The organism is Plantactinospora veratri (assembly GCF_036421995.1).
Classification (GTDB): Bacteria; Actinomycetota; Actinomycetes; order Mycobacteriales; family Micromonosporaceae; genus Plantactinospora; species Plantactinospora veratri.
In genome coordinates this window covers 1-113,392 of record NZ_JAZGQL010000002.1, presented here as the reverse complement: position 1 = coordinate 113,392, position 113,392 = coordinate 1, and the positions used below count along the sequence as shown (strand labels likewise).

The 113,392-nt window shown below is 71.3% G+C and carries 111 protein-coding genes, 4 tRNA genes, 1 pseudogene and 1 riboswitch (1 of these 117 cut by a window edge); of the genes and pseudogenes, 23 read left to right on the top strand and 93 right to left on the bottom strand.

Annotation, left to right across the window (positions count from 1 at the left end; translation table 11 throughout):
• Window positions 1-1,164, top strand: the 3' portion of a protein-coding gene (locus V1634_RS03165) for an FtsX-like permease family protein (protein ID WP_331206203.1). It extends 1,656 nt beyond the left edge of the window; only the last 1,164 of its 2,820 coding nucleotides appear in the window; its start codon lies beyond the left edge, outside the window; the stop codon is at window positions 1,162-1,164.
• Window positions 1,165-1,280: 116 nt separating this feature from the next.
• Window positions 1,281-1,910, top strand: a complete 630-nt coding sequence (locus V1634_RS03160) for an ABC transporter ATP-binding protein (RefSeq protein ID WP_407951707.1) — start codon at window positions 1,281-1,283, stop codon at window positions 1,908-1,910.
• A 105-nt stretch (window positions 1,911-2,015) separates the two neighbouring features.
• On the opposite strand, the gene glmM is transcribed toward V1634_RS03160, so the two are convergent.
• The 7 genes from glmM to V1634_RS03125 all read right to left on the bottom strand — a co-directional run bounded on the left by glmM (window position 2,016) and on the right by V1634_RS03125 (window position 7,529).
• Complete coding sequence (glmM, locus tag V1634_RS03155; RefSeq protein ID WP_331206201.1) at window positions 2,016-3,374, bottom strand: phosphoglucosamine mutase; 1,359 nt, start codon at window positions 3,372-3,374, stop codon at window positions 2,016-2,018.
• A gap of 114 nt (window positions 3,375-3,488) precedes the next feature.
• Complete coding sequence (gene rpsI, locus V1634_RS03150) at window positions 3,489-3,941, bottom strand: 30S ribosomal protein S9 (RefSeq protein WP_331206200.1); 453 nt, start codon at window positions 3,939-3,941, stop codon at window positions 3,489-3,491.
• 20 nt (window positions 3,942-3,961) lie between these two features.
• The gene (gene rplM, locus V1634_RS03145) at window positions 3,962-4,405 is read right to left on the bottom strand and encodes a 50S ribosomal protein L13 (RefSeq protein ID WP_107260811.1); all 444 of its coding nucleotides are present in this window, start codon (window positions 4,403-4,405) and stop codon (window positions 3,962-3,964) included.
• A 231-nt stretch (window positions 4,406-4,636) separates the two neighbouring features.
• Entirely contained in the window at window positions 4,637-6,085 is a 1,449-nt protein-coding gene (locus V1634_RS03140; protein ID WP_331206199.1) for a nitrate/nitrite transporter, read from the bottom strand.
• A gap of 124 nt (window positions 6,086-6,209) precedes the next feature.
• Complete coding sequence (locus tag V1634_RS03135; protein ID WP_107260815.1) at window positions 6,210-6,500, bottom strand: type II toxin-antitoxin system PemK/MazF family toxin; 291 nt, start codon at window positions 6,498-6,500, stop codon at window positions 6,210-6,212.
• Complete coding sequence (locus tag V1634_RS03130) at window positions 6,493-6,744, bottom strand: DUF6364 family protein (RefSeq protein ID WP_331206198.1); 252 nt, start codon at window positions 6,742-6,744, stop codon at window positions 6,493-6,495. Before V1634_RS03130 ends, V1634_RS03135 begins: the two co-directional genes overlap by 8 nt.
• A gap of 83 nt (window positions 6,745-6,827) precedes the next feature.
• Window positions 6,828-7,529, bottom strand: a complete 702-nt coding sequence (locus V1634_RS03125) for a class I SAM-dependent methyltransferase (RefSeq protein WP_331206197.1) — start codon at window positions 7,527-7,529, stop codon at window positions 6,828-6,830.
• A 157-nt stretch (window positions 7,530-7,686) separates the two neighbouring features.
• On the opposite strand from V1634_RS03125, the gene V1634_RS03120 reads away from it, so the two are divergent.
• The 7 genes from V1634_RS03120 to V1634_RS03090 all read left to right on the top strand — a co-directional run bounded on the left by V1634_RS03120 (window position 7,687) and on the right by V1634_RS03090 (window position 17,804).
• Window positions 7,687-9,861 carry a molybdopterin oxidoreductase family protein gene (locus V1634_RS03120; protein WP_331206196.1) on the top strand — a complete coding sequence of 725 codons (2,175 nt, stop codon included), beginning with the start codon at window positions 7,687-7,689 and terminating at the stop codon, window positions 9,859-9,861.
• Window positions 9,858-11,345, top strand: coding sequence for an FAD-dependent oxidoreductase (locus tag V1634_RS03115; protein WP_331206195.1), 1,488 nt, complete (start codon window positions 9,858-9,860; stop codon window positions 11,343-11,345). The genes V1634_RS03120 and V1634_RS03115 overlap by 4 nt, the downstream gene beginning before the upstream one ends.
• Window positions 11,342-13,909, top strand: a complete 2,568-nt coding sequence (gene nirB, locus V1634_RS03110; RefSeq protein WP_331206194.1) for a nitrite reductase large subunit NirB — start codon at window positions 11,342-11,344, stop codon at window positions 13,907-13,909. The genes V1634_RS03115 and nirB overlap by 4 nt, the downstream gene beginning before the upstream one ends.
• Before the next feature lie 77 nt (window positions 13,910-13,986).
• Window positions 13,987-14,331 carry a nitrite reductase small subunit NirD gene (gene nirD / locus V1634_RS03105; RefSeq protein WP_331206246.1) on the top strand — a complete coding sequence of 115 codons (345 nt, stop codon included), beginning with the start codon at window positions 13,987-13,989 and terminating at the stop codon, window positions 14,329-14,331.
• Entirely contained in the window at window positions 14,331-15,419 is a 1,089-nt protein-coding gene (locus V1634_RS03100) for a uroporphyrinogen-III synthase (protein WP_331206193.1), read from the top strand. Before nirD ends, V1634_RS03100 begins: the two co-directional genes overlap by 1 nt.
• Window positions 15,420-15,838: 419 nt before the next feature.
• Window positions 15,839-16,858, top strand: coding sequence for an ABC transporter substrate-binding protein (locus V1634_RS03095; protein WP_331206192.1), 1,020 nt, complete (start codon window positions 15,839-15,841; stop codon window positions 16,856-16,858).
• A 169-nt stretch (window positions 16,859-17,027) separates the two neighbouring features.
• Window positions 17,028-17,804, top strand: a complete 777-nt coding sequence (locus V1634_RS03090; RefSeq protein WP_331206191.1) for an ABC transporter permease — start codon at window positions 17,028-17,030, stop codon at window positions 17,802-17,804.
• Between the two features lie 75 nt (window positions 17,805-17,879).
• On the opposite strand, the gene V1634_RS03085 is transcribed toward V1634_RS03090, so the two are convergent.
• The 5 genes from V1634_RS03085 to V1634_RS03065 form a co-directional block, all read right to left on the bottom strand.
• A complete protein-coding gene (locus tag V1634_RS03085) occupies window positions 17,880-18,599 on the bottom strand; it encodes an SDR family NAD(P)-dependent oxidoreductase (protein ID WP_331206190.1) in 720 nt (239 codons plus the stop codon).
• A 74-nt stretch (window positions 18,600-18,673) separates the two neighbouring features.
• Entirely contained in the window at window positions 18,674-19,327 is a 654-nt protein-coding gene (locus V1634_RS03080) for a GTP-binding protein (RefSeq protein ID WP_407951706.1), read from the bottom strand.
• Window positions 19,308-19,676: a DUF742 domain-containing protein gene (locus tag V1634_RS03075; protein ID WP_107260835.1), complete on the bottom strand. Its 369-nt coding sequence runs from the start codon at window positions 19,674-19,676 to the stop codon at window positions 19,308-19,310. The genes V1634_RS03080 and V1634_RS03075 overlap by 20 nt, the downstream gene beginning before the upstream one ends.
• Window positions 19,677-19,740: 64 nt before the next feature.
• Window positions 19,741-20,151, bottom strand: a complete 411-nt coding sequence (locus tag V1634_RS03070; protein ID WP_101368105.1) for a roadblock/LC7 domain-containing protein — start codon at window positions 20,149-20,151, stop codon at window positions 19,741-19,743.
• Window positions 20,148-23,285, bottom strand: a complete 3,138-nt coding sequence (locus V1634_RS03065; protein WP_331206188.1) for a sensor histidine kinase — start codon at window positions 23,283-23,285, stop codon at window positions 20,148-20,150. The genes V1634_RS03070 and V1634_RS03065 overlap by 4 nt, the downstream gene beginning before the upstream one ends.
• Window positions 23,286-23,739: 454 nt before the next feature.
• Here V1634_RS03065 and V1634_RS03060 point away from each other — a divergent pair, with 454 nt between their 5' ends.
• From V1634_RS03060 to V1634_RS03050, 3 genes are all read left to right on the top strand, one after another.
• The gene (locus V1634_RS03060; RefSeq protein WP_331206187.1) at window positions 23,740-24,933 is read left to right on the top strand and encodes an ABC transporter substrate-binding protein; all 1,194 of its coding nucleotides are present in this window, start codon (window positions 23,740-23,742) and stop codon (window positions 24,931-24,933) included.
• 111 nt (window positions 24,934-25,044) lie between these two features.
• Complete coding sequence (locus tag V1634_RS03055) at window positions 25,045-25,854, top strand: ABC transporter ATP-binding protein (protein ID WP_331206186.1); 810 nt, start codon at window positions 25,045-25,047, stop codon at window positions 25,852-25,854.
• Between the two features lie 103 nt (window positions 25,855-25,957).
• Window positions 25,958-28,396, top strand: a complete 2,439-nt coding sequence (locus V1634_RS03050; protein ID WP_331206185.1) for a hypothetical protein — start codon at window positions 25,958-25,960, stop codon at window positions 28,394-28,396.
• A 142-nt stretch (window positions 28,397-28,538) separates the two neighbouring features.
• Here the strand turns inward: V1634_RS03050 and thiC are convergent, their stop codons facing one another.
• The 7 genes and pseudogenes from thiC to thiE all read right to left on the bottom strand — a co-directional run.
• Window positions 28,539-30,131: a phosphomethylpyrimidine synthase ThiC gene (thiC, locus tag V1634_RS03045; protein ID WP_331206184.1), complete on the bottom strand. Its 1,593-nt coding sequence runs from the start codon at window positions 30,129-30,131 to the stop codon at window positions 28,539-28,541.
• Window positions 30,128-31,051 (bottom strand): bifunctional hydroxymethylpyrimidine kinase/phosphomethylpyrimidine kinase, encoded by a 924-nt coding sequence (gene thiD, locus V1634_RS03040; protein ID WP_331206183.1) that lies wholly within the window; start codon window positions 31,049-31,051, stop codon window positions 30,128-30,130. The genes thiC and thiD overlap by 4 nt, the downstream gene beginning before the upstream one ends.
• Window positions 31,048-31,713, bottom strand: coding sequence for a thiamine phosphate synthase (locus V1634_RS03035; protein WP_331206182.1), 666 nt, complete (start codon window positions 31,711-31,713; stop codon window positions 31,048-31,050). Before V1634_RS03035 ends, thiD begins: the two co-directional genes overlap by 4 nt.
• A complete protein-coding gene (locus V1634_RS03030; protein ID WP_331206181.1) occupies window positions 31,710-32,507 on the bottom strand; it encodes a thiazole synthase in 798 nt (265 codons plus the stop codon). The genes V1634_RS03035 and V1634_RS03030 overlap by 4 nt, the downstream gene beginning before the upstream one ends.
• Window positions 32,508-32,513: 6 nt before the next feature.
• Window positions 32,514-32,714: a sulfur carrier protein ThiS gene (thiS, locus tag V1634_RS03025; RefSeq protein WP_331206180.1), complete on the bottom strand. Its 201-nt coding sequence runs from the start codon at window positions 32,712-32,714 to the stop codon at window positions 32,514-32,516.
• Window positions 32,705-34,003 (bottom strand): glycine oxidase ThiO, encoded by a 1,299-nt coding sequence (gene thiO, locus V1634_RS03020; protein ID WP_331206179.1) that lies wholly within the window; start codon window positions 34,001-34,003, stop codon window positions 32,705-32,707. Before thiO ends, thiS begins: the two co-directional genes overlap by 10 nt.
• A 95-nt stretch (window positions 34,004-34,098) precedes the next feature.
• A pseudogene (thiE, locus tag V1634_RS03015) lies at window positions 34,099-34,716 on the bottom strand (thiamine phosphate synthase); the annotation flags it as partial.
• A riboswitch (TPP riboswitch) is annotated at window positions 34,711-34,821 on the bottom strand. (Overlaps the previous pseudogene by 6 nt.)
• A 341-nt stretch (window positions 34,822-35,162) precedes the next feature.
• On the opposite strand from thiE, the gene V1634_RS03010 reads away from it, so the two are divergent.
• From V1634_RS03010 to V1634_RS03000, 3 genes are all read left to right on the top strand, one after another.
• On the top strand, window positions 35,163-41,039 hold the full coding sequence (locus V1634_RS03010; RefSeq protein ID WP_331206178.1) for a ThuA domain-containing protein: 5,877 nt from the start codon (window positions 35,163-35,165) through the stop codon (window positions 41,037-41,039).
• 109 nt (window positions 41,040-41,148) lie between these two features.
• Complete coding sequence (locus V1634_RS03005) at window positions 41,149-41,709, top strand: hypothetical protein (RefSeq protein WP_331206177.1); 561 nt, start codon at window positions 41,149-41,151, stop codon at window positions 41,707-41,709.
• A 443-nt stretch (window positions 41,710-42,152) separates the two neighbouring features.
• Entirely contained in the window at window positions 42,153-43,073 is a 921-nt protein-coding gene (locus V1634_RS03000) for a DUF559 domain-containing protein (RefSeq protein ID WP_331206176.1), read from the top strand.
• A gap of 203 nt (window positions 43,074-43,276) precedes the next feature.
• Here V1634_RS03000 and V1634_RS02995 read toward each other — a convergent pair whose 3' ends face one another.
• Window positions 43,277-44,224, bottom strand: a complete 948-nt coding sequence (locus tag V1634_RS02995; protein ID WP_331206245.1) for an aldo/keto reductase — start codon at window positions 44,222-44,224, stop codon at window positions 43,277-43,279.
• A gap of 291 nt (window positions 44,225-44,515) precedes the next feature.
• Here V1634_RS02995 and V1634_RS02990 point away from each other — a divergent pair, with 291 nt between their 5' ends.
• On the top strand, window positions 44,516-45,463 hold the full coding sequence (locus V1634_RS02990) for a glycosyltransferase family 2 protein (RefSeq protein WP_331206175.1): 948 nt from the start codon (window positions 44,516-44,518) through the stop codon (window positions 45,461-45,463).
• Window positions 45,460-47,169 carry an ArnT family glycosyltransferase gene (locus V1634_RS02985; protein WP_331206174.1) on the top strand — a complete coding sequence of 570 codons (1,710 nt, stop codon included), beginning with the start codon at window positions 45,460-45,462 and terminating at the stop codon, window positions 47,167-47,169. The genes V1634_RS02990 and V1634_RS02985 overlap by 4 nt, the downstream gene beginning before the upstream one ends.
• A 46-nt stretch (window positions 47,170-47,215) precedes the next feature.
• Here the strand turns inward: V1634_RS02985 and V1634_RS02980 are convergent, their stop codons facing one another.
• The 5 genes from V1634_RS02980 to V1634_RS02960 form a co-directional block, all read right to left on the bottom strand.
• Window positions 47,216-47,974 carry a class I SAM-dependent methyltransferase gene (locus V1634_RS02980; protein WP_331206173.1) on the bottom strand — a complete coding sequence of 253 codons (759 nt, stop codon included), beginning with the start codon at window positions 47,972-47,974 and terminating at the stop codon, window positions 47,216-47,218.
• Window positions 47,971-49,218 (bottom strand): glycosyltransferase family protein, encoded by a 1,248-nt coding sequence (locus V1634_RS02975; protein ID WP_331206172.1) that lies wholly within the window; start codon window positions 49,216-49,218, stop codon window positions 47,971-47,973. Before V1634_RS02975 ends, V1634_RS02980 begins: the two co-directional genes overlap by 4 nt.
• Before the next feature lie 45 nt (window positions 49,219-49,263).
• Window positions 49,264-50,346, bottom strand: a complete 1,083-nt coding sequence (locus tag V1634_RS02970; RefSeq protein ID WP_331206171.1) for a lysylphosphatidylglycerol synthase domain-containing protein — start codon at window positions 50,344-50,346, stop codon at window positions 49,264-49,266.
• Between the two features lie 139 nt (window positions 50,347-50,485).
• Window positions 50,486-52,165, bottom strand: coding sequence for an ABC-F family ATP-binding cassette domain-containing protein (locus V1634_RS02965; protein WP_331206170.1), 1,680 nt, complete (start codon window positions 52,163-52,165; stop codon window positions 50,486-50,488).
• An 81-nt stretch (window positions 52,166-52,246) separates the two neighbouring features.
• Entirely contained in the window at window positions 52,247-52,852 is a 606-nt protein-coding gene (locus V1634_RS02960) for a class I SAM-dependent methyltransferase (protein ID WP_331206244.1), read from the bottom strand.
• A gap of 2,290 nt (window positions 52,853-55,142) precedes the next feature.
• Here V1634_RS02960 and V1634_RS02955 point away from each other — a divergent pair.
• Window positions 55,143-55,853, top strand: a complete 711-nt coding sequence (locus V1634_RS02955; RefSeq protein WP_331206169.1) for a hypothetical protein — start codon at window positions 55,143-55,145, stop codon at window positions 55,851-55,853.
• A 70-nt stretch (window positions 55,854-55,923) separates the two neighbouring features.
• Here the strand turns inward: V1634_RS02955 and truA are convergent, their stop codons facing one another.
• The 57 genes from truA to V1634_RS02670 form a co-directional block, all read right to left on the bottom strand.
• Window positions 55,924-56,757 carry a tRNA pseudouridine(38-40) synthase TruA gene (truA, locus tag V1634_RS02950; RefSeq protein ID WP_331206168.1) on the bottom strand — a complete coding sequence of 278 codons (834 nt, stop codon included), beginning with the start codon at window positions 56,755-56,757 and terminating at the stop codon, window positions 55,924-55,926.
• 81 nt (window positions 56,758-56,838) lie between these two features.
• Window positions 56,839-57,411: a 50S ribosomal protein L17 gene (gene rplQ / locus V1634_RS02945; RefSeq protein WP_331206167.1), complete on the bottom strand. Its 573-nt coding sequence runs from the start codon at window positions 57,409-57,411 to the stop codon at window positions 56,839-56,841.
• A gap of 68 nt (window positions 57,412-57,479) precedes the next feature.
• Complete coding sequence (locus tag V1634_RS02940; RefSeq protein ID WP_101368124.1) at window positions 57,480-58,502, bottom strand: DNA-directed RNA polymerase subunit alpha; 1,023 nt, start codon at window positions 58,500-58,502, stop codon at window positions 57,480-57,482.
• A gap of 114 nt (window positions 58,503-58,616) precedes the next feature.
• The gene (rpsD, locus tag V1634_RS02935; protein WP_203868102.1) at window positions 58,617-59,243 is read right to left on the bottom strand and encodes a 30S ribosomal protein S4; all 627 of its coding nucleotides are present in this window, start codon (window positions 59,241-59,243) and stop codon (window positions 58,617-58,619) included.
• 16 nt (window positions 59,244-59,259) lie between these two features.
• The gene (gene rpsK, locus V1634_RS02930; RefSeq protein ID WP_030329919.1) at window positions 59,260-59,667 is read right to left on the bottom strand and encodes a 30S ribosomal protein S11; all 408 of its coding nucleotides are present in this window, start codon (window positions 59,665-59,667) and stop codon (window positions 59,260-59,262) included.
• A gap of 86 nt (window positions 59,668-59,753) precedes the next feature.
• The gene (rpsM, locus tag V1634_RS02925; RefSeq protein WP_278064256.1) at window positions 59,754-60,134 is read right to left on the bottom strand and encodes a 30S ribosomal protein S13; all 381 of its coding nucleotides are present in this window, start codon (window positions 60,132-60,134) and stop codon (window positions 59,754-59,756) included.
• A 219-nt stretch (window positions 60,135-60,353) separates the two neighbouring features.
• Window positions 60,354-60,467 carry a 50S ribosomal protein L36 gene (gene rpmJ / locus V1634_RS02920; protein ID WP_012184307.1) on the bottom strand — a complete coding sequence of 38 codons (114 nt, stop codon included), beginning with the start codon at window positions 60,465-60,467 and terminating at the stop codon, window positions 60,354-60,356.
• 127 nt (window positions 60,468-60,594) lie between these two features.
• Entirely contained in the window at window positions 60,595-60,816 is a 222-nt protein-coding gene (gene infA, locus V1634_RS02915) for a translation initiation factor IF-1 (protein ID WP_007073013.1), read from the bottom strand.
• A gap of 214 nt (window positions 60,817-61,030) precedes the next feature.
• The gene (locus V1634_RS02910) at window positions 61,031-61,615 is read right to left on the bottom strand and encodes a DUF1707 SHOCT-like domain-containing protein (protein WP_331206165.1); all 585 of its coding nucleotides are present in this window, start codon (window positions 61,613-61,615) and stop codon (window positions 61,031-61,033) included.
• 59 nt (window positions 61,616-61,674) lie between these two features.
• Window positions 61,675-62,526 carry a type I methionyl aminopeptidase gene (map, locus tag V1634_RS02905; RefSeq protein WP_331206164.1) on the bottom strand — a complete coding sequence of 284 codons (852 nt, stop codon included), beginning with the start codon at window positions 62,524-62,526 and terminating at the stop codon, window positions 61,675-61,677.
• 10 nt (window positions 62,527-62,536) lie between these two features.
• Window positions 62,537-63,190: an adenylate kinase gene (locus V1634_RS02900; RefSeq protein ID WP_107260881.1), complete on the bottom strand. Its 654-nt coding sequence runs from the start codon at window positions 63,188-63,190 to the stop codon at window positions 62,537-62,539.
• On the bottom strand, window positions 63,191-64,522 hold the full coding sequence (gene secY, locus V1634_RS02895) for a preprotein translocase subunit SecY (RefSeq protein ID WP_331206163.1): 1,332 nt from the start codon (window positions 64,520-64,522) through the stop codon (window positions 63,191-63,193). It lies immediately after the preceding gene.
• 235 nt (window positions 64,523-64,757) lie between these two features.
• Complete coding sequence (gene rplO, locus V1634_RS02890; protein WP_101368131.1) at window positions 64,758-65,201, bottom strand: 50S ribosomal protein L15; 444 nt, start codon at window positions 65,199-65,201, stop codon at window positions 64,758-64,760.
• Window positions 65,201-65,383, bottom strand: a complete 183-nt coding sequence (rpmD, locus tag V1634_RS02885) for a 50S ribosomal protein L30 (RefSeq protein ID WP_013735939.1) — start codon at window positions 65,381-65,383, stop codon at window positions 65,201-65,203. The genes rplO and rpmD overlap by 1 nt, the downstream gene beginning before the upstream one ends.
• A complete protein-coding gene (gene rpsE, locus V1634_RS02880; protein ID WP_101368132.1) occupies window positions 65,383-65,997 on the bottom strand; it encodes a 30S ribosomal protein S5 in 615 nt (204 codons plus the stop codon). Before rpsE ends, rpmD begins: the two co-directional genes overlap by 1 nt.
• A gap of 31 nt (window positions 65,998-66,028) precedes the next feature.
• Complete coding sequence (gene rplR, locus V1634_RS02875) at window positions 66,029-66,418, bottom strand: 50S ribosomal protein L18 (protein WP_456238608.1); 390 nt, start codon at window positions 66,416-66,418, stop codon at window positions 66,029-66,031.
• Window positions 66,415-66,957, bottom strand: coding sequence for a 50S ribosomal protein L6 (gene rplF / locus V1634_RS02870; RefSeq protein WP_331206162.1), 543 nt, complete (start codon window positions 66,955-66,957; stop codon window positions 66,415-66,417). The genes rplR and rplF overlap by 4 nt, the downstream gene beginning before the upstream one ends.
• Window positions 66,958-66,973: 16 nt before the next feature.
• Complete coding sequence (gene rpsH, locus V1634_RS02865; protein ID WP_107260889.1) at window positions 66,974-67,381, bottom strand: 30S ribosomal protein S8; 408 nt, start codon at window positions 67,379-67,381, stop codon at window positions 66,974-66,976.
• A gap of 154 nt (window positions 67,382-67,535) precedes the next feature.
• Window positions 67,536-67,721, bottom strand: a complete 186-nt coding sequence (locus tag V1634_RS02860; RefSeq protein ID WP_007073023.1) for a type Z 30S ribosomal protein S14 — start codon at window positions 67,719-67,721, stop codon at window positions 67,536-67,538.
• Window positions 67,722-67,729: 8 nt separating this feature from the next.
• A complete protein-coding gene (gene rplE / locus V1634_RS02855) occupies window positions 67,730-68,299 on the bottom strand; it encodes a 50S ribosomal protein L5 (RefSeq protein WP_407951705.1) in 570 nt (189 codons plus the stop codon).
• On the bottom strand, window positions 68,296-68,610 hold the full coding sequence (gene rplX / locus V1634_RS02850; protein WP_101368136.1) for a 50S ribosomal protein L24: 315 nt from the start codon (window positions 68,608-68,610) through the stop codon (window positions 68,296-68,298). Before rplX ends, rplE begins: the two co-directional genes overlap by 4 nt.
• Before the next feature lie 3 nt (window positions 68,611-68,613).
• Window positions 68,614-68,982: a 50S ribosomal protein L14 gene (gene rplN / locus V1634_RS02845; protein WP_089244879.1), complete on the bottom strand. Its 369-nt coding sequence runs from the start codon at window positions 68,980-68,982 to the stop codon at window positions 68,614-68,616.
• 113 nt (window positions 68,983-69,095) lie between these two features.
• Window positions 69,096-69,377: a 30S ribosomal protein S17 gene (rpsQ, locus tag V1634_RS02840; protein WP_107260893.1), complete on the bottom strand. Its 282-nt coding sequence runs from the start codon at window positions 69,375-69,377 to the stop codon at window positions 69,096-69,098.
• Window positions 69,374-69,610: a 50S ribosomal protein L29 gene (rpmC, locus tag V1634_RS02835; protein ID WP_107260894.1), complete on the bottom strand. Its 237-nt coding sequence runs from the start codon at window positions 69,608-69,610 to the stop codon at window positions 69,374-69,376. The genes rpsQ and rpmC overlap by 4 nt, the downstream gene beginning before the upstream one ends.
• Complete coding sequence (gene rplP, locus V1634_RS02830) at window positions 69,610-70,035, bottom strand: 50S ribosomal protein L16 (RefSeq protein ID WP_192765393.1); 426 nt, start codon at window positions 70,033-70,035, stop codon at window positions 69,610-69,612. The genes rpmC and rplP overlap by 1 nt, the downstream gene beginning before the upstream one ends.
• 3 nt (window positions 70,036-70,038) lie before the next feature.
• The gene (gene rpsC, locus V1634_RS02825) at window positions 70,039-70,917 is read right to left on the bottom strand and encodes a 30S ribosomal protein S3 (protein WP_331206159.1); all 879 of its coding nucleotides are present in this window, start codon (window positions 70,915-70,917) and stop codon (window positions 70,039-70,041) included.
• Window positions 70,917-71,414, bottom strand: a complete 498-nt coding sequence (rplV, locus tag V1634_RS02820; protein ID WP_331206158.1) for a 50S ribosomal protein L22 — start codon at window positions 71,412-71,414, stop codon at window positions 70,917-70,919. The genes rpsC and rplV overlap by 1 nt, the downstream gene beginning before the upstream one ends.
• Window positions 71,415-71,451: 37 nt before the next feature.
• On the bottom strand, window positions 71,452-71,733 hold the full coding sequence (gene rpsS, locus V1634_RS02815) for a 30S ribosomal protein S19 (protein WP_101368142.1): 282 nt from the start codon (window positions 71,731-71,733) through the stop codon (window positions 71,452-71,454).
• Between the two features lie 15 nt (window positions 71,734-71,748).
• Window positions 71,749-72,588, bottom strand: a complete 840-nt coding sequence (gene rplB / locus V1634_RS02810; protein WP_331206157.1) for a 50S ribosomal protein L2 — start codon at window positions 72,586-72,588, stop codon at window positions 71,749-71,751.
• Window positions 72,589-72,600: 12 nt separating this feature from the next.
• The gene (rplW, locus tag V1634_RS02805) at window positions 72,601-72,903 is read right to left on the bottom strand and encodes a 50S ribosomal protein L23 (protein ID WP_101368144.1); all 303 of its coding nucleotides are present in this window, start codon (window positions 72,901-72,903) and stop codon (window positions 72,601-72,603) included.
• Window positions 72,900-73,553, bottom strand: a complete 654-nt coding sequence (gene rplD / locus V1634_RS02800; protein ID WP_331206156.1) for a 50S ribosomal protein L4 — start codon at window positions 73,551-73,553, stop codon at window positions 72,900-72,902. The genes rplW and rplD overlap by 4 nt, the downstream gene beginning before the upstream one ends.
• Window positions 73,550-74,212 (bottom strand): 50S ribosomal protein L3, encoded by a 663-nt coding sequence (gene rplC, locus V1634_RS02795; RefSeq protein ID WP_331206155.1) that lies wholly within the window; start codon window positions 74,210-74,212, stop codon window positions 73,550-73,552. Before rplC ends, rplD begins: the two co-directional genes overlap by 4 nt.
• 11 nt (window positions 74,213-74,223) lie before the next feature.
• Complete coding sequence (gene rpsJ / locus V1634_RS02790) at window positions 74,224-74,532, bottom strand: 30S ribosomal protein S10 (RefSeq protein ID WP_007073037.1); 309 nt, start codon at window positions 74,530-74,532, stop codon at window positions 74,224-74,226.
• 359 nt (window positions 74,533-74,891) lie between these two features.
• Entirely contained in the window at window positions 74,892-76,085 is a 1,194-nt protein-coding gene (tuf, locus tag V1634_RS02785) for an elongation factor Tu (protein WP_331206148.1), read from the bottom strand.
• A gap of 236 nt (window positions 76,086-76,321) precedes the next feature.
• Window positions 76,322-78,418 carry an elongation factor G gene (gene fusA, locus V1634_RS02780; RefSeq protein ID WP_331206147.1) on the bottom strand — a complete coding sequence of 699 codons (2,097 nt, stop codon included), beginning with the start codon at window positions 78,416-78,418 and terminating at the stop codon, window positions 76,322-76,324.
• Window positions 78,419-78,504: 86 nt separating this feature from the next.
• Entirely contained in the window at window positions 78,505-78,975 is a 471-nt protein-coding gene (gene rpsG, locus V1634_RS02775) for a 30S ribosomal protein S7 (RefSeq protein ID WP_101368149.1), read from the bottom strand.
• A gap of 1 nt (window position 78,976) precedes the next feature.
• Complete coding sequence (rpsL, locus tag V1634_RS02770) at window positions 78,977-79,351, bottom strand: 30S ribosomal protein S12 (RefSeq protein WP_331206146.1); 375 nt, start codon at window positions 79,349-79,351, stop codon at window positions 78,977-78,979.
• Window positions 79,352-79,842: 491 nt separating this feature from the next.
• Window positions 79,843-80,748 carry a phage holin family protein gene (locus V1634_RS02765; protein ID WP_331206145.1) on the bottom strand — a complete coding sequence of 302 codons (906 nt, stop codon included), beginning with the start codon at window positions 80,746-80,748 and terminating at the stop codon, window positions 79,843-79,845.
• A gap of 175 nt (window positions 80,749-80,923) precedes the next feature.
• On the bottom strand, window positions 80,924-81,271 hold the full coding sequence (locus tag V1634_RS02760; RefSeq protein WP_331206242.1) for a hypothetical protein: 348 nt from the start codon (window positions 81,269-81,271) through the stop codon (window positions 80,924-80,926).
• Window positions 81,272-81,372: 101 nt separating this feature from the next.
• The gene (locus V1634_RS02755; RefSeq protein ID WP_331206144.1) at window positions 81,373-85,260 is read right to left on the bottom strand and encodes a DNA-directed RNA polymerase subunit beta'; all 3,888 of its coding nucleotides are present in this window, start codon (window positions 85,258-85,260) and stop codon (window positions 81,373-81,375) included.
• Between the two features lie 89 nt (window positions 85,261-85,349).
• Window positions 85,350-88,781 (bottom strand): DNA-directed RNA polymerase subunit beta, encoded by a 3,432-nt coding sequence (gene rpoB, locus V1634_RS02750; RefSeq protein ID WP_107260913.1) that lies wholly within the window; start codon window positions 88,779-88,781, stop codon window positions 85,350-85,352.
• Between the two features lie 665 nt (window positions 88,782-89,446).
• Window positions 89,447-89,830: a 50S ribosomal protein L7/L12 gene (gene rplL / locus V1634_RS02745; RefSeq protein ID WP_101368154.1), complete on the bottom strand. Its 384-nt coding sequence runs from the start codon at window positions 89,828-89,830 to the stop codon at window positions 89,447-89,449.
• 61 nt (window positions 89,831-89,891) lie between these two features.
• Window positions 89,892-90,431: a 50S ribosomal protein L10 gene (gene rplJ / locus V1634_RS02740; protein ID WP_331206143.1), complete on the bottom strand. Its 540-nt coding sequence runs from the start codon at window positions 90,429-90,431 to the stop codon at window positions 89,892-89,894.
• A 362-nt stretch (window positions 90,432-90,793) separates the two neighbouring features.
• Window positions 90,794-91,483, bottom strand: a complete 690-nt coding sequence (locus tag V1634_RS02735; protein ID WP_331206142.1) for a hypothetical protein — start codon at window positions 91,481-91,483, stop codon at window positions 90,794-90,796.
• Window positions 91,480-92,535 carry an ATP-binding cassette domain-containing protein gene (locus V1634_RS02730; protein WP_331206141.1) on the bottom strand — a complete coding sequence of 352 codons (1,056 nt, stop codon included), beginning with the start codon at window positions 92,533-92,535 and terminating at the stop codon, window positions 91,480-91,482. The genes V1634_RS02735 and V1634_RS02730 overlap by 4 nt, the downstream gene beginning before the upstream one ends.
• A 126-nt stretch (window positions 92,536-92,661) precedes the next feature.
• On the bottom strand, window positions 92,662-93,375 hold the full coding sequence (rplA, locus tag V1634_RS02725) for a 50S ribosomal protein L1 (RefSeq protein ID WP_107260918.1): 714 nt from the start codon (window positions 93,373-93,375) through the stop codon (window positions 92,662-92,664).
• Between the two features lie 88 nt (window positions 93,376-93,463).
• Window positions 93,464-93,895 carry a 50S ribosomal protein L11 gene (gene rplK / locus V1634_RS02720; RefSeq protein ID WP_107260920.1) on the bottom strand — a complete coding sequence of 144 codons (432 nt, stop codon included), beginning with the start codon at window positions 93,893-93,895 and terminating at the stop codon, window positions 93,464-93,466.
• A 162-nt stretch (window positions 93,896-94,057) separates the two neighbouring features.
• Entirely contained in the window at window positions 94,058-94,777 is a 720-nt protein-coding gene (gene nusG, locus V1634_RS02715) for a transcription termination/antitermination protein NusG (protein ID WP_331206140.1), read from the bottom strand.
• Between the two features lie 38 nt (window positions 94,778-94,815).
• A complete protein-coding gene (secE, locus tag V1634_RS02710) occupies window positions 94,816-95,205 on the bottom strand; it encodes a preprotein translocase subunit SecE (RefSeq protein WP_331206139.1) in 390 nt (129 codons plus the stop codon).
• A gap of 278 nt (window positions 95,206-95,483) precedes the next feature.
• Window positions 95,484-95,556: transfer RNA gene (locus V1634_RS02705), tRNA-Trp, on the bottom strand.
• 138 nt (window positions 95,557-95,694) lie between these two features.
• Window positions 95,695-96,087: a MaoC family dehydratase gene (locus V1634_RS02700; RefSeq protein ID WP_331206138.1), complete on the bottom strand. Its 393-nt coding sequence runs from the start codon at window positions 96,085-96,087 to the stop codon at window positions 95,695-95,697.
• A 1-nt stretch (window position 96,088) separates the two neighbouring features.
• Entirely contained in the window at window positions 96,089-96,535 is a 447-nt protein-coding gene (locus V1634_RS02695) for a MaoC family dehydratase N-terminal domain-containing protein (protein WP_331206137.1), read from the bottom strand.
• A 319-nt stretch (window positions 96,536-96,854) separates the two neighbouring features.
• Window positions 96,855-97,022: a 50S ribosomal protein L33 gene (gene rpmG / locus V1634_RS02690; protein ID WP_013288652.1), complete on the bottom strand. Its 168-nt coding sequence runs from the start codon at window positions 97,020-97,022 to the stop codon at window positions 96,855-96,857.
• Between the two features lie 132 nt (window positions 97,023-97,154).
• Window positions 97,155-97,227, bottom strand: a tRNA-Met gene (locus tag V1634_RS02685).
• A 25-nt stretch (window positions 97,228-97,252) separates the two neighbouring features.
• Window positions 97,253-97,325 (bottom strand) — tRNA-Thr (locus V1634_RS02680).
• A gap of 117 nt (window positions 97,326-97,442) precedes the next feature.
• On the bottom strand, window positions 97,443-99,971 hold the full coding sequence (locus V1634_RS02675; protein WP_331206136.1) for a putative bifunctional diguanylate cyclase/phosphodiesterase: 2,529 nt from the start codon (window positions 99,969-99,971) through the stop codon (window positions 97,443-97,445).
• A gap of 627 nt (window positions 99,972-100,598) precedes the next feature.
• The gene (locus V1634_RS02670) at window positions 100,599-101,285 is read right to left on the bottom strand and encodes a TetR/AcrR family transcriptional regulator (protein ID WP_331206135.1); all 687 of its coding nucleotides are present in this window, start codon (window positions 101,283-101,285) and stop codon (window positions 100,599-100,601) included.
• A gap of 129 nt (window positions 101,286-101,414) precedes the next feature.
• Between V1634_RS02670 and abc-f the strand changes: the two genes are divergently transcribed.
• Together abc-f and V1634_RS02660 are read left to right on the top strand one after the other, a co-directional pair.
• Entirely contained in the window at window positions 101,415-103,046 is a 1,632-nt protein-coding gene (gene abc-f / locus V1634_RS02665) for a ribosomal protection-like ABC-F family protein (RefSeq protein ID WP_331206241.1), read from the top strand.
• Window positions 103,047-103,122: 76 nt separating this feature from the next.
• Entirely contained in the window at window positions 103,123-104,019 is an 897-nt protein-coding gene (locus tag V1634_RS02660) for a virginiamycin B lyase family protein (RefSeq protein ID WP_456238607.1), read from the top strand.
• A 115-nt stretch (window positions 104,020-104,134) separates the two neighbouring features.
• Here V1634_RS02660 and V1634_RS02655 read toward each other — a convergent pair whose 3' ends face one another.
• From V1634_RS02655 to V1634_RS02625, 7 genes are all read right to left on the bottom strand, one after another.
• Entirely contained in the window at window positions 104,135-104,293 is a 159-nt protein-coding gene (locus V1634_RS02655) for a hypothetical protein (protein WP_331206133.1), read from the bottom strand.
• 95 nt (window positions 104,294-104,388) lie between these two features.
• A complete protein-coding gene (locus tag V1634_RS02650; RefSeq protein ID WP_331206132.1) occupies window positions 104,389-104,997 on the bottom strand; it encodes a cadmium resistance transporter in 609 nt (202 codons plus the stop codon).
• 24 nt (window positions 104,998-105,021) lie between these two features.
• Complete coding sequence (locus tag V1634_RS02645) at window positions 105,022-105,906, bottom strand: hypothetical protein (protein ID WP_331206131.1); 885 nt, start codon at window positions 105,904-105,906, stop codon at window positions 105,022-105,024.
• A 9-nt stretch (window positions 105,907-105,915) separates the two neighbouring features.
• On the bottom strand, window positions 105,916-107,106 hold the full coding sequence (locus tag V1634_RS02640; RefSeq protein WP_331206130.1) for an RNA polymerase sigma factor: 1,191 nt from the start codon (window positions 107,104-107,106) through the stop codon (window positions 105,916-105,918).
• A 7-nt stretch (window positions 107,107-107,113) separates the two neighbouring features.
• On the bottom strand, window positions 107,114-107,521 hold the full coding sequence (locus tag V1634_RS02635) for a YciI family protein (protein WP_331206129.1): 408 nt from the start codon (window positions 107,519-107,521) through the stop codon (window positions 107,114-107,116).
• Window positions 107,522-107,772: 251 nt separating this feature from the next.
• Entirely contained in the window at window positions 107,773-108,969 is a 1,197-nt protein-coding gene (locus V1634_RS02630; RefSeq protein ID WP_331206128.1) for an epoxide hydrolase family protein, read from the bottom strand.
• A 201-nt stretch (window positions 108,970-109,170) separates the two neighbouring features.
• Window positions 109,171-109,653, bottom strand: a complete 483-nt coding sequence (locus tag V1634_RS02625; RefSeq protein ID WP_331206127.1) for a S1 RNA-binding domain-containing protein — start codon at window positions 109,651-109,653, stop codon at window positions 109,171-109,173.
• 192 nt (window positions 109,654-109,845) lie between these two features.
• Between V1634_RS02625 and V1634_RS02620 the strand changes: the two genes are divergently transcribed.
• Window positions 109,846-110,154, top strand: coding sequence for a hypothetical protein (locus V1634_RS02620; RefSeq protein WP_331206126.1), 309 nt, complete (start codon window positions 109,846-109,848; stop codon window positions 110,152-110,154).
• 31 nt (window positions 110,155-110,185) lie between these two features.
• Here the strand turns inward: V1634_RS02620 and V1634_RS02615 are convergent, their stop codons facing one another.
• Genes V1634_RS02615 through V1634_RS02605 form a run of 3 tightly spaced genes read right to left on the bottom strand, consistent with a single transcriptional unit; the run spans window position 110,186 to window position 111,747 of the window.
• Window positions 110,186-110,605: an arsenate reductase ArsC gene (locus tag V1634_RS02615; RefSeq protein WP_331206240.1), complete on the bottom strand. Its 420-nt coding sequence runs from the start codon at window positions 110,603-110,605 to the stop codon at window positions 110,186-110,188.
• Between the two features lie 42 nt (window positions 110,606-110,647).
• Window positions 110,648-111,379: an MIP/aquaporin family protein gene (locus V1634_RS02610; protein ID WP_331206125.1), complete on the bottom strand. Its 732-nt coding sequence runs from the start codon at window positions 111,377-111,379 to the stop codon at window positions 110,648-110,650.
• On the bottom strand, window positions 111,376-111,747 hold the full coding sequence (locus V1634_RS02605) for an ArsR/SmtB family transcription factor (RefSeq protein WP_331206124.1): 372 nt from the start codon (window positions 111,745-111,747) through the stop codon (window positions 111,376-111,378). Before V1634_RS02605 ends, V1634_RS02610 begins: the two co-directional genes overlap by 4 nt.
• A 75-nt stretch (window positions 111,748-111,822) precedes the next feature.
• Here V1634_RS02605 and V1634_RS02600 point away from each other — a divergent pair, with 75 nt between their 5' ends.
• Window positions 111,823-112,320, top strand: coding sequence for an ArsI/CadI family heavy metal resistance metalloenzyme (locus V1634_RS02600; RefSeq protein ID WP_331206123.1), 498 nt, complete (start codon window positions 111,823-111,825; stop codon window positions 112,318-112,320).
• Between the two features lie 241 nt (window positions 112,321-112,561).
• On the opposite strand, the gene V1634_RS02595 is transcribed toward V1634_RS02600, so the two are convergent.
• Window positions 112,562-112,642 (bottom strand) — tRNA-Tyr (locus V1634_RS02595).
• Between the two features lie 146 nt (window positions 112,643-112,788).
• Between V1634_RS02595 and V1634_RS02590 the strand changes: the two genes are divergently transcribed.
• Window positions 112,789-113,283 carry a YajQ family cyclic di-GMP-binding protein gene (locus V1634_RS02590; protein ID WP_331206122.1) on the top strand — a complete coding sequence of 165 codons (495 nt, stop codon included), beginning with the start codon at window positions 112,789-112,791 and terminating at the stop codon, window positions 113,281-113,283.
• Window positions 113,284-113,392: the final 109 nt, after the last annotated feature.

Below are 113,392 nucleotides of genomic sequence, written 5' to 3'. Positions count from 1 at the left end.
CGGGTCGGCGGAGTCGCCGGCTACACCGAGGAGGCGGAACGGCGGGTCCGGCAGGTCGCGGAGCGGATCGCCGCCCGTACCGGACTCGACGTCGACGTCACCTTCGGCTCGTCACCGGCCCCGCAGACCGTGGAGCTGCCCGCCGGCTCGTTCGGCCGGCCCGAACTCCGGCTGACCGAGGGCTGGTCCTCGATCGGCGTCGCGTCGGTGATCGTCCGGGCGGTGGACCGCAAGAGCGTCGTACTCTTCCTGCTCGTCCTCACCGTCTGCGCGCTCTTCCTCGCCAACGCGGTCTCGGCCGCCGTCCGGGACCGTCGGGCCGAGCTGGCGGTGCTCGCCTGCCTCGGCTGGCCGGCCCGGCGGATCGGCGCGGCGATCCTCGGCGAGGTGGCGCTGATCGGCCTCGCCGCCGGAGTGCTGTCACTGCTCCTCGCCGCCCCGCTCGGCGCCCTGCTCGGCGTCGAGGTGGGCTGGTGGCGGGCGGCGCTCGCCGTACCCGTGGCGCTGCTGGTCGCGGTCGTGGCCGGCGCCGGCCCGGCGGTGCGGGCCGCCCGCTCCCATCCGGCCGGCGCGCTCCGGCCGGCCGCCGCCCCGGTCCGGCGGACCCGACGGGTACGCGGAGTGCTCGGCCTCGCCCTGCTCAACCTGGTCCGGGTACCGGGCCGGGCCCTGCTCGGCGCGGCGGCCCTCGGCATCGGGGTGGCCGCGTCGACGGTGCTCGCCGCGATCAACTACGCCTTCCGGGACACGGTGCTGGGCAGCCTGCTCGGCGACACCGTCTCGGCGACGGTGCGCACCGCCGACACCGTGGCCGCGACCGCCACCGTGCTGCTCGGCGCGGCGGCCGTGGCCGACGTGCTCTACCTGAACATCCGCGACCGGGCCGGCGAACTGGCGGCACTGCGCGCGACCGGCTGGACGGAGTCCGCGCTGACCCGGCTGGCCGCCTACGAGGGAGCCGGGATCGGCCTGCTCGGCGCGCTGGCCGGTACGGCCGTCGGGCTGGCCGGCGCCGCCGCGCTGATCGGCGGGCTCTCCACCGGAGTCGTCCTCACCGGGGTCGGCACCGCTGCCGCCGGAGCGCTCGTCGCCTGCCTGGCGGCGCTCGTCCCGGCGGCGCTGCTGCGCCGGGTTCCCACCGGTCACCTGCTAGCCGAGGAGTAACCATGACGGACACCGGGGTCAGCGTCACCGTCACCGCGCTGACCAAGCGGTTCTCCGGCGGCGAACTCCCGATCGTCGCGGTGGACGAGCTGTCCCTGGACGTGGCCGCCGGCTCGGTGGTGGCGCTGAGCGGGCCGAGCGGCTCCGGCAAGTCGACGCTGCTGCACCTGGTCGGCGCGATCGAACCGGCCGACGCGGGCTCGGTCGTCGTCGGCGGGCAGGAGATAACCCGACTGGGCCGTCGCGCCCTCGCCGGATACCGCCGGAGCATCGGCTTCGTCTTCCAGCGCTACCACCTGCTGCCCGCACTGACCGCGCTGGACAACGTGCTGGCGCCGGTGCTGCCGTACCGGGTCGGCTACGACCGGACGGCCCGGGCCCGGGAACTGCTCGCCGCGGTGGGGCTCGGCGGCCGGGAGCGGGCGCTGCCGGCACAGCTCTCCGGTGGCCAGCAGCAGCGGGTCGCGGTGGCCCGGGCCCTGATCGGCGAGCCGGCGCTGCTGCTGGCGGACGAACCGACCGGCAACCTCGACTCGACCAGTGGCGGTGAGATCCTCGACCTGCTGCTGCGGTTGCGCGAGGAGCGGGGCGTCACGATCCTGCTGGCCACCCACGAGCAGCACATCGCCGCCCGGTGCGACCGGCTCGTCCGGCTCCGGGACGGCCGGGTCATCGAGGACCTCGACCTCACCGGTGGCGAGGGGCCGGACCACACCCTGGCCCGGGCCAGCCAGCTCCGGCTCTAGGATCTCCGCCGGCCCCATCGCAGGGTCCCGCGACGCGGGCCGGCGGTCCAGGCCCGCTCCGCCGTTCCGCCCGTGGGTCGGAGCGGCGGGGCGGGCACGGAGGCGTTACGCCGGCACCGGGCTGGCGGTACGCACCTCGGCGGCGATCCGTTCCGCGACCTCCTGGGCCAGCTCCACGGTGGCCGCCTCGACCATCACCCGGACCAACGGCTCGGTGCCGGAGGGGCGGAGCAGGACCCGACCCGTCTCGCCCAACTCGGCCTCGGCCCGCTGCACCGCGCCGAGTACGCCGGGTGCGCCGGATCCCACGGTCCGGTCCGCGACCGGCACGTTGATCAGCACCTGCGGCAGCTTGGTCAGCACCGAGGCCAGCTCGGCGAGAGTACGGCCGGTGGCCGCCACCCGGGACATCAGGTGCAGCCCGGTGAGGATGCCGTCGCCGGTGGTCGCGTACGCCGGCAGCACCAGGTGCCCGCTCTGCTCGCCGCCGAGCGCCAGCCCGGAGGCGCGCAGCTCCTCCAGCACGTACCGGTCGCCGACCTTGGTCTCGACCAGCCGGATCCCGGCGGCGGACATGGCCAGCCGCAGGCCGAGGTTGCTCATCACGGTGGCGACCAGGGTGTCCCGGGTCAGCGTCCCGGCCTCCCGCATGGCCAGCGCCAGGATCGCCATGATCTGGTCGCCGTCCACCTCACTGCCGTCGGCGGTGACCGCCAGGCACCGGTCGGCGTCGCCGTCGTGCGCGATGCCGAGGTCGGCACCGTGCTCCGCCACGGCCGCCCGCAGGTTGTCGAGGTGCTGCGAGCCGCAGTCGTCGTTGATGTTGAGCCCGTCCGGCTCGGCGTGGATGGCGATGACCTCGGCACCGGCCTCCCGGTACGCCACCGGGGCGATCTCCGAGGCGGCGCCGTTCGCGCAGTCGACGACGACCTTGAGCCCGTCGAGCCGGTGCGGGATCGTACCGACCAGGTGCTGGATGTAGTGCTCGGCACCGTCGAGCAGGTCGTGCACCCGGCCGACGCCGGCACCGGTCGGCCGCTGCCAGCCGGCCGAGCCGTTCGCCTCGACCGCGGCCTCGATCTTCAACTCGACGTCGTCGGGAAGCTTGTGCCCGCCGGCCGCGAAGAGCTTGATGCCGTTGTCCGGCATCGGGTTGTGCGACGCGGAGAGCATCACCCCGAGGTCGGCCTTGGCCTCGCCGACCAGGAAGGCCACGCCGGGGGTGGGCAGCACCCCGACCCGGACCACGTTCGCCCCGGCGCTGGTCAGCCCGGCCACCACCGCGGCCTCCAGCATCTCGCCGCTGGCCCGGGTGTCCCGGCCGACCACCGCGAGCGGCGGATGGCTCCGGTCGGACTCGGCGAGGGTCTGCGCGGCCGCGACCGCGACCGCGAGTGCCAACTCGGGGGTGAGGTCGGCGTTCGCGCGTCCGCGTACGCCGTCGGTGCCGAACAGCCGCCCCATGCGCGAAACCTCCGGAAAGCGCGCCAGTGGTAAACGACGAAACGGCCGGACACCGCCACCGCGGAAGGGGGCGGTTTCCGGCCGTACGTCAGACGTACAAGGTGTTGCCGCTGATCAACGCTTGGAGTACTGGGGCGCCTTGCGGGCCTTCTTGAGACCGTACTTCTTGCTTTCCTTCTCCCGGGCGTCCCGGGTGAGGAAGCCGGCCTTCTTCAGCGCGGGGCGGTCGTCGGGGTCGTTGGCGATCAGCGCCCGGGCGATGGCCAGCCGCAGCCCGCCGGCCTGGCCGGTGGTGCCGCCGCCACGCAGGTTGGCGATGATGTCGAACGCCTCGGGCTTCTCGGCGGTCACCAGCGGCTCCTTGATGAGCTGCTGGTGCACCTTGCTCGGGAAGTACGCCTCAAGCTCACGACCGTTGCAGGTGATCTTGCCGCTGCCGGGGACGATCCGGACCCGGACGATCGCCTCCTTGCGCCGGCCCACGGTCTGGATCGGCCGGTCGCCACGAGGAGCCCGGGCCACCGGGGCGGGCACCGGGGCTTCGGTGGTCGCGATGGTGTCGGTCATGCTGCTTCCTTCGCCCGCGCTCACTGCGCGATCTGCTTGATCTCGAACGGCACCGGCTGCTGCGCGGCGTGCGGGTGCTCGGCACCGGCGTAGACCTTCAGCTTCTTGATCAGCTTACGGCCGAGCTTGTTGTGCGGGAGCATGCCCTTGACGGCCAGCTCGATGGCCCGGTCGGGACGCTTGGTCAGCAGCTCGTCGTAGCCGACCTGCTTCAGACCGCCCGGGTAGCCGGAGTGCCGGTAGGCGACCTTGGTGTGCCGCTTGTTGCCGGTCAGCGCCACCTTGCCCGCGTTCACGACGACGACGAAGTCACCGGTGTCCACGTGCGGCGCGAAAGTCGGCTTGTGCTTGCCCCGCAGCAGCGTGGCAACGTGAGTGGCCAGACGGCCCAGCACGACGTCTGACGCGTCGATGACGTGCCACTGACGCTCGATTTCACCCGGCTTCGGGCTGTACGTACGCACAGGTCTACCTTGTCTCGTCGTCGGTCTGGGGTCGCGCACCGGTCGCCAGGCACGCACAAACGACCAAGCGTACCCGGGAAAGGCACGCCCGCGGATGTCACGTGAAAACTTGGGTGTCACACAACAGCAGGCAACGATACCCGGTCGCCCGCACCCGGGTCAAAACGGGTGCAAGGAAGGGCCCCCGCTACAACAGAAAACGATATACGGGGGCCCTTCCTTGCATGCAAGTCACACCCCGGGGAGGCGGTGGGGGGATGGGCGGAGGTAGACCACCCAGGTCACCACCAGGCAGAGGGCGTACCAGGCGATGAAGGCCAGGTAGGCAGCGTCGGCCGAGGAGTACGCCAGGAACGACTGCCGGAAGGCGATGTTGACCAGTACGCCCCCGAACGCGCCGACCGCCCCGGCGATCCCGATCAGGGCGCCGGAGAGCCGCCACGCCCGGCGCTGCGCGGCTTCCGGATCCAGCTCGCCGGCGGCCACCGCCCGGGCCGCCCGGGCGCGGAAGATCGCCGGGATCATCTTGTACGTCGATCCGTTGCTCACCCCGGAGAGCACGAAGAGCCCGATGAACCCGATCAGGTAGAGGGTCAGCGAGCGCTCCCGGGAGGCGTAGTAGACCAGCCCGGCGCCGACCGCCATGGCGGCGAAGGTCACCCAGGTGACCCGGGCCCCGCCGTACCGGTCGGCGAGGTGGCCGCCGACCGGCCGGATCAGCGAGCCGACCAGCGGCCCGAGGAAGGTCAGGTACGCCGCGTCGAGCGGGCTGCCGAACCGGTCGCCGAACTGCACCAGCAGCACCTGCCCGAAGGCGAAGCCGAAGCCGATGAACGACCCGAAGGTGCCGATGTAGAGCACCGACATCACCCAGGTGTGCGGGTCCCGGGCCGCCTCCCGGATCGCCCCCCGCTCGTTGCGGACCCCGGTGATGTTGTCCATGTAGCGGGCCGAGGCGAGCGCGGCGAGCACGATCAGCGGGAGATAGACCGCCGGCACCAGGCGCGGGTACGCCGCGCCCGCCGTGGCCAGCACCGCCAGCCCGACGAGTTGGACGGCGGCCACCCCGATGTTGCCGCCGCCCGCGTTCAGGCCCAGCGCCCAGCCCTTGAGCCGCTGCGGATAGAAGAGGTTGATGTTCGCCATCGAGGAGGCGAAGTTGCCGCCGCCGACCCCGGCCAGGCAGGCCAGCACCATCAGCGTGCCGTACGACACCCCGGGCTCGATCAGGATCGTCATCGGCACCGCCGGGACCAGCAGCAGCAGGGCGCTGACGATCGTCCAGTTCCGCCCGCCGAACCGGGCCACCGCCAGGGTGTACGGCAGCCGCAGCGTCGCACCGAGCGCGGCCGGTACGGCGGTGAGCAGGAACTTCCCGGCCGGGTCGATCCCGTACTCCGGGCCGAGGAAGAGCACCAGGACGGACCAGAGGCTCCACACCGAGAAGCCGATGTGCTCGGAGACGATCGAGACGATCAGGTTGCGCCGGGCGATCGGCGCCCCCGTGCTACGCCAGAAGTCCGGATCCTCGGGGCGCCAGTCGTCGAGCTGGTGCCGGCGGGCGGCCACGGGTGCGGCGGCGGGCTCCGGCGGCGCGAGGGTGCCGAGGCCGGCCGCCGGGGCGCTGGCCGTGCGGTCGGTCCCGGGACCGGCGGTCGGGCCGGTGGCAGTACTGGTCATGCCGCCCGAACGTAGGAGCGCGGGGTTTCCCGGCGGTTCGGGCTCGAAGTCGGACCGGCAACGGTCGGCGCACGGCGGGCACCGGCAGGCGGTGAGATCGCCGGGCGCCCGCGCGGCGGGGCGCTCAGATGCCCTGGAGGATACGCAGCGCCCGGCTCACCCGGAACATGGTGTCGGCGTCGGCGACCGAGACGCGCTCGGTGAACCACTTTTTCATCGGTGACGAGAGCCGGTCCGGCATCACCACGTATTCGCCCATGGTGACGGCGAGCGGGGAGTCCCGGAGCAGCTCGGAGTCGACCACCTCGGCGACGATCACGATCGGCACGTCGGTGGAGTTGTACACGTCGGAGCTGATCACCAGGCCGAGCCGGGACCGGGCACCGTCGATCCGCCAGATCTCGCCCCTACGCACCCGGACGCCCGCCGAGAGCCGCGTCGACCAGTGCGGCCTCCTGGGCGTCGGCGATGGCGGCGGCCTCGATGTCCAGGCGGGCCCGGCCGACGGCCGCGGCGTGCGCGGCGAAGACCTCGCGGAGTGCCTTCTCCCGGGCGGCCTGGTCGATCCAGGCGGATAGCGACATTCCGTCCCGTTTCGCGAAGCGCCGGGCCTCTTCGATCGTCTCGTCGGAGAACGAGAGGGTCACCTTGGCGGTCATGCCACTCAGCCTACCGGCGGTATGACCAGCCGTCATTCCGACCACCCGCACCGGTCCGGCTGTCACCTCGGCACCGGCTGTCCCTACAGCTCGCGCCGACCTCCGAAGACGGCGAACCGCCACGACTTGTAGAAGCAGTCGACACCGACGAAACCCGCCTCGACCAGCCACCGGCACTGGTCCGGCACCGGCGCCGGGCGGTCGTGCAGCATCCGCTCCCGGGCGGCGGCGATCTCCGCCTCGGTGGCGCCGAGCGCGGTGACCTGGGCCAGCCACACCTCGTCGTACCGGGCATCCAGGTCGGGGGTGCCGCCGGAGACCTGCTCGGCGTTCACGAACACTCCGCCGGGGACCAGCACCTGCCGGACCCGGCGGTAGAGGTCCCGCTTGTCGGCGTCCGGCAGGTGGTGGATGGCCAGGGCGGAGACCACCGCGTCGTACGGGCCGCCGGGCAGCGGCGCGGTCAGGTCGGCGACCACCGTCTCGTGCGGTACCCCGCGCCGGGTCAGGTGCCCGTCGGCGACCGCGAGCATCGCCGGGGCGCCGTCGAGCAGGGTGCTCCGCACTCCCGGTACGGCGGCGCCGAGCAGGATCGAGAAGAGCCCGGTGCCGGCGCCCAGGTCGAGGACGTTCGGCACCCGGCCGGAGGCCAGCGCCCGGCGCAGCGGCGGAGCCGCCACCTCGACCGCGGTGCCGTAGAAGTCGTCGAAGCACGGCACGAGCCGGCGGCGGGACTCGTCGTACGACCCGGCCACCGCGTCGAAGAGCGACGACACCACGGCCATCGGAGTGCCTCCTATGATGTGGAACGACCTTCCACATCATAGATCCACTACCGGCAGGCCGAGCCGACCCGCTGAGCAAGGTCCGTGTGAGCGGCTCTTGACAGGCCCGAAACAAGAGGGACCCGGCCGTGAAACCGGGCGCCGGCACGCTTCGGACATGACAGACGGTGCACGCGCTGCGACGCATTCGGAGGATGTGTCCCAGGACGTCGTCACGCACTGCCCATACTGCGCCCTCCAGTGCGGGATGACGCTGCGCCGTACCGCCGAGCGGGTGGAGGTGCTGCCCCGGCAGTTCCCCACCAACCGGGGCGGGCTCTGCCAGAAGGGCTGGACCGCCGCCGAACTGCTCGACCATCCCGACCGGCTGACCACCCCGCTGCTGCGGGACCGCCCCGGCGGGGAACTGCGCCCGGCGAGCTGGCCGGAGGCGCTGGACCGGGTGGTCGACGGAATCCGCCGCATCCAGTCCGGGTACGGCCGGGACGCGGTCGCCGTCTTCGGCGGGGGCGGACTGACCAACGAGAAGGCGTACGCGCTCGGCAAGTTCGCCCGGGTCGCGCTCGGCACCCGCAACATCGACTACAACGGACGGTTCTGCATGTCCTCGGCGGCCGCCGCCGGGATGCGGGCCTTCGGGATCGACCGGGGGCTGCCGTTCCCGCTGGCCGACCTCGGCACCGCCGACACCCTGCTGCTGGTCGGGGCGAACGTCGCCGAGACGATGCCGCCGCTGGTCCGCTATCTGGTCGAGCAGCGGGAGCGCGGCGGCACCCTGATCGTGGTCGACCCCCGGGCCACCGCCACCGCCCGGCAGGCGCACCTGCACCTGCAACCCACCCCCGGCACCGATCTGGCGGTGGCGAACGCGCTGCTGCACATCGCGCTGGCCGAGGGACTGGTCGACAAGGACTACGTGGCCGCCCGTACCAGCGGATTCGACCAGGTGCGGCGGGTGACCGCCGGCTACTGGCCGGCCCGGGCGGAGCGGCTCTCCGGGGTGCCGGTGGCCGACCTGGAGGCGGCGGCCCGGGCGCTCGGCACCGCCGACCGGGCGATCATCCTCACCGCGCGCGGCGCCGAGCAGCACGCCAAGGGCGTGGACACGGTGACCGCCTTCATCAACCTGGCCCTCGCGCTCGGCCTGCCCGGCCGGCCCGGCTCCGGGTACGGCTGCCTCACCGGGCAGGGCAACGGCCAGGGTGGCCGGGAGCACGGGCAGAAGGCCGACCAGCTCCCCGGCTACCGCCGTATCGACGACCCGGCCGCCCGGGCACACGTCGCCGGGGTCTGGGGGGTGCAGCCCGACGCGCTGCCCGGCCCGGGCGTGTCGGCGTACGAACTGCTCAGCGCCCTCGGCACCGACGGCGGCCCGAGGGGGCTGCTGGTGTTCGGCTCCAACCCGGTCGTCTCGGCACCCCGGGCGGGCCGGGTCACCAGCCGGCTGCGCGACCTCGACCTGCTGGTGGTGGCCGACTTCGTCCGCTCCGAGACCGCCGAGATCGCCGACGTGGTGCTGCCGACCGCCCAGTGGGCCGAGGAGGACGGCACGATGACCAACCTGGAGGGCCGGGTACTGCGCCGCCGCGCGCTCCGCCCGCCACCGCCCGGGGTACGCACCGACCTGGCGCTGCTGGCCGACCTCGCCGACCGGCTCGACCACGTCGACGGGGCGACCGGTCGGGGCCGGTCCCGCTTCCCGGCCTCGCCGGAGCTGGTCTTCGCGGAGCTGCGGCGCGCCTCGGCCGGTGGTGCCGCCGACTACGCCGGGATCACCTGGGAGCGGATCGACGCCGAGGAGGGCGTCTTCTGGCCCTGCCCGGCCGAGGACGGGCCCGGCACGCCGAGGATGTTCGCCGACGGGTTTCCGACCCCGGACGGGCGGGCCCGGTTCCTGCCGGTCGAGCACCGGGCGGTCGCCGAGGACGTCTGTCCGGACTATCCGGTCTATCTCACCACCGGGCGGGTGCTGACGCAGTACCAGTCCGGTGCGCAGACCCGACGGGTCGAGGCACTGCGCCGGGCCGCCCCGAACGCCTTCGTGGAGTTACATCCCGACCTGGCGGCCCGGCTCGGGATCGACGACGGCGACGAGGTGCGGGTGACCAGCCGCCGGGGCGAGATGCGGGCGCCGGCCCGGATCACCCCGACCATCCGGCCGGACACCGTCTTCGCGCCGTTCCACTGGGCGGGTGCGGGCCGGGTCAACTCGGTGACCAGCGACGCGCTGGACCCGGTCTCCAGGATGCCCGAGTTCAAGGTATGCGCGGTCAGGGTCGAGAAGGTCCCGGCCGGGAAGGCGGCACCGCGCGCTGGCGAGGGGACGGCATGACGACAGAGGAGACAGTGGACGGATCACGCAACCGCGTCGTGATCGTCGGACACGGCATGGCCGGCGCGCGGTTGGCGGCCGAGCTGTCGGCCCGGCTCGGCGACGCGAAGATCACGGTACTCGGTGCCGAGCTGCACCGGGCGTACAACCGGATCATGCTGTCGAGCCTGCTGGCCGGCAAGGTCGACGAGTCCGGTGTGGAGCTGGCCGAAACGGCCGGGCACGGCATCGACGTACGCCCCGGGGTGGAGGTCACCGCCGTCGACCGGGCGAGCCGCACGGTGACGACCGGCCAGGGCGACCTGATCGGGTACGACCACCTGGTGCTCGCCACCGGCGGGCGCGCCCTGGTGCCACCGCTGGCCGGGCTGGACCGGGAGCGGCTGCCGGACCGGGTGGCGGTGTTCCGTACCCTGGACGACTGCCGGCGGATCCTGGCCGCCGCCGCCGGAGCGCGCCGGGCCCTGGTGCTCGGCGGTGGCCTGCTCGGGCTGGAGGCGGCCCGGGGGCTGGCCGCCCGGGGACTCGACGTGCACGTGGTGCATCCGGTCGGGCACCTGATGGAGCGGCAGCTCGATCCGGCGGCCGGCGCGGTGCTGGCCCGTACCCTGGCCGCGCTCGGCGTCACCACCCACCTGGACGTCGCGGCCAGCGCCGTCGACGTCCGGCCCGACGGGCTGACCCTGACCCTGACCGACGGACGTGTTCTCGACGCCGACCTGCTGGTGCTCTCCTGCGGGGTACGCCCCGACGTGGAGCTGGCCCGCGCCGCCGGGCTCACCGTGGACCGGGGGGTGGTGGTCGACGACCGGCTGCGCACCAGCGACCCGCACATCTCGGCGATCGGCGACTGCGCCCAGCACGCCGGTGTGGTGACCGGGCTGGTCGCGCCCGCCTGGGAGCAGGCCCGGGTGCTGGCCCAGGTGCTCGCCGGGCAGGATCCCCGGGCGCGCTACCGGCCGCAGCCGGCGGTCACCCGGCTCAAGGCCGCCGGCATCGACCTCGCCGCGATGGGCGACGCGGCGGCCGGCCCGGCCCCGGACGTCGAGGAACTCAGCTTCTCCGACCCGGTCCGGGGCACCTACGCCCGGCTGCGGATCGTCGGCGAACGGCTCACCGGGGCGATCATGCTCGGCGACAACCCGGCGGTCGGCACCGTGATCCAGCTCTTCGACCGGGGTACGCCGGTGCCGGTCGACCGCCGCACCCTGCTGCTCGGCCGCAGCCGGGACAGCGCCAGCGCGACCCCGGTCGAGTCACCGGCGCTGATGCCGGACGCGGCCACGGTCTGCCAGTGCAACACCGTGCGCAAGGGTGCGCTGGTGCGCTGCTGGCGGGCCGGGGCGAGGTCCCTGGACGACGTGGTCGCCGCGACCCGGGCCACCACCGGGTGCGGCAGTTGCCGGGACGCCGTCGAGGGGATCCTCGGCTGGCTCTCCTCGATCGACACTCCCGACCCGGTGGAAGCAGAGGTGGCGGCATGACCGAGCGGCAGCGACTCGTGGTGGTCGGCAACGGCATGGTGGGGCAGCGCTTCGTCGAGGCGCTGCGCTCCCGGGACACCGGGGGCCGCTGGCAGGTCACCGTGCTGGCCGAGGAGGGCCGGCCGGCGTACGACCGGGTGCGGCTCTCGGCGTTCTTCGACGGGGTGGACGCGGACGAGCTGAGCCTGCACAGCCCCGACGACGAGGTCGACCTGCGGCTCGGCGAGCCGGTGGTGGAGATCGACCGGGCCGGCCGGCGGGTGGTCACCGGCGGCGGGGAATACGGCTACGACGCGCTGGTGCTGGCGACCGGGTCGTACCCGTTCGTGCCGCCGATCGACGGCGCGTACGCGGCATTGGGCCCGGACGCGCCCGGCCCGACGCCGTCGCTGCGGCCCGGGGTCTTCGTCTACCGCACCCTGGACGACCTGGCCGCGATCCGCGACTTCGCGAAGGGCCGGCGGGCCGGTGCGGTGATCGGCGGTGGGCTGCTCGGGCTGGAGGCGGCGAACGCGCTGCGGCTGCTCGGCCTTTCCACCTCGGTGGTGGAGTTCGCCCCCCGGCTGATGCCGGTGCAGGTCGACGAGGCGGGTGCCGCGATGCTGCGCCGCTATGTCGAGGAGCTGGGTGTGGTGCCGCGCCTCGGGGTGGCCACCACCGCGATCCGGTCCCGCCCGGACGGCGAGCTGGCCGGGCTGACCCTCTCGGACGGCAGTTGGCTCCCCACCGACCTCGTGGTGGTGGCCGCCGGCATCCGGCCCCGGGACGAGCTGGCCCGCTCCGCCGGCCTGGAGCTGGGCGAGCGGGGCGGGATCCGGGTCGACGAGAGCTGCCGCAGCGCCGACGAGCGGATCTGGGCGATCGGCGAGTGTGCCGCCGTCGAGGGCACCTGCTACGGCCTGGTCGCCCCCGGCTACGCGATGGCGGAGGTGGTGGCCGACCGGCTGGTCGGCGGTACGGCGACCTTCCCGGGTGCCGACCTCTCCACCAAGCTGAAGCTGCTCGGGGTGGACGTCGCCTCGTTCGGCGACGCGCACGGCCGGACCCCGGGCTGCCTCGACGTCACCTTCACCGACCCGGCCACCCGGGTCTACGCCAAGCTGGTCCTCTCCGACGACGCGAAGACCCTGCTCGGCGGGGTGCTGGTCGGTGACGTGACGGCGTACCCGACGTTGCGGGCCAGCGTCGGCGGGGCGCTGCCCGGCCCGCCGCTGGCGCTGCTCGCCCCGGCCGGCGACGGCACCGGTACCGGGGCCGGGATCGCCGCGCTGCCCGGCTCGGCCCAGGTCTGCTCCTGCAACGCGGTGACCAAGGACCAGCTCGTCGGCGCCATCGCCGAGGGCTGCACCGACGTACCGGGGCTGAAGGCGTGCACCCGGGCCGGTACGAGCTGCGGCTCCTGCGTACCGATGCTGAAGCAGTTGCTGGCGGTCTCCGGGGTGAGCCTGAGCAGGGCGCTCTGCGAACACTTCGACCACAGCCGGCAGGAGCTGTTCGAGATCATCCGGGTACGCGGCATCCGCACCTTCTCCCGGCTGGTCGCCGAGCACGGCCGGGGCCGGGGCTGCGACATCTGCAAGCCGGCGGTCGCCTCGATCCTCGCCTCGCTCGGCAACGGCTACGTGCTCGACGGCGAGCAGGCGGCGTTGCAGGACACCAACGACCACTTCCTGGCCAACATCCAGCGCGACGGCACCTACTCGGTGGTGCCGAGGATCCCGGGTGGCGAGATCACCCCGGAGAAGCTGATCGTGATCGGCGAGGTGGCCCGGGACTTCCAGCTCTACACGAAGATCACCGGTGGGCAGCGGATCGACCTCTTCGGTGCCCGGGTCGAGCAGCTGCCGCAGATCTGGCGCCGGCTGGTCGACGCCGGCTTCGAGTCCGGGCACGCGTACGGCAAGGCGCTGCGTACGGTGAAGTCCTGCGTCGGCTCCACCTGGTGCCGGTACGGGGTGCAGGACTCGGTCGGGCTGGCGATCGCCCTGGAGCTGCGCTACCGGGGGCTGCGCGCCCCACACAAGATCAAGTCAGCGGTCTCCGGCTGCGCCCGGGAGTGCGCCGAGGCCCGGAGCAAGGACTTCGGGATCATCGCCACCGAGGGCGGCTGGAATCTCTACCTCGGCGGCAACGGCGGCTTCCGGCCCCGGCACGCCGAACTCTTCGGCCAGGACCTGTCCACCGAGGACCTGGTCCGGTACGTCGACCGATTCCTGATGTTCTACATCCGCACCGCCGACCGGCTACAGCGGACGGCTGCCTGGATCGAGGCGATGGAGGGCGGCCTGGAACACCTGCGGGCGGTCATCGTCGACGACTCGCTCGGGCTCTGCGCCGAACTCGACGCCGCGATGGCCCGGCACGTCGGGTCGTACTCGGACGAGTGGCGGGACACGCTGGCGGACCCCGATCGGCTGCGCCGGTTCACCTCCTTCGTCAACGCACCCGACGTGCCGGACCCGTCGATCACGTTCGAGGTGGAACGGGGACAGCCCGTTCCGGCCCTGGGAGAGCGCCGACCGGTGACGCTCGGCCTCCCGACGACCATGGGGGTACCGAGTTGACTCTGGACACCGCGATCGGCGACGGACCGGCGATCGACGACGGGTTTGCTGAGGCCGCCGAGCCGCGCCACGAGGAGGTGCGCTGGACGGCCGTCTGCCCGTACCCCCGACTGGAGCCGGAGCGCGGGGTGGCCGCGCTCGTCGACGGCGACCAGGTGGCGGTCTTCCGCACCCACGACGGCCGGCTCTTCGCGATCGGCCAGCGCGACCCGATCGCCGGCGCGTACGTGATGGCCCGGGGCATCGTCGGCAGCCGCGGCGAGATCCCGACGGTCGCCTCCCCGCTGCACAAACAGGTGTACGACCTGCGCACCGGCGACTGCCTCGACGTGCCCGGGGTGGCGGTGCCGACCTACCGGGTGCGCTGCCGGGACGGGCTGGTCGAGGTGGCGCCCCGGCACCGGCCGGCCGGGGACGCCTGATGTCCGGCGAACTCTCCGGCTTCACCGTCGGGGTCACCGCCGACCGGCGCCGCGACGAACTCACCGCCATGCTGGAGCGGCGCGGCGCCCGGGTGGTGCTCGCCCCGGCGCTGCGGATCGTGCCGCTGGCCGACGACACCGAACTGCGGGCGGCGACCCGGGCCTGCCTGGACAACCCGCCCGACGTGCTGATGGCGAACACCGGGATCGGGATGCGCGGCTGGCTGGAGGCGGCCGAGGGCTGGGGGCTGGCCGAGCCGCTGCGCTCGGTGCTGGCCCGGGCCTACATCGTCAGCCGGGGTCCGAAGGCCCGGGGCGCGATCCGGGCCGCCGGGCTGCACGACGAGTGGTCGCCGGCCTCGGAGAGCTGCGACGAGGTGATCGAGCACCTGCGGCAGCGCGGCGTACGCGGCCAGTTGATCGCGATGCAGCTGCACGGCGAGCGGCAGCCGGAGTGCACGGCGGCGCTGGAGGCGGCCGGGGCGAGCGTGATCGAGGTGCCGGTCTACCGCTGGGCGGCACCGACCGACCCGGCCCCGCTGCACCGGCTGGTCGACCTGATCGCCGGCCGGCTGGTGGACGCGGTCACCTTCACCTCCGCACCGGCGGTCACCGCACTGCTCCGGGCCGCCGGCTCCAGTACCGAGGCGGTGTTGGACGCGATGCGCTCGGACGTACTGGCCGCCTGCGTCGGGCCGGTCACCGCCGCGCCACTGCGCCGGTACGGCGTACCGGTGGTGGCGCCGGGCCGGGCCCGGCTCGGGGCGCTGGTCCGGACCATCGTCGACGAGCTTCCGCAGCGGGCGATCAGCGTCAAGGTCGCCGGTCACCTGCTGACCCTGCGCGGACACGCCGCCATCCTGGACGGTGAGCTGCGCCCACTGGCCCCGGCCCCGATGGCGGTGCTCCGGGCCCTGGCGAGTACGCCCGGCCGGGTGATGTCCCGGGCCGCCCTGCTGCGCACCCTGCCGAGGGGCGCCGACGAGCACGCCGTCGAGATGGCGGTGGCCCGGTTGCGGGCCGGACTGCGTACCCCGGGGGTCGTGCAGACGGTGGTGAAACGCGGCTACCGGCTGCCGGTCGACTGAGGCCGGCACCGACCGGAGGAAGCTTCACCAGGTGCGACGGCCCCGACGTGCCGCCGCCTCACGCTTGGGTATCGGCTCGGTTTGATCCCTTGACTGGCGGACAGGCGGTTGGCAGGGTAAGGCCGCAGCGTCCTGGAAGCGCCCGTAAACTGCCCTCCAGGACTGTGCACAGGGGACGGGTGGAGGCGCTCGGTCGCCCCTGGCAGAACATTTTTCGGGTCGCGTCACACCCTGCTCGCGAACGCGTCAGGAGGACTGCCGGAGACATCGGGCAAGGCATTACGATCATGGCGGGCACCGGCCATAGAGAGCCGCCGGCAATCATCTGCACCCGTGGCGCCATCAGCGGGGCGCGGCCGATCCTGAACCGGGCGATCGATTCACATCCTCAATGGATTCTCCTCAAAGGACAGGTAGGAATGACGAGGCGTATACGCGTGCTGGCCGCCGCGGCGCTGGCCACGGCCATGCTGGTCACCGCCGGCTGCTCCGGTTCGGACGACTCCGACGGCGGCGACGCCGGCGGCAAGACTCCGGACAAGGTGACGTACCTCACCGGGTTCGGCACCGGCGGCCACGACGCATTCGCGTGGGTGGCGAAGGACAAGGGCTTCTTCAAGGAGGCCGGGCTCGACGTCACCATCCAGCAGGGTGCGCCGGCCACCAACAACCAGGGCCTGCTCTCCGGCAAGGCCCAGTTCACCTACAGCGACGTCACCCAGCTGATGATCCAGACCGGCAAGGCGCAGGTCACCGAGATGCGGGTGATCGCGGCGGTGCACCAGAGCACGCTGGTCGCGATCTTCGCGCCGCCCGGCTCCGGCGTCACCAAGCCGAAGGACCTGGAGGGCAAGCGGGTCGGCGTCGCCGCCGGCTCGATCACCAGGACCCTGCTGCCGGCGTACGGCAAGCTGGCCGGCTTCGACGCCAGCAAGCTCCAGTTCGTCGAGTCCACCCCGCAGACCCTGGTCGGCCTGCTGGTGGGCAAGAGGGTCGACGTGCTGAGCACCTTCGTCATCACCAAGAACACGGTGGAGACGGTGACCAAGCAGACGATGACCGTCATGCCGCTCACCGACTACCTGCGGGACCTGCTCGGCACCGGCCTCACCACCACCGCCAAGTACGCCCAGGAGAACCCGGACATCGTCAAGCGCTTCAAGGACGCGGCGATGAAGGGCCTCAAGTACACGGTGGAGAACCCCGAAGAGGCCGCCAAGATCATGAAGGCCAACAACCCGAACGTGAACGAGCAGGGCGCGGCGGCGGAGATCAAGCTGATGACGCCGTACGTCACCTCGGCACCGGGCAACACGATCGGTGCGCTCGACGAGCAGCGTGCCGCCCGGGCCATCGCCATCCTCCAGGGCGCCGAGCTGATCCCGGCCGGCCTCACCCCGGACAAGGTCATCGACTTCTCGATCGCACCCAAGGCCTGACCGACGCCGGAACAGCTCGGGGACGGCGAGTGGACAGCCACTCGCCGTCCCCTTTTCGACGCAGAGGAGCGAACATGTTGCGCGTCCGTACCCCTCCGGGCCGCGATGCCCACGACCCGCAGTACCGGCCGGCAGGCCCTGGCGCCGGCCGCGGACCGGGGCGGATCCGGTGACCGACCGCCGGAACCTCTCCCCCGGCGCCCGGCTCGCGCTGCCGATCATCGGCACCGTCGTCGCGATCGCCCTGTGGTGGCTGGTGACCATCGTCTTCGACGTCCGAACCCTCTTCCTGCCGTCGCCGCCGGAGGTCGTCGACGCCTTCCGCCGGCAGCCCGGCTATCTGTTCGAGGCGGCCTGGGCGACCCTCTGGGGAACCCTCGCCGGCTTCGGCCTCGCGGCGGTCGGCGGGATCGTCGCGGCGCTGCTGCTGACCAGTTCGCGCCTGGTCGAACAGGCCAGCCTGCCGATGATCGTGGCATTCAACGCGGTGCCGAAGGTGTCGCTCGTACCGCTGCTGATCCTCTGGATCGGCTACGACGCGCGGACGAAGCTCACCCTGGTCGTCCTGATCGCGTTCTTCCCCGTCATGATCGCCACCATGGCGGGCCTGACCTCGACCCCGACCGACCTCTACGAGCTGACCAGGTCGCTGTCGGCGACCCGGCTGAAGACCTACCTGAAGGTACGACTCCCCTGGGCGCTGCCCCAGGTCTTCGTGGGGCTGAAACTCGGCATCACGCTCTCGCTGATCGGCGCCGTGGTGGCCGAGTTGCAGACCCTGAACCAGGGGCTCGGGGCGATCATCTACAACACGCAGCAGTCCTTCGACACCCCGCTGGCGTTCGCCGCGATCACCCTGACCGGGGTGATCGGGATCAGCGTCTTCTACGCGGTCGTCGTGGCCGAACGGATCGCGGTGCCGTGGGCCCGGAAGATCTCCGCCTGAGTCCTCCCGCGCCGGGCCGGACCGATCGGGCGGATCACCGCCGCGGCCGTGGCCGACGGTGATCCGCCCACCGGGTCAGGCCAGCCCGGACCCGCCGTTGAGGTCGAGGTTGACCGCGTTGACGGCCGGGTTCTCCAGCAGGAAGACGGCGGCGTCGGTGACGTCCGCCATGGTGGTCAGCCGGCCCGTCGGGGTACGCGCCCGGTAGGTCTCGTGCACCTCGGCCGGCTGCTTGGCCCAGAACGGGCTGTCGCCGACGATGCCCGGGTGCAGGGCGTTGACCCGGACCGGCCGCAACTCGGAGGCGAGCACGTTGACCAGCCCCACCACCCCGGCGTTGACCGTGGAGACCGTCGCCGACCCCGGGAACGGCCGGTCCTTGGAGCCGCCGCCGAAGAGCAGTACCGAACCGCTCGGGGAGAGCCGGGACGCGAGGGTGTGCGCCACCTCGGTGTAGCCGACCAGCTTCACCGTGACCAGGCTGACGGCGCGGTCGATCTGGTAGTCCGAGACCTTGTTGACGTCCCGGACGAAGGCGGAGAGGACAAGGTGTTTGGTCTCGCCGATCCCGGCGAGCGCGGCGGCGATGGACTCGGGCTTGGCGAGGTCGACGGCGACACCCGTCGTCCGGCCGCCGATCTCGGCGGCGACCGCCTCGGTCCGGGCCGCGTCGCGGCCGGTGACGACTACCTCAAGGCCACGCTTCGCGTAGTGCTCGGCCACGTCCCGGCCGAGGCCGGAGGTACCCCCGATGACGACTACGCAGCCGCCATCGGGGCCATCGTGCTGTGGCATGTCTGTCCCTCTCGTTGTGCAGGATTGAACCGCGGAGCCTCCCCGGGCCCGGCAAGCCTGCGAAACGGCGAGGGTCAGCCGACCGGCGTGGGTTGGCCCCGGCCGTGCTCCGCACGCAACGTCTCCATCGCGTGCTGTACCACGTTCACCAGCACGTGCTTGACCGACTCGCGGTGTCGGGCGTCGCACATCACCAGCGGCACGTGCGGAGCGATCGCGAGCGCCTCGCGTACCTCCTCCGCCTCGTACTGCGGTGCGCCGTCGAAGCAGTTCAACGCCACGACGTACGGCAGGTGCCGGTTCTCGAAGTAGTCCAGCGGCGCGAACGCGTCGGTGATCCGCCGGGTGTCGACCAGCACCGCCGCGCCGACCGCACCGCGGATGATCTCGTCCCACATGAACCAGAACCGGGTCTGTCCGGGGGTGCCGAACAGATAGAGGATCAGGTCCTGGGCCATGGTGATCCGGCCGAAGTCCATGGCGACCGTGGTGGTCTCCTTGCCCGGCACCTTGGAGGGGTCGTCGATGCCGACCCCGGCCGCGGTCATCACCGCCTCGGTGGTCAGCGGGGTGATCTCCGAGACCGCACCCACGAGCGTCGTCTTGCCGACCCCGAACCCGCCGGCAATAACGATCTTCGCGGAGGTGATCCCGCCGCCACCACCACCGCCGCCACCGCCACCACCGCCGCGACGCGGCCTGGCCGACTCATAGCCTGCGAAGTCCACTTAGCACCCTCTCAAGCAGTTCCATCCGCTCCTCGTACGCCTCAGACGGTGGAGCGGCATTGTGCAGCGTCAGCAGGCTGTCCGCCACCATGTCGGCGACCAGCACCCGGGCGACACCCAACGGCAGCCGGGTGTACGCGGCGATCTCCGCCAGTGACTGCGCCCGGCCCTCGCAGATCGTGGCGATGCGGTGCTTGTCATGGCCGGCGAACCGGGACTCCACGACCGCGGCCGGGCTCGCCACGAGCACCGCCTCGAGCGCGATGTCCTGGCGAGGTTCGGTACGGCCGCGAGTGACCGCGTACGGTCGGACGAGCGCGCCACGCGGGTCATCGCGTCGTCCCTCCATACCGTGGTCACCTCCTCAGAGTCGAGTCGCGGTTTCACCGATGCCATCCTTCGTCTGCGCCGGATTAGGGACGCGAAACGGCCTCGCGCGGCAACGGCACCAACGCCGCACCGACCCGTTCCACCAGCAGCGCCATCTCGTAGCCGACCTGGCCCACGTCACAGCTCCGGGCGGCCAGCACCGCCATCGAGGAACCGTCGCTGATGGACATCAGGAACAGGTAGCCACTGTCCATTTCGATCACCGTCTGGAGCACCCCACCGGCGCTGAACATCCGGGAGGCGCCGTCGGTCAGGCTGACCACGCCGGAGGTGATCGCCGCGAGCTGGTCGGCCCGGTCCGGCGGCAGGTCCCGGGACGAGGCGAGGAGCAGGCCGTCCGCCGAGACCGCGACGACGTGTGCGATGCCGGCGACGCTGTCGGCGAAGTTACTGAGCAGCCAACCCATGTCCTGCATCGCTGCTGGCCTGTTCATCCGCTCGTCTCCTTGGTTGAGATCATGCCGTTCTGCTCGGAACCGGCCGTCCGCCCGCGCTGTACGCCACGGTGGTAGGCCGACAACAGACCGCGCACCTCGTCCGGGGTACGCCTGGTCCGCTCGCGCCCGCTCTTGGGCTCGACGCCACCGGGCACCAGTTGCGCCTGGGGTACCCGCTTCGGCAGGCCGGACCGGGTCGTGCCACCGGCGGCCGGCTCCGCCGCCCGGCTGGCCCGGGCCCAGCCCTCGTCGGCCGCCGTCCGCCAGGACCCCTCGGGCCCGGGCTGCCCGGCCGGCGCGGCCGGCGCGGCAGCGGCCGGCGCCGGTGGTGCCGGGGCCGGCGCGGGCGCGGGCGCGGGGACCGGTGGCGGTGCGGCCGCGGGTGGCGGCGTCGGTGGTGCGTAGGGGGCCGGTGGCGGCACCGAACGCCCGGGAGTGCGGGCGGTCAGCGGGGTGCGGCCCGGTGTCGCCGAATTCGGCGACGGCGGAGCACTCGGTGCCGGCGGCGACTGGTAGCCGCCGGGCGGCACGGTGAAGATCGCGGTCGAGTCCGATCCGTGGGAACGGAACCAGACCGCCTCCATCTCGCGGAAGATCGGCGCTTCGCCGGTGTCCTCCACCCGGGGTGCGACCGCGGAGGCAGCGCTGACCGGGGTACCCGCGACCGGGCCGGAGGGCAGGCCGGACGGCGCCGCCGCGGGAGTCATGGCGTGCGTCGCGGCCGTGCCGCCGCGTTGCGGCAGCGAGGAGGCGACCGTCGGGTACTGCACGGTCGGCGAGGTGACCCCGGTCGAACCGGCCAGACCCGTGTGCGGGGGCGGTGCCGTCGACGCCGGGTTCTGGTAGGTCGGCGTCACTCCCTGCTGGTACGTCGGCGCGGGCATCGCCGGCAACTGACTCGCCGTCAGATGGCTGTTGACCGGGGCACCGGTGTTGGCCGGCGTCGCTTGGGCCGGGTCGCCCCCGGTCTGCCACTGGTTGCCGGCCGCGCTGCGCCACTGCTCGGTCAGCGTGCCGGCGGTACGCGACGCGCCGACCGGGGAGAGCGTCTCCTGCCAGGCCGCGCCGGTCGACGGCCGGTTGGTGGCCGGTCCCTGCTCGACGGCGAGCGGCTGCCGCTGCCGGCCGAGGACCTGGTCGCGACCGCGCGGGTTCGGCAGCACCACCGTGCTGGCCGGCAGGGTGACCTGGGCGACCGTGCCACCCTCGACGTTGCGGCGCAGGTCGACCCGGATCTCGTGCCGGTGCGCCAGCCGACCCACCACCGCGAGACCCATCAGCCGGAAGGCCGCCACGTCGACGGCCGGCGGCTCGGCCAGCCGGCGGTTGAGGGCGTCCATCTGCTCTTCGCTGAGGCCGAGTCCTCGGTCCTCCACCTGGATCAACACGTAGTCGCGGATCCGGCGGGCGTCGGCGACCACCGTGGTGTGCGGCGGCGAGAACCGGGTGGCGTTGTCGAGCAGCTCGGCAACCAGCCGGACCACGTCGTTGACCGCGTGCGCGGCGACCGAGATGTCCGGGTCGACGGTGCCGAACTCGATCCGGTTGTAGAGCTCCACCTCGGACTGCGCGGCCCGCAGCGCGTCGATCAGCAACGCGTCCTCGCGGCGGGGCGCCGTCGAGTCGGCGCCGGCCAGCACGAGCAGGTTCTCGTCGTTGCGGCGCATCCGGGTGGCCAGGTGGTCGAGCTCGAAGAGCTGTGCCAGCCGCTTCGGGTCCTCCTCACCCCGCTCGATCGCGTCGAGCTCACCGATCATCCGGTCGACCAGGGTCTGGCTTCGGCGGGCCAGGCTGAGGAACATCGCCGAGACGCTGGTCCGCAGGGCGGCCTGCTCGGCCGCGATCCGGACCGCTTCCTTGTGTACGACGTTGAACGCCAGCGCGACCTGGCCCACCTCGTCCTTGTTGTTGAGCCGGATCGGGTCCCGGACCTGCCGGACGATCTCGTCGACGCCGCCGTCGCCGATGGTGCCGACGTCCCGCAGCCGGCGGACCGCCTCGGGCAGGTCGTGGTTGGCCACCGAGAGCGCACCCTCGCGGAGCCGGCGCAGCGACTGGTTGAGCGACCGGGCCAGCACCACGGCGAGGGCGAGCGCGATGATCAGCGTGAGCAGCACGATCACCGATTCGATGATCGCCTGCTGGACGACCTCGGAGCGGGCCGACTCGGCCTGGTCCAGCAGGTCGGATTCGAGCAGCGTCTCCGCCCAGCGCATCAGGTCGTTGATCGAGCCGATCGCGATCGCCGCCGAGCTGGCGCTGATCGGTGCCCGCTGCCCGACCGACCGGGTCAGGTCCCGCGCCACCTTGTCGGCGAGGATCACCGCGTCGCCGGTGACGGCACCGTTGACCACCGCCTCCTGCCGGGCGTTGGCGGAGGCGCTGAAGGCCAGCAGCGCCTCCTGCTGGCTGGTCAGGGTGGCGATGAAGGCCGAGAACTGCTCCTGGTCGAGCACCTGGTTGATGGCGAGGGAGCTGTAGACCACCGCCTCCTCCTCGGCCACCGCCTCCTTCGCCTGGGCGAGCGCGGAGAGGGTACGCAGGCTGTCGCCGACCGCGCTCTCACCGGAGATCTGACCGAGTGCCTCGCCGTACGCCACGAGTTCACCGATGATCATGCCGTACCGCAGGGTGGCCTCACCGGGTGGCATCTGCGGGCGCTCCAGCACCTCCTGCCGGGTGCCGTTGAGCGTCGCGAGGCGGTCGTCGATGACCCGCAGCCGGTCCTCCACCGAGGCCGGGACGTCACTGACCTGGGCCCGCCGGTCGTTGTACGCGGCGATCCGGGCGTCGGTGCGCTGCACGTACGCGTCGTACGCCTCGGTCGTGGTCTCCTTCGACTTGGCCAGCAGCCGGGCGGCGGCGATCCGCTCCTTGTGCACGTCCTGGGTGAGCGCCGAGATGTCCGCGGAGAGTTCGGTCAGCGACCGGAGCACACCGGCCTGGTAGGCGCCCTGCCCGATGTCGACCAGCCGGATCGTGGCGAGCGCGAGGACCGCGGCGACCGGGACGACGAGCAGGAGTGCGAGCTTGGACCGGATCCGGGTGTCCCGTAGCCGGGGAAGCCAGCGGCGCGGTGCAGCGCCCCCCCGCAGACCTTTCGCGGGCAGGGTCGTAGGTCCGGTGCTCACGACATCGCCTCCGTCGTTTCATTACGTGACCCGTCGACCGATGCCTGCTGCAGCGGATCGAGCCGCACGCGGCACGGCCGCGATTTCATCAGAAGAAGGCCGCTTTGGGAAGCGACGGGAGGGCAGCAAAGGTCCATCATGGGACGTCGGCTACCCTCGGCGCCGAGAGATCGATGAATCGCCAAGTCTCTGATCAGCACATATATCTCTAGAGTGGTCACTTGTATCTGGAAAGTTATCCCGCACCCGTACCCCCTCTTATCACTATGTGAGACCCGTCATCCCGAAACCGGCCGGGCATCCAGCGCTTGACCCAGGCGTCCGGCATTGGCAAGGTTTTGCGGGTTTGAAGGCTTCGCGTGAACCGTACGGCAGATCGCTGCCATCCATTGTGGACGACTGGATCGGCGGCCGGGCAAGCACCCCGCCCGCGCCGGATACCTGGAGGACTGAGTTGAGGCCCATCCGCTCCGCGATACCCGCGCTGCTCGCGTCGGCCATCCTGGCAACCTCGCTGACCGGCTGCCAGTTCGGCGCGCCGGAGAAGGAGTCCGGGGAGATCGTGATCGGCGCCGACCTGGAACTGTCCGGCGCAGCCCCACAGGTCGGCAAGGCCTACCAGCGGGCGCTGGAACTCAAGGTCGAACAACTGAACGAGTCCGGTGCGCTGGACGGCCGCCGGGTTCGCCTGGAGGTCCGGGACAACAAGTTCGATCCAAGCATCTCGGCAACCAATATCGGCGATTTCACCGCCAACCCGGCGATCAGCGGCATCATCATGGGCAGTTGTAACGACTGCGCCCTCGGTGCGGCGAAGACGGTGAAGAGCAAGCAGGTTCCGACGATCGCGCTCGCCCCCGCCGGTGAAGTCGCCGCCCCCGGACCGGATCGGGAATACATGTTCAAACTCGGCCCGAACGCCCGCGACAACGTCGCGGCGATCGCCGCCGAACTCCGCACCCGCAGCGTCGAATCGGTGGCGCTGCTGCACACCGCCGACAAGTACGGCGAGGAGGGCGCCCGGACGCTGGCGAGCGAACTCGTCGGCGTCGAGGAGGACGCCACAGACATTCCGATCCTGGCGAAGCGGACGGTGAAGGTCACCGACACCGACGTCAGCCAGCCGGTTGCCGCGCTGGTCGCGGAAGAGCCGGACGCGATCATCGTGTGGACCCCGGCCGACCAGGCGAACCTGGCGATCGGGAGCCTCGCCTCCGAGGGTTACAAGGGCCACGTCTTCTTCGACGCGGTGGCCGCCGGCGACCTCTTCATCGGCAACAGCGGCCGGGCGGCGGAGAAGACCACAATGGTCTTCACCCAGACCATGGTGATCGACGACGTGATCGCGACCACCCCGGCCAAGGCGGCGAGCAAGCAGTGGTTCCGGGACTACACCGCCCGGTTCGGCGGCTACTACGGATACTCCTCGTTCGCGGCCGACGCGCTGCAACTCATCGTGGACGCGGCGGTACGGGCCGGCGGCGGCGAGGAGCCGGACCGGGCGCGCATCCGCAGCCTGCTGGAGACCGCCGAGACCGACGGACTCTCCGGCCCGATCCGGATGACGCCGGAGAACCACTCGGGGCTGATGCCCCAGGCGTTGAGCCTGCTGGTGGCCCGTGGTGGCCGCTGGCGGCTGGCCGGCTGAGCCGGCGATCGACGGACGCGGCCCGGCGGCGCGGAACGAGTCCTCGCCGCCGGAAGGCGTCCGGGATAGCCTGTCGACACTGTCGACCTGTCGAATGGGGTGGCAAAAGCGATGATCCGACTCTCCGGAGTATCCCGGACCTTCGGTGGTCGGTCCGGTTCCGTTGAGGCGCTGCGGCGGATCGACCTCGACGTCGCCGAGGGCGAGTTCCTCGCCGTGGTGGGCCGCTCCGGCTGTGGCAAGTCCACCCTGTTGCGGCTGGTCGCCGGCCTGCTGCCGGTAACCGAGGGCGAGATCCGGGTGGCGGACGAGGTCGTCACCCGGCCACGGCGGGACATCGCCATGGTCTTCCAGCGCCCGGCGCTGCTGCCCTGGCGGTCGGTCCTCGACAACGTGATGCTGCCCACCGAGATCTTCGGCTGGAGCAAGGCCGCGCACCGCGACCGGGCCCGCGAACTGCTGTCGATGGTCGGGCTCAGCGAGTTCGAGAAGCGGCTTCCGCACGAGCTCTCCGGCGGCATGCAGCAGCGGGTGTCGCTGTGCCGGGCCCTGATCCAGCAGCCGAAGGTGCTGCTGATGGACGAGCCGTTCTCCGCGCTGGACGCGCTGACCCGGGAGGAGCTGTCGGTCGAGCTCCAGCGGATTCACATGGAGCACTCGGCGACGATCGTCTTCGTCACCCACTCGATCGACGAGGCGGTGCTGCTCGCCGACCGGGTCGTCGTACTCAGCCCGCGCCCCGGGCAGATCCGCAAGGTGCTCGACATCAACATCCCGCGTCCCCGTTCCCTGGGCCGCAACGCGCACTTCGAGGACGTCGCCCGGGCCAGCGCGGAACTGCACGAACTCCTGATCGACCATCCCGGGAGCGGTCCCGGCCTGGCCCTGAGCGGCAGCGGCCAGTCGGACCAGCAGCGCTGACCCGACGGTCAGCACGATCGATAGCCGGTCGGGCGCCGCTGCCGGTGCCCGACGTCCGGCCCAGGGTGGCGGGCCGGCCGGACGAGTGCGTAACGTGCCCGGCATGGCCTACCGGACCTGGGGCAGAGTGCTGCTCGCCGCACTCCTCGTCGGGATCGTCAGCGGCGCCGGCCAGCTGGGGATCGCGTACGGCCTCGGCCTCGTCCGCCTGAACCGCGGTTTCGACGGCGCCACGGTGAACCACTGGCCCGCCCAGCTCGGCTGGGTCGGCTGGGTCGCCATGGTGGCGGCCGTGGTCGGTGCGATGGTCGCGGACCGACTCGCCCGCAGGTACACCCTGCCCAGCACGCTCGGCAACCGAGCGGTCGTCTCCGCGCTCGCCGCCCTCGGCGCACTCGCGGTGGCCCCGCTCTCCATGCAGCCCGCCCGGGCGGCGCAGGTCGCCTCGGCAGACCCGGTGAGCCTGACCGGGGTGGCCGCGTTGATCGGTGCCGGGGTCGGGTTCGTCGCCGCCCTGGCCGCGCTCAGCCAGCGCCCGGTGGTCTGGAACATCGGGGCGGTGACCGGGGCGGTCTGGTTCCTCGCCGTACTCTCCGTACTCCCCTCGCTCGGCCCCACCGACCCGCTGCCCGCCGTCCGGCTCGGCGGCGTCGACCCGAGCTGGCTCGGCGCCGGTACCAGCCAGCGGCTGGCGGTGGTCACCATGCCGGCGCTGGCCCTGGTCGCGGGCGCGCTCACCGGTGCCCTGGCCCGGCGGCGCGAGCTGCCGACCCCGGTGGTCGCCAGTTGCGGGGTGGCGGGCCCGGCGATGCTCGCCCTGGCGTACGTCGTCGCCGGTCGGGGTGACTCCGCGGACGCCTACCAGGCGGCACCGTACTGGGGGGCACTGATCGCCGTGGGTGCCGGTGCGCTGGGTTCGGTGCTTGCGGCGTGGGCCCGCTGGCCGCTGACCACGAGCGCCCCGGCCCAGGCCATGGCCGCCCCGGAGCGGACCGGCGCAGCCGACTCGACCGCAGCCGCAGCGCTCGACGGCACCGCCGGCACGGCGACGACGACTGAGAGTGGCAGCGGCAGGCCGGCAGGTGAGAGCGGCGGCGGCAGGCCGGCAGGTGAGAGCGGCGTCGACGACGCGCCCACCGAGACCATCCCGACGGTGACCTCGCCGAGTAGCGGCGCTGCCGTAACCGTGCCGGGCGGCGGCGCTGCGACCGCGCCGAGCTGGCCCGGCAGCACGCCCACCACCTGGAGCCCACCGTCGAGCGGCACCACCACCCCACTCCCCGGCAGCACCGCGACCCCACCGTCGAGCGACACCACAGCCACGCTCTCCGGCGGCACGGCGGCAGCCGGTGGGCGAACGGCCGGCGCGCCGACGGAGCCGTCCCGGGAGCAGCCGCCGAGTCCCGGGAACTGGTCGTTCGACATCGGCAGAGGCGTACCGACACCGCGTACCTCCCCGGAGGACTCCGCGCCGACCGAGCGGTTCGGCTCATCGACCCCGGCCGTGCCCGAAAGCGGTCAGCGAAGGGGCACGGAGCCGGGCGGTCCGGCCGGCAGCGGACCGAGCGCCGCTTCGGCGGATGCCGGGCTCCCGGCCGGTTGGACCGGTGCCCGTCGACTGCGTACCGAGGACTTCTGGCCGACCACGACACCGCCGGTCACGCCATCGGGACCAGCAGGCGCCACGGCACCGTCGGCACCAGCGGGGACGACGCCCTCGGCAGCGCCGGAGCCGGCGACCACGGCGACACCACCGACGGCGGCACCACCGACGACAGCACCACCGACGGCGACGTTCACGCCACAGTCCGCCACATCGTCCCGGAGCGACGACGCCTGGGACGCCTTCACGCCGGTCAGCCGTCCCCGCCTCGACGGTCGTGAACCGACGACCGAACCGACAACCAGACCGGAGCCGAGCGGAGCAGACCCGGCCCGGACCGGGCGGATGACGCCCGTCCCGGTGGTCGCCGGGGACAGCCCCGACCAGGACGGGGACGCCCCTGCCCAGGTCGAAGGCGCTCCCGGCCAGGTTGAAGGTGCTCCCGGCCAGGCCGGGGACGCTCCCAGCCAGGTCAGGGACGCTCCCGGCCAGGTCGGCGGTAAGCCGGGCCAGGCCGGGGACGCGCCGGGCCGGGCGGCCCGGGATCGCGGCACGCCCCCGACCGGATCCGGCCCGGAGACCACCGCCGAGGTCGAGTCCGAGTCGGTCACCGAAGACGCGCAGCGGCCGGCGGGGCGGATCCGTCGCGGCCTGTTCCGGCGCAACCGGGGCGGTACCGACGCCGAGCAGACCGGCGCCGTCGAGACCGGCAAGGACGACGCGAAGCAGGACAGGGGCGAGTCGAAGCCGGGCAGGGGCGAGTCGAAGCGGGAGGCGAAGGGCCGCAACCGTACGGAGGAACCGGTCCCGGCCCGCGACGAGGAGTACGTCGACTGGGTGAGCGGGCTCAGCGAGCCCGATCCGACCGCCGACGACATCGGGCTGGACCGCAGCGTACGGCGATCGCTGCGCTCGACCGGCCGGCACCACGCCGACTGACCGCTGCCGCACCCGAGCGGGCGGGGCGGCGGCTCGACCTGGACACCAGAGGCGTATCCACCTACTGGTAACGCCTCCAGCGTCCAGGTGAGCGACTCCGGCGCCCGCGCCACCGACGAGTCCACCGGCGGCGGGCCGGTGATCAGGCCAGTGGCAGGTACACCTTGCCGCCCGAGGCCAGGAACTCGGTCGACTTCTCCTGCATGCCCTGCGCCGCGTACTCCTTCAGCTCCTGGGTGATCTTCATGGAGCAGAACTTCGGGCCGCACATGGAACAGAAGTGTGCCGTCTTGGCGGGCGTCGCCGGCAGGGTGGCGTCGTGGTACGCCCGGGCGGTCTCCGGGTCCAGCGACAGGTTGAACTGGTCCTCCCAGCGGAACTCGAATCGCGCCTTCGACAGCGCGTCGTCCCACGCCTGCGCCCCGGGGTGCCCCTTGGCCAGGTCGGCGGCGTGCGCGGCGATCTTGTACGCGATCACCCCCGCCTTGACGTCGTCCCGGTCCGGCAGCCCGAGGTGCTCCTTCGGGGTGACGTAGCAGAGCATGGCGGTACCGAACATGCCGATCATCGCGGCGCCGATCGCCGAGGTGATGTGGTCGTACGCCGGGGCGATGTCCGTGGTCAGCGGGCCGAGGGTGTAGAACGGTGCCTCGTGGCACAGCTCCTGCTGGAGGTCCACGTTCTCCTTGATCTTGTGCATGGGCACGTGGCCCGGCCCCTCGATCATCACCTGTACGCCGTGTTCCCAGGCCACCGAGGTCAGCTCCCCGAGGGTACGCAGCTCGGCGAACTGCGCCTCGTCGTTCGCGTCCGCGATCGATCCGGGCCGCAGCCCGTCGCCGAGCGAGAAGGTGACGTCGTAGCGGGCGAGGATCTCGCAGAGTTCGGCGAAGTTGGTGTAGAGGAAGTTCTCCTCGTGGTGCGCCAGGCACCAGGCCGCCATGATCGAGCCGCCCCGGGAGACGATCCCGGTGACCCGGTTGACCGCCAGCGGCACGTAGCCGAGGCGTACCCCGGCGTGCACCGTCATGTAGTCGACGCCCTGCTCGGCCTGCTCGATCACGGTCTCCCGGAAGACCTCCCAGGAAAGCTTCACCGGGTCGCCGCCGACCTTCTCCAGCGCCTGGTAGATCGGGACGGTGCCGATCGGCACCGGCGAGTTGCGGATGATCGCTTCCCGGGTCTCGTGGATCCGCTTGCCGGTGGAGAGGTCCATCACGGTGTCCGCACCCCACCGGGTGGCCCAGGTCAGCTTCTCCACCTCCTCGGCGATGGACGAGGTGACCGCCGAGGTGCCGATGTTGGCGTTGACCTTCACCAGGAACCGCTTGCCGATGATCGCCGGCTCGCACTCGGGGTGGTTGACGTTCAGCGGCAGTACCGCCCGGCCGGTGGCGATCTCGTCGCGTACCACCTCGGCCGGCATCCCCTCCCGGATCGCCACGAACTCCATCTCCGGGGTGACGATCCCGGCCCGGGCGTACGCCAACTGGGTGGGCCGGGCACCGTCCCGGCCGGCCAGCGGGGTGCCGGCACCGCGTACCGGGGCCACGTCGCCCCGTTCCGCGATCCACGCCCCGCGCAGCGGAGGCAGCCCCTCGGCGGGGTCCGAACCGGGACCGGACGTGTCGTAGAGCCGTACCGGCGGTTCGTCGCCGGCCAGTTCGACCTCCGCGAACGGCACCCGGACGTCCGGGCGCGCCCCCGTCACGTAGACCTTGCGACGAGCGTTCATGACAACCTCCCTGTGCTGGATGAGCCGGATCCGCTGGATGAGCCGGATCCGCTGGATAAGCCGGATCCGCTGGACGGGCCGGGCAATCCGCCGGCCGCCGCCGCACCGGACCAGCCGAAGTGGTCCAGTGGCCCGTGGCCGCGCCCCAACGACCAGTTCCGGGCACCGAGCAGCGCGCGGCTGACGTACTCCTTGGCGAAGGCCACCGCCTCCGGCACCTGGTCGCCCAGTGCCAGCCGGGCGGCGATCGCCGCCGAGAACGAACAGCCGGTGCCGTGGGTGTTCCGGGTCGGCACCCACGGCCCGCGCAACAGCCGCACCTCGACGCCGGTCCAGAGCGCGTCGACCGCGCCGCCGAACGCCTCGCCGCCGCCGGTCGCGAGCCCCGAGTCGTCGCTGTCGCCGCCGGTGACCACCACGTACCGGGGGCCGCCCGCGGCGAGCTGCCGGGCCGCCTGCGCCATCTCGTCGGGACCGGAGACGGTACGGCCGAGGATCGCCGCCGCCTCCGCCCGGTTCGGCGTCGCCACCAGGGCGTACGGCAGCAGCCGCTCGATCGCCCCGACCACGCCGAGCCGGGCCCCGCTGGTGGAGACGAGCACCGGGTCGACGACCAGGTTGGGCAGCAGGCCGGCCCGGGCGGCCCCGGCCACCGCGGCCGCGATCGCCGCGTCGCCGAGCATCCCGGTCTTCACCGCCAGCGGCGGCAGGTCCTCGGCCAACGCGTCGAGTTGGGCGCGCACCATCGCGGCGGAGATCGGGAAGACCTCCCGTACCTCGTGGGTGTTCTGGGCGGTGACCGCGGTGAGCACCGACGTGCCGTAGACCCCGAGCGCGGCGAAGACCTTCAGGTCGGCCTGGATTCCCGCGCCCGCCCCGGAGTCCGAGCCGGCCACGGTCAGCACCACCGGCGGGGTCACCGCGACCACTCCGATACCGATGCCCCAGATTCCGATGCCTCCGGTACCGATGCCTGCGGCACCGATGCGCCGGCCCGCGCCTCGACGGCCGCGCAGAGGTCGCGGACCAGCCGGGCCGGGTCGTCCGAGCGCATCACCGCACCCATCACCGCCGCACCGGCCGCACCGGCCGCCAGGCAGGCGTCGACCTGCCCGGGTGTGCCGATGCCGCCGAGCGCGACCACCGGTACCGGGCTGTGGGTGACCAGCCCGGCGAGGCCGGCGGGACCGAGTGGCGGGCCGTATCCGGGCTTGGACGGGCTCGGATAGACCGGCGAGAGCGTCACGTAGTCCTCGGTGCAGAGTCGCCCCAGCTCGGCGAGGTCGTGGCAGGAGCGGCCGACCAGCGGCAGCGCCGGTGCCGGATAGGGGCCGGCGGCCGGCAGGTGCACCGCGTCGCCGTCGAGCGGGTCCGGCCCGGCGACCAGCAGGGTGCCGTGCACCGGGGCGAGGATCGCCCGCAGCCGCCGGGCCAGTTCGAGCCGCTCCGGCCGGGGCAGGTCCCGCTCCCGCAGCAGTACCCACCGGGCGCCGCCCTCGACGGCGGCCCGGACCACCTCGTCGAGCGGCCGGTTCGCCTGCCACCGGTCGGTGACCAGCACGATTCCCCGGGGCCCGGTCACAGCTCGGGCCGCCCCTCGTCCGGGGTGGAGGCCAGCGCGTGGAAGCGCCGGGGGATCCGTCCGGCACCGGCGGCCAGCCGTCCCGCCTCGATGGCGAACCGCATGGCGGTGGCCATCCGTACCGGGTCGGCCGCCCGGGTGACCGCGCTGGCCAGCATCACCGCGTCGCAGCCGAGTTCCATCGCCAGCGCCGCGTCCGAGGCGGTGCCGACGCCCGCGTCCAGGATCACCGGTACGTCCACGTTCTGCCGCAGCAGCCGCAGGTTGTGCGGGTTGTTGATGCCCAGCCCGGACCCGATCGGCGCACCCGCCGGCATCACGGCGGCACAGCCGAGATCCTGCATCCGGCGGGCCAGCACCGGGTCGTCGGTGACGTACGGCAGTACCGTGAACCCGTCGGCGACCAACCGCTCGGCGGCGCTGACCAGCTCGACCGCGTCCGGCAGCAGGGTCCGCTCGTCGCCGATCACCTCCAGCTTGATCCACGACGTCTCGAACGCCTCCCGGGCGAGCTGCGCCACGGTGACCGCCTCGGCGGCGGTACGGCAGCCGGCGGTGTTCGGCAGCAGCCGTACGCCGCACCGGCCGAGCACCTCCAGCACCCCGCCGCCCATGGTGGCGTTGCTGTCGATCCGGCGCAGCGAAACGGTGACCAGTTCGCTGCCACTGGCCCGGATCGTCTGCTCCAGCACGTACGGGCTGGTCGCCCCGCCGGTACCGAGGATCAGCCGGGAGCCGAACTTCTCACCGGCGAGTACGAATCCGGGCTCGGGCTCGGGTACTCCGATCGACATCGCGCCTCACCCGCCCTGCGCCGCGGTCAGCACCTCGACCCGGTCGCCGTCCCGGAGTTGCCGGGCCGGCCAGCCGCCGCGCGGCACCACCTCACCGTTCACCGCGACCGCCACGCCCCGGTGTGCGCTGGTGATCCGCTGTACCAGCTCCGCCACGGTCAACTCGCCGGGCAGCCGCTGTTCGACTCCGTTCACGGTCAGCTCCACCGTGTCCTCCCCACCCTGGTCGTTCCGTCGTCCGGCCCCGGCCTCCCGCCGGGCACCGGCCCGTCAACTGCCTCCGCCGCCGCACCCGCCGCCGCACCCGCTGGCGTCGCACGCCCGAGCCCGGTCGGCCCCGGCGGGACCGGGTCGGCGAACCGGGCCGGCGAGAGCGGCGCGAGCGCCGGATCCGGTACGCCGGTGGCCAGCAGGTCGGCGACCAGGTCGGCGGTGAGCGGGGTGAGCACGATGCCGTGCCGGAAGTGCCCGGCCGCGACCACCACCTCGGGCCGGTCCGGCAGCGGGCCGAGCAGCGGTGCGTTGTCCGGCGTACCGGGACGCAGCCCGGACCGTGCCTCGACCAGCTCGTACTCGGCGAGTTCCGGTAGCACGTCGGTGGCGGCGCGGAGCAGGTCGAGTACCGCTCCGGCGGTGACGTCGAGGTCGGCCCGCTCCTCCACGGTGGCCCCGACCACCACCTCGCCGTCGGTCCGGGGTACCAGGTAGACGTGCCGGCCGTCGGCGTGCCCCCGGATCACGTGCCGGAAGCCGGGTGCCGCGCCGCCGGGCGCGCGCAGCCGCAGGACCTGACCCTTCACCGGCCGGATCGGCAGGCCGGTCAGTGCCGCCGTGCCGCAGCCGGCCGCGACGACCGTCGCTGCCGCGTCCAGCTCGGCGAGGTCCCGGACCGGCCGGGGCAGTACCGTCACCCCGGCCCGTTCGACGGCGACCCGCAGCGCGGCGACCAGCCGGCGCGGGTCGACCTGGTGGTCGCTCGCGGCGAGCGCGCCGCCGCGCAGCCGGGTGGCCAGCAGCGGTTCGCGGTCGCGCAGCTCCGCCGGCCGCAGCGGGGTCACCGGCAGTCCCAGGCTCCGCTGGTACGTCCAGAGCCGCTCCGCCTCGGCCAGGTCGTCGGAGGTGAGCGCGACGGTCAGCGTCCCCTCGGTCCGATAGCCCAGGTCCAGCCCGGTCGCTTCGGCGAGTTCGGCGGCGAAGGCCGGCCAGCGGGCGGCGGACTCGACCAACAGTCCGGTCAGCATCCGCTCGCCGAAGTAGCTCTCGGCGACCGGGGCGAGCATTCCGGCCGCGACGTCGGAGGCTCCGGAGCCGGGCGCGGCGTCGTGGATGCTGACCCGCATGCCCCGGGCGGCGCAGCGCCAGGCGACGGCGAGCCCGATCGGGCCGCCGCCGACCACCGCGACGTCTGCCGCCCGGTCGCCGCCCACCACCGGGACGTGCGCCTGCCGGTCCTCGCCTACCGCCGCGACGTGCGCCTGCCTGTCCTTGCCTACCATCCTTCCGCTCCCGCACCCGGGCCGGCGTGCGGCGAACCCCGCCGGGGGTCCCACCCCGGCGATGTTCCCCGTCCCGGATCGGGTGGGGGCGGATCGGTGGCGAGGGCGGTGAGGAGATCGGCGGTGGCCCTGGCCGGGTCGGCGGCGCCGGAGACGGCACCCACCACGGCGACGCCGTACGCCCCGGCGGCGAGCAGTGCGGGCACCCGGTCGGCGGTGATCCCGCCGATCGCGATCACCGGTACCGGCACCGCCGAGGCGACCCGGCGGATCCCGTCCGGGCCGATCGGTGCGGGGAGTCCGTCCTTTGTGGAGGTGGCGTGACAGGGGCCGACGCCGAGATAGCTGGCGCCGGCCGCGGCCGCCGCCGCACCCGGGTCCCGGGCGGTCGCGCCGAGCACGGCGTCCGGGCCGAGCACCCGGCGGGCGGCGTCGACCGGCAGGTCGCGGGCGCCGACGTGCCCACCGGCCGCCCCGATCGCGAGTGCGAGGTGCAGCCGGTCGTTGACCAGGCAGGACGCCCCGACGGCGGCGCACCGGCTGGCCACCTCGGCGGCCAGCTCGTACGCCGTCCGGTCGTCGGTGTCGTCGGCCACCCGGACCTGTACGACCAGTTCGGGGCCGGCGACCGAGAGGGCGGCGTCGACCACCGCGAGCGGGTCCCGCCCGGGCCGGGTGTCGGTGATGAGGTGAAGTCGTCCGATGGATAGCACGGCAACGCTCCTCCCTGCGCCGGCATTACCCGGATCAGGTTCGACGGTCGGGGGCTCGACAGCCCCCCTCTCAGCCCGGTCCACCGGGCTCCCGTGGGTTACTTGTCGGCGAGCGTACGCGGCTGGTCACGGATCAGTAAAGGGCCGTGACCTATCGCACACTGTCAGCACTCCACCACGTACCGGTGCGCCGGGCTGGGGACCAGCGGCCCGGCGGATATGTCTGTCCTATCCGGATGATTCCACCTCGTTACGTAACCGTTACCTGAATTAACCTCAGCGCCTTATTCCGGCCGCCCAGCAGGCGGCCCTAATTTGTTCAACCACAAGGCAAAATTCGACGGCCGGTGCTTCGGCGAGTTCCGGTCCTCCCTCCACACCCCGTGGCGGTCTTCGGCGTACCGACCCGGGATCCCCCTGTCCTCACCGGACCAAGGAGATCCTCCGTGTCCAGCCCCGGCCGCTCCGGCGGCACCTCGCACCCCCCGCACCCCCATCGCAGATTCCGGCGCCGCCTGGTCGGCGCGACCGCGGCACTCCTGCTCGGCACGACCGCGCTGGCCGGTACCCCCGCCTCGGCCGCCCCGGCGGCCCTGCCCCAGGCCCAGGCACCCGTCAAGAAGGCGCCGGCACTCGAACTGGCCCCCGACGCCGAACCGTTCAGCGTGCTGGTCTTCTCCAAGACGGCCGGCTTCCGGCACGACTCCATCCCGACCGGCATCGCCGCGATTCGGCAACTCGGCGCCGAGCACGGGTTCACCGTCGACGCCACCGAGGACGCGGCGGCGTTCACCGACGCCAACCTCGGCAGATACCAGGCGGTGATCTGGCTCTCGACCACCGGCGACGTGCTGAACGCGGAGCAGCAGGCCGCCTTCGAGCGCTACATCAAGGCCGGCGGCGGGTACGCCGGAGTGCACGCCGCATCGGACACCGAATACGACTGGCCCTGGTACGGCGACCTGGTCGGGGCGTACTTCGCCTCGCACCCGGCCAACCAGCAGGCCACGATCAAGGTCGAGGACCACGCTCACGAGTCCACGAAGGACCTCCCGGCACGATGGTCCCGGTACGACGAGTGGTACAACTTCCGCGACAACCCGCGCGGCGACGTACACGTGCTCGCCGCACTGGACGAGACCAGCTACGCCCCCGGCGCCGGGGCGATGGGGCACGACCACCCGTTCGCCTGGTGCCAGGAGTACGACGGCGGCCGGGCCTGGTACACGGCCGGCGGCCACACCCAGCAGTCGTACGCCGAGCCGGAGTTCCTGGCCCATCTGCTCGGCGGCATCCGGACCGCGGCCGGCGCCGTCGAGGCCGACTGCTCCGCCTCGCTGACCAGCAGCTTCGAGAAGATCACCCTGGACAGCAACACCAACAACCCGATGGAGCTGGACGTCGCCGCCGACGGGCGGGTCTTCTACATCGAGCGGGACGGCCGGGTCCAGATCATCAAGCCGGAGACCGGTACCACGGTCACCGCCGCCGACCTCGACGTCTTCACCGGCAACGAGGACGGGCTGATCGGCATCCGGCTCGACCCGGACTTCGCCACCAACAGGTGGGTCTACCTCTACTACGCCCCGAACGGCGGCGCGGCCCGCAACCACCTGTCCCGGTTCACCGTCGTCGGCGACACCCTCGACCCGGCCAGCGAGAAGATCGTGCTCCAGGTGCCGACGCAGCGGAACACCTGCTGCCACGCGGGCGGCAGCATGGTCTTCGACAGCGCCGGCAACCTCTATCTGGCCACCGGGGACAACACCAACCCGTTCGAGTCGAACTCCTTCACCCCGATCGACGAGCGGCCGGGCCGGCAGGACTTCGACGCGCAGCGCAGCTCCGGCAACACCAACGACCTGCGCGGCAAGGTGCTCCGGATCCACCCGGAGGACGACGGGACGTACACGGTCCCGCAGGGCAACCTCTTCGCCCCGGGTACCGAGAGGACCCGGCCGGAGATCTACGCGATGGGCTTCCGGAACCCGTTCCGGATCGGCATCGACCCGTTGTCGAACACCCTCTACGTGGCCGACTACGGCCCGGACGCCGGAGCGGCGAACCCGAACCGCGGTCCGGAGGGGACGGTCGAGTGGAACATCGTCGCGCAGCCCGGCAACTTCGGCTGGCCGTACTGCCACGGCGCGAACTACGCCTACAACGACTACCAGTTCCCGTCCGGGCCGAGCGGGGCGAAGTTCGACTGCGCCGCACCGGTGAACAACTCGCCGAACAACACCGGGCTGACCAACCTGCCCCCGGCGATCCCGGCGAGCGTCGACTACGACTACAGCGGCAACCCGCTCTTCCCGGAGATCGGCGGCGGCGGTGCCCCGATGGGCGGGCCGGTCTACCGGTACGACCCGGCGAACCCGTCCGAGCGCAAGTGGCCGGCGTACTACGACGGCAAGGCGATGTTCGGCGAGTGGAACCAGAACAAGATGTACGCCTTCCAGGTCACCGACGACGGCAAGTCTCTTGTGGACATCAACCAGCTGCTCACCGGGATGACCTTCGTCCGGCCGATGGACTTCGAGTTCGGACCGGACGGCGCGCTGTACCTGATCGAATGGGGCAGCGGCTTCGGCGGCAACAACGACAACTCCGGGGTGTACCGGATCGAGTACATCGCCGGTGACCGGGCGCCGATCGCGGTCGCCACCGCCGAACCCACCTCCGGAACCGCCCCGCTGACCGTTGCCTTCTCCAGCGAGGGCTCCCGGGACCCGGACGGCGGACCGATCAGCTACGCCTGGACCTTCGGTGACGGCGGCACCTCGACCGAGCCGAACCCGACGCACACGTACGCGACGGCCGGCAACTACACCGCCCAGCTCACCGTCACCGGCGACACCGGCCGGACCGCGGTGGCGAACGTACCGGTGACGGTCGGCAACACCGCCCCGACGGTGACCATCGAGTTCCCGCCGGACGGCGGGTTCTTCGACTGGGGCGACCAGGTGAAATACACGGTCAAGGTGACCGACCCGGAGGACGGGGAGATCGACTGCGACCGGGTGACCCTCCAGTACTACCTGGGTCACGACGAGCACGCCCACCCGCTGGACGACCAGGCCGGCTGCACCGGCACGGTGCAGACCTCGCTCGCCTCCGGGCACGGCGCCGACGCCAACGTCTTCGCGGTCTTCGAGGCCAGCTACACCGACGGCGGCGGGGCCGGCGGCTCCAACCCGCTGACCGGCCGGGCGATCGAGCAGCTCCAGCCGAAGCGGAAGCAGGCGGAATACTTCGCGACGACCGGCCGGGCGCCGGACGGCGTCGGCGGCGGTGACCCCGGCGTGCAGGCCCAGGCCACCACGGACGTCGAGGGCGGCTTCCAGAACATCGGCTGGGTCGAGGACGGCGACTACTGGAGCTTCGACCCGACCAACCTGACCGGGATCACCGGGTTCCGGTTCCGGGCCGCCTCGGCCGGCGGCGGCGCCCGGATCGAGGTACGGTCCGGCGCCGTCGACGGCCCGGTGCTGGCCACCGCCACGGTGCCGGACACCGGCGGCTGGCAGACCTTCGCCAACGCCACCGCCGAACTTTCCGCACCGAGCACCACGAGCGGGCCGCTCTTCTTCGTGGCGCGCAACCCGGTCGGGGCCACCGGCACGGGTGCGATCGTCAACGTCAACTGGGTCGACTTCCTCGGCCGGGGTGTCACCGACAACGCGCCGCCGACGGTGACCGCCACCGCCACCCCGAGCACCGGCACCGCGCCGGTCGCGGTGAGCTTCGACGGCACCGCCAGCGACGCCGAGGGTGACGACCCGCTGACGTACGCCTGGGACTTCGGGGACGGGGGCACGGCGAACACCCTGGACGCCACGCACACGTACACCGGCCCGGGGACGTTCACCGCGACCCTGACCGTGACGGACGCGCGCGGCGCCGCCGCGTACGCCACGGTCACCGTCAAGGTGGAGGCGCCGAACACCTCGTGCTTCGGGGCCCGCTCGGACGACTTCACCGGCGGCGAACTGGACAAGGCCCGCTGGTCGACGGTGGTCCGGGAGAACCAGCTCCACGGTGTACGCGGCGGCGCGCTCGTCCTGCCCACCTCGGTCGGCGACCTCTACGGCACCCGCAACGACGCCACCAACGTCGTGTTGCAACCGGCGCCGAGCGGTAGCTGGCAGGCCACCACCAAGCTCAGCCTGGCGGCGGTCGAGAACTACCAGCAGGCCGGCCTGATCGTCTACGGCGACGACGACAACTACGCCAAGTTGGACCTGCTGTACAACGGCAGCCGGGTCGTGGAGTTCATCCGGGAGACCGCCGGCACCCCGCGCAACGAGGGCGGCGACTCGGCACCGGCACCGGCCGGTGACACGATCCACCTGCGGCTGACCAGCGACGGAGTGAACCTGACCGCGGCTTTCTCGGCCGACGGGCAGACCTTCACCCCGGTCGGCCGGTCGGCGGCGCTGGCCGGCATCGACGACCCGAAGGTCGGGCTGTTCGCGCTGAACGGCGGCACCACCGCACCCGTGGTGGACGCCAGCTTCGACTGGTTCCAGATCACGCCGGACGCGCCGGCCGGCGAGGTGACCCCGAACGACGAGTTCACCGGGACCAGCCTGGACAAGTGCCGGTGGGACGGGATCGTCCGGGAGGACCCGACCGGCTACCGGGTCGCCGACGGCGCGCTGCACGTCGACGTGCCGAACGGTGACATCTACACCGGCAACAACACCGGGCCGACGAACTTCGTGCTCCAGACCGCCCCAGAGGGCGACTGGACGATCCAGACGAAGGTCGACGGCAGCAGTCTGAACGAGCAGTACCAGCAGGCCGGCCTGATCGTCTACGGCGACGACGACAACTACCTGAAGTTCGACTTCATCGCCGACAACCAGGTGAGCCAGCCGGTGACGCGGCGGATCGAGTTCCGCAGCGAGATCGGCGCGGCCGTGCAGGACCCGCAGCCGCAGGCGACGAACCTCACCGGGTCGGTGTGGCACCTGCGACTGGCGAAGTCCGGCGACACCTACACGGCGGCGTACTCGACGGACGGGACGACCTGGACGGAGCTGGCGCCGCTGACCAACACCGCGGTGGGTGCCACGCCGCGGATCGGTCTGTTCAGCCTCGGCGCGGCGCAGACCGCCTCGAAGACCGTCTCGTTCGACTACTTCCGGCTCAGCACGGAGGCCGTCGACGAGGCCGCCCCGGTGACCACCGCCACGGTGTCGGGGACCCCGACCGGCGGCTGGCACACCGGCCCGGTGACGGTGACCCTCGCCGCCACCGACAACGCCGGGGGCAGCGGGGTGGCCCGGACCGAACACCAGCTCGACGGCGCGACGACCTGGACGGCCTACACCGAGCCGGTACTGGTCGCCGGGGACGGCCCGCACACCCTGCGGTTCCGTTCGGTCGACGAGGCGGGCAACGTCGAGGCGACGAAGTCGGTCGAGGTGAAGATCGACGCCACCGCGCCGGTCAGCACCGCCGCGTTCGCCCCGCCGACCGACGACGGCTGGCACGGCGGCACCATCCCGGTGACGCTGACCTCGACCGACGCCGGTGCCGGGGTGGCCAAACTGGAGTGGTCGCTCGACGGCGGCGCCTGGACGGCGTACACCGAGCCGGTGAACGTGACCGGGGACGGGCAGCACGAGCTGCTCTACCGGGCCACCGACGCGGCCGGCAACGCCGAGACGCTCAAGTCGGCGATCCTGAAGATCGACGGTGTGAAGCCGACCGTGCTGGTCTCCGGGCTGGCCGACGGCCAGCTCTACGGCGACAGCCAGGACGTCCGGGTGAACTGGTCGGCCGTCGACCCGACCTCCGGGATCAAGGCGACGGTGGGCACGCTGGACGGTCGGCCGTACCAGCCGAACACCCTGCAGGCGATGTACGAGCTGCCGCTCGGCCTGCACGAGCTGACCGTGACCGCGACGGACCGGGCCGGGAACGTGACGACCTCGACCGTACGGTTCTTCGTCACCACCTCGTTCCGGGACATGCAGCAGTTGCTGGACCGGTTCAAGGCGACGGGTCGGCTGTCGGCCAAGGGGCACAAGCAGTTGTCGAACAAGCTCGACACGGTCCGCCAGGCCGAGGCGAACGGCAACGACAACCGGGCGGTCAAGCAGCTCGGCCAGTTCAAGGAACTCGCCACGGACGCCGGGCTGGTCGCCGAGGCGGAGATCCGGGACGTACTGGTCCGGGACGCTGACGCGATGATCGTCCGGCTCGGCGGCAGCCCGAGCGCCGCCGGGGTCAGGGCCAACGACGGCAAGCCGGTGCAGGGCACCGGTCGGCTGGTCGAGGACCCGACCCGGGTGAAGCGGGGCGGAAGGCTCTGACCGGAAGGTCCTGCACCTGGAGGTAAGCGCGGGGGCGGTCGGTCACCATCGGCCGCCCCCGCACCCGCACCCGTCCGGCGGACGATCCGCCGGGAAGGAGTACCGGCAAATGCGACGTGGACCAGTGCACTCCCCTCGGCCGGTCCGGCCCGTCCTCGTACCGCTGCTGCTCTGCGCGCTCTTCCTCGCCGCCGGACTGGCCCCGGCGGCACCCGCCGAGGCGCACGGCGGCAAGATCAAACTTCTGGTCGCCGGTGATGGCGCCACCGGGGTGACCGTGCAGGCCAGCTACGCCGACGGCCATCCGCTGGACAACGGCGTACGGCTGGTGGTGACGGCCACCGGTGAGGGCGGCCGGAGGGTCGGTCCGCTCCAGCTCAACCCGGCCGGCGAGGGGGAGGGCTTCTACAGCACCGGGCCGGTGCTCACTCCCGGACCGTGGCAGGTCACGGTCACCGCGCCGAAGCCCACCCCGGCCACGGTGCAGGTGGTCGTGCAGGCCCGCGCCGCCCAGGCCGCCCCGCCGGCGCCCGCGCCAGGTGCGGCCGGCGCGTCCGGCGCGGCCGACACCTCGACCACCCGGCTGTGGTGGCTGGCCGGCGCCGCGCTGGCACTCGCCACCGTCGCCACCCTCGGCGCCCTCCTGGTACGCACCCGCCGCCGCACCTGAACACTCCGCCCCTCCGCACCTGAACACTCCGCACCCGCCGCACCTGAACACCCCGCGCCTGATCCCACTCACCTGGACACCCCGCGCCTGATCCCACTCACCTGGACACTCCGCGCCTGATCCCACTCACCTGGACACCCCGCGCCTGATCCCACTCACCTGGACACCAGAGGCGCTAACCGCCCCGGGTAGCGCCTCTGGTGTCCAGGTCCACACCGTTCAGCGTCCGATTCCGCCGGCAGCTTCTGCCCCGCCGGCAGCTTCCCCGGCGGCAGCGTTCTCCGCTGGCGGCTCCCCCGGGCGGCAGCTTCCCCGGTGGCGGCTTTCCCAGCCGCAGCGGACCCCGGCGGCCGGTTTCCCCGGCGGTAGGGGCGGGTGGCCGGGGGCTGGCGTTGCTGGTGGACGGGGCAGCGCGACGGCCAGGGCTGCGGCACGCTGGTCCGATGCCTCGTCGTCCCCGGGTGCCGGCCCGGTTGGCGTTCCTGCCCTTCTCGGCCAGAGTGGCCGTGTCGGAGGGGCTGGTCAGCCGGAGCATGCTGCGCGGGCCGGCCTGGCGCCGGCTGCTTCCCGACGTCTATGTGCACCGCGACGGTTACCGGGAGGACGACCACCGGATGTGGTGCGACGCGGTCGCGCTCACCCTGCCCCCGGGCGCGGCCATCGGCGGGCTGAGCGCCGCACACCTGTGGGGCGTGCGGCTGCTCCCCCGGGACGCCCCGGTCACCGTGCTGGTGCCGGGTGTCACCCGCCCCCGTCCGCAGGAACGGGTTCGCTACACGCTCGCGAAACTCTCCGCCGACGACGTGACCCGGTTCGGCGGACTGCCGGTCACCACGCCGGTGCGTACCGCGTTCGACCTGGGACGGAAGCCGCCGCGTACCGAGGCGGTGGTGGCGGTGGACGCGCTGCTGAACCGTCGGCTGGTGAAGCCCGCCGCACTCACCGACTATCTCGCCGCGCGTCCCGGCTGGCTTGGCGTACCGCTGCTGCGCGAGGTCCTCGGCCCGGCGGAACCGCTCAGCGAGTCGCCGATGGAGACCCGCCTGCGGCTCCTGCTCGTCGACGCCGGCCTGCCACCGCCGACGGCACAGCACGACGTGTACGCCGCCCGGGGGCGGTTCGTCGGCCGGGTGGACCTCGGGTATCCACGGCTGCGGATCGCCATCGAGTACGAGGGCGACCACCACCGCGAGCGGGCGCACTTCCGCCAGGACGTCGCCCGGCTGAACGATCTCCGCGCCGCCGGCTGGGTGGTGCTCCGCTTCACCGCCGACGACGTCCTGCGGCACCCCGCGAGAGTTGTCGCCCAGGTGGCCCAGGCCATCCGGGAACGCCTCCACTCACCTGGACACCAGAGGCGCTAACTGTCCCGGGTAACGCCTCTGGTGTCCAGGTCGACACCGTCGGGTGCCGCAGCGCCGACACGGTGCGGCGGTTGGCGGCGCCACGTGCGTCGGTGCGCCGGTTGGCGGCGCCACATGCGTCGGTGCGGCGGTTGGCGGCGCCGGGTGCGTCGGGTGCGGCGGTTGGCGGCGTCGGATGCGGCGGCGCCGGTCCGGCGGGGTTCTCAGAGGAGGGCGCGCAGGGCGGAGATGTCGTCCGGGGTGGGCTGCCAGCGGCCGGCGTTGGCGTTGGCGCGTACCTGGTCGGGGGTGGTGGCACCGGCGATCACCGAGGTCACCGCCGGCTGGGCGGCCAGGCCGCCGATCGCCACGTCCAGCAGGGACCGGCCGCGCTCGGCCGCGTACTTCTCCAGTGCCTCGATGGTGTCCCACGGTGCGGAGGCGAGCCGGGCGGCGTACCTCGGGCTGCTGCCGGCGAGCCGGCTCTCGGAGGGTGGCTGGGCGCCCCGCTTGTACTTGCCGGTGAGCAGCCCGTCGGCGAGCGGGAAGAACGGCAGCAGGCCGAGCCCGAAGTGCCGGGCGGCCGGCACCACCTCGGCCTCCACGCCCCGGTTCAGCAGGCTGTACTCGTTCTGCGCGCTGATGAAGGGCGTGTAGCCCCCGGTACGCGCCGTCCAGGCCGCGTCGGCGATCTGCCAACCGGTGAAGTTGGAGTTGCCGAGGTAGCGGACCTTGCCGGCCCGGACCAGGTCGTCCAGAGCGCTCAACGTCTCCTCGATCGGCGTACCCGGGTCCGGCTCGTGCATCTGGTAGAGGTCGATGTGGTCGGTGCCGAGCCGGCGCAGGGACGCCTCGACCGCCCGGGCGACGTAGCGCCGGGCGCCCCGGGCGCCGAGGTCCGGCCCGTTCATCCCGGACATGCTCATGCCGAACTTGGACGCCAGCACGACGTCGTCGCGCCGGCCGCGGAGCGCGGCACCGAGCTGCTCCTCCGACCCGCCGTGCGGCTCGCCGTAGATGTCGGCGGTGTCGAAGAGGTTGATGCCGGCGTCGAGGGCCGCGTCGACCACGGCCCGGGTGCCGGCGACGTCGAGCTTGCGGCCGAAGTTGTTGCAGCCGACTCCGACGACGGACACCACGAGCCCGGAGTCGCCCAACCGGCGGTAGGTCATCTCAGTCACGAGATCAACCCTATGCCGTCGCCCAGGACCGGGGACTTCGCACCGGAGTACGCTCACCCGGCCAGGGGACGCCATTCGAGAAGATAATTCGACGACGATTCACGTACGTGAAATCGACTGGTGCGCTGGCGCGTCGCGCGCGTACGCCGGAAACTGCTATATCGTGGGCACGGATACGGCGACCTCTGCGATTTTCCCGTGCCGTTCATGGTCGCCGCGCGAGGCGTCGAAAGGCGGGTTCACATGGCGGTGAACGGCCGATTCGACCGGCCCGGTTCGGAGATGTCCGTCGTCCCCGCCCAGGTCAGCAGGGAGACCAACGCGCCGGTCGAGGTGACGGTCGTCCTTCCCTGCTACAACGAGCAGGCGCACGTGCTGACGGAAATCGAGCGCATCTGCGCGGCAATGGACGACAGCGGCCTCAATTACGAATTGCTGGCGATCGACGACGCCTCCACCGATGACACGCTGGAGATCCTGCGGGCGGCGACCGGCCGTTTTCCCCGGCTCCGGCTGCTGGCGTTCCACCGCAACGGCGGTTCCGGCACGGCCCGCCGGATCGGCACCGAACAGGCGCGCGGCGCCATCGTGGTGTGGACCGACGCGGACATGACCTATCCGAACGAGCGGATCCCCGAGTTCGTCCGGCTGCTGCTCCGGGACCCGCACGTCGACCAGGTCGTCGGCGCCCGTACCAGCGAGCAGGGCAGCCACAAGTTCCTCCGGGTACCGGCGAAGTGGCTCATCCGCAAGATCGCCGAGCGGCTGGCCGGCACCCGCATCCCCGACCTCAACTCCGGGTTGCGGGCCTTCCGCCGGGACGTGTCGCTGCCCTACCTCCGGCTGCTTCCGCCCGGGTTCTCCTGCGTCACGACGATCACGATGGCGTTCCTGCACAACCAGCACGACGTGCACTACGTGCCGATCTCCTACGCCCGCCGGTCGGGCTCGTCGAAGTTCCACTTCGTCCGGGACGCCTACCGCTATCTCCTCCAGGTGCTCCGGATGGTGATGTACTTCAACCCGCTCAAGGTGCTGATGCCGCCGTCGTTGCTGCTGCTCGCCGTCGGCTCCGGAAAGGTCGTCTACGACCTGGTCGCGCATCCGGTCAGGATCGCGACCAACACGGTGCTGCTGCTCTGCGCCGGCCTGATCGTCGGCGCGGTGGCGCTGCTCGCCGACCTCATCGTGCGGTCCAGAGTCGACTGGCCGCCCGGGAACCGCTCGTGAGCGAAGCGGTGCCGACCGCCACCGCGCTGCTCCGGGTCCGGGGCATCGGCCTCCGGGTCCGGGACACGGTCGCCCGGGTACGCGAGAGCGGGCCGGCGCCGTCCGCCGGGCGCCCCGAGGCGCCGATCGACGACCGGTCCGGGTCGGGTCCGGACCGGGTGGAGCGGTCGGACCGGGTGGAACGGCTGGGCCGGGCCGGTGTCGCCGCGATCACCGGCGTCGTCGCGCTGACCTGGTTTCCGCTGCTCGGCATGCCGTTCGGCGACAACCACCTGGGCCGGATCATCGGCCGGTACGCGCTGCACCTGCGCAACCTCCAGGAGCAGGGAGTCCTCGGCTCGCACTTCGGTGCCGACTGGCTCCCCTACGCCTCGACGCCGTACGCGCACCACCCGCCGCTGCTCAACCTGCTCACCGCGCTGACCGGCCTGCTGCCGGGGGACGGTGAATACCAGGTGTGGCTGCCGGCGTACCTGCTGGCGCTGCTGATCGTCCCGGCCGGTGCCGCCCTGCTGCGTGGCCTCGGGTTGCGCTGGTCGGCCACCCTGCTGGCGCTCGGCCTGATGGTGGCCACTCCGTTCTACTGGATCTACAGCCCGCTGATGTTCGACCTCGGGCCGATCCTGGCCCTCTCCGCCCTGGTGCTGCGGCTGCGCACCCGCCCCGATCCGGCGCCCCGGCTCGTCGCCGCGACCTGCGGCGCCGCGCTGCTCAGCACCCTGGTCTCCTGGCCCGGTGTCGGGTTCGCCGCCGTACTCGGGCTGTGGCTGCTGGCGGCCCGTCGGGTCGACCGGGTGACGGTACTGGTCGGCGCGAGCATGCTGGCCGGGATCGCGATCAGCCTGGCCTTCGTGGTCGGGGTGACCGGGATGGCGATGCTCGGCGGGCAGGCCGAACTGCGCAGTACCGGTGGTGGCTACACCGTGCGGCAGTTCCTCCGTCGGCAGTGGCACTACGCCTACGACCTGCTGCCGCTCTGGTACATCGGCGCGCTTCCGGTCGGCGTGGTGGTCGGGCTGCTGGATCGGCGTACCCGGGTCTACCTGGCGATGGCGGTCGCGTTCACCGCCGCCTGGATGCTCGGGTTGAGCAACGGCGCCTACGTCCACTCGTACTGGTCCTATCCGGTGCTGGTGGTCGGACTGGTCGGGATGGGTGTGCTGCTGGACCGACTCGTCGGCCGGCTCACCGGCCCGGTTCCGGACGACGGCCTCGACGCAGCCGCCGTGGAGGGCGCCGCCGCTGGTACGCCGGAGGCGGTGCGCCGGTTCGTCCGGACCAGGAGGTGGCTGGCGCGACGGCGGGTCCGGGTGACGGCGGCGACGCTGGTCGGGGCGGCCCTCGGGGCGTACCTCGGGATGCTGGTCGTCGGCCCGGACCGGCACCGCCTGCTGGACGAACCTGCCGGGGCCGGCCGGCTCGTGGCCGGGCATCCGCCACCGGCCGGTCAGCGGTACGCCTGGGTCGCCGGCCCGGGGGCGACGAGTGCCCGCTGGCTCGCGTACTACTGGCGGTTGAAGCCCCGGCAGCTCACCGCCGCGACGCTGCACGTCGAGCCGACCCGCCCCGAGGATCTGGTTCTGGTCAACCTGGACAAGCGGCCGGAGTGGCTGCCCGCCTCGGTCGAGTCCCTCGCCGTGGCCCGGGACGGGCCGTACGCGCTGGTCCCGTTCGGCGCTCTGGACGGCACCGCCGGCGGCCGGTGATCCGGCGCCGGGCCCTGGCGCGACGGCACCGCGCTGGCGGCGGAAGCTACGGGCGGGTCGCGAGCGCGACGAGGCCCGGCCCGCGGTCCGGGCGCATCCGCTGGAGGACGACGAACGGCGAGACGGCCAGCCGGATCGCCTCGCCGGCCAGGACGCCGCGCGGTTGCAGGATCCGCCCGGAGGTCGAGGTGCGCTCCTCGGCGGTCCCGGACGCGTCACCGGCGCCAGCGGGAGGATCGGCTCGGCGACCCGCCCAGCGGTCCCGTACGGAGTCGAGCAGGTAGCCGAGCGGCCAGCCGTAGTGCACGAGGCGGACGTCGGTGGCACCGGCGTCGAGCAGCCGCTGCCGGAGTTGCCCGGCGGAGTACCGCCGGTAGTGCCCGACCAGGGTGTCCCAGGGGCCGAACCGCTCCGGGTCGGCGGGTACCGACAGCAGCAGGTGTCCGCCGGGCCTGGCCAGGGCCAGCCACTCCGTCAGTACCGGCAGATCGTCGGCGATGTGTTCCAGCACCTCGAACGCGCAGACCAGGTCGTAGCCGCCGGCCGCCGGTACCTGCCGGTGGTCCCCGTTGTGCACCGTCCCGCCCAGCGGGGTGATCCGGGCGTACGCGGTCTGGAAGCTGCGCGGGTCGGGTTCGGCCGCGGTGTAGTTGGCCAGCCGGGCCAGCCGGGTGCCGACGGAGCCGAGCCCGCAGCCGAGTTCGAGGATGGTCCGCGGCCGGCACTCCGCCACGAGCCGGCGTACGACGTGCCAGCGCAGGGCCGCCCGGGGTGGCAGCGGCGGGTCGGCCGCCAGCGCGGTCATCCGAGCCACCAGACCGGGCCGGCGGTCAGGTTGCCACCGGCCGGGCTCGCGGTGCCGGCAGTGTCCGTCGACGCCCCGGCCGGGCCGGCGTCCCGGCCGACGGTGGGGTCGATCCGGTGCCGGACCGGGGCCACGACGGTCGCCGGCCAGAAGTGTTCGAGCGCGCGCCGCCGGGCGGCCCGGCGCAGCCGGGCGAGCCGGTCCGGGTCGCCGGCCAGGTCGCGCAGCGCGTCGGCCAGCGCGGCCGGGTCGCCGGCCGGCACGAAGACGGCCGCGTCGCCGAGCGCCCGGCGTTGCGGTGCGGTGTCGGAGGTGACGACGGCGCAGCCGGCGGCGGCGCCCTGGAAGACCTTCGTCGGTACCACCCGGCCGGCCTTCGCCGTCTCGCCGAAGATGCCCAGTGACACGTGGTGGCCGGCGACGAAGGCGGGCAACTCAGCCGCCGGTATCCAGTCGTGCCAGGTCACCCGGGGGTTGTCGGCGGCGGCCCGGCGGCAGCCGGGATGGTCCTGTCCGGTGCCGACCACTGTCACCTCGATCGAGTCGTCGGCGGCCAGTGCGGCCAGCGCGGCGCCCAGGGTCCGGGTGCCGTGCAACGGGGTGAAGAGGCCGACGAAGACGACCCGCAGCCGCCATCGGCCGTCGCCGGCCGGGTCGGCGGGCCAGCGCTCCCGGGCGGTACGGGCACCGGCGGCGAACCACTCTGCGCCGGCTCCGACGGGTACCACGATTCCCCGGTCCCGGGCTGGCACCGGGAGCGTGTCGAGATGCTCGGCGGTGTCCACCAGTACGACGTCGGCGCGGCGCAGTGCGGCGTCGTCGATCGCCCGCATCAGCCGTGCCCGGGCACCTCGGGCGTCGGCGAGTCCCCGGTCCCGGGCCGTGCCGGCGGCGGAGACGAGGTGGTCGAGCACGATCGGCGTACCCCGGAACAGCAGCCGGGCCAGGTGCACGTCGAAGTGTCCGAGATAGCCGACCAGTACGGCGTCGACCGCACCGGTGCGGGTGCCGTACCGCTGGCGGAGGGCGCGCACCACGAGCAGGGTCCAGCAGCGGGCGAGCTTGCCGGCGAGCAGCGGGAGTCGCCACGGCTGCCGGAGCACGGCTATCCGGGCGGCGGTGTCCATCGTCAACGGTTCGTTCAGCTCGGTCACCTCGTCGCCGGCTGCCCGGAGCCCCTCGACGAGTACGCCGACCCGGGAATGTCGCCGTACGTCGTAGCTGCCGAACACCAGCCAGCGCACGAGCAGCAGCGTAACGCGCCGTACGCCTCCGGGCACGTTCTGTCGTCACGGCTGGCGCGTCGCCGGGTCCGCCGGCTCCACTCCCCGCACCTCCGGCCCCCCGGCCGACGGCGGTCCGACCGAGGCCGCCCCCGCCGAGGACGAGCCGGCCGGGGACGACCCGGGGGGTGGCGGCTGCTGCCGGGGTACCCGGCGGGAGAGTCGACGCCCCGACCACCGCAGCGAGACCGCGACGGCCGGCAGGAGCAGGTCCACCGTGGTCAGCAGCAGCCGGGACAGCACGGTGGCGACCAGCGCGGCCGGCCCGGCGACGGTCGGGCCGAGCAGCAGCGGCAGCGCCACCTCCCGGGGACCGACCCCGGCCGGCGCGACGGCCAGCAGGAACCCGACCGACCACGACCCGGCGAAGGCGCCTATCGAGCGGAGCAGCAGGTCCGGGCCGCCGCCCGCACCGATGTCGGCCAGGAGCAGCCAGAGGTGCGCACCGTAGCCGAGCCAGGTCGCGAGCGACCAGCCGACGGCCCCGCCGATGCCGCGCGCGGAGAGCGGCCGGGGCATCGGCTCGCGGCGGGCCAGCCGGAGCAGCGCGGCGAGGATCCGGTTCACCAGCGGCGGCCAGAGCACCAGCAGCGCGGGCGGGACGGCCAGCAGGACCCACCAGTAGTCCGCGACGGCCCGGTCGCCGAGCAGCGGCAGGGCGGCGGCGGCGAGCAGCAGGCCGGTACCGAGCGTGACCAGCATCGCCAGCAGCGCGGCGACCGCCGACGCCCGCCCCGGCACCCCGTACGCCCGACCGAGGCGGGCCTGCACGAGGATCGGCCACACCTTGCCGGGCAGGTACTTCGCCAACTGCCCGACGAAGAAGATCCGCGCCGCGCCGCGCAGTGGAAGGTCGACGCCGAAGTCCGTCAGGATGGCCCGCCAGGCCAGGCAGCCGCAGAGCCCGGCGACGGCGGCGGCCAGTCCGGCCAGCAACAGGCCCGGCGGGGAAAGTTCGCCGAGCACGGCCGGTACCTCGGGCCACCGCCGCGCCACCGACCAGCCGACGAGGCCGAGGAAGGCCCCGGTCACCGTGACCTGGGCGGCCCCGCGCGCCAGGCGCCACCTGCCGGTTCCGCGCGGCACCACGGCGGGGACGATACTCCGCGTTACGTCACCAGCCCGGAGAGCCACGCGGAGCGGCGCCGGCCGACCCGGCGGCGAACAGCGCTCGGCAGCCAACGATCAGCGGTCCCGACCACGGTCCAGGCCCGGACCCACGCCCCACTCAGGCGACGTCCCAGACCGGTTCCGTCGTCTCGACCACCTCGCCGTCGCCCCGGAAGAGCAGGAAGCGGTCGAACGACCGGGTGAACCAGCGGTCGTGGGTGACCGCCAGCACCGTCCCCTCGAACGCCAGCAAGCCGGCCTCCAGCGCCTCGGCCGAGGCCAGGTCCAGGTTGTCGGTCGGCTCGTCCAGCAGCAGCAGGGTCGCACCGGAGAGTTCCAGCAACAGCACCAGGAACCGCGCCTGCTGTCCACCGGAGAGCGTGCCGAACCGCTGGTCGCCCTGGCCGGCCAGCTCGTACCGGTTCAGCGCCTTCATCGCACCGTGCCGGTCCATCCCGGCCCGGTGGTCGTCGCCCCGCCACAGCACCTCGACCAGGGTCTTGTCGAGCAGATCCGGCCGGTCGTGCGTCTGGGAGAAGTGGCCGGGCCGCACCCGGGCACCCAGCCGGGCCACCCCGCCGTGCCGGACCGGAGCCAGGGCCGGGCCGCCGTCGACCGGACCGCTCGCCGGATCCGGGTCGGTGCCGCCCCGGGCGAGCAGGCGGAGGAAGTGCGACTTCCCGGTCCCGTTGGCGCCGAGCACGGCGACCCGGTCGCCGTACCAGACCTCCAGGTCGAACGGGAAGGTGAGGTCGTCCAGTTCGACCTGCTCGCAGACGATCGCCCGCTTGCCGGTACGCCCGCCGGCCAGCCGCATCCGGATGTCCTGGTCCTTCGGGGGTACCGGTGGCGGCCCGGCCTCCTCGAACTTGCGCAGCCGGGTCTGCGCCGCCTGGTAGCGGGAGGCCATCCCGTCGTTGTACGCCGCCTTCTGCTTGTACATCAGCATCAGCTCGCGCAGCTTCTGGTGCTCCTCGTCCCAGCGGCGGCGCTGCTCCTCCAGCCGGTCGTGCCGGGCGAGCCGGGCCTCGTGCCAGCTGCCGAAGCCGCCAGGGTGCACCCAGGCGCTGCCGCCCTCCACCGCGACCACCCGGTCGGCGGTACGGGCCAGCAGCTCCCGGTCGTGCGAGACGTAGAGGACGGACTTCGCCGACTCCCGCAGCCGCCCCTCCAGCCAGCGTTTGCCCGGGACGTCGAGGAAGTTGTCCGGCTCGTCGAGCAGCAACACCTCGTCGATGCCGCGCAGCAGCAGCTCCAGGGCGAACCGCTTCTGCTGCCCGCCGGAGAGGGTGCGTACCGGCCGGTCGCGGGTCTTCTCCCAGGGCAGCTCCAACACGATCGTGGAGACGGTGTCGAAGAGCACCTCGGCGTCGTAGCCGCCGGCCTCGCCCCAGGCGCTCAGCGCGTCCGCGTACCCGAGCTGGGCCCTGCCGGCGGCGCTGCTGAACTTGCCGCGCACCTCGGCGGCGTGCAGCGCCGCCTCGGCCGCCGCCAGCCGCTCCCCGGCGGCGCGCAAGACCGGCGGCGAGAGCGAGAGTACGAGGTCGTGCAGCGTCGACTCGTCGCCGATCATGCCGATGAACTGGCGCATCACGCCCAGCCCGCCGGCGCGGGCGATGGCTCCGGTCCGGGTGGGCAGATCCCCGGCCACCATCTTCAGCAGGGTGGTCTTGCCGGCGCCGTTCGGCCCGACCAGGGCGACCTTGCCGCCCTCGCCGACCCGGAAGGAGACGTCGGCGAACAACTCGCGGCCGTCCGGCAGGATGTGCCCGACTCCGACGACGTCCACGTAACCCACGTCGGCATACTGCCCCAGCCACCCTGCCCGCCGATACCGGGTTTCGGCCGGTTGACAGCGCCCCCGGGCGCTGCGCGCGGGTCAGCGGGTGACCCGGAGTACCCGGTAACCCTTCTGGCTGGCATGCCGCTCGACCTGCCAGCCGGCCTCGACGAGCCAGCGGTGCAGCGAGTCGCCACCGAGATGCCGGGCCACCACCAGCCAGGCCACCCCGTCCGGCGCCAACCTGGGCAGCCAGCGCCGCAGCATGCCGTGCAGCTCCTCCTTGCCGACCCGGATCGGCGGGTTCGACCACACCTGGGAGAAGGTGACGTCGTCCGGCACCTCGTCCGGCGCCGCGACGCGTACCCGGTCGGTGAGGCCGAGCCGCTGCGCGTTCTCGCCGGTGAGTTCGCGGGCCCGGGCGTTGACGTCGACCGCCCAGACCGTGGCCGCGACCGCCCTGGTGGCGAGTACGCAGGTGATCGGCCCGTACCCGCAGCCCAGGTCGAGCAGTGCTCCACTGGTCTGCGCACCGGGCAGCTCGGCCTTGCGCAGCAGTACGGCGGTGCCCGGATCGAGCCGGTCGGCGGAGAAGACCCCGGCCGAAGAGGTCAGCGAGTAGTCGTCCCCCTCGACGGAGAACGCCACCGTACGCCGGTCGGCGCTGGTCACGGGCTCGGTGCTGAAGTAGTGGTCGCCGGTCACGCCACGCATTCTCGCCTACCGTCAGAGTGCGCTGCCGGGTGGCCGTACTCCGGGCCCTGCCCGGCTTCCGGGCAAATGACCACTCTCCCACCAACTGTGACTCATCTGCGGCGGCGCGCCGATCCGCATTTCCGTTACCCTGTGCGACATGGTTTATGGGCGTGGACCCGGACCGGGCGGTGGGCCGCCCCGGTCTCGACGAGATCCCGCCGATGAGCCCTCGCTCGATCCGGATCCGAAGGACGGTCCGCCGCCGGGGAGGGCGGCCCGGCGCCGGTCCGGTGCCGACCGTTCGGACGGGTTACCGGCGGGCTCCCGCTTCGGTCCGTCCACTGCCGACCCTGCCGGACCCGGCTCCTCGCGCGGCTGGTCGGTCGACGGCCCGGGGCGGCCGGCAGACCGTCCAGGCCGGTCAGCAGCGGCCCCGGGGCTTCCCGGGGACACCTCGGGCAGATACCAGGACGGGCCGGTCCGGCACGCCGAGGGACCGATCGGCCGGCACGCCGACGCACCGGCCGGCCGGCAACCGCAGACCCCCGCCGGCCGGTACCCGGACGCACCGGCCGGCCGACGCCCGGCGGACGCACCGGCCGGCCGGTACGGCGACGGCCCCGGCGCCCGGTACCCGGAGCCGTCTCCCGGCCCCGCGCCGGACGGCCCGGGACGTTCTGTGGCGCCCGGCGAACGGTCCCGGCGGGCCCGGCACGGCGCCCCCGAGCCCGACGGCCCCGGGCCGGCCGCCGGCTACCCGCCGGTGGACAAGCCTGGCTCCGACCTGCTCGGACCTCCCGGCGGCCGGAGGCCCGACCGGCTGCCCCCGAATCGTCCCGGCCCGGATCGGCTGCCTCCCGGCAGCCCGGCACGCCCGGCCGGTAGCGGTCGCCACCTGGCCGCACCCGAAGACGGAGTTCCCGGCGGCCGACCGGCACCGGGCACCGGGCGGCCGGTCACCGGTGACCGGCCCGGGCCCCGCGACCGGATGATGCCGGGCGGCCGGCCCGTGCCTGGTGCCCGGCCGCCCGCCGACGACCTGCCCGGCGTCGAAGCCCGACCGGGCCCGGGCGGCCGACCGCCCCGGGCCGGTGGTCGGGGTATCCCGGACGGGCCGGTTCCGTCAGGCGTCGAGTCGTTCGGGTCGCCCCGCAGCGTGTCGGGAACGGCCGCACCGGGAGCCCCCGACTCGCGGGAGCGTCCCCTCGGCGGTCGACGCCGCGGCCAGCCCGATCCCGCTTCCGGTCCGGCCGGCGCCTTCCGACCGGGCCCCGGGGAGCCACCGCCCACCGGGCCACGGTCGGCGCCGGTGCCGCGACAGCGACGCGTTCCGCCGGCCGACCGGGACCCACTGCGGCCCGGTCTTCCCGACCCCGCCGGTCCGCCCGGCGGACGGCACGGCGCCGCCGACCGGCCGGGTGGCGGCCCGGCGGAGCGTCGCGCCGACCGGGGCGGCCCGGACCGCCCGCCGCTGGACCGCGCCATGCCGCCCGGAGCGGCCCCGGAGAATCCCGGGGTACGGCGGCCGGGCCGCCCCGCCAGCGTCGAGCCGCCGCCCGCCGGCCGGGCTGGCACCCGAGGCTCCGCCCGCTCCGGTCCCTCGTCCGGGGGCGCACCACCGGGGTCGCCGCGACCACGACCGGGCGGTCTCGGCGCCGACGGTGTGGGTCGACCCGACGCCGAGCCGGGTAGGCCGGCGCAGGGTGGTCCTCCTCCCCCACGCCGGTCCCGGAACGCCGGGGCCGCACCGGGTTCACCCGCCGGGCCGCCGCACGACCGGGCCCCGGGCTCACCCGCCGGACCCCGCTCCGGTCCACCGGACGCAGCACCGCACGGCCGGGTCCCCGGCGCACCGGCCGGACCGCGCTCGGGCCCACCCGGCGCAGCACCGCTGGACCGGGCACCAGGCTCGCCCGCCGGACCTCGCCCCGGCCGGGAGGGCGCAGCACGACCGCGCTCCGGGCCACCGGTCCCGGGTTCACCCGCCGGGCCGCGCTCCGGGCCACCCGGGTCACCGCCTGCCGTGCCAGTTCCGCGAGGCGGTCGGTCGGGACCGTCGGGGCAGGGTGGGCGTGTCGGGCCGCCCGGTGGCGCCTCCCCGGCCCGTACACCGGCCGCCCCGGCACGTCCATCGGTCGCGCCGGAACGCACGTCCCGATCGGCCCCGGGCTCGGCGGCAGCGGCCCCCGCCCCGGCCAAACCCTCGGGCGGCCCGGCCGCCGGCTCCGCCGTCGCCACCATCGCCTCCACGTCCGGCGACAGCGGCGCACCGCTGCGCAGCTCGAAGCGGACCTGGCAGTTGATCATTGGCTCGCTCGGCGTACTGCTGCTGCTCGGTATCTGCGGGCTCAGCTCCTACTTCTTCATGGTCGACGACCCCGTCGGCCGGGACTCCAGGGCGGCCGACGGCGCCGGTGCCGGTGTCGCGCCCCGGGATATCAGCTCCCGCGCCGCCGACCCGGCTCCGCTGACCGTCAAGGAGGTCTTCCCGAACGGCAAGGAGGTGCTGGTCGACCCCGAGCAGTCGGCGTACGAGCTGCTCAAGACCCAGCAGGCGGAGGAGTGCGATCTCGTCGCCGACGGCCAGATCGCGGCCGTACTGGCCGACGCCGGGTGCAGCCAGTTCGTTCGCGGCACCGTACGCTCCCCCACCGGCCTCTACGTCGCCACCGCCGGCATCGTCAACCTTGCCGACGAGGCCGGGGCGACCTCGGCACGCGAGAAGATCAAGCCGATCGTGGACGGCCGGAAGGGGCGGTTCCTGGGCCTTGCCGCCGGACGTGGCACCGAGGCCGTGACCGCCGCCTCGGCCCAGGCCGGCTGGCACGTCCGCGGCCACTTCCTGATCTACTGCGTCGTCGCCAAGAGCGACGGCAAGACCATCGGCGCCGAGGACCTCTTCGCCCGGCAGATCCTCTCCGACATGATCGAGGTGTACCTGCGGGGCAAGGTGCTCGACCAGCGCGCTCTCACTCCGTCCGGCCCGGCGAGCCCGGCCGGCTCCGACTGAGTCCCGCCGGACGACACGCCGCACGCCCTCGCCGGCCGCGAGGGCTCACCGCCGGGTCCGTCGGCGGCGCTCAGGCCGAGGCGGCGAGCCGGAGCCGACGGGTACGCAGCGCGCGGCTGGCGTACTCGGCGGGGTCCTCGGGATAGCCGACCGCGACCAGGGTCAGTCCGTGCGGCGGCGCCACGCTGACCTCGCTGGCCCGCTCCCGCCGCCCGAGCAGCCCACCGGGCCAGTCGACCGGGCGCCGCCCGTCCCCGGCCACCAGCATCGCCCCGACCAGGCTCCGCACCATCGACTGGCAGAACGCGTCGGCCTGCACCGTGGCCACCAGCAGACCGTCCGGGTCGCGCCGCCAGTCGAGTCGGGTCAGCTCCCGCACCGTCGTGGCGTTCTCCTTGCGCCGGCAGTACGCCGCGAAGTCGTGCTCGCCGACCAGCCCGGCGGCGGCCTCGTTCAGCGCCGCCAGATCCAGTGGGCGGGGCCAGGCCAGCACCTCGTGCCGGCGCAGCGGCTCGGCGCCGTACGGGGCGTCGGTGACCCGGTATTCGTAGCGCCGGAAGGTGGCCGAGAACCGGGCGTCGAACTCGGCCGGTACCTCGGTCACGGCGCGGACCCGCACGTCCGGCGGCAGTACTCCGGCGAGCCGGCGCAGCAGCGTCTCCGCCGACTGCCGCCACACCGGGCTCGGCAGGTCGAGATGGCAGACCTGCCCGCTGGCGTGCACCCCGGCGTCGGTCCGTCCCGCCACGGTCAGCCCACTGACCCGGTCCGCCCCGACGATCCTGGTCAGCGCCTCGACCAGCACCCCGGCGACGGTACGCCGACCGGGCTGGGCGGCCCAGCCGGAGAAGGCGCCGCCGTCGTAGGCGACGTCCAGGCGTACCCGGGTCCGCTCCTCATCCACCTCGTGCTCCACGACCAGCTCCAGATATGCCGCAGCCCGACACCCCTGCGGGGATGCCGGGCCCGGCCTCGTTCGTCGGTGTTACTTGGTGTCGGCCTCGTCGGTGTCCTCGCGGGCCGCCCCGGTGTCGCCGGAGCGCGACTCCGGCGCCTCGGCGTCCTGGTCGTTCCGGTTGTCCGGGTCGGCGGGCGAGGAGGAACGCGGGGTCTCCTCGTCCGGGGCGAGCGCCTCGACCTTGTCCTGCTGCGCCGCCTTGCGGGCGGCGGTCTTCTTCGCCGGTGCCGCCGGAGCCTCGACCAGCTCCTCGACCAGCTCGATGATGGCCATCGGCGCGTTGTCGCCCTTGCGCGGGACGGTCTTCACGATCCGGGTGTAGCCACCGGGACGGTTGGCGAACCGGGGAGCGATCTGGTCGAACAGGGCGAAGACCACGTCCTTGTCCCGTACGACGGTCAGCACCCGCCGGCGGGACGCCAGGTCGCCCCGCTTGGCCTTGGTGATGAGCTGCTCCGCGAGCGGGCGGAGCCGCTTGGCCTTGGTCTGGGTGGTGGTGATGCGGCCGTGCTGGAACAGCGCGGTGGCCAGGTTGGCCAGGATCATCCGCTCGTGCGCGGGGCTACCGCCGAGGCGGGGGCCCTTGGTGGGCGTGGGCATTCTTGGTGCTCCTCAATAGTGGGTGGCCGGATCTCCAGTGGGTGGCCGGATCTCCGGCTAGCCCCGGACTAAAGCTGCTCGGTCTCGCGGTAGTCGTCGGTGTCGTAGTCGGCCTCGCCGAAGGAGTCGACGACGTGCGCCGGGTCGAAGTTGGGCGCCGAGTCCTTCAGCCCCAGCCCCATGCCGGCGAGCTTCATCTTGACCTCGTCGATCGACTTCTGCCCGAAGTTCCGGATGTCGAGCAGATCGGCCTCGGTACGCCCGATGAGCTCGCCAACCGTGTTGATGCCCTCGCGCTTGAGGCAGTTGTAGGACCGGACGGTGAGGTCCAGTTCCTCGATCGGCAGCGCCAGGTCGGCGGCGAGCTGCGCGTCCTGCGGCGACGGGCCGATGTCGATGCCCTCGGCGCTCTCGTCCAGCTCCCGGGCCAGCCCGAAGAGCTCGACCAGGGTGGAGCCGGCGGAGGCGAGCGCGGTACGCGGCCCGATCGACGCCTTGGTCTCGACGTCGATGATCAGCCGGTCGAAGTCGGTACGCTGCTCGACCCGGGTCGCCTCGACCCGGTACGTCACCTTCAGCACCGGCGAGTAGATCGAGTCGACCGGGATCCGGCCGATCTCGGCGCCGGCCTGCTTGTTCTGCGCGGCGGTGACGTAGCCGCGACCCCGCTCGACGGTCAGCTCCATGTCGAGCCGGCCCTTGCCGTTCAGGGTGGCGAGCTTGAGGTCGGCGTTGTGCACGGAGACACCGGCCGGGGGCTGGATGTCACCGGCGGTGACGTCGCCGGGGCCCTGCTTGCGCAGGTACATGCTGACCGGCTCGTCGTGGTCGGAGCTGACGCAGAGCTCCTTCACGTTCATGACGAGCTCGACCACGTCCTCCTTGACCCCCGGGATGGTGGTGAACTCGTGCAGCACACCGTCGACCTTGATCGAGGTGACCGCCGCACCCGGGATGGAGGAGAGCAGGGTCCGCCGGAGCGAGTTGCCCAGGGTGTACCCGAAACCCGGCTCGAGCGGCTCGATGGTGAACCGGGACCGGGTCTCGCTGATCGACTCCTCGGTGAGGGTCGGCCGCTGGGTGATGAGCATGCTGTTTCCTTTTCGTTCGGGGCACCCGCTATTTGATGCCCAAACTCATGTCCGGCGCTCCGGGCCGGCCCTCGGCGGTGAGGCCGGGAGCCGGCGCGGGAACGCCAGGAACCGTTACTTCGAGTAGAGCTCGACGATCAGCTGCTCCTGGACCTGGGTGTCGATGACACCCCGGGCCGGAAGCGAGTGGATCAGCACCTTCATCTGGCTGGGGATCGCCTCCAGCCAGGCCGGCACCGTCTTCGAGCCGGCCTCGGCCTGCGCCACGATGAACGGCGTCAGCTCCTTGGACTTGGCCCGGACCTCGACGATGTCGTGCTCCTTCACCCGGTACGACGGGATGTCGACCTTGCGGCCGTTCACCGTCAGGTGGCCGTGCTTGACGAGCTGCCGCGCGTGGTCGCGCGACTTCGCCAGGCCGGCCCGGTAGACCACGTTGTCGAGCCGCGACTCGAGGATCTGCAGGAGGATCTCGCCGGTCTTGCCCTTCTTGGCGACGGCCTCCTCGTAGTACCCCCGGAACTGCTTCTCCAGCACGCCGTAGACACGGCGGGCCTTCTGCTTCTCACGGAGCTGGAGCAGGTATTCCGTCTCCTTGGTGCGGCCCCGGCCGTGCTGCCCGGGCGGGAACGGCCGGGACTCGAACGGGCACTTCGGGCCATCGCACTTGCTGCCCTTGAGGAACAGCTTCATCTTCTCCCGACGGCAACGGCGGCAGTCGGCACCGGTGTAACGAGCCATGTTCTTCGTCTACCTCTCAGACCCGACGACGCTTCGGCGGACGGCACCCGTTGTGCGGCTGCGGCGTGACGTCGGCGATCTGGCCGACCTCCAGACCGACGGCCTGCAGCGAACGGATGGCGGTCTCCCGGCCGGAACCGGGGCCCTTGACGAACACGTCGACCTTGCGCATGCCGTGCTCCATGGCCCGACGCGCGGCGGCCTCGGCGGCGAGCTGCGCGGCGAACGGAGTCGACTTGCGGGAACCCTTGAAGCCCACCTGGCCGGCGGAGGCCCAGGAGATGACGGCACCGGTCGGGTCCGTGATGGAGACGATGGTGTTGTTGAACGTGCTCTTGATGTGCGCCTGCCCGTGGGCGACGTTCTTGCGTTCCTTGCGCCGGACCTTCTTTACGGCGGCCCCGGCGCGAGCCTTCGGTGGCATAAGTCTGTGCGCTCCTAGTTGACTTTCCGGCTCGGGTTCGAGTCCGGCCTACCTCGGCGGAGATCGACCCGAATTCCGGTTCAGCTCTACTTCTTGCCGGGCTTCTTCTTGCCGGCGACGGTCCGCTTCGGGCCCTTCCGGGTCCGGGCGTTGGTCCGGGTCCGCTGACCACGGACGGGCAGACCCCGGCGGTGCCGGATGCCCGCGTAGCAGCCGATCTCGACCTTGCGGCGGATGTCAGCGGCGACCTCGCGGCGCAGGTCGCCTTCTACCTTGTAGTTGGCCTCGATGTGGTTCCGGAGCTGGACCAGCTCCTCGTCCGTGAGGTCCTTGGCGCGCTTGTCGGGGGAGATGCCGGTGGCGGCGAGCGTCTCGGCCGCGCGGGTCCGACCGACCCCGAAAATGTAGGTGAGCGCGATCTCCAGCCGCTTTTCGCGGGGAAGATCGACGCCGGCTAGCCGTGCCATGTGCGGGCGTACTCCTCGGATTTCTTGCGGAGGTCTTTACCCGTCCCATCCCGCCTGCCCAAACCTGCGGGCCCCGGCCTCCGACCGGGGGTCGGCCACGACTGCGTTCTCGCTGGGCGATCTCGCGCTCGCGGCTGGGACGAGCTTGTGTTGTTGTACGGAATCTGCGGTCGGAACCCACCGTCGACGCCGCCGGCACTCACCGGCGGCGGCTGCGGATCAGCCCTGACGCTGCTTGTGGCGCGGGTCGGTGCAGATGACCATGACCCGGCCGTGCCGGCGGATCACCCGGCACTTGTTGCAGATCCTCTTGACGCTCGGCTTGACCTTCACGGTTGCCTTACTTTCCCATCTGTGCCCGGCAGCGCGCTGACGCCGTCGAGTCTTGAGGACGGACACGGACACCCGGCCGTCGTCAGACAGTGCACGTACTCCGGACCGGCGAGCGGCCCGGCGACGTTCACTTGTAGCGGTAGACGATGCGCCCTCGGGTCAGGTCGTACGGCGAGAGTTCGACGACGACCCGGTCCTCGGGCAGGATGCGGATGTAGTGCTGCCGCATCTTGCCGCTGATGTGAGCCAGCACCTTGTGGCCGTTGGCGAGTTCCACCCGGAACATGGCGTTCGGGAGTGGCTCGATCACTCGACCCTCGATCTCGATGGCTCCGTCTTTTTTCGGCATGTCCTCCGCTGTCCTGACGTCGGTTACTCCGGACGGCTCACAACGCCTTTCCCGGATGGAGAACATCCGAGCCAGCCGCGGCTCCGGCCCCACCGAAGCGCGGGTGGGCATGCCGGAGTGGACGCTGTGCGCCGATCAGCCAGTGTACGCGCGCCCGCACGCCAGCGCCAACCCGGGGACTCCCGGGTCGTCGGATCGGACGAACGCGACTATATCAGGCGGGTTCCCCCTGGCCGGCCTGCTCGTCCCGGCGGCGTTTCCGCTCCTCGATCCGGGCCCGCTTCTCGATCTTCGCCCGCTCCCTCGCGGCCTGCTTCGCCGCCTGCTTGGCGGCCCAGCGCTGCGGCTCCCCCTTCGCCAGCCCGGTGACCGTGCCGACCAGCAGCAGCGCGCCCAGCGGTCCCGCCACCCAACCCGGCCAGAAGTAGAGGAAGTCGCTCGCCAGTACCGAGGTGACCGCCCAGATCGCCACCACCACGCCGACCAGGCCGAGATAGCCGTCCCAGGTGTCGGCCAGCCAGGCCCGGGTGGCGCCCGGATAGCGGCCGTCGGGTCCGGGGCGGAACACCGGATGCTTCGGGTCGGTCGGCACCAACTGGGCCTGGTCGACCGGCACCGTGCCCGGCAGGTCGGTGAGCAGCCCGTCGAGGTCGGCGTAGGTCTTCGCGGCGTACGCCCGCTGCAGCCGCTCGTCGTACTCGCCCAGGTCGAGACGGCCCTCGTTCAGGGCCTGCCGGAGCTGGTCGGCCACGGCCGTGCGATCGGAGTCCGCAGCGCGCATCTGGTCCCGCCGGTCCATGACTAGAGGATGCCATCACGGGTCCAGCCCGCCCACCCCCTGCGACCCGGAGGTGGCCGTCAGCCGGGGGACGACGTGGCCGGCTCCCGGGCGGTAACCAGGTCACCGAGCCGGGCCCGACCGCCGTCCGGCGCGGTCAGCACCCAGACACCGTCGTCCAGCAGCGCCATCGTGTGCTCGACGTGGGCCGCGACCGACCCGTCCCGGCTGATCACCGTCCAGCCGTCGTCCAGCTCCACCGTCCGGGGCGAGCCCATGGTCACCATCGGCTCGATCGCCAGCGCCATCCCCGGCACCAGCCGGGGGCCACGCCCGGGGCGGCCGTGGTTGAGCACGTGCGGGTCCTGGTGCATCTCGGTGCCGATGCCGTGCCCGCCGTACCCCTCGACGATGCCGTACCGGCCGGCGGCGCGGACCGCGCGCTCCACCGCGTACGAGATGTCGGTCAGCCGGCCACGACCGCTGAGCATGCCGCGCGCCGCGGCCCGGATCCCCGCCCACATCGCGTCCTCGGCGGCCTCGGCCATCCGGAGCAGTTCCGGACGGACCTCGCCGACCCCGACCGTGATCGCAGCGTCGCCGTGCCAGCCGTCGAGGATGGCCCCGCAGTCGATCGAGATCAGGTCTCCGTCCCGGAGCACCTGGGTCGGCGCCGGGATGGCGTGCACGATCTGCTCGTTGACCGACGAGCAGATCGACGCCGGATAGCCGTGGTAGCCCTTGAACGAGGGGATGCCGCCGGCCTCCCGGATCACCGACTCGGCGATCGCGTCGAGATCGGCGGTGGAGACGCCGGGAGCCACGGCCGCGCGCATCCGCTCCAGGGCCGCCGCGACGACGAGCCCGGCAGCGCGCATCAGCTCGATCTGCTCCGGGGTCTTCAGCTGGATGTCCAGCTGGGGTCGGCGCATGGTGCCCAGCCTATCCGCCGTACGACCGCAGGGCGTCGATAGCCCGGACGGTGACGTCCTCCACCGGCCCGGTGGCGTCGATGCCGACCAGCTTGCCCTGCGCACCGTAGTAGTCGATCAACGGTGCGGTCTTGCTGGCGTACTCGCGTAGCCGCTCGGCGATCGTCTCGGCCTTGTCGTCGTCCCGCTGGAACAGCTCGCCGCCACACCGGTCGCAGACACCCGCCACGGAGGGGGCGTCGAACTCGATGTGCCAGACCTTCTCGCAGCCCCGGCAGGTGCGCCGGCCGGAGAGCCGCCGGATGACCTCGTCGTCGTCGACGACCAGCTCCATGACCAGATCCAGGGCGGTGCCGAGATCAGCGAGCAGCTTGTCCAGCGCTGCGGCCTGCGGGGTCGTCCGAGGGAATCCGTCGAGCAGGAATCCCTCGGCCGCGTCCGGGCGGGCGAGCCGGTCCCGGACCATGTTGATCGTCACCTCGTCGGGCACCAGCTTGCCGGCATCCATGTAGCGCTTCGCCTCGACACCGAGTGGGGTGCCCTGCGACACGTTGGCCCGGAAGATGTCCCCTGTCGAGATCTTGGGCACGGCGAGGTGGGCGGCGATGAACTCGGCCTGGGTCCCCTTGCCCGCCCCGGGGGGACCGACCAGAACGAGTCGCATCTACCGCAGGAACCCTTCGTAGTTCCGCTGCATGAGCTGGCTCTCGATCTGCTTCACGGTCTCCAGCCCGACACCGACCATGATCAGCACCGCGACACCGCCGAACGGGAAGTTCTGGTACTGCTGGCTGTCCAGCCAGATGAAGAAGAAGTTCGGCAGGATCGAGATCAGGCCCAGGTAGAGCGCACCGGGAAGGGTGATCCGGCTCAGGATGAAGTCCAGGTAGTCGGCGGTCGGCTTGCCGGGCCGGATGCCCGGGACGAACCCGCCGTACTTCTTCATGTTGTCCGCGACCTCGGTCGGGTTGAACGTGATCGAGACGTAGAAGTACGTGAAGAAGATGATCAGCAGGAAGTAGACGCTGATGTAGGTCGGGCTGTCCGGCTGCACCAGGTGGTTCTGCACCCAGGATTGCCAGTCGTTCAGGTTGTTCTGGTCGAAGAACTGGAGCAGCAGCGACGGCAGGTAGAGCAGCGACGACGCGAAGATGACCGGGATCACACCCGCCTGGTTCACCTTCAGCGGGATGTAGGTGGAGGTGCCGCCGTACATCCGCCGGCCGATCATGCGCTTGGCGTACTGCACCGGGATCCGGCGCTGGGCCTGCTCGATGAAGACGACCGCGGTGATGACCACCAGGACCAGGACCAGGACCAGGCCGAACATGCCCCAGCCCTTGTTGTTCTTGATGGTCCAGCCCTCGCTGGGCAGCCGGGCGGCGATCGAGGTGAAGATCAGCACGGACATGCCGTTGCCGACGCCGCGGTCGGTGATCAGCTCGCCGAGCCACATCACCACACCGGTACCGGCGGTCATCGTGATCACCAGGACGGTCACGGTCAGCCAGGTCGGCAGGCCGGTGCCCTCCGGGATGATCGGGAACTCCTGGCACATCCCGTTGAAGAGCTGGCCGGAACGGGCCAGTGCCACGAACGCCGAGGCCTGCAGGATGCCCAGGCCGAGGGTGAGGTAGCGGGTGTACTGCGTGATCTTCGCCTGACCGGCCTGACCCTCCTTGCGGAGCTGCTCCAACCGCGGGATGACCACGGTGAGCAGCTGCAGGATGATCGAGGCGGTGATGTAGGGCATGATGCCCAGCGCGAAGACCGACAGTGAGAGCAGCGCACCGCCGGAGAAGAGGTTGAGCAGGTTGAAGACGCCGTTGCCCTCACCCGACTCCATGGTCTGGATGCACTGCTGCACGTTGCCGTAGGAGACGCCCGGGCTGGGCAGCGTCGCACCGAGCCGGTAGACCGCGATGATGCCTACTGTGAACAGCAGCTTCTTGCGCAGGTCAGGCGTGCGGAACGCACTGAGAAAGGCGGAGAGCAACTTCTTCCTCCTGCGCGAGGCGGCCGCCGGTGGTTCATGGCGGGACGGGGTGGTTGTCGGGCGATCGACCCGATACCCATAGCTGGGATCGGACTCTAACAGTCCGGCGCGCTCCCGGGCAGATCCACCCGGGGAGCATTCACCGTTTCCGATGTTAACGGGATCGATGGACCCCGAGTAGGTCGTGGCGCCCGCCAGTTGCCATCAACTGGGCGAGCGCCTCGACCGCGACGTCCTACAGCTCCGTCACCGAGCCGCCGGCAGCGGTGATCTTCTCCTTGGCCGACGCACTGAACGCGTGCGCCGACACCTGGAGGGCGACCCCGCCCAGCTCCCCGGTACCGAGAACCTTCACCGGCTGGCCCTTGCGGACGGCGCCGGCCTGGACCAGCTCCTGCGGACCAACCTGGCCGCCCTCCGGGAACAGCTCGGCGAGCCGGTCCAGGTTGACGACCTGGAACACGACCTTGAACTTGTTCTTGAAGCCCTTCAGCTTCGGCAGCCGCATGTGGATGGGCATCTGCCCACCCTCGAACGCCGCCGAGATGTTCTTCCGGGCCTTGGAACCCTTGGTACCGCGACCGGCGGTCTTCCCCTTCGAGCCCTCACCGCGACCCACCCGGGTCTTCTCGGTCTTCGCTCCGGGGGCCGGGCGCAGGTGGTGGACCTTGATCGTCATTACTCGACCTCCTCGACCTTCACGAGGTGGCTCACGGTGAAGATCATGCCCCGAATCTCGGGACGGTCCTCCTTGACCACCACGTCGTTGATCCGCTTGAGACCGAGCGACCGCAGCGACTCGCGCTGGTTGTGCTTGGTCCCGATCCCGGACCGGACCTGGGTCACCTTCAGGCGTGCCATCAGGCCGTCACCCCCGCCTGGGCCGCCAGCATGGCGGCCGGGGCGACGTCCTCGACCGGCAGGCCCCGACGCTTCGCGACCGCCTCCGGCGACTCCAGCCCCTTCAGGGCCGCAACCGTGGCGTGCACGATGTTGATCGGGTTGGACGAGCCGAGGCTCTTGGAGAGCACGTCGTGGATGCCCGCGCACTCCAGTACGGCCCGGACCGGACCACCGGCGATGACACCCGTACCGGCGCTGGCCGGCTTGAGCAGCACCACACCGGCGGCGTCCTCACCCGTGACCGGGTGCGGGATCGAAGCACCGATCCGGGGCACCTTGAAGAAGTGCTTCTTGGCCTCCTCGACACCCTTGGCGATCGCCGCGGGCACCTCCTTGGCCTTTCCGTAGCCCACACCGACCGTGCCGTCGCCGTCGCCCACGATCACCAGGGCGGTGAAGCTGAAGCGACGACCACCCTTCACGACCTTGGCAACCCGGTTGATGGCGACGACCCGCTCAAGATGCGGCGTCTTCTCGGCGGGCGCGTTTCCGCGACCGCCCTCACGGCGGTTGTCGCGGCGACCACCCTCGTTGCCACCGGACCCGCCGCCACGGCGCTGTTGACCTGGCATCAGCAGCCTTCCTCTCTCCTCGTGACGGGGTTTAGAACTCGAGCCCGGCTTCGCGGGCCGCGTCGGCCAGTGCGGCGATCCGCCCCGCGTACTGGTTGCCACCGCGGTCGAAGACGACCTTGGAGATCCCGGCGGCCTTGGCCCGCTCGGCGACGAGCGCACCGACCTTGCCGGCCAGGGCGCTCTTGTCGCCCTCGGCCCCCCGGATCGAGTCGTCCATGGTCGAGGCGTAGACCAGCGTGTGGCCCCGGCCGTCGTCCACGATCTGCGCGGTGATGTGCCGCAGCGAGCGGGTGACCACGAGACGCGGCCGCTCGGCGGTACCGGTAACGGTCTTGCGGACCCGGAAGTGCCGACGCGCCCGCCCGACGGCGCGCTTGGCGGCGACCCCGCGGCGACGCTTGAGCAGTGTGGCGGTCACTTCTTACCTGCCTTTCCGGCCTTGCGACGAATCACTTCGCCCTGGTACTTGACGCCCTTGCCCTTGTACGGCTCCGGCGGACGAATCTTCCGGATGTTGGCGGCGACCTCGCCGACCTGCTGCTTGTCGATGCCGGCCACGTGGAACAGGGTCGGCCGCTCGACGGTGAAGGTGATCCCGGCCGGGGCCTTCACCTGCACCGGGTGCGAGAACCCGAGCGCGAACTCCAGGTCGCTGCCCTTGGCGGTGACCCGGTAACCGGTACCGGCGATCTCCAGGGTCTTGCGGTAGCCCTCGGTCACCCCGACGATCATGTTCGCCACCAGGGTACGGCTCAGGCCGTGCAGTTCCTTGGCCTTGCGCTCGTCGTTCGGCCGGTTGACGTGCAGCTCGCCGCCCTCGCCCCGCTCGGCCGTGATCGGCTCGGCGAGGGTGTGCGACAGTTCGCCCTTCGGCCCCTTGACCTTGACGGTCGACCCGTCGATGGTCACCTCGACGCCGGACGGCACCGGGATCGACTTACGTCCAATACGCGACATTTCTCTCTGTCTCCCGTTACCAGACGAAGGCGAGGACTTCCCCGCCAACGCTCCGCTTGCGGGCCTGCCGGTCGGTCAGCAGCCCCTGGGACGTCGAAATGATCGCCACGCCCAGTCCACCGAGCACCCGCGGGAGCCCGTCCGACTTGGCGTACACCCGGAGGCCGGGCTTGGACACGCGCTTGATGCCGGCCAGGCTCCGCTCCCGGTTCTGGCCGTACTTCAGCTCGACGACCAGTCGCTTGCCGACGACGCCCTCCTCGGGCTCCTCGACAGCCCAGGTGGCGATGTAGCCCTCGGACTTGAGGACCTCGGCGATGTTCGCCTTGATCTTCGAGTAGGGCATCGTCACCCGGTCGTGGTACGCCTGGTTGGCGTTACGCAGACGCGTCAGCATGTCTGCGATCGGGTCGGTCATCGTCATGGATCTCGTCAGCCTTTCTCGCCGGGGTTCCCGGGGCAGTGGCCCGGGCCTTCGGCGTTGCGATCCTCGCCCCGGATATCGGTCGGGACGTGGCTGGGCCCAAAGCGGGTGGCGTCGCGGTCCTCACTCCGCCACCCACGGATGGGGCGCAGTGTCACCAGGAAGCCTTCGACACGCCGGGCAGCTCACCACGGTGGGCCATCTCCCGGATGCAGACCCGGCAGAGGCCGAACTTGCGGTAGACCGCCTTCGGCCGCCCGCAACGCTGGCAGCGGGTGTACGCGCGAACCGAGAACTTCGGCTTCGCGGCGGCCTTGAGGATCAGCGCCTTCTTCGCCATATCAGTCCTCAGTTCTCCTTGAACGGGAAGCCCAGGAGCTTGAGCAGCGCCCGGCCCTCGTCGTCGGTCTTGGCGGTGGTCACCACCGTGATGTCCATGCCCCGTACGCGGTCGATCCGGTCCTGGTCGATCTCGTGGAACACCGACTGCTCGGTCAGGCCGAACGTGTAGTTGCCGTTCCCGTCGAGCTTGCGCCCGTCCAGACCGCGGAAGTCCCGGATCCGGGGCAGCGCGATGGAGAGCAGCCGGTCCAGGAACTCCCACATCCGGTCGCCGCGCAGGGTCACCTTGGCACCGATCGGCATGCCCTCGCGGAGCTTGAACTGCGCGATGGACTTGCGGGCCCGGCGGACCTGCGGCTTCTGGCCGGAAATGGTGGCCAGGTCGCGTACGGCGCCGTCGATCAGCTTCGCGTCCCGGGCCGCCTCGCCGACACCCATGTTGACGACGATCTTGACCAGTCCGGGCACCTGCATCGGGTTGCCGTACTGGAACTGCTCGCGGAGCTGACCCGCGATCTCTTCGCGGTACCGCTGCTTGAGCCGGGGCAGCGTCTTGGTCTCGGTTGCCGTCATCACAGGTCCTTACCGGTGCTACGCGCGATGCGGACCTTCTGGCCGCCCTCGTCGATCCGGTACCCGACCCGCGTCGGGTTGCCGTCGGAGTCCACGACCATCACGTTCGAGACGTGGATCGCGGCCTCCTGGGTGACGATGCCGCCGGTCTTCGCACCGCGCTGGGTGGTGCGGATGCGGGTGTGCTTCTTGACCCGGTTCACGCCCTCGACCAGGACCTTGTCCTGCCGCGGGTAGGCCGCGATGACCTTGCCCTTGGCACCCTTGTCCTTGCCGGCGATGACGATGACCGTGTCGCCCTTCTTGACCTTCACGGTTTACAACACCTCCGGCGCGAGCGAGATGATCTTCATGAACCGCTTGTCCCGCAGCTCACGGCCAACCGGGCCAAAGATACGGGTACCTCGCGGGTCGCCACCATCCTTGATGATCACGGCCGCGTTCTCGTCGAATCGGATGTACGAGCCGTCCGGCCGCCGCTTCTCCTTCGCGGTGCGGACGACGACCGCCTTGACGACGTCGCCCTTCTTCACACCGGCACCGGGAATGGCGTCCTTGACCGTGGCCACGATGACGTCGCCGATGCCCGCGTAGCGCCGACCGGAGCCACCGAGCACCCGGATGCACAGGATCTCCCGGGCACCCGTGTTGTCGGCGACGCGCAGTCGCGACTCCTGCTGAATCACGTCTATCTCCTATGTCTGCCAGTTCTCAGCCGGCGGTTCATCCGGCCTGCCTTCGTCGACCGAAGTCCCGTGCCGGCTGAGCTTGGCGGAACCCTGAGCCTGCGGTACGGCTCTTACTTGGCCTTCTCGAGGATCTCCACGACCCGCCACCGCTTGGTGGCGGAGAGTGGACGGGTCTCCATGAGCAACACCCGGTCGCCCACGCCGCACGCGTTCTGCTCGTCGTGCGCCTTCAGCTTGCTGGTGCGGCGCATGACCTTGCCGTACAGCGCGTGCTTGACCCGGTCCTCGACCTCGACGACCACGGTCTTTTCCATCTTGTCGCTCACCACGAGGCCCTCCCGGACCTTGCGCTGAGCCCGCGCCTGCGCGGTGGTGGTGGTCTCGTCACTCATGATGCAGTCACCTCAGTCGGCGCGGCCGAAAGCCCAAGCTCGCGCTCACGCATGATCGTGTAGATCCGGGCGATCTCCCGGCGGATGACCTGGAGCCGGCGGTTGTTGTCCAGCTGACCGGTCGCCGACTGGACACGGAGGTTGAACAGCTCCGCCTTGGCCTCCCGGAGCCGGCTGACCAGCTCCTCCTCGGAGAGCTCACGCAGCTCGCTGGCCTTCACGCCCGCGGCCATCAGCTTTCACCCACTTCGCGCGTCACAATGCGGCACTTCATCGGGAGCTTGTGGATCGCGCGACGCATCGCCTCTCGCGCGATCTGCTCGTTGGGGAAGGACATCTCGAAGAGCACCCGCCCCGGCTTGATGTTGGCCACCCACCACTCGGGCGAACCCTTACCGGAACCCATCCGGGTTTCGGCCGGCTTCTTGGTCAGGGCCTGGTCCGGGAAGACGGTGATCCAGACCTTGCCACCACGCTTGATGTGCCGGGTCATCGCGATACGCGCCGCTTCGATCTGCCGGTTGGTCAGGTACGCGGACTCGAGCGCCTGGATTCCGAACTCGCCGAACACCACCCGGGTGCCACCCTTCGCCGCGCCGTGGCGGTCGGGGTGGTGCGGCTTGCGGAAGCCCTTCGGGGGCTTGCGCGGCATCAGCATCTGTCAGCCCTCCTGCGCTGAGCTGTCCGTTCCGGCGGAACCCGCCGGAGTCGCCGCGGCGGTAGCCGGCGCGGCGGTGTCGTTCGTCGCCTCGGCGGGCGTACCGGAGATCTCCGCGGCCGCCGCCCGGCCCGCCTCGGTACCGCCGGCAGTGGTGCCGGAGGAGCCGGAACGGCCACGACGCGGCCGGTCGGGACGGTCGCCCCGCTCGCGGCGCGGACGCGCCGGACCGGTCTCGGCCGGTGCCTCCCGACCGGGTACGGCGTCGCCCTTGTAGATCCAGACCTTCACGCCGATCCGGCCGAAGGTGGTCCGGGCCTCGAAAAAGCCGTACTCGATGTTGGCCCGCAGCGTGTGCAGCGGCACCCGACCCTCGCGGTAGAACTCGGTACGGCTCATCTCGGCGCCGCCGAGCCGGCCGGAGACCTGCACCCGGATGCCCCGCACGATCGGGTTCTTCATCGCGGACTGCATGGCCTTACGCATCGCCCGCCGGAAGCTGACCCGGCTGGAGAGCTGCTCGGCCACGCCCTGCGCGACGAGCTGCGCGTCCGACTCCGGGCTCTTCACCTCAAGGATGTTGAGCTGCACCTGCTTGCCGGTCAGCTTCTCCAGCTCGCCACGGATGCGGTCCGCCTCGGCGCCCTTGCGGCCGATGACGATGCCCGGCCGGGCGGTGTGGATGTCGACCCGCACCCGGTCCCGGGTCCGCTCGATGTCGACCTTGGAGATGCCGGCCCGCTCCAGGCCCTTGGACATCATCCGCCGGATCTTGACGTCCTCGGCGATGTAGTCCTTGTAGAGCTTGTCCGCGTACCAGCGGGACTTCCAGTCGGTCGAGATGCCGAGCCGGAACCCGTGCGGGTGAACCTTCTGCCCCATTACTCGGCACCCTCCGTCTTGCTCTGCGTTTCCGCGCCCTCGGTCGCCGTCTCGGTCGCGGCCGGCTCGGTCGACTTGGTCGCCTTGGCCGGAGCGGCCTTCTTCGCCGCACCCCGCCCAGCCGGGGTCGTCGGCGCCACGGCCTCCACCACGATGGTGATGTGGCAGGTCCGCTTGCGGATCCGGTACGCCCGGCCCTGCGCCCGCGGCTGGAACCGCTTCATCGTCGGGCCCTCGTCCACGAACGCCTCGCTGACGAGCAGCGCGTCGGGGTCCAGCCGCTCGTTGTTCTCCGCGTTGGCGATCGCGCTCGCGAGCACCTTGTAAACCTGCTCACTCGCCGCCTGCGGCGCGAACTGCAGCACCGTGAGCGCCTCCTTCGCGGGCAGACCGCGGACGAGGTTGACCACCCGGCGCGCCTTGGTCGGCGAGATGCGCACGTGTCGCGCAACCGCCCGCGCGCCCGGAAGCACCGGAGCGTCGCCCTTTACTGGCATCGCTGAAACCCCTTGATCCTTTATCCGTGGTCGGCGCTCAGCGCCGGCGGCTCTTCCGGTCGTCCTTCTCGTGACCCTTGAACGTGCGGGTCAGCGCAAACTCACCGAGCTTGTGCCCGACCATCGCCTCGGTGATGAACACCGGGACGTGCTTGCGCCCGTCGTGCACGGCGATCGTGTGCCCGAGCATGTCCGGGATGATCGTCGAACGGCGCGACCAGGTCTTGATGACGTTCTTCGAGCCCTTCTCGTTCTGCGTCTCCACCTTCTTGAGCAGGTGGTCGTCGATGAACGGGCCCTTCTTCAGGCTGCGAGGCATGTCTACCTATCTCCCTTAGCCGCGCTTACGGGTGGCGTAGCGGCGGCGGACGATGAGGCGGTCGCTCGCCTTGCCCTTCTGCCGGGTACGACCCTCGGGCTTACCCTGCGGGTTCACCGGGTGACGACCACCGGAGGTCTTACCCTCACCACCGCCGTGCGGGTGGTCGACCGGGTTCATCGCCACACCACGGACGGTCGGGCGGCGACCCTTCCAGCGCATCCGGCCGGCCTTGCCCCAGTTGATGTTTGACTGGTCGGCGTTGCCGATCTCACCGATGGTGGCCCGGCAGCGCACGTCCACCCGCCGGATCTCACCGGAGGGCATCCGCAGCGTGGCGTACGCCCCCTCCCGGCCCAGCAGCTGGATGCCGACGCCGGCCGAACGGGCCAGCTTGGCGCCACCGCCGGGACGCAGCTCCACCGCGTGGATGGTGGAACCGACCGGGATGTTGCGCAGCGGCAGGTTGTTGCCCGGCTTGATGTCGGCGCCCGGACCGGACTCGACCCGGTCGCCCTGCTTCAGGTCCTTCGGCGCGAGGATGTACCGCTTCTCGCCGTCGAGGTAGTGCAGCAGCGCGATCCGCGCGGTGCGGTTGGGGTCGTACTCGATGTGCGCGACCTTCGCCGGCACGCCGTCCTTGTCGACCCGCTTGAAGTCGATCAGACGGTACTGGCGCTTGTGCCCGCCACCGTGGTGCCGCGTGGTGATCCGGCCGTGGGCGTTACGCCCGCCCTTCTTCGGCAGCGGAACCAGCAGCGACTTCTCCGGGGTGGACCGGGTGATCTCGGCGAAGTCGGCGACGCTGGAGCCACGCCGGCCCGGCGTCGTCGGCTTGTACTTACGGATAGCCATTGTCTATACCCCTCAGCTGACCGGGCCGCCGAAGGCCTCGATACGGTCACCGTCAGCCAGCTTCACCATCGCCCGCTTGGTGTTCTTGCGCTTGCCGTACCCGGTGCGGGTGCGCTTGCGCTTGCCCTCGCGGTTGAGGGTGTTCACCGTCAGGACGCGCACGTCGAAGATCTGCTGAATCGCGATCTTGATGGCGGTCTTGTTGGCGTCCGGGTGCACCAGGAAGGTGTACCAGTTCTTGTTCAGCTCGCTGTAGCTCTTCTCCGAGACGACCGGCGCGAAGATGATGTCTCGCGGGTCGGCGATGGTGCTCACTTCTCGCTCTCCTCACCCTGCGCCCCACCACGGACACCCAGGAACTCGTCCAGGGCCTCCTTGGTGAAGACCACGTCGTCGGCCACCAGCACGTCGTACGTGTTGAGCTGGCTGGCCTCCAGCAGGTGTACCCGGGGCTCGTTGCGCAGCGAGAGCCAGTTCAGCTCGTCGGTGCTGCTGAGCACGACCAACACCCGCTTGGCCTCGGTCGCCTTGCGCAGCGCGGTGAGGGCTGCCTTGGTCGACGGCTTGTCGCCGGAGACGAAGGTCTCGACCACGTGCACCTGACCGCCGCGGGCCCGGTCCGAGAGGGCGCCCCGCAGCGCGGCGGCCTTCATCTTCTTCGGGGTCCGCTGGCTGTAGTCACGCGGGACCGGCCCGTGCACGACGCCACCGCCGGCGAACTGCGGCGCGCGGATCGAACCCTGCCGGGCCCGACCGGTGCCCTTCTGCTTGTACGGCTTCTTGCCGCCACCGGCGACCTCGCCACGGGTCTTGGTCTTGTGCGTGCCCTGCCGCGCGGCGGCGAGCTGGGCGACCACGACCTGGTGCATCAGCGCGATGTTGGCCTGTACGTCGAAGACCTCGGCCGGCAGCTCGACGGAGCCGCTCCTGGTGCCCTCGGCGGTCAGCACGTCAACGGTGGTCATGCCGCACCGCCCTTCTTCGCGACGATCTTGGCAGCCGAGCGGACCAGCACCAGCGCGCCCTTGGGGCCCGGGACGGCGCCGCGGACCAGGAGCAGGTTGTTCTCCGGGTCGACCGCCTGGATGGTGAGGTTCTGCACCGTGTAGCGCGCCCCACCCATCCGGCCGGCCATCCGGGTGCCCTTGAAGACCCGGCCCGGGGTGGCGCAGGCGCCGATCGAACCGGGCGAGCGGTGCTTGCGCTCGACACCGTGGCTGGCGCGCAGACCGTGGAAGCCGTGCCGCTTCATGGGACCGGCGAAGCCCTTGCCCTTGGTGCGGCCGGTCACGTCGATCGGCGTACCGACGGCGAACGCCTCGACGCTGACCTCCTGACCCAGCTCGTAGTCGGCGGCGTCGGTGGTGCGCAGCTCGACGATGTGCCGGCGCGGCGCCACGTTGGCCTTGGCGTAGTGGCCGCTGATCGGCTTCTTGACCTTCCGGGGGTCGACCACGCCGTACGCCAGTTGGACCGCGGAGTAGCCGTCCTTCTCAGCGGTGCGGACCTGGGTGACGACGCACGGTCCGGCCTGCACCACGGTCACCGGGACAACCTTGTTGTTGTCCCAGACCTGGGTCATGCCGAGCTTGGCGCCCAGGATGCCCTTCACTTGCCTGTCCATTAGTCCGGTCCCTACAGCTTGATCTCGATGTCGACGCCAGCCGGCAGGTCGAGGCGCATGAGCGAGTCGACCGTCTTGGGGGTCGGGTCGATGATGTCGATCAGACGCTTGTGCGTGCGCATCTCGAAGTGCTCACGCGAGTCCTTGTACTTGTGCGGCGAACGGATCACGCAGAAACGGTTGATCTCCGTGGGCAGCGGCACCGGGCCCGCGACCTGAGCCCCGGTACGCGTCACCGTCTCAACGATCTTGCGCGCCGAGGAGTCGACCACCTCGTGGTCGTACGCCTTGAGCCGGATGCGGATCTTCTGTCCCGCCATGGTGGCCTCTGTTCCTTCTCTCGCCTTGTCCGTCCCGCCCGCCCGCTCCAGCAGCGGAGCCGCTCTCCCGGAGGGGGAGCGGGATGTTCCATGCCGGGCTCGGGCGCTGCCCAGTTCCCGTGCTGTCCGACCCCCGCGGTCGGGCGTGTCGCACCCCGGGGCCGGACTCCACCCCGGAAAGTCCGAGGCGGTCCCGCCCGTGCGGGAAGTATCGGGGCGCCGGGAATAGATCAACTATCCCCAGACGCCCAGCAAGGGTGGCTGACTGCTGGCAGCCAGCCACCCCGCCGGTACGCAACCTGACCAGTATGCCGTACTACCGCACGGCAACGCTAATCGGGGTTACCTGAATTACTTAATTACTTGACGATCTTCGTGACGAACCCGGCGCCGACCGTCCGGCCGCCCTCGCGGATGGCGAACTTGAGGTTCTCCTCCATCGCGATCGGCTGGATCAGCTTGACCGACATCGTGGTGTTGTCACCCGGCATGACCATCTCGGTGCCCTCGGGCAGCGTGACGACGCCGGTAACGTCCGTGGTCCGGAAGTAGAACTGCGGACGGTAGTTCTGGAAGAACGGGGTGTGCCGGCCACCCTCCTCCTTGGAGAGGATGTAGACGGTCGCCTCGAACTCCGTGTGCGGGGTGGTGGTGCCGGGCTTGACGACCACCATGCCGCGCTCGACGTCCTCGCGCTTGATGCCACGCAGCAGCAGACCGACGTTCTCACCCGCACGGGCCTCGTCGAGCAGCTTGCGGAACATCTCGATACCGGTGCAGACCGTCTTCTGCGACTTCTCGCGGATACCGACGAGCTCCACCTCCTCGTTCGGCTTGAGGATGCCGCGCTCGGCGCGACCGGTCACCACGGTGCCCCGACCGGTGATCGTGAAGACGTCCTCGATCGGCATGAGGAACGGCTTCTCGGTCTCCCGCTCCGGCTGCGGAATGGCGGTGTCGACAGCGCTCATCAGGTCCATGAGCTTGTCGGTCCACTCCGGGTCGCCCTCAAGGGCCTTCAGCGCCGAGACCCGGACGACCGGCAGGTCGTCACCGGGGTACTCCTGCGCCGAGAGCAGCTCGCGGACCTCGAGCTCGACCAGCTCGAGCAGCTCCTCGTCATCGACCATGTCGCTCTTGTTCAGCGCCACGACGATGTAGGGAACGCCGACCTGGCGGGCCAGCAGCACGTGCTCGCGGGTCTGCGGCATCGGGCCGTCGGTCGCCGCGACCACCAGGATCGCGCCGTCCATCTGCGCGGCACCGGTGATCATGTTCTTGATGTAGTCGGCGTGACCGGGGCAGTCGACGTGTGCGTAGTGCCGCGCCTCGGTCTGGTACTCGACGTGTGCGATCGAGATCGTGATGCCCCGGGCCTTCTCCTCCGGCGCCTTGTCGATCTCGTCGAACGGCGTGTACGGGTTGATGTCCGGGTACTTGTCGTGCAGGACCTTGGTGATGGCCGCCGTCAGCGTCGTCTTACCGTGGTCGATGTGACCAATGGTGCCGATGTTGACGTGCGGCTTAGTCCGCTCGAACTTCGCCTTCGCCACTGGTGTCCTCCTGTGGACTTCTTGGTTCGTACGCCCGGCACGCCATTCGGCGCTCAGGACTCTGTCGACAGCCTTTCCGACCGAGGGTTCCCGGCCGGGAAGTCATGTGGGTCTTGCGGCGGTGAAACCTTCAGGCCCGGTCTAGCAGCCCGGCCCGTGGGCGCCGCGGGCGAGATTACCCGCCCGCCGCGCTCGCGGTATCACCGGCCCGGCACCGGGTCAGTGCGCGTTTCCGCTCACTCACCCGTCGCCTTCGCGATGATCTCCTTCGCCACGCTCGCGGGAACCTCGGCGTAGGAGTCGAACTGCATGCTGTAGCTAGCCCGGCCCTGGGTCTTCGACCGCAGGTCGCCGACATAGCCGAACATCTCCGACAGCGGCACCAGGGCCCGGACGATGCGAGCGCCGCTGCGCTCCTCCATCGCCTGGATGATGCCCCGGCGGGAGTTGAGGTCGCCGATCACGTCGCCCATGTTCTCCTCGGGCGTCGTGACCTCGACCGACATCATCGGTTCGAGCAGTGCCGGATCGGCCTTGCGGGCCGCGTCCTTCAGCACCATCGAACCGGCGATCTTGAAGGCCATTTCCGACGAGTCGACCTCGTGGTACTGGCCGTCCAGCAGGGTCAGCTTCACACCCACCAGCGGGAAGCCGGCGAGGATGCCGTACTGCATGGCGTCCTGGGCACCGGCGTCCACCGACGGGATGAACTCCCTCGGGATCCGCCCACCGGTGACCGCGTTCGCGAACTCGTACGTCGGCGAGTCGTTGTCCAGCGGCAGCGGCTCGAGGCTGACGATGACCCGGGCGTACTGCCCCGAACCACCGGTCTGCTTCTTGTGGGTGTACTCGATCTTCTCCACCTTGCGGCGGATGGTCTCCCGGTACGCCACCTGCGGCTTGCCGATGTTCGCCTCGACGTTGAACTCGCGGCGCATCCGGTCCACCAGGATGTCCAGGTGCAGCTCGCCCATGCCGGAGATGACCGTCTGGCCGGTCTCGTCGTCGAGCTTGACCCGGAAGGTCGGGTCCTCCTCGGCGAGCCGCTGGATGGCGGTGCTCAGCTTCTCCTGGTCGGCCTTGGTCTTCGGCTCGATCGCGACCTCGATGACCGGCTCCGGGAAGGTCATCGACTCCAGGATGACCGGGTTCGCCGGGTCGCAGAGGGTGTCACCGGTGGTGGTCTGCTTCAGGCCCTGGACCGCGATGATGTCGCCAGCCTTGGCGGAGCTGCGCTCCTCCCGCTTGTTGGCGTGCATCTGGTAGATCTTGCCGATCCGCTCCTTGCGGTCCTTGGTGGAGTTGACCACCTGGGACCCGGACTCGACCACGCCGGAGTAGACCCGGAAGTAGGTCAGCTTGCCCAGGTGCTTGTCGGTCTGGATCTTGAACGCGAGACCGGAGAACGGCTCCGACGTCGACGGCTTGCGCTGCAGGGGGGTCTCGCCGTCGGCGGCCGTGCCCTCGATCGCCGGGATGTCCAGCGGCGACGGCAGGTAGGCGACCACCGCGTCGAGCATTGGCTGGATGCCCTTGTTCTTGAACGCGGTGCCGCAGAGCACCGGGTTGGCCTTGCCGTCGATGGTGGCGCGGCGGATGCCGGCCTGGATGTCCTCGACCGAGAGTTCCTCGCCCTCGAGGTACTTCTCCATCACCGAGTCGTCGACGTCGGCCAGGGTCTCCAGCAGCTTCTCGCGCCACTCGGCGGCGGTCTCCGCCAGCTCGGCCGGGATCTCCTCGACCGCGTAGTCCTCGCCCTTCTGGGTCTCCCCGCGCCAGGTGAGGGCACGCATGCCGACGAGGTCCACCACGCCGATGAAGTCGGACTCGGCGCCGATCGGCACCTGCAGCACCAGCGGGGTGGCGTTGAGCCGGTCGATCATCATCTGCACGCAGCGGAAGAAGTCCGCCCCGGTCCGGTCCAGCTTGTTGACGAAGCACATCCGGGGGACGTTGTACTTGTCGGCCTGACGCCAGACGTTCTCCGTCTGCGGCTCCACGCCGGCGACACCGTCGTAGACGGCCACCGCACCGTCGAGGACCCGCAGCGACCGCTCGACCTCGACCGTGAAGTCGACGTGGCCGGGCGTGTCGATGATCTGGATCGTGTGGCCCTTCCACTCGCACTTGGTGGCGGCGGAGGTGATGGTGATGCCCCGCTCCTGCTCCTGCTCCATCCAGTCCATGACGGCGGCGCCCTCGTGGACTTCACCGATCTTGTAGGTGATGCCGGTGTAGAACAGGATTCGCTCGGTGGTAGTGGTCTTACCGGCATCGATGTGCGCCATGATGCCGATGTTGCGTACGTTGGCGAGCGCGTCTGCGGCGGCCACTTCAATCCCTACTTGTCGTCTCGTCGGTGTGATCGCGACCGTTGCCGGGCTCCGGCGCGGCGGACCGCACCGGAACCCGGAGGCCGTTACCAGCGGTAGTGCGCGAAGGCCTTGTTGGACTCGGCCATCTTGTGGGTGTCCTCACGCCGCTTCACGGCGGCGCCGAGACCGTTGCTCGCGTCGAGCAGCTCGTTCATCAGCCGCTCGACCATCGTCTTCTCCCGGCGGGCGCGGGAGTAGGTGACCAGCCAGCGCAGTCCCAGCGTGGTGGCGCGCTGCGGCTTGACCTCGACCGGCACCTGGTAGGTCGCGCCACCGACCCGGCGGCTGCGCACCTCCAGGGTCGGCTTCACGTTGTCCATCGCCCGCTTGAGCGTGACCACGGGGTCGGTGCCGGACTTCTCCCGGCAGCCCTCCAGGGCCTCGTAGACGATGCGCTCGGCGAGCTGACGCTTGCCGCGGAGCAGGATCTTGTTCACCAGCTGGGTGACCAGCGGGGAGTTGTACACCGGGTCCGCGACCAGCGGACGGCGCGGAGCAGGGCCCTTACGCGGCATGTCAGCTCTTCTCCTTCTTCGCGCCGTAGCGGCTGCGGGCCTGCTTGCGGTTGCGGACACCCTGGGTGTCCAGCGAACCGCGAACGATCTTGTAACGCACGCCCGGAAGGTCCTTCACCCGGCCACCGCGGACCAGCACGAGGGAGTGCTCCTGGAGGTTGTGCCCGACGCCCGGGATGTAGGCGGTCACCTCGATCTGGCTGCTGAGCTTCACCCGAGCGACCTTGCGCAGCGCGGAGTTCGGCTTCTTGGGGGTGGTGGTGTACACGCGCGTGCACACGCCGCGCCGCTGAGGACTCCCCTTCAGCGCCGGCGTCTTGGTTTTGGTCGTCTTCGCCTGGCGGCCCTTGCGGACCAACTGCTGGATCGTGGGCACCGGGTTTTCCGCTCCCTTCGGCCGCTCTCTGCGACCGCGCCGTGTGTCTTAGCCCCCCGCACGGGTGACTCTCTTACCTTCCAACCAGGGCCGCCTCTGGACGGTCCCGGCACCCGCGGTCGGGCGTGTCGCCCGCTCGCGGTTTCCGCCGCCACTTGTCGACGCCGGATTCCAGCCCGTCGGCACGCTGGGGCGTAGCCGACTCGTTTCGACTTTGTCGTGACGGTGCTCGATTGCCACCAAGTGGGCTCGGGCACACGCACGAGTTGCCCGGGCATGCCCGGGCACGAGAGGAAAGAGTACCTACCGTGAGTGGGCACGTCAAAACAGGACTCCGGGAGGTTGTCGACCAACCCCCGGCCAGGCCCGGATCTCCGCGTCGCTCCCGAGAAGCACTGCCGGTTTTCAAGTGTACCGGCTGGTCTCGCGATCGGCCCGTCGGCCCGGTAACCCGACATCCGCCCGCCCCGCCGGGCCGTCGGCGACGGCACTCAGACCAGTTGCAGCAGCACCGCCACGGCCAGCGCGATCACGGTGAGTGCCAGGCCGACGGCGGCACAGCTGATCCCGGCGATCGCCAGGCCCCGGCCGGTGAACCGGACCGGCGGTGCCGTGGCGCCCGGCGCGGCTGCGGGCGCCGGGTGTCGGCGACCGGGCCAGAGCGCCCGACCGCCGGGCGAGGTCTGCCGGCGCCCCAACTCCCCCAGCAGTACGCCGGTCACCCCGAGCAGCCCGGCGAGTACCGCGAAGGCTCCCGCCACCCAGCCACCCCAGTCCGCCGGGCTGCTGCCGGCGAGGCCGAGGCAGCCTCCGGCGAAGGCGACCAGCACGGATCCGACCCCGGTGACCAGCGAGGCCACCGCCGGCCCCGAGGTGACCGGAGCCACCTCCAGATGCACCAGGCCGAACGGCGTACCCGGGACGGCGTCCACCCGGCTGGGCGCGCGGAGCGACTCCTGCGGCGGCGCCGGCACCGCGCCGAACCGCCCGCCGCCGGCCAGGCCCGCTCCGCCGGCCGGCCCGCTCGTCCCGGGGTACCCGGCCGGCGCCGCCTGCGCGTCGGTCCGGAACGCCTCCGGCATCGGGTACGCCGCACCGGTGGCCGCCCCCCGCACCCCCACCGACGTCGGGCCGGAGGTCGGCGCCGCCGGGCCGGAGGTCGTACCCGACCAGGCCGCGCCGGGGTTCGTTGCCGCCGGAGCCGGCGTGCCCGGCTCGGGGCGGGCCCACTCGCTCGCCGCCGGACCCGGCTGTCCCGAGGCGCTCGGCACCGGCAGCGGCGCATCCGTCGGCAGCGCGTACGAGGGCTCGTGGTAGCGAGGCTGGTCCCCGGCCGGCTGCCCCGGTGTCTCGTCCGCCGCGCGCTGCACCCCGGGTGGCTGCGCCTCCTCCGTCACGGAACTCCCCCTGCAACCACCGAGCCGCCAACCATGGCGGAACCGACCGGTCGAGGAGAATCCGTCGACCGGGCCCGACACGTCGTGCCAAGGTCAGGTTACCGCCGCGCGGCCCACCACCGCCGGTCCGGTTACGTCCGGTGGTTCGGCCGGGTACCCGGCGCCGCCGGGCCGGTCAGTCGACCCCGGGGGCGAAGTCCTGGCCGACCGAGCCGTCGGCCCACCGGACCACACCGATCACGGTCGCCGTCACCACCGCCGTCGCGGCGAGGACGAGCCCGGCCCAGGCCAGCCGCTCACCGCGACGCAGCCAGGCGGCACCGGTCAGATAGCCCCCGGACGCGTACGCCTCGCGGCGGGCCTGCCGGGCCAGCAGCATCGCGACCGTCGCCGGGACGATGCCCCCGACCATCGGACCGGTCAGCAGCGCCACCAGGCCGAGGACGAAGACCGCCCGCGACTTCGTGGAGCGCACCGGGTCCGGGTCGAGGGGATGCCGTGTGGCCGGGCCGGCGGTCGGCATGGTGGTCACCAGGCCAGCCTACCCAACCGGGGAACCACGGCCGGAAAAAGCGAGGCGCCCCGCCCGTCAACCGACGGGCGGGGCGCCTCGGAGATGTCGCCTTAGCGGTACGACCCGAAGTCGAAGTCGTCCAGCGGCACAGCCTGGCCGCTGGCCGGCCCGAACCCGTAGTCCGTCTCCGGATAGCCGGTCATCGAGTAGACCTTGGCCTTCGCCTCCTCGGTCGGCTCGACCCGGATGTTGCGGTACTTGCTGATGCCCGTACCGGCCGGGATGAGCTTACCGATGATGACGTTCTCCTTGAGACCGATCAGCGAGTCGCTCCGGGCGTGGATCGCCGCGTCGGTGAGCACCCGGGTGGTCTCCTGGAAGGACGCCGCCGACAGCCACGAGTCCGTGGCCAGCGAGGCCTTGGTGATACCCATCAGCACCGGCCGGCCCGCCGCGGGCTCGCCGCCCTCGGAGACGAGTCGGCGGTTCTCCGACTCGAAGAGCGCCCGGTCGACCAGCACACCCGGCAGGAACTCGGTCGCGCCGGAGTCGATCACCGTCACCCGCTTGAGCATCTGGCGGATGATGATCTCGATGTGCTTGTCGTGGATGAGCACACCCTGCGACCGGTAGACCTCCTGGACCTCCTGGGTCAGGTGGACCTGGACCGCCCGCGGGCCGAGGATCCGCAGCAGCTCGTGCGGGTCGATGGTGCCCTTGGTCAGCTTCTGGCCGACGTCGACGTGATCACCGTCGTGTGCCTGGAGCGGCACCCGCTTGGAGATCTTGTCGTACACGATCTCGTCGCTGCCGTCGTCCGGCACCACGATGATCTTGCGCGACCGCTCGCCGTCCTCGATCCGGATCCGGCCCGGGGTGTCGGCGATCGGCGCCTTGCCCTTCGGGATCCGGGCCTCGAAGATCTCCTGGACCCGGGGCAGACCCTGGGTGATGTCCTCACCCGCGACACCACCGGTGTGGAAGGTACGCATCGTGAGCTGCGTGCCCGGCTCACCGATCGACTGGGCGGCGATGATGCCGACCGCCTCGCCGACATCCACGGTCTTGCCCGTCGGCAGCGAGCGGCCGTAGCACGCCCCGCAGACGCCGAGCTTGGACTCGCAGGTGAGCACGCTGCGGACCCGTACGGTGTCCACCCCGGCCGCCACGATCTTGTCGACCAGGATCGTGTTGATGTCCGCACCCCGCTCGGCGACCAGGTTGCCGTCCGGCCCCTTGATGTCGTCGGCCAGGGTACGGGCGTGCACGCTGGTCTCCACGTGCTCGTGCGCGACCAGCCTGCCGTCGAGCTGGGTCGCGATCTGCATCGGGATGGCGCGGTCGGTGCCGCAGTCCTCCTCGCGGATGATCACGTCCTGCGAGACGTCCACCAGACGACGGGTCAGGTAACCCGAGTCGGCGGTACGCAGCGCCGTGTCGGCGAGACCCTTCCGGGCACCGTGCGTGGAGATGAAGTACTCCAGTACGGAGAGACCCTCCCGGTAGCTGGCCTTGATCGGCCGCGGGATGATCTCGCCCTTCGGGTTGGCCACCAGACCACGGATCGCGGCGATCTGGCGGAGCTGGAGCAGGTTACCGCGGGCACCCGAGTTGATCATCTTCCACAGCGGGTTCTCCTGCGGCAGCGCGGTCTCCATCTCCTTGGCGACCTCGTTGGTCGCCTTGGTCCAGATCTCGATGAGTTCGCCGCGACGTTCCTCGGCGGTCATCAGACCCCGCTGGTACTGCTTGTCGATCCGCTCGGCTTCCTTCTCGTACCGCTCCAGGATGTCCCGCTTGCGCGGCGGCGCGATGACGTCCTCCATGCCGATCGTCACGCCGGACCAGGTGGCCCAGTGGAAACCGGCCTCCTTGAGCCCGTCGAGCGTCGCAGCCAGCGCCACCTTCGGGAACCGCTCGGCGAGATCGTTGACGATCGCGGAGAGCTGCCCCTTGCGGATCTCGTAGTTCACGAACCGGTAGCCCTGCGGCAGGGTCTCGTTGAAGAGCACCCGCCCCAGCGTGGTCTCCACGGTCAGCGGCTCACCCGGTACCCACTCCTCCGGAGCGGTCCACCGCGAGGCGCCGGGCCCGTTGTCCACCTCACTCACACCGCGCAGCCGGATCTTCACCGGGGTCTGCAGGTGCAGCTCACCGTTGTCGAACGCCATCCGCGCCTCGGCGTCCGAGCTGAACACCCGGCCCTCGCCGATCTCACCGGGGGTGAGGTGGGTGAGGTGGTAGAGGCCGATGACCATGTCCTGGGTGGGCATGGTGACCGGCTTGCCGTCGGCCGGCTTGAGGATGTTGTTCGACGAGAGCATCAGGATCCGGGCCTCGGCCTGCGCCTCGGCGGACAGCGGCACGTGTACCGCCATCTGGTCGCCGTCGAAGTCCGCGTTGAACGCGGTGCAGACCAGCGGGTGGATCTGGATCGCCTTGCCCTCGACGAGCTGCGGCTCGAACGCCTGGATGCCCAGCCGGTGCAGGGTCGGCGCCCGGTTCAGCAGTACCGGGTGCTCGCCGATGACCTCTTCCAGCACGTCCCAGACGACCGGCCGCTGCCGCTCGACCATCCGCTTCGCGGACTTGATGTTCTGTGCGTGGTTGAGGTCGACCAGCCGCTTCATCACGAACGGCTTGAACAGCTCCAGCGCCATCTGCTTGGGCAGGCCGCACTGGTGCAGCTTGAGCTGCGGACCCACCACGATCACCGAACGACCGGAGTAGTCGACCCGCTTGCCGAGCAGGTTCTGCCGGAACCGGCCCTGCTTGCCCTTGAGCATGTCCGACAGCGACTTCAGCGGCCGGTTACCCGGGCCGGTGACCGGACGACCCCGACGACCGTTGTCGAAGAGCGCGTCCACGGCCTCCTGGAGCATCCGCTTCTCGTTGTTGACGATGATCTCGGGCGCGCCGAGGTCGATCAGTCGCTTGAGCCGGTTGTTCCGGTTGATCACGCGGCGGTAGAGGTCGTTCAGGTCCGAGGTCGCGAACCGGCCACCGTCGAGCTGCACCATCGGGCGCAGGTCCGGCGGGATCACCGGTACGCAGTCCAGCACCATGCCGAGCGGCGAGTTGCGGGTGTTCAGGAACGCCGCCACGACCTTGAGTCGCTTGAGCGCCCGGATCTTCCGCTGCCCCTTGCCGGTACGGATGATCTCGCGGAGGTTATCCGCCTCGGCGTCCAGGTCCATGTTCTGGACCAGCGCCTTGATCGCCTCGGCGCCCATCCCACCGGTGAAGTACTCGCCGAACCGGTCCCGCAGCTCGCGGTAGAGCAGTTCGTCGGTGACGAGCTGCTTCGGCTCCAGCTTGCGGAAGGTGTCCAGCACCTCGTCGAGGCGGTCGATCTCGCGCTGCGCCCGGTCGCGGATCTGGCGCATCTCGCGCTCTCCGCCCTCCTTGACCTTGCGCCGCACGTCGGCCTTGGCACCCTCGGCCTCCAGCTCGGCCAGGTCGGCCTCGAGCTTGGCGGCCCGCTTCTCGATCTCCGAGTCGCGGCTGTTCTCGGCCTGCCGCTTCTCGGCCAGGATCTCGTTCTCCACCGTCGACAGGTCACGGTGCCGCGCCTCCGTGTCGACGCTGGTGACAACGTACGACGCGAAGTAGATGATCTTTTCGAGGTCCTTCGGCGCCAGGTCGAGCAGGTAGCCCAGCCGGCTCGGCACACCCTTGAAGTACCAGATGTGCGTCACCGACGCGGCCAGCTCGATGTGGCCCATCCGCTCACGCCGTACCTTGGAGCGGGTCACCTCGACGCCGCAGCGCTCGCAGATGATGCCCTTGAACCGGACCCGCTTGTACTTACCGCAGTAGCACTCCCAGTCCCGCTGCGGACCGAAGATCTTCTCGCAGAAGAGCCCGTCCTTTTCCGGCTTCAGGGTGCGGTAGTTGATCGTTTCAGGCTTCTTGACCTCGCCGTGCGACCACTGACGGATGTCGTCGGCGGTGGCCAGGCCAATCCGCAACTCGTCGAAGAAGTTGACGTCGAGCACGTTATATGTCCCTCGTGTCGTGTCGTTTTACCGCTAGCTCACCGGGCCGGGGGTTCGGGGCGGTTCGACCCGCCCCGAACCCCACAACCTCACACCTCTTCGACCGAGCTCGGCTCGCGCCGGGACAGGTCGATGCCGAGCTCCTCCGCGGCGCGGAAGACCTCGTCGTCCGTCTCGCGCATCTCCAGGGCCACACCGTCGCTGGAGAGCACCTCTACGTTGAGGCACAGCGACTGCAGCTCCTTGAGCAGCACCTTGAAGGACTCCGGGATGCCCGGTTCGGGAATGTTCTCGCCCTTGACGATGGCCTCGTAGACCTTGACCCGGCCAAGGACGTCGTCGGACTTGATCGTCAGCAGCTCCTGGAGCGCGTACGCGGCGCCGTACGCCTGCATCGCCCAGCACTCCATCTCACCGAACCGCTGGCCACCGAACTGCGCCTTACCACCCAGCGGCTGCTGCGTGATCATCGAGTACGGGCCGGTCGACCGAGCGTGGATCTTGTCGTCGACCAGGTGGTTCAGCTTGAGGATGTAGATGTAGCCGACCGCGATCGGGTCGGGCAGCGGCTCGCCGGAACGTCCGTCGAAGAGCTGCGCCTTGCCGCTCGCGCCGATCAGCTGCTTGCCGTCCCGGTTGGGCAGGGTCGACGAGAGCAGACCGGAGATCTCCTCCTCCTTGGCGCCGTCGAAGACCGGCGTCGCCACGTTGGTGTCCGGCTCGGACTCGTGCGCGTCGATCGAACGCAGCGCCCGCTTCCAGTCGGCGTCGTCACCCTGCACCTGCCAGCCGGTCTTGGCGACCCACCCGAGGTGGGTCTCCAGCACCTGGCCGATGTTCATCCGGCTCGGCACGCCGAGCGGGTTGAGCACGATGTCGACCGGGGTGCCGTCCTCCAGGAACGGCATGTCCTCGACCGGCAGGATCTTCGAGATGACGCCCTTGTTGCCGTGCCGGCCGGCGAGCTTGTCGCCGTCCTGGATCTTCCGCTTCTGCGCCACGTAGACCCGGACCAGCTCGTTGACGCCCGGCGGCAGCTCGTCGCCGTCCTCCCGGCTGAACGTCCGTACGCCGATGACCGTGCCGGTCTCGCCGTGCGGCACCTTCAGCGAGGTGTCCCGGACCTCGCGCGCCTTCTCGCCGAAGATCGCGCGGAGCAACCGCTCCTCCGGGGTCAGCTCGGTCTCGCCCTTGGGCGTGACCTTGCCGACCAGGATGTCGCCGGTGACGACCTCGGCGCCGATCCGGATGATGCCGCGCTCGTCGAGGTCGGCGAGCATTTCCTCGCTGACGTTCGGGATGTCGCGGGTGATCTCCTCCGGACCGAGCTTGGTGTCCCGGGCGTCGACCTCGTGCTCCTCGATGTGGATCGAGGTGAGGGCGTCCTGCTGGACGAGGCGCTGCGACAGGATGATCGCGTCCTCGTAGTTGTGGCCCTCCCACGGCATGAACGCGACCAGCAGGTTGCGGCCGAGCGCCATCTCGCCGTCGTCGGTGCACGGACCGTCCGCGATGACCTGGCCCGCCTCGACCCGGTCGCCCTCGAAGACGACCGGCTTCTGGTTGACGCAGGAGCCCGCGTTGGAGCGACGGAACTTGTGCAGGAGGTAGGTACGCCGGTGGCCGTCGTCCTGGTGCACCGTCACGTAGTCGGCGCACAGGTCCTCGACCACGCCGCCGACCTCGGCGACGACCACGTCACCGGCGTCGACCGCGGCCCGGTATTCCATCCCGGTACCGACCAGCGGCGCCTCGGCCTTGACCAGCGGCACCGCCTGGCGCTGCATGTTCGCGCCCATCAGTGCCCGGTTGGCGTCGTCGTGCTCGAGGAACGGGATCATGGCGGTGGCGACCGACACCATCTGGCGCGGCGACACGTCCATGTAGTCGACCGCGGTGGGAGCGACGTAGTCGACCTCACCGCCCTTCCGGCGGACCAGGACCCGGTCCTCGGCGAAGGTGCCGTCCGCACGCAGCGCGGTGTTGGCCTGCGCCTTGACGAACCGGTCCTCCTCGTCGGCGGTCAGGTAGTCGATCTGGTCGGTGACCCGACCCTCGACGACCTTCCGGTACGGCGTCTCGATGAAGCCGAACGGGTTGACCCGGCCGAAGGTCGACAGGGCGCCGATCAGGCCGATGTTCGGGCCTTCCGGCGTCTCGATCGGGCACATCCGGCCGTAGTGCGACGGGTGCACGTCCCGGACCTCGAAGCCGGCCCGCTCCCGGGACAGACCACCCGGGCCGAGCGCGCTCAGCCGGCGCCGGTGGGTCAGGCCCGCCAGCGGGTTGGTCTGGTCCATGAACTGGGACAGCTGCGACGTACCGAAGAACTCCTTGATCGCCGCCACGACGGGACGGATGTTGATCAGGGTCTGCGGCGTGATCGCCTCGACGTCCTGGGTGGTCATCCGCTCGCGGACCACCCGCTCCATCCGGGAGAGGCCGACCCGAACCTGGTTCTGGATCAGCTCGCCCACCGTACGGAGCCGGCGGTTGCCGAAGTGGTCGATGTCGTCGGCCTCGTAGCCCTCCTCACCGGCGTGCAGCCGGCAGAGGTACTCCACGGTGGCGACGATGTCGTCCTCGGTCAGCGTGCCGGTGTTGATCGGCACGTCCAGTTCGAGCTTCTTGTTGAACTTGTATCGACCGACCTTGGCGACGTCGTACCGCTTCGGGTTGAAGAAGAGGTTGTCGAGCAGGGTCTGGGCGTTCTCCCGCGTCGGGGGCTCGCCCGGCCGGAGCTTGCGGTAGATGTCGAGCAGCGCCTCGTCCACCCCGGCGATGTGGTCCTTCTCCAGGGTGGTCATCATCAGCTCGGACCAGCCGAACCGCTCACGGATCTGCTCGTTGGTCCAGCCGATCGCCTTGAGCAGGACGGTGACGGCCTGCCGGCGCTTACGGTCGATGCGGACACCCACGGTGTCGCGCTTGTCGATGTCGAACTCCAACCAGGCACCCCGGCTCGGGATGACCTTGACGCTGGAGAGATCGCGGTCGGAGGTCTTGTCCGGCTGCTTGTCGAAGTAGACGCCCGGGGACCGGACGAGCTGGCTGACCACCACGCGCTCGGTGCCGTTGATGATGAAGGTGCCCTTCGGCGTCATCATCGGGAAGTCACCCATGAACACCGTCTGGCTCTTGATCTCGCCGGTGGTGTTGTTGGTGAACTCCGCGGTCACGAACAGCGGGGCGCAGTAGGTCAGGTCCTTCTCCTTGCACTCCTCGATCGAGGCCTTGACCTCGTCGAAGCGCGGCGCGGAGAAAGAGAGCGACATAGTGCCAGAGAAGTCCTCAATGGGACTGATCTCGTCGAGGATCTCGGCGAGACCCGATCGAGCGTGCGGGTCGTCGGCCGACCGGCCCTGCCAAGCCTCGTTGCCGACCAGCCAGTCAAACGACTCGTTCTGGATGGCGAGGAGGTTGGGGACCTCGAGGTGTTCGGTAATCCTGCCGAAGGAGATTCGGCGGGGCGCGAAAGCGCTCGACGTACGACTGGTCTTCGCAGGGCGGGAAGCTGCCAAGATGCGTCCTTCCGAGGACCGGTGCTGCTAGATGCGGCTGTCACGCGTGCACTCCAATGGCCCCACTCCAAACGCCCAAAACTGGACATTCCGAGCAGGGGTCAAGTCGGAAGGCAGCGCAAACTAGCAGTGTAGCCGAGCGGCTAACCGCTGTCCAGCCCACCACGGCAGGGCGTTGCAGAACGTGTCGCCAACCGCTGGCTGGCGCGCGCTGAGCGCGCTCACACGTCCCGCACGCATCCCGCTAGGCCTCGTAGGAACCAGCGGCTCGTGGTGCTGCCGTGGCCCTTACCCAGGTGTCGGCCGTCGCAAGCGCGGAAGGTCTTGCTGATGTCAGCGTGCCTGCCGGTTCGTGCCGCGTCAAGGGCTGATGCCCGGGTCGGGCGACCTCTTTGCCCGGGTCGCCATCCGAGCCTGGCCGGCCGGACGGGCCCGCTACAGCCGTCCGAGGCGTCAAAGCCCTGATCATCGACGGTCGCAGCCAGTCAGCGGACGGAGACGGGCGGCGATCCGGCGCCGGATCGCCGCCCGTCGGCGACATTGCTGTGCGTCAGCTCACTAGACCGACGCGGGCCGCCCCCGGTGGCCCGTACCCCTGCGACTCCCGCTCGGCGGAACGGAGAGCTGGTCGGTACGGGCGCACCGGGCGCGGCGTGGAGCGGGAACTACTTGAGGGTGACCTTCGCGCCCTCGGCCTCGAGCTTGGCCTTGGCCTTGTCGGCGGCCTCCTTGTTGGCCTTCTCCAGGACCGGCTTCGGCGCGGCCTCGACGAGGTCCTTGGCCTCCTTCAGGCCCAGGCCGGTCAGCTCACGCACGACCTTGATGACCTGGATCTTCTTGCCGCCGTCAGCCTCCAGGATGACGTCGAACTCGTCCTGCTCCGGCTCGGCCTCGGCGGCCGGGGCCGCCGGGCCACCGGCGGCGACGGCCACCGGCGCGGCGGCGGTCACGTCGAAGGTGGTCTCGAACTGCTTCACGAACTCCGAGAGCTCGATCAGCGTCATCTCCTTGAACGCGTCGAGCAGCTCTTCGGTGCTGAGCTTCGCCATGGTGTCTGGCGTCCTTTCCTAATTTCTTACACGAATATCGGGGTACCGGAGGGCTGGCCGCTCAGGCCTGCCCCTCCTTCTCACGCTTGTCCTGCAGGGCAGCCGCCAGGCGGGCGGTCTGCGCCAGCGGCGCCTGGAACAGGGCAGCGGCCTTGCTCAGGCTGCCCTTCATCGCGCCGGCCATCTTGGCCAGCAGCACCTCACGGGACTCGAGGTCGGCGAGCTTGTTGACCTCGTCCGCGGTGATCGCCCGGCCCTCGAAGACGCCACCCTTGATGACGAGCTTCGGGTTGGCCTTCGCGAACTCCCGCAGACCCTTCGCCGCCTCGACCACGTCGCCGGAGACGAAGGTCAGCGCGGTAGGACCGGTGAACAGCTCGTCGAGGCCGGCAATGCCAGCGTCCGTCGCGGCACGCTTGGCCAGCGTGTTCTTCGCCACCTCGTAGGTCGTGTCCCGACCGAGCGAGCGGCGTAGCTGGGTGAGCTGGGAAACCGTCAGCCCGCGGTACTCGGTGAGCACGGTGGCGCCCGAGTTGCGGAAGTGTTCGGTGAGCTCGGCGACGGCGGTGGCCTTGTCGGCCCGAACCGGCTTGTCCGCCATGTCCCTCCTCTCTCGTTACTCCAGGCTGACCACGCCCGATCGGCCGGCGGCGCGATCGGAGCCCGGGTGCGGATCGGAGGTTCCGCCACAACGAGAGAAGCCCCGGCGCAGGGCGCACGGGGCGGGGAAGGTCATGCGGACACGACCTGGCACGCTACCGTCTCCCCCTGCGCGGGCCGCCCGTCGAGCGGGACCTTCGACCGTGCCGGGGCACGGTGACCAGCGGTCTCTGGGTTAAAACGTCGGCCAGGCTAACCTGGCCGGCTTATCAGAGTACGCGACGCCGGCCGTGACGACCAAATCACCCCGGGTGCTCCGGCTCACGTCCGGCCCCGCACCAGCCCACCTGACGTCGTGCCGGGTCACGCCCGGCGGCGACGAAGCCAGGCGTAACCGGTCAGCGCCACCGCGCTCCAGAGCAGGGCGTGTCCGGTCAACAGGGCCATCGACCCGACGGTCGGGCCGGCGGTGCTGGCCCGGGCGGTGGCGAGTACCGGCGGCGCGATCCAGGGCAGCACCGACTCCTTCAGCCCGAACACGTACACCCCGACCACGCCGCCGACCAGGGCGGTCAGCCCGTACAGCGGACTGCTGGTCGCCGCCCGGCTGGCCAGCGCGCCGAGCGCGACGGCCGCCGGCAGGACCAGCAGGTGCACCCAGAGCCCCACCGCCAGGCCCAGTGCGAGCGGCAGGTCACCGGCCCGCTGCGGTCCGGTGACCCCGCCCAGCAGCCAGGGCAGCAGCAGCGCGACCGGGATCAGGGCCAGCCCGGCCAGCCCGGCGGCGACCACCCCGCCGGCCAGTTCCGCCCTCCGGCCGGCGGCGACCACGGCGAGCCGGCGCTGGGTGTCCGGCTCGGTGTCCAGCAGCAGCTTGGCCTGCCAGGCGAGGACCGGGAAGAGCACCACGGCGGAGACCCCGTACGCCTCGGCGGCCTGCGCGGCGCCGCCGCCGTACAGCACGCTGAGCGCGACCAGCCCGGCGATCAGCGGCGGCAGCGCCCGGGCGGTCCGGACGAAGCCCGCCAGCCGCATCCGGGCCAGCGCGGTCACGACGCCTCCCCGGCGGTCGCGACGGGATTCCCCAACTGCCCGCCCCCGTCGACCGCCCCCGGCGCAGCGGCTGACCGGTCCGGCACGTCGGAAACACCCGGCGCGGCCTGGACAGCGGGAGCTGCCGGGGTGGCGGGGACGACCTGCGTGCCAGGAACAGCCTGCGCGGCGGGAACGACCTGCGTGCCAGGAACGGATGAGGCGCTGGGGACGGCCGGGGGGTCACCGTCGCCGGCGGTCGGCTCGGCGGGGCGTACCCGGAGGATCTGGTGGCCGGCGCGGCGGAGCGCGGCGACCGTCTCCAGGGCCTGGGCGGCCGGCACCGCGATCTCCACCACCGAGGTCGCGGCCCCGCTGATCCGCCGCTCGGCGACGGCCGGCGGTGCGGCCGACACACTCGCGGTGGGTACCCCCGCGAGTTGCCGCTCGGCGGCAGCCGGAGACAGCACGGTCACCGTCCCGTCGGCGACGCTCCACCGCGCGGCGTGCGGCAGCCGCACGGTCTCGCCGCGATGGTCGCTGACCAGCACCGCACCTCCGTCGGTGAGCACCTCCCCGATCAGCTCGGGCACCAACTCCCTGGTGGGCCCGTCCAGCCCCTCCCAGGGTTCGTCCAGGACGAGCAGACCGGGCGGGCGGAGCAGGGCCTGGGCCAGCCCGACCTTCTGGGCGGTGCCCTTGGAGAGCGCCGGCAGCCGGACATCGCGGTACGCGGCCAGCCCGAGGCGCTCGATCCAGCCGGTCACGGTACGGGCCGTCGCCGCGGCCGAGAGCCCCCGGATCCGACCCATCCCGGTGAGGTACTGGTCTACGGTGTACGGCTGGTCGGCCGGAAACCGCTCCGGCACCCAGCCCACCGTGCCGGGACGGTCGCGGACCACGCCCCGGGTCGGGTCGAGTACGCCGACGGCCACCTGGAGCAGCGTCGACTTGCCCACGCCGTTGCGGCCGAGCACCACGGCGCTCTGCCCGGGGCCGATCTCCACCTCGACCGCGCGCAGCACCCAGGGGGCGCGGGCGCCGTACCGCAGCCAGACCTGATCCAGTCGCACGGATAGCAGAGTGCCACAGCGGCGCCCGGAGTGCGGGTGCGGCACAGACGCCGACGCGGGACGCCCCGGCGAAACGTCGCTCTGGGGCGCCCCGCGTCGAACGGGACTGACCGGGTCGGTCGAGGCTCAGACCTCGGCCGACTCCCGCAGGTTCTTCACCACGTTCGGGTCGACCGGAACACCCGGGCCCATGGTGGTGGTGAGGGTGACCTTCCGGAGGTACTTGCCCTTGGCCGCGGACGGCTTGGTCCGGAGGACCTCGTCGAGCACCGCGGCGTAGTTCTCCACCAGCTGAGCCTCGGAGAACGAGGCCTTGCCGATGATCAGGTGCAGGTTGGAGTGCTTGTCCACCCGGAAGGTGATCTTGCCGCCCTTGATGTCCGAGACGGCCTTGGTGACGTCCATGGTCACCGTGCCGGTCTTCGGGTTCGGCATGAGACCGCGCGGGCCCAGGATCCGCGCGATCCGGCCGATCTTGGCCATCTGGTCCGGCGTGGCGATCGCCGCGTCGAAGTCCAGCCAGCCCTCCTGGATCCGGGCCACCAGCTCGTCGGTGCCGACCACGTCGGCTCCGGCGGCGGTCGCCTCCTCGGCCTTGGCGCCGGCCGCGAAGACGATCACGCGGGCGGTCTTGCCGGTGCCGTGCGGGAGGTTGACCGTGCCCCGGACCATCTGGTCGGCCTTACGGGGGTCGACGCCGAGGCGCATCGCGACCTCGACCGTGGCGTCGAACTTGACGGTGCTGCTCCCCTTGGCCAGGCGTACGGCCTCGATCGGGGTGTAGAGCTTGTCCCGGTCGATGGCCTCGGCGGCCTTGCGGTAGCTCTTGCTGCGTTGCATCTCTGATTACTCCTGTGGTGTCTGGCGGGCCACGGAACGCCGCGGCCCTCCCACGAACTGGTCGTGCCGGTCAGGGGCGGGCGGAGAACTACTCCTTGACCGTGATGCCCATCGACCGGGCGGTGCCGGCGATGATCTTCTCGGCCTGCTCGACGTCGTTGGCGTTGAGGTCGGACATCTTCTTCTCGGCGATCTCGCGCAGCTGGGCGCGAGTGACCGAGCCGACCTTCTGGCTCTGCGGGACGCCGGAGCCCTTCTGCACACCGGCGGCCTTGATCAGCAGACGGGCGGCGGGCGGGGTCTTCAGCACGAAGGTGAAGGTCCGGTCCTCGTACACGCTGATCTCGGCCGGCACGATGTCACCGCGCTGCGACTCGGTCTGGGCGTTGTACGACTTGCAGAACTCCATGATGTTGACGCCGTGCTGACCCAGCGCCGGACCGACCGGCGGCGCCGGGGTGGCCTGGCCCGCCGGCAGCTGAAGCGTGAACGTCTTGACGAGCTTCTTCTTCGGAGGCATGTCACTTCCTGGGCTTGAAACTGGGGAACGTGCACCTGAGGTCACCCGTCGGCGCGCACGGTCAAGCGCGCCTGCGTGACGGGCGACGTTCAAGAGTAGCGCAGCGCCGGCTCGGGCGACGCGCCGAGGTCGGCCCCGGCCGGAGCCCGGGCGGGCCGTCGATCAGATCTTGGCGACCTGGTTGAAGTTGAGCTCGACCGGAGTCTCCCGACCGAAGATCGACACCAGCACCTTGAGCTTCTGCTGGTCGGCGTTGATCTCGCTGATCGTGGCCGGCAGCGACGCGAAGGCGCCGTCGGTGACGGTGACCGAGTCGCCGACCTCGAAGTCGAGGACCTTGACCTCCGGCTTCGCCTTCTTGGTCTCGGTCTCCACCGCCGGGGCGAGCCACTTGAGCACCTCGTCCAGCGAGAGCGGCGCGGGCCGGTCGGCCCGGTCGGTCGCGCCGACGAAGCCGGTCACCCCCGGGGTGTTGCGCACGCAGGAGTACGACTCCGGGGTGAGTTCCATCCGGACCAGGATGTAACCCGGGAAGACCTTGTTCTGGACCTGGAGGCGCTTGCCGTTCTTGACCTCGACCTCTTCCCGGGTCGGCACCTCGACCTGGTAGATGAACTCTTCCATGTCGAGGCTGGTGATCCGGGTCTCCAGGTTCGTCTTGACCTTGTTCTCGTAACCGGCGTACGAGTGGACCACAAACCAGTCGCCGGGCGCGTAGCGCAGCTTCTGCCGCAGCTCGGCGACCGGGTCGTAGTCCTCGTCCGGCGCCTCGGCGGCGGCGAACTCCGGCTCGTTGGCGGCCTCTACCGACTCGGTACCGCTCGCCGTCGCCACCGCGGACTGCTCGTCCGGGATCTCGGCGGTCTCGTCGTACTCAGGCACGCTCGCTCACTTCCGTCACTATCAGGTGGGGCAGGTGGTCAGCTGGAGCCGCCGAAGACCCACAGCACGGCGCGGGCGAAGGCGTAGTCCAGCCCGGCCACGATCGTCAGCACCACGGCGACGAACACGACCACCACGGCGGTGTAGGTCAGCAGCTCCTTACGGGTCGGCCAGATGACCTTACGCAGCTCTGCCACGACCTCGCGGAAGAACCGGGCAAGCCGGCCGAATATTCCGACCCGACCCTCGGTCTTGGTCTTGGGCCTGCTGTCCGCCGAATCGGCCTTGGTGCGCTCCCGGGTGGCGGTGCCACCACGTCCGACCGGCTCGTCCGCCTCGTCGTCGGCGTCATCGTCGACGACGTCGTCAACCATCTCGTCGTCGAGACGGTCGTTGTCGTCCTCGTCGCGCCGATTCTTCTCGGCCACTTCGCCCTCCGTCGCCGGGTGGTTGGTACGCGCGTCGGTGGACGCGCGCTGCGCTTTTCACGCCGGCCGGAACCCGGAGTCTCCGCCTCGGGCACCGACCGCCCTCGACCGAACCCTCCGGACGACCGTCCCCCGGAACGGCCCGCGGCCGGCGGATCCGCCAGGGCGCGGACCGGGCGGACGGACCGCCTCGGCGCGACCCCGCCGATGCCACCAACACGAGCCGGTCGCCACAGGTGATGGCGACGCCGATCCCGGGACCGGTCAGGCCGTAGGCGCAGGGGTGACAGGACTTGAACCTGCAGCCTGCGGTTTTGGAGACCGCTGCTCTGCCAATTGAGCTACACCCCTGTGGGGGCAGCCGACCCACTCAGGCACGCACGCCTGAGTAGAGGCCACTTGCCCCACGGCGGACCAGTGTACGGGTAGAGGCACGAGTTTCCCAACCGGTGTGCCCCAGCGAGCCCGTCCCGCCTGGTCCGGCCCGAGCTACGCCGGGGTGCGGATCACCGCCCGGGCCTGGGCGAGCACCTTCTCGCCCTGGCAGGTGGCGGTCAGGTCGAGCCGGGTGAGTCCGTCCTCGGGCTCACCCCGGACGGCGGCGCTCACCTCGATCTCGGTGCCCTGGTCGTCGTCCGGCACCACGACCGGCCGGGTGAACCGGACGCTGTATTCCACCACCGCGTCCGGAGCGCCGGCCCAGTCGGTGACCGCGCGTCCGACCAGCGCCATCGTGAACATGCCGTGTGCGATCACCCCGGGCAGCCCCACCTTGGTGGCGAACCGGTCGCTCCAGTGGATGGGGTTGAAGTCGCCCGAGGCGCCCGCGTAGCGGACCAGGTCCGCGCGGGTGATCCGGAAGGTACGAGGTGCAAGATCCATCTCAGCCCTCTCCGCGTACGACGAGCTTGGTCCAGACGGTGACCACCGGCTCCCCCGCCGTCGTGCTGACCTCGGTGCGGGTGGTCATGAAGCTGTGCGCGCCCCGGTTGAGGATCTCCTCGACGGTGTTGACGCAGGTCAGCTCGTCACCGGCGATCACCGGCCGGGTATAGCGGAAACGCTGGTCGCCGTGGACCACCCGGCTGTAGTCGACGCCGAGTTCCGGGTCCTCGACGATCTGCCGGTTGGCCGCCATGGTGATCGTGAACGGGAAGGTCGGCGGCGCCACCACGTCGGCGTGCCCGAGCGCCCGGGCGGCATCCGGATCGTGGTGTGCCGGGTCGACGGCCCCGATCGCCGTGGCGAACTCTCGGATCTTCTCGCGGCCCACCTGGTAGGGCGGGGTCGGCGGATAGCTGCGGCCGACGAAGGACGGGTCCAGGGACATGCCGCCGAACCTACACGGCGGGGGCGACCCGCCGGGGCCGCCGCCCGGCGGACGGGACGAGCCCGCCGATGCCCCGGGAAGGCGCGCAGGCGCCCGCCGGAGCCCCGGTCAGGGGTCCGGAAGAAGGCGCCGCCCGGCGGTCCGGAGGGTGCCCGCCGGACGGCGGGGGTCGGACCCGCAGGGCGCGGCGGGCACCGGGGCGTGGAGAGCAGAATCGCCGCCCCGGGGGCCTGGGCGGCAGCGGGCTCGGAGCCGCGCTCGCCAGGGCCGGAACGGCGATGCTGGTGGTCTCTGGTCGGCCGACTCGCGTCGGCGCCGATCAGCGGGTCTCGCGGTGAACGGTGTGCTTGCCGTCCCGGGGGCAGAACTTCTTCAGCTCGATGCGGTCCGGGTCGTTACGGCGGTTCTTACGCGTGATGTAGTTGCGCTCCTTGCACTCCACACACGCCAAAGTGATCTTGGGACGGACATCGGTCGCCTTGGCCACGGCGGGGCGCCTTCCTCGTTAGCGGACTGAACTACGACGTACCAGCGTAGACGCCTGCCACGCGGACACGCAAAGTGGGCGCCGACAGCGCCCTCTTGTTTCGGTCTCCGGGTTAGCCCCGGCGCCCGAGAGTAGCGGTGGCCGGACTTGAACCGGCGACACAGCGATTATGAGCCGCTTGCTCTGCCATCTGAGCTACACCGCCGTGGCGGGTCCAACAGAACCCTCTGAGCCCCCTTACGGAATCGAACCGTAGACCTTCTCCTTACCATGGAGACGCTCTGCCGACTGAGCTAAGGGGGCGCGCACGCGATCTTTCCTGGTGGCGCGCAGAGGTAAGAGTACACGTCGTCGGGCACGAGGTGAAATCAGATCCCCGGTAGCCAAACCGGGGCATCGATCCGAGGCCGTCGGAGCAGGTCAGGGCACTGCCCGCAGTCGCCGTACGTCGGCCTGACCGGCCGAGGTGTCGGATTCCGACTGGGCCGCGAACCACGCCTCCAGGCGCTCGTACGGCAACGGACGGCTGAACAGGAAGCCCTGCCCGATCTGGCACCCGATGTCCTGGAGCAGTTCCAGGGTGAGTTCGCTCTCCACTCCCTCTGCCACCACCGCCAGGCCGAACTGCTGGGAGAGCGTCACCACCGCGTTGACGATCGCCAGGTCCACCGGGTCGGTCGCCATCCCCTGCACGAACGAGCGGTCGACCTTGACCTCGTTGACCGGCAACCGACGCAGGTAGGAGAGCGAGGAGTGGCCGGTACCGAAGTCGTCGACGGCGAGGCGTACCCCGATGTCGCGCAGCCGGCGCAGTCCCGGCACCGCGCGTTCGGTGCCGTCCAGTACGCCGGCCTCCTTGATCTCCAGGGTGAGCAGCTCCGGGGCGACGCCGTACTCCGCGAGCATTCCCTGCACCAGGGCCGGGAACTGCTGGTCGGCGAGGGTACGCGGAGAGATGTTGACCGAGACGGCGAGCGTGTTGCCGCCGCTGGTCCAGTCCCGGCTGCGCCGCAGCGCCTCGCCGAGCACCAGCCTGGTCAGCTCGGGAAGCTGGCCGGTGTGCTCCGCCACCGCCACGAAGTCCTCCGGCGCCACCGTCCCGTGCGCCGGGTGCACCCAGCGGGCCAGGCACTCCACCCCGACCAGCCGCCGGTCGGTCAGGGTGACCTTGGGCTGGTAGTAGACCTCCACCTCGGCGTGGTCGAGCGCGCGGCGCAGGTCGCTGGCGAGGCCGAGCCGGCGCGACGACCGGGACTCCAGCCCGGGACTGAAGAGCTGGATGCCGTCCGGGGCCGACTTGGCCCGGGTCACCGCGAGGTCGGCGCGCTGGAGCAGGGTCGCCGGATCGTCGCCGTGGTCCGGATGCACCGCGACCCCGACCACGGTGTCGACGTCGAGAACGAGCACGTCGAAGACCATCCGGTCGCGGATCTGCTCGCGCAGCTCGGCGGCGAGGTCGAGCGCCGCGTCGATGCTCTCCATCCGCAGCGTCACCACGAACTCGTCGCTGCCGACCCGGCCGACCAGCGCGGCGGAGGGGGCCGAGGCGCGCAGCCGGGTCGCCACCTCGACGAGTACCCGGTCGCCGGCCGCGTGCCCGACGGACTCGTTGACCTGGCGGAGTCCGGCCACGTCGAAGAGGAGCAGCGCGACGACCTCGTTCGGGGCGCGTACCCGGACCGCCTCCTCCAGCGCCCCGCTCACCCGCCGACGGTTGGGCAGGTTGGTCAGCCCGTCGTGGTACGCGTCGTGCCGCAGCCGGTCAACCAGCCGCGAGTTCTCCAGGGCGACCGCGGCGTGCGCGGCGATCGTCTCGAAGATCGGCACGTCCGCGGGGGTGAAGTGCCCGATGTCGCCGAGCCGGTTCACCACCTCTAGTGACCCGATCACCGCCTGGCCGGAGCGGAGCGGGGTGACGATCACGTCCTTCAGACCCGCTTCCCGCAACGCCTCCCGTACGTCCGGATGGCCGCCCATCCGACTGCCGGCGGCGACGGTCCGGCTCTCCTGGGTGGCGCGTTCCCGGGCGACCAGCGGGGTCCGGGAGAAGTCGAGCAGTCCCGAGTCCTCGACTCTGGCGGTGAGCAGGACCTCCGGGTGCCGGCCCTGGCCGGGGAGCCAGAGGGTGGCGTACTCGGCCTGCATCAGCGCCCGGACCCGGCCCAGCAGCGAGTCGGCCAGGGTGCCGTCCTGGCCGCTCTCGCTCATCGCCTTGGTGAGTTCGTAGACGTCGGCGAGGGTGCGGTGCTGGCGGAAGAACTGTGCGTACGAGCGGTAGAGCAGGATCAGCGCGGCGGCGAGCGCGAGCAGGAGCAGGGCGGACCACGGGGTCATTCGGAGGCAGATCACGATGACCAGGCCCATGGCCACGTTGAGCATGACCGTGAGCAGGCCGGGTCCGGAGGTGCGGAACACCTCCCAGCCCGCCTGTGCGCCATGCATGATCGCGAAGACTCCGGCGACCGCGCCCAGCGTCACCAGCGCGTGGGTGGCCACGGCGGCGACGAGCACACCCCAGGTGCTCGGCCCGAAGCCCCGCATCTCCGGCAGGGCCAGCACGACCAGACTCGCCAGCGACGCCGCCGCGGCGGACTTGGCGACGTTGAACCACAACTTCGCCGGTGGGAACCGGCGGTAGATCTGGGTGATCAGCGAACCGAGCGTGAAGACGAGTACGACGGTGAGCGGCGGCAGCAGGTAGAGCCCGAAGAGCAGTGGGATCTCGCTGAACGTGATGGCCGTGGTCTGTCGTCGGACGACGTAGAACAGCAGCGGCGTGTCACCCAGCAGCGCGAGAGCGAGCACCAGGGCCGCCCACGTCCACTCGTCGGGCGGACCGTCGAGGACACCGAGCACCACCGCCAGGACGACCGCGAAGATGGCCAGCGGACCGGTGATCAGCCAGGCGTGCTCAGGGGATCGACGTGGTGACGGTGGGCGCCCAGCCATACCACTCCCAATGGAAGAGAGTCCGTCCCTCGGACGCGCGTGGCCGCTAGGTCCAGTCCCAGCCGAGGACCTGGACCCCGGCCTCCGGCCCGGTCGCGTCACCCTCGGCTGGAGGGTCGGTCGAGTCAGCGATCCAGATGTGGCCGCTTCGGTCCCGCACAGCCAGGTCGGTCACCGCGGTCGCCGCGGCGAAGCCACTGACGGCGAGCGCCGCGAGCAGAAGTAGGGAGCCTATGTGGCGACCCAACCTCCATGCAGGCATCGGTTTGCTCCCGTCGAGGTAGCGTCGTGGAAGGTAGATGTTCCATGATGGTGCCACAGTCAGAGGAACCCGCAAAGCCATCGGAAGAGCGACCACCCGGGGATCGGCAAAGTCTAACCGTTCGGTAGGGACAGGTCCGCCGGCCGGACGCAACCCCGCTTGCCAGCAAATGCCCGACAGGATTCACTCCCCGCTCAATAAGACTCACCACCCGTACGCGATCAGGCGTATCAAATACCGTTGTCGACGGATTTCGGCTAAACCACTGCAACCGCGTAACTCCACCCATCACGGACGGAGCGCCACCGCAGAATAGGTCGACATCGGGACACTAGGGATAGCTCGGGCTGCCGTCCACAGCAGACTCAGCGGACACCGGCCGAACGTCCGCGCGACCGGTGTCGCACGTCGCCAGGATCACAGTCCGTGAGGGCGCCCACCGTGAAGGCTCCGGCTCGGGCGGCCGTCACGGCGTCCCGGGCCACCCGGACCGCGAACTCCGGGTCGGGCGAGGTCCGCAGCAACACCAGTTCGTGGTAGAGCGGCGCGGTGGCCGCGATGAGCAGTCTGCGCGGATCGCAGTCCGCCGGGATCTCGCCGCGCCGTACCGCCCGGTGCACGATGACGGCACAGCGGTCGTAGCGGTCGGCCCAGAAGGAGCGGAGCGCGGCCGCGGCCGGCGCCGAACGGAACGACGCGGCGATCAGCGCCATCGTTACCGGCGGATCGGCGGTGAGCGCCGCGTACACCTCCGCGTTGACCGCGAGCAGGTCCCCCTCCAGCGAGCCGGTGTCGGGTGGTCGCCAGTCGTCGTCGACGGCCTCGACGAGTACGTCGGCGAGCAGCCCTCCGACGTCGCGCCAGCGCCGGTAGACAGTGGTGCGGTGCACCCCCGACCGCTCCGCCACGGCGTCGATGCCCAGCGCGTCGTAGCCGTACTCGACGAGGTGGGCCCGGACCGCGTCGAGGACCCGGCGGCGGACCTCAGCGCTGCGCCCCCCGGGCCGGCGGGCGGGCCCGGCGGAATCGGTTGGCGGTCGGGGCGGAGTCATGGCACTATCTTACTGCTACATCCGTAGATTTAAGGTGGGTACCCGTCCGATGATCAGGTGAGCGTCACCCCGCGTCCCGAGCCGCCGCACGACCCGGCGGCCGATCCGTCGACGACCGGAGTCGCTCCCATGCCTACCCAGCTCAGCCTGCACAACGTCACCAAGCGCTACGCCGACCGGACCGTGCTCGACGCCGTCAGCTGCGCCATCGCCGCCGGCGAACGCACCGCGATCATCGGCGAGAACGGCTCCGGCAAATCCACCCTGCTCCGGCTGCTCGCCGGACGGGAACGCCCCGACGAGGGACGGGTCACCGTCGTCACCACCGGTGGGCTCGGCTATCTCGGACAGGACGCGCCGCTGCCGGCAGACCTGACCGTGCGGCAGGCGATCGACGACGCCCTGGCCGAGCTGCGCCGGATCGAGGCCCGGCTGCGGGAACTGGAATCGCTGCTCGGCGACGGCGACGAGCGGCACCTGACCGAGTACGGCGAGCTGGCCACCGTCTTCGAGCTGCGCGGCGGGTACGACGCCGACGCCCGGGTGGAACGGACGCTGCACGCGCTCGGCCTGGCCGGGATCGACCGGAGCCGGCGGCTCGACGAGCTCTCCGGCGGCGAACAGGCCCGGCTGCACCTCGCCGCGGTGCTGTCGGCCGGCGCCGAGGTGCTGCTGCTCGACGAGCCGACCAACCACCTCGACGACGACTCGCTGCGCTGGCTGGAGGAGCACCTGCGCGGCCGGCGGGGCAGCACCGTGCTGGTCTCGCACGACCGGGTCTTCCTCGACCGGGTCGCCGGGGCACTGATCGAAGTGGACGGTGACCGGCACACCCTGGTCCGGTACGGCGACGGATATTCCGGATTCCTCGCGGCCAGAGCGGCCGCCCGGCGGCGCTGGGCCCAGGCACACTCCGACTGGCAGGCCGAAGTCGGCCGGCTGCGCGAAGCGGTGGCGACCACGGCCCGGCAGGTCGCGCCGGGCCGGGAGATGAAGGACCGGAACAAGATGGCGTACGACCGGGACGCCGGCCGGGTGCAGCAGTCCGTCGCGAGCCGGGTACGCAACGCCGAACAGCGGCTGCGCCGGCTCACCGAGCACCCCGTGCCACCGCCACCGCAGCCGCTCCGGTTCACCCCGACGTTCTCCGGCGACGGCACCACCGGGGTGCTGCTGCACGCCGACGGGGTGGCGGTGCGGGGCCGACTGCGCGAGACCGGGTTGACGCTGGGTAGCCGGGATCGGCTGTTGGTCAGCGGGGCGAACGGCGCGGGAAAGAGCACCCTGTTGCGGGTACTCGCCGGCGCACTGGTGCCGGACGCCGGCCGGGTGGTCCGGCGGGGGCGGATCGGCTACCTGCCCCAGGAGGTCGCGGTGGAACGGCCGCGGGAGCCGCTGCTGCACGCCTTCGCCCGGGGCCGGCCCGGGTCACCGGCCGAGTACGTCGACGAACTGCTCTCGCTGGGGCTCTTCGACCGGGAGCGGCTCGGCGTACCCGTCGGGGAGCTCTCCACCGGCCAGCGGCGACGGCTCGCGCTGGCCCGGCTGGTCAGCGAGCCGGCCGACCTGCTGCTGCTCGACGAGCCGACCAACCACCTGTCGCCCGGCCTGGTCGAGGAGGTGGAGACGGCCCTCGCGGAGTATCCGGGCGCGGTACTGGTGGTCAGTCACGACCGGCGACTGCGCGAGCGTTGGCGCGGCGAGCACCGGGTGATGGCCGCCGGGGCACTCGACCCCGAACCGGTCCCCGTCACGGGTTGACCCGGAAAGCACCACGGCACCGGTTTGCGATTCGGCCGGGTCGCGCCGATCGAATTCCGAAGGAAGGAAAACCGAAATGACATCTTCGCGTCATCCGTCGGTACGGGAGTTTCCGATAGCCGATTCCACCGCCGGCCCGTACGGCCTGACCGTCGGACCGGACGGCGCAATTTGGGTCACCCTGGTGCATGCCGGGGAAATCATCCGAATGACCCCCGAGGGGGAGGTTCGACGTCACCAACTCGACGAATCGGCGAGCCGCCCCTGCGTCATCACGCCGGGGCCGGACGGCGCACTCTGGTTCACCCGGTCCCAGGACCACCGGATCGGACGGGTCTGCCCCGCCGGGCAGGTCACCTCGTACCCGATCCCGTCGCCGGCCGGCGGCCCGTACGGCATCACCGCCGGGCCGGACGGCGCGCTCTGGTTCACCGAGCTGAACACCGACCGGATCGGCCGGATCGGCACCGACGGCAGGATCGAGGAGTATCCGCTGCCCGAGACGGGTGCGTTTCCCTCGATGATCACCGCCGGTGCCGACGGGGCTCTCTGGTTCACGCTCAACCAGGCGAACGCGGTCGGCCGGATCGAGGTCGACGGCGACATCACCCTGCACCCGCTGCCGACGGCCGGCGCCGGACCGGTCGGCATCACGGCCGGCGCCGACGGCGCGGTCTGGTTCGTCGAGATCGCCGCCGGCCAGCTCGGCCGGATCACCCCGGACGGGAAGATCACCGAGATCCCGTTGCCGGACCGGGCCGCCCGGCCGCACGCGATCGCCACGGCACCGGACGGGAGTTACTGGTTCACCGAGTGGGGCGCCAACCGGGTCGGGCAACTCGGCACGGACGGCACGATCCGGGAGTACGACCTGCCGACACCGGGATCCGAGCCGCACGGGATCGCGGTCGGCCCGGACGGGGTCGTCTGGGTCGCCCTGGAGATCGGCAGCGTCGCCCGGCTGACGCCGTAGCGGAGATTCGGGGCCGGCACCTGCCGGTCGTGGCTGCCCCGGTCGGGCCGGTCCGGGCCCGGCGTTCGCTCGGGCCCGGCGGCCGGGTCGCCACCGCTGGCGCAACCTCGGCACGTCACCGCCGCTGGCTCGCCCGGCGCCGGTCGGCGTCCTCGATCGCGTGACGTACCGCCAGCCGGATCACCCAGTACAGCGCTCCGAACATGACCACGGTCAGCGCGAGGTAGACGGTGAGCACGAACAGCAGTTCGGGAACCTGGTCGGTGGAAACCATGCGGAGACGCTAGGCCAGCCCGGCCGCTGTCGCCGCCCCCACCCGCGAGCGGAAACGCTTCCGTTGCCATCCGGACGCGTTCCACAACTGGCCGGTCAACCCGCGAGTCGGCCGAGTACGCCGGACCCGACCACGATCACCGCGCCGATCAACATGAAGACGACCGGCACGATCCAATGCCCGAAACGTCGTACGAGGTCGACGACCTTCTGATGGGAGCCGAGCCAGGACCCGGCCAGACACCAGACCGCGACCCCGACGGCGAAGACCGCCACGGTGAGCAGGCTGTCGACGACGCCGACGGTACGGAACGTCGGCGTGTAGACGGAGAGGTTGTCGGCGCCGTTCGCCACCGTCACCCCGATCACCGAGAGGAGGCCGGTGGCCACCACGGGCGACGGCGGATCGACCTCGTCCCGGGCCCGGAGCGCCGCGACGAGTCCGCGCAGCCCGAGGGCGAACGGGACCAGACCGAGCAGCCCCACCCACCGGTCGGGCACGATCGTCAGGCCCAGCGCGGCGACGGCGGAGACGAGGACCAGGACGGCGATCCCGGCGTACTGGCCGACCCAGATCTGCCACGGCCGCGGCCGGCCCGCTGCCCTGGCGGAGAGGAAGAGCACGGTCAGCACGATGATGTCGTCGACGTTCGTACCGGCGAAGAGCCCGACCGCCGCGAGCAACGTCCCGACCAGATCGCCCACGCGCAGGGACTCTACGGAAAGTGGTCAGGTCGGGCCGGCGGCGGTCCGGGCGGCGCGCAGGGCGCCGACCGCGAGCAGCAGCGGCCCGGCAAGCGTCACCGTCGCCAGCAGCGCCGCCGACACGTCGACCAGACCGGCCAGCGACGTCGCCACGCCGGCCGAGAGGAAGACGCTGTCATCCGGGTTGGCGAACCTCCACCAGGTCGACCAACCCCGGACGAGATCGTGGAGCGCGACCGCCGCCGAGACCGTGACCAGCAGCGCTCCGAGCGGAACGAGGCCGGTCCGGTCGGCACGCGACGCCGACACCGCCAGCACGGCCGCCGCCGCGACGGTGGCCAGCAGCGCCGGCCAGCCGGCTCCGAGCAGGCCGAGCAGCGGCTCGCCGTCGACCCGGGACCAGACGTCCGCACCGACGACCACGAGCAGGAGTACGGCGACGCCCCTGGCCAGTACCGTGGCCTTGCGCCGCTGCCGGACCGGTAGCGCGAGTACCGCCACGGCAAGACAGAGGATCCCGAGCAGCAGCGCCACGGAGGCGAGCCGTTCCTGGTCGAGGGCCTGCCGCCACTGGTCGAGGATCGGCGGTGGCAGGGCGGGCCGCCCGGTCGACGCGGCAGCACCGTCCAGCGGCGCGTAGAACGGGATCAGCAACCGACGGGTGGCGGGTTCGGCGGAGCCCCGCCACAGTTCCACCGCCGTGGGGAGCGCGAGCAGGGCGATGCCGGCGGCCAGCGCCGGTCGTACCCGGGGCGCTGCCGGCCCGACGACCAGGACGTAGCCGATCAGCGCGGCCGATGCGACCAGCGCTGACTGGGCGGCGGCGCGGTCGGCGGAGACCAGCGCTGCCAGGGCCGACAGCGTGCCGGCGACGACGAAGACCGTCAGCAGGACACGCGTGGGGCGCACGGTCAGCGATCATTCCATAGATGGGTCGCGACGGATGCCGCCCTCGATCGCGGCCCCTGCGGAACGGCGGGTGTTGAGCCGGGCGGCCTGGCGCGTCAGGTGGTCGCGCTCGGCGAGGTTGGCTGCCTTCCGGGCCGCCTCGGCGTACAGCCGGGCCGCCGTCGCCGGATCGCCGTCGCGCTCGTGCAGGTACGCCGCCACCGCCGTGTGGCGGGGCAGCGAGTCGTCCAGCGCAGCGAGCGCCGCCAGCCCGGCGCGCGGTCCGTCCGCCTCGCCGACGGCGACCGCGCGGTTGAGCCGGACGACCGCGCTGTCGGTCAGGCGCGCGAGTTCGTCGTACCACTCGACGATCTGCACCCAGTCGGTCTCCTCGGCGGTGGGCGCGTCGGCGTGCAGGGCCGCGATGGCTGCCTGGGCCTGGAACTCGCCCAGCCGGTCACGGGCGAGGGCCGTCTGGAGGATCTCGACGCCCTCGGCGATCAGCGTGGTGTCCCACCGGCTGCGGTCCTGCTCGGCCAGCGGCACCAGGCTGCCGTCGGGTGCCGTCCGGGTGGCGCGCCGGGCGTGGTGCAGCAGCATCAGGGCGAGCAGGCCCGCCACCTCGGGGTGGTCGATCGCGGAAGCGAGCTGCCGGGTCAGCCGGATGGCCTCGGCGGCCAGGTCGACGTCGCCGGAGTAGCCCTCGTTGAAGACCAGGTAGAGGACGCGCAGCACGGTGGCGACGTCGCCGGGCTGGTCGAACCGTACGCCCGAGACGGTGCGCTTGGCCCGGCTGATCCGCTGCGCCATGGTCGCCTCCGGTACCAGGTACGCCTGGGCGATCTGGCGGGTGGTCAGCCCGCCGACGGCGCGCAGCGTGAGCGCGACCGCCGACGACGGCGTCAGCGACGGATGGGCGCAGAGGAAGTAGAGCTGGAGCGTGTCGTCCACCACGGGCACGGGTCCGGGCGCCGGCTCCTCGTCGAGGAGGTCCTCACGACGGCGGCGTGCGGCGTCCGCCCGGGTCGCGTCGAGGAACCGGCGCCAGGCCACGGTGACCAGCCAGCCCTTCGGGTCCCGTGGCGGGTCGGCCGCCCAGGTCCGGACCGCCTCGACCAGCGCGTCCTGTACGGCATCCTCGGCCGCCGCGAAGTCGGCTCCGCGGCGGACGAGGATCCCGAGCACGCTCGGCGTGAGGCTCCGGATCAGGGCCTCGTTCATGAGCCGGTCACTCCGTGATGGTCGGCGGCTCGGTCAGGAAGGGGCGCAGCTCGAGCCACTCGTGGATCGGCTTCCCGCCCGCTCCGGGGGCGGCCGACAGCTCCCCGGCCAGTTCGACGGCGCGCTCGTAGCTGTCGACGTCGATCACCATCCAGCCGGCGATCAGGTCCTTCGTCTCGGCGAACGGGCCGTCGGTGACCGGCGGGCGCCCCTCACCGTCGTACCGCACGAACGTCCCCTCGGGGGCGAGCGCCTGACCGTCGACGAACTCGCCGGTCTCCTCCAGCCGGGCCGCGAAGTCACGCATGTACTGCACGTGCGCCGTGATCTCCTCCGGCGTCCACTTCTCCATCGGTACGTCGTTCACCGCAGCCGGGGCGCCACGGTAGTGCTTGAGCAGCAGGTACTTCGCCATCGTGTTTCTCCTCGGTACCGGTGTGCGACCCATTCTGATCGCGTTCACAGCCGGGGACGGAGCCGGTCAGCGGTTCTCGACATCGCCGGCAAAGTTTTCTCCCCGGTGGCTGAGCCCCGGCCGAGCCGTCCGGTGGCGTCGGAGGCACCGGGCGCGGGCGGGAGCGCGGGGAGGCCGCGACCTGGCCCCCGAGCTTGACGCGCGGGCAGTCGAGCCTCTGTTCGACCTGGGCAGCTCTGCGTGCAGCGGGTTCAGGATCGGCGCAGCGGCCGGAACGCGGCCCGTAGCTCGGTGGAGAAGAGTTCCGGTTCCTCCCAGGCGGCGAAGTGGCCGCCGCTGCCGACCTCGTTGAAGTACGCGAGGTCGGGGTAGACGGTTTCGGCCCAGCTACGCGGGGCCGCCCAGAGCTCGTCGGGAAAGGTCGTGAAGCCGACCGGTACCGAGGCCGGCGGCGGCGCCTGGCCAGCGGCGTCGGCTGCGGCCTGGGCCCGGGCGAATTCCCAGTACCACCGGGCGGACGAGGCGCCGGTGCCGGTCAGCCAGTACAGCGTGATGTTGTCGACGATGCTCTCCCGGGTGAGACCGCCGACGGCCCCGCCGTCGACGAACGCCCGGGACATCTTGTAGTAGCTGCTCGTGTCGTGGTCGAGCATCCAGGCCGCCAGCCCGACGGGGGAATCGAGCAGGGAGTAGCCGATCGTCTGCGGGCGGGTGGACTGCTCCAGGAAATAGCCGAAGCCGTCCGTCGTGAACGTGTTGAGCGCGTCGTACGCCGCCCGCTCCGGCGCGGACCGCGCCGGCAACTGGTCCTTGAGACCGATCGCCGCGACGAGGAGATTGACGTGGATGCCGAGCAGTCCCTCGGGGGCCAGTCGAGCCATCGCGTCCGTGACGGTGGCGCCGACGTCGCCGCCCTGGGCGACGTAACGCGAGTAGCCGAGCCGGTTCATCAGCTCCGCCCACGCGCGTGCCATCCGGGTGGACTCCCAGCCGGGCTCGGTCGGTTCACCGGAGCAGCCGTAACCGGGCAGGGAGGGCAGCACCAGGTGGAAGGCGTCCTCGGCGGTACCGCCGTGCGCGGTCGGGTCGGTGAGTGGGCCGATCACCCCGAGCAGCTCGACGACCGACCCCGGCCAGCCGTGCGTGATGATCAGCGGCAGTGCGTTCTCGTGCCGCGACCGTACGTGGATGAAATGGATCTCGACGCCGTCGATCTCGGTCGTGTACTGCGGCAGCGCGTTCAGCCTCGCCTCGAACGCGCGCCAGTCGTGCTCGGTCGTCCAGTACCGGGCCAGTTCCTGAACGGTCGCGAGCTGCACGCCCTGCGAGCGATCGGTGACCAGTTCCCGGCTGGGCCAGCGGGTGGCTCCGATCCGGCGATGCATGTCGGCGATCGCGTCTTCCGGCGTGTCGAGCCGGAAGGGACGGATTTCGTTGTCGTTCGACATGTTCCACCTGCCGGCTCGGGTCGACCGGCGCCGGGACGCCGGTCGGCTGGTACGAGCCCAGTTTCGCACCGGCCCGGCGACCGGCGGACCGGAACGCGATTTCACGTTCGGGTACCGGCTGGACCGCAGCACTGGCTGCTGTCGCACTGGCTGCTGTCGCTTCATCGGCTTTGCCGGGACCGGTGTGGTGCCCGCAGCTACCTACGAGGGCTGACGGTCGGTCGGCACCAGCCGAACCCGCCGGTTGACGAGGTTGATGTCCACGATCTCGACGGCGAATACGTCGCCGAGTCCACAGGTGCGGTCCAGCACGGTGTTGTGGACCAATCCCTCGATGCCGTCTCCGATGGCGAAAAAGACACCCAACGGCGGGACGACGCGGGTCACCGTACCCGGCACGACGGTGCCGAGACGTGTCCGCGCGAATTCCGCCAGCGGGTCGGGGAGCAGACCCTTCAACGACAGTGACACCCGTTCGCGGTCGAGATCGACGTCCAGTACCAGCACAGTGAGCCGATCTCCCACGCTGACGACGTGCGACGGATGATCGAAGCGCGTCCAGGAAAGCTCCGGACAGTTCACCATGCCGACAACGCCGCCGATCTCGACGAACACCCCGAAGTTCTCGATCTCGACCACCGCGCCCCTGACGACCTGGCCACGCTGCAGCGTTTCCAGGCTCACGCGCCGCCCCTCGGCATCCGTCAATCCCATGTCTCCAATCTTTTCGTCCCGCCGTGCTCGGCACACCCTCGATCCTGTGGCCGTGCCCGAGACTCCGAACAGCACGAACGACGATCAAACAGGGGTATGGCGAGACGGCCGCGACAGTCGGGGTGTCGACTAGGATCCGGTCGGCGCACCGGAGGGGGTCGGATGGAGACGTGGCGTCCCCTGGCGGGCGCCGTTCTGAGCCTTGCGGTGAGCCTGGTAGGTGTCGCCCTGGCCACCAACTTTCGCGGCGTCACGGAATGGCACGTACGGCGGTCGATTTCCACCGCGAGCGTGCTACGGCGAATCCCCCCGTGGCGCTGGCTGCCAGACGTCTCGCCCGAGGAGCGTCTGGCGCGCTTCGTCCTGCTGGAAAGGGTGCTTGGGGTCGCTTTCGCGGCGGTCGGCGTCATAATCTTGATCGCCGTCGGCTACGGCGTCGTGACCGGTCAGCCGATGCGGATGGTGAAGTAGGCCGCAGGGTTCTTCCACACCGCCAACCAGGTCAACCTGGTCCCGGCCTGGTCGGGTTCAGTTCTGCGAGGAGGCGCACGATCCGGGCCCGGATCTGGTCGCGGACCTCGCGGACGACGGGTAGGGGCTGGCCGGCGGGATCGGTGAGGAACCAGTCTTCGTAGCGCTTGCCGGGAAAGACCGGGCAGGTGTCGCCGCAGCCCATCGTGACGATGACGTCGCTGGCCTCAGCGGTCTCCCAGTCGAGGATTTTGGGTCGTTCCGTCGATATGTCGATGCCGACTTCCCGCATCGCTTCGACGGCCACCGGATTGATCTGCCCGGCCGGTTCCGAACCGGCGGACCGGACCTCGACGCTGTCCCCGGCCAGGTGACGTAGCCAGCCGGCCGCCATCTGGGAACGCCCGGCGTTGTGCACACAGACGAACAGGACCGAGGGCTTACCGGTCATCCCGGTCATCGTTCCTCCTGGAAAATTCGGTGGTTGCGGGAGTCATGACCGCGCCTCCTCGTGCGCTGGACGCCGGATGACCAGGTCGTCGGGTCGCCGCCTCGGCACGGGGTACCACCACGCCAGAGCGGCCAGCGCGACCAGGGCGCCGACGAGTTGACCTGCGACGAAACCCGGCGCCGAGGCGGGGGCGATGCCCGCGAAGGTGTCGGAGAAGATGCGGCCTACCGTCACGGCCGGATTCGCGAAACTCGTGCTGCTGGTGAACCAGTAGGCGGCACCGATGTAGGCGCCGACCGCAGCGGGTGCCACGTTCACCCGGCCGGAGCGGACCAGGGCGACGATGAGCAGCAGCAGGCCGGCGGTGGCGACGGTCTCGGCCAGCCAGAGGTGTCCGCCCGTCCGGGCCGTGCCGGACCAGGTCACGGCAGGCAAATCGAACATCAGGTTTGCCAGGACAGCCCCGGCGACCGCTCCCGTGACCTGAGCGGCCACGTACGCCACGAGCTGGGCGGGGCTCAGCCCTGCACCGGTACGTCGACCGAGCCACCAGTCCGCAGCCGAGATCACCGGGTTGAAGTGCGCCCCGGAGACCGGCCCGAAGATCAGAATCAGCGCGCCGAGTGCCAGAGCGGTCGCGAACGCGTTCTGCAACAGTTGCAGTCCCACGTCCCCGGGCGACAGTCGGGCAGCCGTGATGCCGGAACCGACCACCGCGGCGACCAGCAGGGCCGTACCGGCGAACTCCGCCGACGTACGCCGAGCCAGGCTCACCCGGACGCTCGGGACGTCATCGCCGACGTGTCGAGCAGCCGGGACAGCGCACCGAGCCGGCCGGGCATCACCCAGTAGTAGACCCAGGTGCCTCGACGCTGGGAGTCCACCAGGCCCGCTTCCCGCAGCACCTTCAGGTGGTGCGAGATCGTCGGCCCGGTCAGGTCGAACGCGTCGGTCAGCTCACACACGCAGACCTCCCCGCCGGCTCGGGCCGCGATGAGCGACAGCAGGCGCAGCCGTACCGGATCACCCAGCGCCTTGAAGCCTCGGGCCAGGTCGGCCGCCGTCTCCTCGGTCAGGGCTTCGGCGACCAGCGGCGGGCAGCAGCTTTCGGCGCTGAGCACGGGTAGCTCTTGTCTCGACACCCGTCTAGTTTGACAGTCATCTAGTCAGCGTGGCAACCTTCTGTTTAGATATCCATCTAGGCAGGGAGGTGCGGGATGTCCCGCGTCCAACTCGCGCTACGCGTTTCCGACCTTGAAGGGTCGGTGGCGTTCTACTCCAAGCTGTTCGGAGTCGAGCCGGCCAAGCGCCGCCCCGGATACGCCAACTTCGCCATCGAGGAGCCGCCGCTGAAGCTCGTCCTGCTCGAAGGCGCCCCGGACCAGCCCACCGTCATGGACCACCTCGGCGTCGAGGTCTTCGACGGCGCAGAAGTGGCGGCCGCGACAGACCGACTCACCCAGAGCGGGCTGATCACCCTCACCGAGAACGACACCTCCTGCTGCTACGCCGTGCAGGACAAGGTGTGGGTACGCGGTCCCGGCAACGAACCCTGGGAGGTGTACGTGGTCAAGGGCGACTCAGACCAGTACGGCAAGAGCGCCGACGCACAGCCCGGCGCCGACGACAACTGCAAGTGCGGCGAGGCCCGCGACACCAGCGGCGGCAAGGAAACGGCGACCGTGGGAGCGGCCTCCGGCGGTTGCTGCTCGTAACTTCCGGTGGTCTCACCCGGACGGGGGCGGATCCGCTGGCGGGGTACGGTCACCATCAGCGGATCCAGCCCGTTCTACTGCCGGGACCGTTTGTATCTCAGGCGGGAGCAACCAAGATCGACCTGCCCACCATCTGCCCACAACTCGCTGTCGAGCGCCGGACTCGGCTGGACCGGACGGGACCAAACAAGATCAGCCCCTCACCCGGTTGTCCCAGGTCAGGGGCTGATTCCGCACCGTGTGGCGGGTAGAGGATTCGAACCTCTGTAGCTTTCGCGACGGATTTACAGTCCGCTCCCATTGGCCGCTCGGGCAACCCGCCAGGGCGTGCCGCCACGCGGAACGCGGCAGCGGAAGCAAGGATAGCGGTTGCATCGGGCCGCCGCGCAAGCGGGTACCGTCGGCATGTCGTACCGCCGCCGGGCCGGCCCGGCGCACCTTCATGTCGTCCACAGCAGGAGCGGAATCATGGCAGCCAACCCGTCGTTCGACATCGTCAGCAAGGTCGACCGGCAGGAGATCGACAACGCCCTCCGGCAGACCGAGAAGGAGCTCTCCACCCGCTTCGACTTCCGGGGCACCGGCGCCGACATCTCGTGGTCGGGCGAGGAGGGGGTCAGCCTCCAGGCCGAGACGGAGGAGCGGGTCAAGGCGGCCCTGGAGGTCTTCAAGGAGAAGCTGGTCAAGCGGAACATCTCGCTGAAGTCCCTGGACGCCGGCGAGGCGCGCCCGTCGGGCAAGGTCCACAAGATCGACTGCAAGATCATCCAGGGCATCGACTCGGACAAGGCCAAGGCGATCAGCAAGAAGATCCGCGACGAGGGGCCGAAGGGCGTGCAGGCGCAGATCCAGGGCGACCAGCTCCGGGTGACCGGCAAGAAGAAGGACGACCTGCAGATCGTGATCTCCCTGCTCAAGAGCGAGGACTTCGGCGTCGCCCTTCAGTTCACCAACTACCGGTAGGGAACACACCGCAGCCTGCGCACCGGGCCAGATGTCGTCACCGTCGGGGGGGGGGGGGGGGGGCACCCCCCCCAACCCACGCCCCCGGGCCACCCCCCCCCCCCCCACC

What these genes read in the sequence shown, in the direction of transcription:
- glmM (WP_331206201.1), bottom strand. Translation starts at nt 3,374, where the DNA reads ATGGGGCGGCTGTTCGGCACCGACGGCGTACGCGGACGCGCGAACGCC.
- rpsI (WP_331206200.1), bottom strand. Translation starts at nt 3,941, where the DNA reads ATGACCGACACCATCGCGACCACCGAAGCCCCGGTGCCCGCCCCGGTG.
- V1634_RS03140 (WP_331206199.1), bottom strand. Translation starts at nt 6,085, where the DNA reads ATGACCAGTACTGCCACCGGCCCGACCGCCGGTCCCGGGACCGACCGC.
- V1634_RS03130 (WP_331206198.1), bottom strand. Translation starts at nt 6,744, where the DNA reads ATGACCGCCAAGGTGACCCTCTCGTTCTCCGACGAGACGATCGAAGAG.
- V1634_RS03125 (WP_331206197.1), bottom strand. Translation starts at nt 7,529, where the DNA reads ATGGCCGTGGTGTCGTCGCTCTTCGACGCGGTGGCCGGGTCGTACGAC.
- V1634_RS03120 (WP_331206196.1), top strand. Translation starts at nt 7,687, where the DNA reads ATGACAGACGGTGCACGCGCTGCGACGCATTCGGAGGATGTGTCCCAG.
- V1634_RS03115 (WP_331206195.1), top strand. Translation starts at nt 9,858, where the DNA reads ATGACGACAGAGGAGACAGTGGACGGATCACGCAACCGCGTCGTGATC.
- nirB (WP_331206194.1), top strand. Translation starts at nt 11,342, where the DNA reads ATGACCGAGCGGCAGCGACTCGTGGTGGTCGGCAACGGCATGGTGGGG.
- V1634_RS03100 (WP_331206193.1), top strand. Translation starts at nt 14,331, where the DNA reads ATGTCCGGCGAACTCTCCGGCTTCACCGTCGGGGTCACCGCCGACCGG.
- V1634_RS03095 (WP_331206192.1), top strand. Translation starts at nt 15,839, where the DNA reads ATGACGAGGCGTATACGCGTGCTGGCCGCCGCGGCGCTGGCCACGGCC.
- V1634_RS03085 (WP_331206190.1), bottom strand. Translation starts at nt 18,599, where the DNA reads ATGCCACAGCACGATGGCCCCGATGGCGGCTGCGTAGTCGTCATCGGG.
- V1634_RS03075 (WP_107260835.1), bottom strand. Translation starts at nt 19,676, where the DNA reads ATGGAGGGACGACGCGATGACCCGCGTGGCGCGCTCGTCCGACCGTAC.
- V1634_RS03070 (WP_101368105.1), bottom strand. Translation starts at nt 20,151, where the DNA reads ATGAACAGGCCAGCAGCGATGCAGGACATGGGTTGGCTGCTCAGTAAC.
- V1634_RS03055 (WP_331206186.1), top strand. Translation starts at nt 25,045, where the DNA reads ATGATCCGACTCTCCGGAGTATCCCGGACCTTCGGTGGTCGGTCCGGT.
- V1634_RS03050 (WP_331206185.1), top strand. Translation starts at nt 25,958, where the DNA reads ATGGCCTACCGGACCTGGGGCAGAGTGCTGCTCGCCGCACTCCTCGTC.
- thiC (WP_331206184.1), bottom strand. Translation starts at nt 30,131, where the DNA reads ATGAACGCTCGTCGCAAGGTCTACGTGACGGGGGCGCGCCCGGACGTC.
- V1634_RS03030 (WP_331206181.1), bottom strand. Translation starts at nt 32,507, where the DNA reads ATGTCGATCGGAGTACCCGAGCCCGAGCCCGGATTCGTACTCGCCGGT.
- thiO (WP_331206179.1), bottom strand. Translation starts at nt 34,003, where the DNA reads ATGGTAGGCAAGGACAGGCAGGCGCACGTCGCGGCGGTAGGCGAGGAC.
- V1634_RS03005 (WP_331206177.1), top strand. Translation starts at nt 41,149, where the DNA reads ATGCGACGTGGACCAGTGCACTCCCCTCGGCCGGTCCGGCCCGTCCTC.
- V1634_RS03000 (WP_331206176.1), top strand. Translation starts at nt 42,153, where the DNA reads ATGCCTCGTCGTCCCCGGGTGCCGGCCCGGTTGGCGTTCCTGCCCTTC.
- V1634_RS02995 (WP_331206245.1), bottom strand. Translation starts at nt 44,224, where the DNA reads ATGACCTACCGCCGGTTGGGCGACTCCGGGCTCGTGGTGTCCGTCGTC.
- V1634_RS02990 (WP_331206175.1), top strand. Translation starts at nt 44,516, where the DNA reads ATGTCCGTCGTCCCCGCCCAGGTCAGCAGGGAGACCAACGCGCCGGTC.
- V1634_RS02980 (WP_331206173.1), bottom strand. Translation starts at nt 47,974, where the DNA reads ATGACCGCGCTGGCGGCCGACCCGCCGCTGCCACCCCGGGCGGCCCTG.
- rplQ (WP_331206167.1), bottom strand. Translation starts at nt 57,411, where the DNA reads ATGCCCACGCCCACCAAGGGCCCCCGCCTCGGCGGTAGCCCCGCGCAC.
- V1634_RS02940 (WP_101368124.1), bottom strand. Translation starts at nt 58,502, where the DNA reads ATGCTCATCACCCAGCGGCCGACCCTCACCGAGGAGTCGATCAGCGAG.
- rpsD (WP_203868102.1), bottom strand. Translation starts at nt 59,243, where the DNA reads ATGGCTCGTTACACCGGTGCCGACTGCCGCCGTTGCCGTCGGGAGAAG.
- rpsK (WP_030329919.1), bottom strand. Translation starts at nt 59,667, where the DNA reads ATGCCACCGAAGGCTCGCGCCGGGGCCGCCGTAAAGAAGGTCCGGCGC.
- rpsM (WP_278064256.1), bottom strand. Translation starts at nt 60,134, where the DNA reads ATGGCACGGCTAGCCGGCGTCGATCTTCCCCGCGAAAAGCGGCTGGAG.
- infA (WP_007073013.1), bottom strand. Translation starts at nt 60,816, where the DNA reads ATGCCGAAAAAAGACGGAGCCATCGAGATCGAGGGTCGAGTGATCGAG.
- V1634_RS02910 (WP_331206165.1), bottom strand. Translation starts at nt 61,615, where the DNA reads ATGGACCGGCGGGACCAGATGCGCGCTGCGGACTCCGATCGCACGGCC.
- map (WP_331206164.1), bottom strand. Translation starts at nt 62,526, where the DNA reads ATGCGCCGACCCCAGCTGGACATCCAGCTGAAGACCCCGGAGCAGATC.
- V1634_RS02900 (WP_107260881.1), bottom strand. Translation starts at nt 63,190, where the DNA reads ATGCGACTCGTTCTGGTCGGTCCCCCCGGGGCGGGCAAGGGGACCCAG.
- rplO (WP_101368131.1), bottom strand. Translation starts at nt 65,201, where the DNA reads ATGACGATCAAGGTCCACCACCTGCGCCCGGCCCCCGGAGCGAAGACC.
- rpmD (WP_013735939.1), bottom strand. Translation starts at nt 65,383, where the DNA reads ATGGCACGCCTGAAGGTGACCCAGGTCCGGTCCGGGATCGGGACCAAG.
- rpsE (WP_101368132.1), bottom strand. Translation starts at nt 65,997, where the DNA reads ATGCCAGGTCAACAGCGCCGTGGCGGCGGGTCCGGTGGCAACGAGGGT.
- rplF (WP_331206162.1), bottom strand. Translation starts at nt 66,957, where the DNA reads ATGTCGCGTATTGGACGTAAGTCGATCCCGGTGCCGTCCGGCGTCGAG.
- rpsH (WP_107260889.1), bottom strand. Translation starts at nt 67,381, where the DNA reads ATGACGATGACCGACCCGATCGCAGACATGCTGACGCGTCTGCGTAAC.
- V1634_RS02860 (WP_007073023.1), bottom strand. Translation starts at nt 67,721, where the DNA reads ATGGCGAAGAAGGCGCTGATCCTCAAGGCCGCCGCGAAGCCGAAGTTC.
- rpsQ (WP_107260893.1), bottom strand. Translation starts at nt 69,377, where the DNA reads ATGAGTGACGAGACCACCACCACCGCGCAGGCGCGGGCTCAGCGCAAG.
- rpmC (WP_107260894.1), bottom strand. Translation starts at nt 69,610, where the DNA reads ATGGCCGCGGGCGTGAAGGCCAGCGAGCTGCGTGAGCTCTCCGAGGAG.
- rplP (WP_192765393.1), bottom strand. Translation starts at nt 70,035, where the DNA reads ATGCTGATGCCGCGCAAGCCCCCGAAGGGCTTCCGCAAGCCGCACCAC.
- rpsC (WP_331206159.1), bottom strand. Translation starts at nt 70,917, where the DNA reads ATGGGGCAGAAGGTTCACCCGCACGGGTTCCGGCTCGGCATCTCGACC.
- rplV (WP_331206158.1), bottom strand. Translation starts at nt 71,414, where the DNA reads ATGCCAGTAAAGGGCGACGCTCCGGTGCTTCCGGGCGCGCGGGCGGTT.
- rpsS (WP_101368142.1), bottom strand. Translation starts at nt 71,733, where the DNA reads ATGCCTCGCAGCCTGAAGAAGGGCCCGTTCATCGACGACCACCTGCTC.
- rplB (WP_331206157.1), bottom strand. Translation starts at nt 72,588, where the DNA reads ATGGCTATCCGTAAGTACAAGCCGACGACGCCGGGCCGGCGTGGCTCC.
- rplD (WP_331206156.1), bottom strand. Translation starts at nt 73,553, where the DNA reads ATGACCACCGTTGACGTGCTGACCGCCGAGGGCACCAGGAGCGGCTCC.
- rplC (WP_331206155.1), bottom strand. Translation starts at nt 74,212, where the DNA reads ATGGACAGGCAAGTGAAGGGCATCCTGGGCGCCAAGCTCGGCATGACC.
- rpsJ (WP_007073037.1), bottom strand. Translation starts at nt 74,532, where the DNA reads ATGGCGGGACAGAAGATCCGCATCCGGCTCAAGGCGTACGACCACGAG.
- rpsG (WP_101368149.1), bottom strand. Translation starts at nt 78,975, where the DNA reads ATGCCGCGTAAGGGCCCTGCTCCGCGCCGTCCGCTGGTCGCGGACCCG.
- V1634_RS02760 (WP_331206242.1), bottom strand. Translation starts at nt 81,271, where the DNA reads ATGCCGACCGCCGGCCCGGCCACACGGCATCCCCTCGACCCGGACCCG.
- rplL (WP_101368154.1), bottom strand. Translation starts at nt 89,830, where the DNA reads ATGGCGAAGCTCAGCACCGAAGAGCTGCTCGACGCGTTCAAGGAGATG.
- rplJ (WP_331206143.1), bottom strand. Translation starts at nt 90,431, where the DNA reads ATGGCGGACAAGCCGGTTCGGGCCGACAAGGCCACCGCCGTCGCCGAG.
- rplA (WP_107260918.1), bottom strand. Translation starts at nt 93,375, where the DNA reads ATGCAACGCAGCAAGAGCTACCGCAAGGCCGCCGAGGCCATCGACCGG.
- rplK (WP_107260920.1), bottom strand. Translation starts at nt 93,895, where the DNA reads ATGCCTCCGAAGAAGAAGCTCGTCAAGACGTTCACGCTTCAGCTGCCG.
- V1634_RS02700 (WP_331206138.1), bottom strand. Translation starts at nt 96,087, where the DNA reads ATGGATCTTGCACCTCGTACCTTCCGGATCACCCGCGCGGACCTGGTC.
- V1634_RS02695 (WP_331206137.1), bottom strand. Translation starts at nt 96,535, where the DNA reads ATGTCCCTGGACCCGTCCTTCGTCGGCCGCAGCTATCCGCCGACCCCG.
- V1634_RS02675 (WP_331206136.1), bottom strand. Translation starts at nt 99,971, where the DNA reads ATGGCTGGGCGCCCACCGTCACCACGTCGATCCCCTGAGCACGCCTGG.
- V1634_RS02670 (WP_331206135.1), bottom strand. Translation starts at nt 101,285, where the DNA reads ATGACTCCGCCCCGACCGCCAACCGATTCCGCCGGGCCCGCCCGCCGG.
- abc-f (WP_331206241.1), top strand. Translation starts at nt 101,415, where the DNA reads ATGCCTACCCAGCTCAGCCTGCACAACGTCACCAAGCGCTACGCCGAC.
- V1634_RS02660 (WP_456238607.1), top strand. Translation starts at nt 103,123, where the DNA reads ATGACATCTTCGCGTCATCCGTCGGTACGGGAGTTTCCGATAGCCGAT.
- V1634_RS02655 (WP_331206133.1), bottom strand. Translation starts at nt 104,293, where the DNA reads ATGGTTTCCACCGACCAGGTTCCCGAACTGCTGTTCGTGCTCACCGTC.
- V1634_RS02640 (WP_331206130.1), bottom strand. Translation starts at nt 107,106, where the DNA reads ATGAACGAGGCCCTGATCCGGAGCCTCACGCCGAGCGTGCTCGGGATC.
- V1634_RS02635 (WP_331206129.1), bottom strand. Translation starts at nt 107,521, where the DNA reads ATGGCGAAGTACCTGCTGCTCAAGCACTACCGTGGCGCCCCGGCTGCG.
- V1634_RS02630 (WP_331206128.1), bottom strand. Translation starts at nt 108,969, where the DNA reads ATGTCGAACGACAACGAAATCCGTCCCTTCCGGCTCGACACGCCGGAA.
- V1634_RS02620 (WP_331206126.1), top strand. Translation starts at nt 109,846, where the DNA reads ATGGAGACGTGGCGTCCCCTGGCGGGCGCCGTTCTGAGCCTTGCGGTG.
- V1634_RS02615 (WP_331206240.1), bottom strand. Translation starts at nt 110,605, where the DNA reads ATGACCGGTAAGCCCTCGGTCCTGTTCGTCTGTGTGCACAACGCCGGG.
- V1634_RS02600 (WP_331206123.1), top strand. Translation starts at nt 111,823, where the DNA reads ATGTCCCGCGTCCAACTCGCGCTACGCGTTTCCGACCTTGAAGGGTCG.
- V1634_RS02590 (WP_331206122.1), top strand. Translation starts at nt 112,789, where the DNA reads ATGGCAGCCAACCCGTCGTTCGACATCGTCAGCAAGGTCGACCGGCAG.